Source organism: Streptomyces sp. RLA131, from assembly GCF_056270125.1.
In genome coordinates, this window is record NZ_JBWDOQ010000002.1 from 3,998,952 (window position 1) to 4,111,468 (window position 112,517).

Consider the following 112,517-nt stretch of genomic DNA (forward strand, 5'->3'; position numbering starts at 1 on the left):
AGCGTCCGTCCTCGTCCACCAGTCGCTGACCCGCCCCGGAGGCATCATGCGCTGCGTCATCGCCCGCTTCTCCTTCGACCTCATCAAGAGTGAAGTGCAGCAATCGATGAAGGGCATCAAGCCCGAACCCGTGACGGGCGCGTCCGTGATCATCGGGCGCCGCACCTTCCCGGTCAAGCAGGTCGGTGAGGTCATCACCGGACAGGACCGCCGTGACTTCTCCTCCAACGAGGTGATCAGGGCGCTGACCCGGCTCGGCTTCACCTGTGTCGCCGACCCGGCGACCGTCCCGGCCCCGGTGCTCACCCCGATGGAGAACGCGTCGGCCCTGCTCGGATCGCCGTGACGGTGACCGGCCCCGAGTGACACACCGGTGCGCCGCCGCGGGGAAGTCTTGCCGTGGCGGCGCACCGGGCGCACGCTGGAGGCATGGGTGCTCAGGACGGTCCCACGCTGATCACCTCCGTGCAGCGGGCCTTCCGCTTGATGGAGGCCGTGGGGGCGCACGACGGCGGCGCCCCGGCCAAGCAGCTGGCGCGTGAGGTGCGGCTGCCCCTGGCCACCACGTACCACCTGCTGCGGACCCTCGCCCACGACGGCTACGTACGGAAACTCGACGACGGCGGATTCGTCATCGGCGACAAGCTGCATCTGCTGCACACCGGAAGCCGCGGCCAGAACCTGCTCAACCGCATCCGGCCCGCCCTGGCCGGGCTGCGCGACGAGCTGTCGGCCGCCGCCTATCTGACCTTCTACGAAGACGGCGAGATCCGGGTCGCCGAGATCGTCGACGGCCCCCGGGCGCCCCGGGTCGACCTCTGGGTGGGGTTCGAGGACGCCGGGCACGCCACGGCCCTGGGCAAGTGCGTGCTGCGCGAGCTGGACGACGACGGCCGCGCCGACTACCTCTCCCGGCACTCCCTCGCCGACCTCACACCGCGCACCATCACCCATCTCCCGGAGCTTCTCCGCCAGCTCGACTCCGCGCCGACCACATCGGTCGTCATGGACATGGAGGAGTACGCCCTCGGCACGGTCTGCGTCGCGGTGCCCGTCTACAGCGGCGACACGCTCGGCTCGCTCGGCGTCTCCCTGCGGGCCGACCGGCTCTCCCGCCTCGACGAGGTCCGGGCACAGCTGGTCCCGGCGGCGAACCGCGTGACCAGGGGTCTTTCGCTCACTATCTGAAAATCCGCCCCTTGCGGCTCCCGCACCGCTGCCTGTTCCCTGGAAGTACAACCCCGGCCACCAGCCCCCGGCAGCAGGAAAGAGTTGCGGAAGCGGACATGACCCATGCCCGAGACCACCAGCACGACCTCTGGCCCACGTGGCAGCTCACAAAGCAGCTCACCAGCCACCTCGCGGAGCCGTCCACCCAAGGGCTCACGCGCCGGCCCGCCACCGGTGTACCCGTTCTGATCGTCTGCGCCGTCGCGCTGCTCGCCCTCACCGGCGGCACCGGGCCGAGCTGGCTGCCGCTGCTCGCCGTCGGGCCCGCCCTGGCCGCCACCGTCAGCAGGCCCTGGGGCGTCATCCGGATCGGCGTCCTGGCCGTGGCACTGGGCGTCGCCCTCGGCACCCTGGGCGGCGCACCGGCCCACGACCAGGCCATCGTGCTGTCCGCCGTGGTCGCCGTCACGCTGGCCGGCAGCCTCGCCAGCGAGCTGCGGGTACGCCGCGAACGCGTCCTCGCCGACGTGCGCTCGGTCGCCGAGGCCGCTCAGCACGCGCTTCTCAAGCCGGTGCCCGCCACGGTGGGCCGGTTCCAGGCCGCCGTCCGCTACAGCGCCGCCGCGGCCGAGGCCCGGATCGGCGGGGATCTGTACGCGCTGGTGCCGACCCCGTACGGCGTCAGGCTGATCGTCGGCGACGTGCGCGGCAAGGGACTGCCCGCCGTGAGCACCGCCGCCCTGGTGCTCGGGGTCTTCCGCGAGGCCGCCTACGACGAGCCGGACCTCCTCGACGTCGTCGCCAGGATCGAACGGAGCCTGGCCCGCAATCTCGGCCCCGACGACTTCGTCACCGCCGTGGTCGCCGGCTACCCCAGTCCCGACCGCATGGAGCTGGTCAACTGCGGGCACGCCCCGCCCCTGCTGGTCCGCGACTCGCGCGTCCTGACGGTCGACCCCACCCACCCGGCGCCCCCGCTCGGGCTGCGCGCCCTCAGCGGCGAGACCCCGAGCCTGCAGGTGCTGCCCTTCGTCGACGGCGACCAGCTGCTGCTCTACACCGACGGCGTCACCGAGGCCCGTAATCACGGCCGCGAGTTCTACCCCCTCGCCGAAGGCGTCGCCCGCCACCTGTGCGACGACCCCTCCCGCACCCTCGCCGCCCTGCACGACGAACTCCTCGCCCACGTCGGCGGCCGGCTCCACGACGACGCCGCCCTGCTCCTCCTCCGCAAGCCCGCCGCCGACCCGGCCGCCGCCGCGCCGACGCCGCTGACGCCGCTGACGCCGACGCGGGTACCGGTCAGCCGTTCCGGGCCGTCTCCGGGCCGGTGATCCTGCCGAGCAGGGGAAGCGTCGAGGCGATGATCCCGAGCGAGGCGGTGATCCCGGCGCCGACGAGCACGAAGTACACGGCTCCCGGCGACACCAGGTCGTAGTGCATCTGCGAGGTGAGGAACAGGTGCGCCGCGAGGAATCCGGTGCCGGTCGCGACCACGGCGACGGTCAGCAGGGGGACGGTGCTCTCCAGCCCGACGACCCGGCGCAGCATGCCCAGCGGGACACCGGTGAGCCTCAGCATCGCGAACGGGCGCTTGCGGTCGCCGAGCCCGGCCACCACGCTCACCGCGAGGCTGCAGCCGGCGATGGGCAGGCTGGTGAGGAGCACCACGTTCGCCAGCTGCCGCCAGCCGGCCAGCTCCCGCTGCTGCTCGGTGCCCCGGTCGTTGACGGCCCTCGCCGCGTACCGGGGGAAGGCCCGGGTCAGGACGGTCCGCGTCCGTTCCATCGCCGATGTCGAGCCGTCGGTGGTCGTGTAGATCTGCTGGACCGGCAGGCGCCCGAGCTCCTCGGCTGAGATCGCGGCGGCGGGCCACTCGGTCGAGGCCAGGGACCGCAGGCTGAAGAAGGCGCGGACCGGGACGGCGGCGACCCCGGCTCCGGCCGGGCAGTGCCCGATCACCGGGGTGCCCGCCAGGTCGGAGCACGCCACCAGGGCGGCGGGCATCCCGGGCGGATCGCCGGTGCCGCCGACAAGGTGCCCGAGCTGAGCGAGGACTGCCTGAACCTCAACATCCGGACGGGCGCGGCCTCTTCACGTGAGCGCCGCCCGGTCGTCGTCTGGATCTACGGCGGGCGCAACTCCGCCATGTGGGCCTCGCAGCCCGTCTACGACGGCGCCAACCTGGCGGACAAGGGCGTGGCCGTCCGTCACCGTCAACCACCGCGTCGGCGCCTTCGGCAACCTCGCCCACCCCGCTCCGAGCGCGGAGTCCGGGCACGGCGGCTCCGGCAACTGGGGCGTGCTGGACACCGTGGCGGCGCTGAAACGGGTCCGGCGGAACATCGCCGCGTTCGGCGGCGACCCGGACCGGGTGACCCTCGGCGGCTGGTCGCACGGCTCGGCGTTCGTCAACATATCCATGATCTCCCGGCTCACCCGGGGCACGTTCCCCCGGGCACGGACACCACCAACCCGATCGAGCCCGCGAACGGCGCCGGCGCGTACCACGGCGCCGAGAAGTACTACCTCTTCGGCAACCTCTACGGCACCGACCGTCCCTGGACCGACGAGGACCACGCGATCGCCGGCACAACCTCCTTGTACCTGGCCGACTTCGCGGCCACCGGCAACCCCAACGGCCACGGCCGTCACTCCCTGCCCGACTGGCCCGCCCTGCGCACGACGAAGCCGCTGTCGATGGCGCTCGGGGACAGCTTCGCGCCCGTCCCGGCGGCGGACAGCGACGCCAGGTACGCCTTTCTGAAGGACTACCTGCTGTCGGGGACGACCGCGTACTGACCGAGGCCCGGGCCGGTCGCCTCAGTGGTCGCTGTCCAGGTGGAGCTTGAGCAGGTCCACGCCGTAGTCGTTGCCGTTCGGGGTGCGGATGATCGTGTGGATGTGCTGCTGCGTCGGCGTCCCGTTCGGGCCGCCCATGCCGCCGCCGCTCGACTTGTTGCCGTAGGCCAGCGGGGACTGGGCGTCGTACTCGATGAGCACGACCGGGCTGTGGACGCGGTAGTAGAACGCGGAGTCGTCCTTGGTCTTGCCGAGCCAGTAGAAGTACGTCCGGTCCAGGTGGTCCTCCACCTCCTTCATCCGCACCTCGGCGTGGCCGTCGTCCATGTAGCCGACGTAGACGCGCACCAGGTCGAGCAGTTTGTCCCGCTGCGCGTCGGTGAGTTCGGAGCCGGCCAGGCCCTGGTAGGCGAGCTTGACGTTGTCCTTGCCCGCGCCGGCCTTCATGTCGTCGCCGCTCTTGTCCACCGTCGAGGAGATCGCCTTGGCGCGCTGCTTCGTGCTCAGCGAGCGCAGCAGCGTCAGACCGGCCCTGGTCTCCTTCTTGAAGAGGGTGATCTTCTCGCCCTTGTACGTGGCGGAGGTCGGCTCGGAGCCCATGAAGGTCGGCGTCATGACGACCTGGTCGCCCAGGACGAAGTAGTTGACGGCCACATGGTGGCCCTCGTACTGGAAGCCCCAGGGCTTCGTGGTCGACGGGGTGCCCATGACCGTGAAGAAGTAGGCGCCCTCGGTGAGGGTGTCCCGGTTGCCGCCGCTGTAGTCGCCCAGGAACGCGTTGAGCTTCATGATGTTGCGGGTCTGGGTGAGACCGTCGGCGGACAGGGCCGCGCCGAGCACCGCGTAGCCCAGCTTGCGCTGCGCGGCTGTCAGGTCGCCCATCCGGGCACCCTCGCGCTCGTATCCGTCGACGTTGCTCCAGGCCAGCCACTCGTCGGCCTGTACGTCGAACAGGGTGGCCCTTCGCTCCTTCTGGGAGAGCCCGTCCAGGAAGGCCTGCGCGGCCTTGACCACCGCGTCGGTGGAGACGTCGGTGGAGTGGATCGAGTACAGGCCGTCGGCGACCTTGCCCTGGGTGGTGACGCCCACGAAGTCGTCGTACTTGACCTCGCTGGCCCCGGGGCCCATGCCACCGGCGCCTCCGGGAGCACCGGAGGGACCGCCGGACGGCATGCCGCCCGGGGCCCCGGAGGCCCCGGGGGACGAGGCGGAGCCCGTCGGGTCGGAGGAGTCCGCGGAACAACCGGTCATGGTCGCCACCGCGGCGACACCACCGACGAGCAGCGACTTGTTCATGAACCAGCGGCGGCTGCGTTCGGCTTCAGGGGTCCGGGGCGTGTGTCCGTGCATGCGTCCCAAACTCCCCGAGCGACGTAAAGACCACCTGAAGAGCACCTGTCAGCGGGCAGTGAGAGTTCGCGCCGCGGCCGGACCACCGGCGGCCGCACCGCTCACGGCCGCACCACTCACGGCCGCACCGCGCTCACGCCCCGGCCTGGTGGAGTGCGTCCAGGCCGGCCAGTTCACCGTCGGCCAGACGCAGTGCGCCGGCGGCCACGTTGGCGGCCAGGTGGTCGGGGTCGCCGGTACCGGGGATGGCCAGCACATGCGGGCCGCGGTGCAGCGTCCACGCCAGCCGCACCTGCGCCGCGCTCGCCCCGTGTGCCCGCGCGACGGCGAGCACCTCGTCGCTGTCGGCACCGCTCGCGCCCGCCTCGCGCCCGGCACCGGCGATCGCGTAGAACGGCACGAACGCGACACCCTGCTCACCGCAGCTGCGCAGGAACTCGTCGTGCTCGGGCCGCATACCGATGCCGTACTGGTTCTGTACGCAGACCACCGGAGCGATGGCCCGGGCCTCGGCGAGGTGTTCGGGGGTGACATTGGAGATGCCCAGGTGACGGATGAGCCCGGCGTCGCGCAGCTGGGCCAGCGCGCCGAAGCGCTCGGCGATGGAATCGGTTCCGACGACCCGCAGGTTCACCACGTCGAGGTGGTCACGGCCGAGCTGACGCAGGTTCTCCTCGACCTGACCGCGCAGCCCGTCGGGGGTGGCGTGCGGCAGCCACCGGCCCGACGGGTCCCGGCCCGGCCCGACCTTGGTGGTGATGACGAGGTCGTCCGGGTAGGGGGCCAGCGCCCGGTTGATCAGCTCGTTGGCGGAACGCAGCGGCGAGAAGTAGAACGCGGCGGTGTCGATGTGGTTCACCCCGAGCTCAACGGCGCGGCGCAGCACACCGATCGCCCGGCCGCGGTCACTCGCCGTGGCGTCGGCCACGAGCGCCCTGCCGTTCTGCGCCAGGCGCATCGCGCCGAAACCGATCCGGTTGACCTCCAGGTCGCCGAGCGTCCAGGTACCTGACGCGGCCGCGGTGACTGTCTTCGAGTTCATGTCGGGGATGATCTCCCCGCCGTAGGCTGACGGCCATCGATTCAGACATATCTGAATCAATGAATCCGTGAATCAGGGGGTTGGGGGTGGCCGTCCTGGCGGAGCTGGCGTTCTCGGCGAGCGATCTGGCGCAGATGCGGTTCGCCGTCTCGCCGATGTGGGAGGTCGGGACGAGCTTCCGGCTGCTGGCCTCCGGCTCCGCCCACCCCGTGCACCGGAGCTGGGCCGAGCAGGTCCGGCCCCGGGTCGCGGCCGCCGGGCTCGACCGGGGCTGGCTCGCCGAGCTGATCCCGCCCTCGGGGTACGTTCCCGACTTCCTCAACCCGGCGCCCACCGGGCCGGCTCCGCCCCTGACGGAGGAGCTGGCCAGGATCCGGGCCTCTCCCGCCGCCCGGGTACGCCAGGACCTCGACCGCCTGAGGCACGAACAGGGCCGCCTCGGCCCCCGGGCCCGGACCCTGCACACCGAGCCGCGGGCCCGCCTGGCCCGGGTCACCGAGGAGGCCGAGACCTACTGGGAGCTGGCGCTCGCCCCCTACTGGGCGAGGATCCGGGCCGTGCTCGACGCCGACGTCTTCCACCGGGCCCGCCAGGTCGCCGAGCGCGGCACAGGACACCTCTTCAACGATCTGCACCCCTCGGTGAGCTGGGACGACAACGCGCTACGGCTGGCCCGCCGGCAGCGGACCCTCTCCCGCGCGGCAGCGGGCGCGGGGCTGCTGCTCATCCCCTCGGCCTTCACCGGACCGGGCCCGCTCACCCGGGTGACACCACCGGAGCCACCGCAACTGGCCTACCCGGCGCGGGGTATCGGCTCACTGTGGGAACCCCGGCCCGTCACCGGGACCGCCGCCACCGCCGCCGTACTCGGCCGCTCGCGGACCCTCCTGCTGACCGAACTGGATACCCCGGCCTCCACCAAGGAACTGGCCCGTCGCACAGGGCTCTCCCCCTCAGGGTCTCCCAATACCTGACCGCGCTGCGCGACGCGGGCCTGGTCAGCGCCCACCGAGCCGGCCGATCGGTGCTCTACGCCCGCACCTCGGCCGCCGAATCCCTCCTCCTCGCGGGCACGCGCCGGGAGCCCGCCGATCACCCCACGGCGGCAGGACACAGGGCGGGACACCGGGCGGGACACGGGGCGGGACACGGGACGGGCTGACAACCGGTCCGCCCGGCGATCGAGGACGCCGCGCGCTCTCCGGGTGGCCGCGATCACCGCCGCCGGCTGTGGACGGGGCCGTCGAAGCCCGGTTCCTGTTCCGCCACGTACAGCTTGCGCAAGGTCATCGTGTCGAACGCCCCCGCACCGTGATAGGTGAGCGTGACCGTCGGACTCTCGTCCCCGGGGTGCCTCGCCCAGTCCACTCTGGGGTCCCGTCCGGCAGGCGGCGGCGGGGAAACGTACGGGGCATGGGCCGGGTACGGAGGTACTCCTCCTCGGCGTGCGCCCCCCTGCGCCACAGCCGGCGCCGCGGCCTGTGCGGCGCCGCCGCTCGTCAGCACGACCGTGACACCGACGATGATCAGCAGGAGCCCGGGAACGGTCGCGGCCTCGATGTGCTGCCCGAGCAGCCACCAGGCGGCCAGCGCGGCCACCGGGGTCTCCAGCAGCAACAGGACACTGATCGTCGTCGCCGACACCCTGCCGAGGGCGAAGTTCAGCGCGCTGAGCCCCAGAAGCTGGGGCAGGACGAGCAGCCCGAGCAGCGACAGACGCGTGGAGTTGTCGAACCCCGTGAGCGGGATGTGGGCCAGCAGGCAGACCATGAGGAGTTCAAGACCGCAGACCAGCGAAGTGACCGTCGAATACAGCGGGGTGCTCACATCCGCGCGGGACCGTTCGCTCAGGGCGGTGTACCCGGCCTGCGCGATGGCCCCCACGACGGCGAGCAGGTCGCCCAGCAGCGCCGTACCGCCGGACCTTATGTCGAGACCGCCCGCCGCGGCCGCTCCCACCACGGAGAGCCCCAGACCCACCCACTTCCCGCGCGACGTCCGGACGCCCTGGCCCGCGGCGATGAGGGCCTGCCAGACGGGCTGGGTGGCGACGAGCGCCGTGGACATGGCCACCGAGGTCAGCCGGGTGCTCGTCATGAAGGCCGCGAAGTGCAGGGCGAGCGACGTGGCCGCGAGGAAGCCGAGGACCAGGGGCCGCCACTGCTCCCGGCGCAGGATGCCGCGCTCGCCGCGTGCGACGCGCACCACCTCCCGGCGGCGCAGTAACAGCAGGAACGGCCCGAGTACGGCGAAGCCCAGGCAGTTGCGCCAGAAGGCCATGGCGAGCGGTGAGGCGGAGGCGGCGGCCGTGAGGGGAGCGGTGGCCGAGATGGACAGTACGGTGACCGTCATCGCCGCGACGGACAGCGGATCGATTCTGGATTTCACGCGTTCGTACCGCCGTCCATGCCGGGCCGGCCCTGTCGTACGAGCGAGGTCGGACCGTTCGCGTCGGCTGTATGTCCAGCATTGATCATTGGGTACGCGGTTTCTGTGCTGTGGGAATCGAGGGGGGGAATCGAGAGGGGAAGCGACACCGCCGGCTGAAGCAGGTCAGGGGCGGAGACTCTCCGGACCGGAGTCGGGCCCGGTGTCACGGACGCGAGCGGCTCAGCCGCACCACGCTCCACCACGTGACGCCACGCAGGACCCACTCCATCGGCCCGTACCGGAACCGGGCCAGCCACCAGCGGCTGAGGACTGCCTGCGCGGCGAGGACAACTCCCGCGAGGATCATGGCGGTTACCCAGTGCGAGGAGTGCCGCAGCCCGAGCGGGCCGGCTACGGCGACCACCGCGAGCGTGGCGGTGAGGTAGTTGGTCAGCGCCATCCTGCCGAGGGGCTCCAGGACCGCCGACAGCGGGCGGCCCAGCCGGGTGCGCAGCACCAGCAGCACCGCGGTGGCGTACGCGAGGGCGCCGAGGAGACCGGCGACCGCCGCGATCCGCGTGGCGAGGGGCCCGGCGGGCGGGTAGGTGTGCTGCCACCAGGTGGCGGCGGCCGCCGCCGGTACGGCGAGGGCGAGCGTGACGGCGATCTGCCGGGTACGGCCGTTCAGCGTCCGCGCGATACCGAGGCGCGCGACGGCGAGACCCAGCAGGAACAGCCCCGGGATGCTCGCGATCCCGCCCGAGGCGAGGGTGACCGAGGCGACGAGCCCCAGCAGCCCGGCGGGCAGCACCACCCACGCCGGCAGCCACGAGGCGGGCAGCAGGACCAGCAGCCCGATGACCGCGTACGGCAGCAACGCCTCCCCGGGGTGCAGCTGCTGGTGGGCGAGGCCGAGCAGACCGAGGGCCACCAGCCGGCGGACCAGCAGCAGCCGGGGGCGCGACGACCGCCCCTCGGCACTCTCCAGGAAGATCGCGAAGCTCAGCCCGAACAGGAACGAGAAGACCGGGAAGAACCGCTGGTGGACGAAGAGTTCCAGGAACGCGGGTATCGGATAGGTGTGCCGCGCACTGTCGAAGCCGACCATCCGCGTCATCTGATCCGGGATGTTGACCAGGAGGATGCCGCAGAGTGCGAAGCCGCGCAGCGCGTCGACCGCGGCGATCCGGCGCCGCGGCCGCGGGCCGGGCTCCGAGGTGGTGGCTCCGGGGACCAGGCTCATCGTGTTCACGACACTTACGGTGCGGCCGGGGCCCCCTCCGCCGCTTCGGCCGGACGGCCGGGCCCCATCGGCCGAAAGGCCGATACCCGCCGCAGGCCCGAAGGCGCTCCGCCGCGTTCCGCGGGGCCCGGCGGACCGTTCACCCCGGGAAGCCGGACCTCCGGGAGGACCCGGTACGTATCTCCTGGTTCGCGCGGGCCGGGCGGGCGTCCTTCCGCAGGAAACCCCACCACCGCGCAGAGGCCGGCGAGCAGGCCCACGAGGACTCCGGCGAGCGGGGCGCCGAGGGCCGGCCGCAGTTCGAGCGCCGGCGTCCACTGCCTGGTGGCACACCACGACGGCGATGCCCGCCGCGCCGACGACACCGCCGAGCAGCCCGATGCTCGTCGACTCCAGCAGGAACTGGCCGGCCACCTGCCGTCAGCCCGTCCGGAGCCGTGGCGACCGCCAGGGCACGGGCGACCCCACCCACTCCGGGTTCACTCCCATGGCTGCCACGCCGCGACGACGGTGCCCGTGGTACCCGGACCGTAGGATCCAGGCTTCGACGCGTGTCCGGTCCGGGCACGGGTCCGTACGTCCTGTGGGGGGACACATCCATGACTGCTTCGCTGCGGGCGCTGCGTGCCCTCGTTCTGCTGGCCGGCTTCCATCTGATGGGTGTGGTGCTGCTGGCGGCGCTCATCGCTGCCGACTGGCTGCTCCTCACCAGGCTTTTCGTGGCACAGGCCGTATACCTCGTGCTGAGCCTGGTGCTCACCTCCGTGGCTCTGATGGTGCCGATTCTGCGCGGCATGTTCGCGTTCCTGCTGGCTGGGCGGCGGAGTTCGGCGCCGGGAGGACATCCGGTCACGCCCCAGGAGCAGCCGGAACTGTGGGCAGAGGTACTCGAAGCCGCACGTTCGGCCGGTACACACGCCCCGGACGAGGTGATCCTGACCGAGGAGGTCAACGCGTCGGTCAGCGAACGTGCCCGCCTTCTGGGTCTGTTGCCCGGTCGGCGCGGTATGTACCTGGGCGTACCGCTGCTCACCGGGCTCACGGTGCCACGCCTGCGAGCGGTACTCGCCCATGAGTTCGGCCACTACAGCAACCAGGACGCCCGGCTCGCCGGTGTCACCATGCGCGGCCGCGCGGCTGTCCTGCACACGGTGGATGCGTTCCGGAGCAGTGACAGCCGGGCGCACGCCTTCGTCGGCGGCCTCTACGTCCGCTACGCCCGCTTCTTTCTGAAGGTCTCGCAGTCCGTCGCCCGGCGCCAGGAATTCGCCGCGGACCGTGCGGCGGCCCGCCACGTCGGCCGGAACGCGACGGCGGCCGCGCTGCGGCAGATCCCTCTGCTCCACGCCGCCCACGACCACTATGTCGACACATACGCGCTGATGGGCGGGCCCGCCTCGGCTCTGCCGCCGGTCGGCGAGTTCCACGGCGGCTTCCGGCATCTGCTGGCCGCCCGGCAGCCCGAAGCGCTGGCCGAGCTCGCCGCAGCCCGGCGGCCCCCGCGACCGTCCCCGTACGACTCGCACCCGCCGACGCACGAACGCGTGGCGCTGATCGAGGCGCTGCCCGACGACGGGCCGCCCGACGACCCGGCGGCGCCATCGGCTCTGTCCCTGCTCCGTGACCAGGACGCCGTGCTGGTCACGCTGGAGACGTACACGCTGCCTGCCGTGGCCTCGACAATGCGGCGCCTCGACTGGCCCGACCTGGTCATACTGCGGGCCGTGATCGATGCCCGGGGCTGGGCGGAGCCGCTGCAGAAGGCGCTCCGCCGCGCGCTGCGCACGGCGCCCGCGCCGGCGTCCACGTCCGCGTCGGTGACCCCGGCGGGCGCCGCAGCCACCGACAACGGCACCGCCACGAAGACCGATCCCGGCGAGCCCGGCCTGGAAGCCGTCCTCGATGCCGTCGACGACGGCCTGCTGTGGATGGCGATCGCGGACCGCATGCCCAAGCACGCGCTGGCCGCCCGCCTCACCGGCCAGTCGGCCCGCACCTTCATCCGGCCCGCGGTGTGGGACGCGGTGGCAGGGCTCGTCCACCTCCACCTGATCGCCGAGGGCCTGGCCCGCCCGGATATCTCCTGGCCAGGACAGCCAGGGCTCACCCTGCCCGAGGAGTGGGAGGAGCAGATGGACGCCGCGATCGACGCGGCCGTCGCCGACACTCCGGACACCACGGCACTACGCGCCCTGCTCGGCCCGGAACAACCACGCTGCTCGCGGTGCCGGGGAACCAGCCGGTGACGCGTCGGCCCGCTTGTGACCGATCACGCAGTCGTGGAACGGCACGGATTGGTGTACGCCGTCGAGGACGGCCAGCTGATCGTGTGGGTCATGACGGTCGGCAACCATCGCGACGTCCACCGCAACCTGTAGTCCTGCCCGTGCCGGCGTGGCGAGCGCCCGGGCACCGGCGATCACCCCATGACGGCAGGTCGTGGGGCACCGTGGAAGACCTGCCCCGTATGCCACGACCGGTGGGCCGCCGCGATCGGAGGCGTCCCTGGCTGCGGACCGAGCAGCGGGCGGCCCGCGAGCGCGACCACATGCTCGCGGGCGGCTGCGCTCCGCCCGACGAAGCCCTGGGAAACCATGATCAGGTGACCGTCACCGACACCGAGGACGCCCTTGTCGAACAGCTTGTGGTGAAGCGCGCACAGACACAGCCCGTTGTCGACCTCGTCCGGGCCGTCGAACGCCCACCAACGCACATGCGCGGCCTCCAACCCGACCGGCACCGCGCCGATCCTCCCGTCATAACCGCAGAAGGCGCACCGGTACTCGTAGGCGGTCAGCACCGCCTCCCGCATCCGCCGGTCCCGCCGCCGCCTGCCGGCCACCGGCGGTCCGGTCTCCACCAGCTCCAACTCCAGACCCACGGCCTCGCACAACTCCCCGTGGAGCGACGGCGGAAAGTGCAGATCGAGCAGCACCCGCGCCATCCGGCCGAGCAGCGACGGCTCTCGCCGCAGCGCTGTCCTCAGCTCCGGCGCGAGCCGGCCCGCCGCACCCGCCGCCCGCAGTTCCAGCACTCCGCTCCCGGGACTACCGGCGCCGCGGTCGGTACGCACCTCCCACACCCCGTCGCTGACCAGATGATGGAACGGATACGCAGGTGTCGTCCTGTTGGCCGGACCGTACTCGGCCAGCAGCCGCTTCAGATCCGCCTCCACCGCGCTGTACCTCAACTCGCCCTCGGCATCCTCCTGGAACCGGCCGAGGGCATACAGAAGCAGCAGGGGCTTGTGCGGAGCACGTGTCCCGTTCCCGGTCCACTGCCTCAGCTTCGCGGCGCGCTCCAGCCAGTCCATGACCGGCGATCATAGGGGCGGCTGCGCGGGCATGACGCCTTGGATGCGGGAGAGCGTGAAGACACGTTCGTCGTTCCGCAGGTGACACCAGGCGTGCAGGTAGGGCGGGTCCAGGTCCAGTTCGCTGAGGCTTCGCACGGTGTGGCTGCCCGAGGCGGCGATGTACTCGACGGTGATCGCCTGTCCGGCGTTGACGGCGTGGGCAAGCTGGCGTACGTCGGTGAGGGTCAGCCCGCTCGCGTACCCGGCGATGAGCTCCTCGGTGTCGGTGTCGAAGGGGATCCCGCTGGCCGGCCCCGGCTCCGGGCTGGTCGGCGGGGCGGCTCGCAGCCTGACGGCCAGGCCCCGCAGGCCGCCCGCCGGCACCCGGACGTGCTCCGCAGCGGTGGACGGCCGCCGCCGTGCGCCAGACGTACGCCCCGCGGGACGAGGGGAAGGAACCGCGGCGGTGGCGCGGTGCCGCTCGGCCTTCTCGATGCGTACGGTTCCGTCGGCGGTCTCGGCGACAGGCGCGTAGCCCTCGGCCCGGAGCGCGGCGAGGGTCTTGTCGAGCGGGGCACGGCTTACCAGCACGGTGGGAGCCAACTGCCGCAGGCCGAGCTTGGTGAGCTTGCGGTGGACGGCGAGTTCGGCCAGCAGCGCGGGCTCCTCCCCGTGGATCACACAGGCGGCGGGGGCGAGGCGAACACGTCCGTGGCGGCGCGCGGTGTCGGAGATCAGGTACGACAGCGGCTGCGGCAGGGACCCGGCGGCGACAGCGGTGAGGTCGGCGGCAATGTCGTCGGCGGTGCGCCCGGCGTCCAGGGCACGGCGGACGCTGCCGGGGCTGAACCGCCACACCGATGCCGTACCACCGGCTTCCCGGTCGGCGACGGAGTCCAGGAGCGTGGCGAGCCGGACGGACGGGGTCCCGGTGGCAACGGCCGTGAGGTCGGCACCGATGAGGGCCGTCCCGGTGGCCGCGGGCAGCAACCGCTGCGCGCGGGCCGGCAGTCCTTCCACATCGCCGGCCAGCAGGGCTGCGCCGATGCCGGACAGGGCGCCGCGGGCGAGGACGCCGAGCAGTCCCGCCTCTCGGATCACGGTGGCGAACGGCGTTTCGTCCTGCGGCAGTTGATGGGCCAGGGGACGGTGCCAGGCGGCCGTCGGCCCCAGATCGGGGGCGTTGCGCACGCCCTGCCCGGCGGGGAGGTCCGCCGCCGCGGTGAGCAGCCCCTGCCGGGCCTGAACGCAGCCGTCGCAGGGGGGTGCCCCGGCGAGCGCGGGCAGCGATTTACCCTCCTCGTCGTGGGCCTGGGCAGGGGTGAGCGGGAGCGTCCACCACGCCCGGAGCAGCAACGGGATCCGCTCCCCGGGCTCCAGCTCCGCCCAGGCGTCGTACGCCCCGGTCAGCGGAACAAGATCGCCGTCCCGGGCCAGCAGCCCGGCCGCGTACGCCGTCTCCAGCACGACGCGCACCACGGTCCCGTCGCACTGCGCCGCCTTGCCGATGCGCATCAGCTCGCGCGCGCCGACCCCACCGGACTTCAGCCTGGCCGGCGGCTTGCCCGCGCACACCGACAACACGGAGGCGGCATGCGCGGCGAACGCCGTGAGCGCGGCCGCCGCCTCCCGCTCCACCTCCTCGGGAGTGACCGACTGCATCCGCGCGACGGGCGGTACGGGTTCGAACGGCGCGTGCCAGCCGGGGCCGCGCAGAGCCAGCGCCACCTGGGCGGGCATACGCGCCGGTCCGTACCGGTAACGGTCCTGGACCAGCAGCCCCCGCTCCAGCGCCCACCGGGCAGCCTGTCCGGGGCCTGGCTCCGGAGTCCCGAACGTGACGAACTGCTGCCGCCGGGACCCGGACTTCGCCAGGCGCTCAAGCAGCTTGCGGGTTTCCGCGGGCGCCTGCCCGACCACTGCGGCGATGCGCTGCGGATCGCTGTGGTGGTCCACCAAGCACGCGAGCCGCTGCTGCTTGGTGCCGGGCGGCTTGACGCCCAGTGCCGCCACCATCCCGCGCAACTCATCGGAGGTCACACCCGCCAGCAACTCCTCCAGCGGCGGATCCAGCCCCAACGGCGCGTCCCACGCCTGCCTCAGCGGTGCCGCCATGTGGAGCGTCCCGTCGCCGTCCGGCCAGACCAGCGCATGATCGGCCAGCACCTCCAGCACCGCGTCCAGCCTGCGCAGGCCCTCCGCGTCCACCGCCCCCAGCAGGTTCGAGAGCGCGTCCTGCGTCGCGGGTGCCCCCAACGCGGCCAGCGCCTCCGCCACCTGCACACACGGCCGCGCAAGCCGGGGCAGGACCAGCGCCACCGAACCAGGGCGTTGCAAGCGGTCCGCCAGTTCCCCCACCGACCGCGGCTCCGGAAGGGACACCGCGTCCGAACGCGCCGCGAGCACCCGCTCCAGGCGCGGGACGTCAAGAGCCCGCAGCCATGGCGCCAGCGTTGATCCACCTGACATGCCGATGAGGACACCTCACCTCGTACGAGCAACAACATCGCCGGCCCACCAGCGCCGCACGCAACTCAAGAATGCCGTATCCAGGCCCCACAGGCGCCACCCGGCGGCCACGGCACCTCCACCTGACCAAAAATGAACGAAATGCCTTTGATGCCGGAAGAAATGAGATTCGAACTCGCGAGGGGGTGCCCCCGAACCGCTTTCCAAAGGTTCGTCGGAGTGTCCGGCCAGATTCGCCACTGTTCTGACCCGCGGCTCAGTGCCTGGCCCCGGCCTCCCCGAACTTGCTTGAACGGGGTTGAATGCAACCCGGACCCGGACCGCAACCCTCCGGCGGTCAGCCGGCGGCTGTCCATCGCTTGATCACGGCAGGGGCGTTGTGAGGGGCCGGCCAGATCCGGAGGTGTACCTGCTCAACGGTCTCGGGGGCGTCGCACCCTTCCTGGCCTGGCTGGCGGACGTCGGCCAGGTTCGCCCGCGAAGCACGGACGCGCACGAAGCCTCTGGGGACCTCGAAGCGCGCAGCGTCCGGTAGGTAGTCGGTGCAGCCCAGAACCGCGATGCGGCCGGTCGGCACCTCGATGCCGGCCTCCACCACGTGGTCGAAGGCGTCGCTGTCGTCATCCGGCGGATGGTCGAGCAACTCGACCGTCACCGCGACGTGCATGTTGACCGCGGTGCCGATGCCGAGCATCTGCTCCGATACGGCGAGGGCATCCGACACCGCCTCCCGCGTCCACGCATCGCCCAGATCGTCTTCCGCGTTCTCGTCCATCACGTGCAACTGGAAGTAGTCTGCGAAGAGCCGCAGTTGGGTGGTCGTCACTGGCGTACGGGGCTCACTCTCGATCTTCTCGCCGGTCAATGTCTCGTGCGACTTCTCAGCTGCTCGCTGCGAGGCGGCGTGCGGCGTCGGGCCAGGGCGTGGGTTGCGGCCCGTCCTCGGCCATCATGACCTCCTCCTCCCACCAGCCGGTCCCGTCCAGCCAGGAGGTCACCCACTGGGCCACGGACGACGAGTCCAGGAACCACGCGTCGGCCCAGTCGTCAGGGCCGGCATTCGGCTCGAAGGGGAGAACGGGCGCGTCGGGGGCCAGGCAGTCGACAGCGGCGTACATGCCGCAGCCCCGGTCCAGGATCGGCAGCACGCCACGCGGCCAGTATTCCGAGCGAGCGTTCCGGAGCGGCCCGTACTCGGATACGGCGGTTCGCCCGTCGCCGACGAGCGGCAGAAGGGTGTACTCAGGGCCGAAGCCGCCGTTGGCAACCCGGAGGTACAGCAGTCGGAGCAGCGGCGGCAGGCTGAAACCGAGTACATGCTCGGCGTCGGCGATGTCCTGTTCGCTGACGGACGGGGCAAGGGCGCGGGCCCCTGCCTCCTGCTCAGCGCGGTCACGCACACGCAGCAGGAGCTCGGACAGGTCGTTCATGCCACTGCCTCTTCGATGGTGAGATGCCGGGCCATGACGTCTGCGGACTCCGGTGCGAGCCGGTAGATCCCCTGCAGGCTCAGCGCCCGCAGGAGCCGGCCGTCCTCGACGTGCTTGAGCTTCCGCTCTCCCCGGCGCGAGGCGAAGGTGAGTCGTTCCAGGTGCTCTCCGGGCAACGGCCGGTCGAACCTGAGCGGACTGCCGGGCGGCCCCAGCACGACCTCGGAGACGCAGCCGCCCTTCAACGGGCGCCAGTGGATCAGCTTGGGATAGTCCTCGTCGGCCAGTTCTGCGCCGGCCCTGTCGTAGTCGACGATCCGCTGGACCTCCATCGAGCAGACCGGGTACAGCGCGGCCTGCCAGGCCCGAACGGCGAAGATCCGGTCGCCAGGCGCGACGCCGGCACGTCGGAAACTCGGACGCGACTGATGGGGACCGCCGAACAGCGCCGTCGGGCGCTGCCCCGTGAAGCCTCCGCGTATCAGTTCACGGCACAGGTCATTGGTCCACAGCACGGTGTAGGAGTTGGCCACGGCCCGAACATAGCGGCGGGCACCGACAGTGCCTCCCGGCTACCGGTCCGGCAGGTGTTGCATGACTGTTCCGGGAACAGCCGGGTTCGCGACGGCGCGAGCGGATTCGACTGATTCCGGCTCTTCCAGGTCCGGATCACGACATGCTCACCGAGGCCGGTCGGCCTCAGGGCAGCAGCTTGCTCAGCGCCGGTGTTACGCCTGGCCGTACAGGGCTGCCAGATCGATCAGCTGGATGCCAGGGGTGGTGTGGGCGGCGATGCGGGCCTTGTCGTTGAAGCCCGCCCCACTGAAGCAGATGAGCTGAGTGTGGGTGGTGTCGTAGCGTCCGGCCTGGGTGATGAGGTCGCGGATGTGCTGGAGGCGTTCGATGTGCGCGATGCCCATGGTGTCGTTCCACTTGGCTTCTCCGATGGCGAGCAGCGGCGGCTTGCCGCCGTCCGCGATGCCGACGACCGCCACGTCGACCTCATGGCCGGTACGAGCCTTGGGGTCGTGGACGACGCCGTGGCCGACGCGGGCAGGGAGGCCGCCGAGCAGGTCGGGGTCGGTGTGGTGGAGGGTCCAGTCGCGGCAGACCTGCTCGAAGTGGGGGCCCAGCACGTTGCTGACGAAGCGGCGACGGCTGGCCTGCCAGACCCGGGCGGCGCTGCCGGGCCGCTCCAACTGGTCCCAGACCGGGCGCATGATGGCGTGGTAAAAGCCGATCAGTGGTTCGGCGATGCGGTAGGTGGGGCGGTTGTCGCGGAAGGCGTCGGCGTCGCGGTGCAGCAGCCCGGCGTCTTCGAGGACGTTGATGGGGTGCGCGATGTCGGTGGCCTTGCGTTCCAGGTAGCCGGCCATGCCTCCGCGGGTCGCGTTGCCGTCGGCGACGGCCGCCAGGACGGACAGGTACAGGGCGGTGTCACGCAGATCAGGCTCCTCGGCCAGCAGATAGCGGGCCTCGCGGAAGAGCGGCGTCTCGGGGTTGAGGACCGTACGTACAACCCAGGCGTCGAAGTCGTCGGGCCCGCCAGGGCTGTCTCCTCGCGCGAACTCGCGCCGGTAGGCGGGCGTACCACCGACGATCGCGTTGACCTGCATGGCCAGCCGGGGGTCGGTGATGTTCCAGAACTCGGCGGCGAGGCGGTGGTCGAGGGGGCGCACCACAAGTTCCAGTCCCGCCCGGCCCCTCAGCGGTGCGTTGCCGGACAACAGCTTGCCCATGAAGGACAGGGCCGAGCCACACAGCAGCAACCGGGCACGAGAGCCCGTGCGCTGCTCACGCAGCGGACGGAACGCCTCCTGAATGATGGAAGGCAGCTCCGGATTGGCCCTGACGAGGTACGGGAACTCGTCTATGACCACGGGCACAGGGCGCTCGGAGCCAAGGGCAAGGAGCCCGTCGACGACTTCGGCCCAATGCGCGAAGTGGTAGGGGGTGGCGGGCCTGACATGAGCGGTGAGCGCTGCGCTGATCCGCCGCAGAGACTCGGCGTCAGCGGCCTCGGTCGCGCCGAAATAGAAGCCTCCCTCGGCACGACACGCTGCGTCGAGCAGGAAGGTCTTGCCCTGGCGGCGTCGGCCGGAGACCACTCCGAGTGTGGCACCGGGCTGCGGGTCGGTGATGAAGCGGGTCAGCGCTGACCACTCGTAGTCGCGATCGAACATCTCGGCGGGCTTGTCCACGCGCCACCTTCCACAGATATAGAAGCACGTATCTATAAACTGTACTCCTATATACACGCAGATGCCGTCGACGCGCGCAGGCGCCCAGACGGTCTTCCGGTGTCTGACGGAATGGGTGAGCGCGTCCGACACAACCCGCCGCTCTCTCCTTCTTCAGTGCCGCGCGGCCGCCTGGAACGACCAATCGCAGAAGGCCCTTCGGATTCTCCTCAGCGCACTCGCACAGGACATGCGACACGGCGTCCTGCGCCTGTTCGTGACGATCGACCGGGACGCGGACAGGGAGTTGACTGGACGTCAGATTGCTCGTGAAGCGCTTGCCACCTGGCGCAACGGCGATCCACCGGCGTCAGCTGCGGGACCGGCGCACAGCGCGGCATCACCACACGGGAGGACTTCATGACGACGACCGAGAACAACCAACCGCTCTGTATCCGCGCCACCCACGCACCGTGGCGGGAGATCCTACGGCAGCGCTGGTCCGGCCGCCGCAACCGCGCCCTGGTTCTCCTCAGCCCGGACGGCGTACATCATGTCCTGGGGTTCACCGAGCGAAGCCCGGCCCTACCGGTCGCCGGCGCCACGGCGCCCAGTCTGCTCGGCCGCTACGAGAGTGCCTTCCATGTCCATCTCGGGGAACAGTCAGGGATGCGCCCCGCCGCCCTTCCGACTCGGCACGGGACCGAACCGGTCGACGTGCGGGTGCTGTGGTGGGTGCACGACCCTGCGCAGGTCGTCCTGACCCGTACCACTGACGGGTGGGACACGGTATGCGGTGATCTCGACCGGCACCTGCGCCAACTCGAAGAGCGACACGCCACCGAGGGGACCAGCTTCGGCCAACCGGACCGAGATATCGCGGGCGGACACCAAAGCCGTCGTACTGCTGGGCGTCATAGGAACGGTACTCGGCACCTTCATCACCGCCCCCCGGAGTACGGAGACGCTGCGCTGGAGCGGCGTCGTCACCTCGCTGCTGGCCATCGTCTGCTTTGTGTGCGCTATCGCCCCACGCCGGCGCTCGGGACGCCGCCACAGCACAGCAGGACCCGGGTACTTCGAACACATCACACCCGGCATGGGCATCGACAGCCTGAACCGCGCCTTCGAGCATGCCGCGCACGACCCCACCGGCCCTCTGCTGCTCTCGTTGCAAGGCACCAGCGAGATCATCCGCGCCAAATACCGCTGGGTCGAGACAGGAGCGGTGCTACTGATGGCAGCGCTCCCCCAGTTCGCAGTGTCCCTCCACGCCTGAGCCCATCCCGCAGCTCGACGACGGCGACCTTCGCCGGCGTACGCGACGGGCGACTGCATGACGCCCGCCACACCGCCGGGACCGTCCTTCTCCTCCTCGGCGTCCCCGACGTCGTGGTGGACGCGATCTTGGGTTGGGAGCCGGGCGGCGCGGCTCGAATGCGAGCGCGCTACATGCACGTGACCGGCCCCATGCTGAAGAAGGTGGCGGGCCAGATCGGCGACGCGCTCTGGGGCACGCCCGACTCCGCAGGCCCCAACTGAGACGGAAAGTGAGACGGAAGATCACGAAAGCCCCGACCGGGATCCGGTCGGGGCTTTCGTCTGCCCTGGCGGGCGGGTGCGGAGGATACGAGATTCGAACTCGTGAGGGGTTGCCCCCAACACGCTTTCCAAGCGTGCGCCCTAGGCCACTAGGCGAATCCTCCGGGGCAAACATTACAAGACGAGAGGGGGTGCTAGCGAACTCGATCCCGGGGGAGGTGATCGGGTACGCTGGGCACAGCCCCTCACGTGGCGCTATCTCACTGAACTCCCCCAGGGCCGGAAGGCAGCAAGGGTAGGTGGGCTCTGGCGGGTGCGTGGGGGGTCTTTGCGTGCCCGGGGGCGGTCAGTGGCGGCGGCGGGAGCGTTTGGCGGTGCCGAAGAGGGAGCGGGTGATCTCGCGGCCGAGCTGGGTGCCGAGGGAGCGGGCGAGGGATGTGAAGACGCCGCTGGTGACGACCTGCTCCATGACCCCGGGTTCGGGTTCCCCGGGCTTGTTCCCGGGTGGGTTCGGTGCCGGTGCCGGTGGCGGCACCGTGAGTTTCTCGTAGGCCGATTCGCGGTCGACGGACGGCGGCGTCGAGGTCGGCGGGGGCCGTGGGGGCCATGAGGGAGCGCGGGGCTCGGAGGCGGGTGGCGGCCACGGGGGTGGGCGCGCCGGTTTCGCCGAGAACGGTGACGACGGCTTCGCCGGAAGGCCTTCGAGGCGCCGTTGAAGAGCAGGTGGGCCTCGTCGAGGAAGAAGACCAGCTTGGGGCGGTCGGGGTCGCCGACCTCGGGGAGGTCCTCGAAGAGGTCGGCGAGGAGCCACATCAGGAAGGTGGAGAAGAGCTGGGGGCGGTCCTGGACCTCGGGGAGTTCCAGGACGGAGACGATGCCGCGGCCGTCGGCGGCGGTACGGAGCAGTTCACCCGTGTCGAACTCGGGCTCGCCGAAGAAGGCGCCGGCTCCCTGGGCCTCGAAGGCGGTGAGTGTGCGCAGGATCACACCAGCGGTGGCCGCGGAGATGCCGCCGAGGGTCCTGAGTTCCGACTTTCCCGCGTCGTCCGCCGTGAGGAAGGTGCCGACGGCGCGGAGATCCTTGAGGTCGACGAGTTCGAGGCCCTTGGTGTCGGCGTAGTGAAAGATCAGGCCGAGGGACTGCTCCTGGGTGGGATCGAGGCCCAGGACCTTGGACATCAGGGCGGGGCCGAAGCTGGTCACCGTGGCCCGCAGGGGGATGCCGGCGCCGAGGCCGCCGAGGGCGCAGAACTCGCACGGGCAGGCGGCCGGCGTCCACTGCTGGCCGACCTCGGCGGCGTGCCCGGTCACGCGGTCGCCTCCGGTACCCGGGGCGGAGATGCCGGAGAGGTCACCCTTGATGTCGGCGAGGAAGACGGGGACGCCGGCGGCGGAGAGCTGCTCGGCGACGAGCTGGAGGGTCTTGGTCTTGCCGGTGCCGGTGCCGGTGGCGCCGGCGACGAGGCCGTGGCGGTTCAGTACGCCGAGCGGGACGCGGACCGGGGCGCCGGGGAGGCAACTGCCGTCCCAGAGGAGGGCGCCGAGGTCGAGGGCCGGGCCGGTGAAGGCGTGGCCCTCGGCGATGACCCCGGCCGGGGTACCGGGTGCGGGCCCTGCCGGGGTACCGGGTGCGGGCCCGGGTGCGGGCTCCGGCGCGCCCTCGTGGCCGGGCCAGCGTGCGGAACCCGGCGCGGATCCGGGCCGGGCCCCGGGCCCCGGCGGGGTCTTGGGGCCTTCACCGGCGCCGGCCGGGGCGGCGGCGGCATCGCCGGTCGGCATGACGCTAGCTCCTGGTATCGGCGTATTTACCCACCATCGCACTCGTGCGCCAAGGCTGCGCCCGTGCACTCTTGACCGGTAGGCTTTCCGTGTGATCTTCAAGCGCATCGGAAACGGGCGGCCGTACCCCGACCACGGCCGGACAAGCACCCGTGAATGGGCGGACGTCGCACCGCGCCCGGTACGCCTCGACCAGCTCGTCACCACGAAGGGCCAGCTGGATCTGGAGACGCTGCTTGCCGAGGACTCCACCTTCTACGGTGACCTTTTCGCGCACGTCGTGAAGTGGCAGGGCGATCTCTACCTGGAGGACGGACTGCACCGGGCGGTACGGGCCGCGCTCCAGCAGCGGCAGGTGCTGCACGCGCGCGTGCTGGAGATGGACTGACGTCAGGTCAGCCGGCCGTTCGTCCTTTCGGGTTCACCTGCACACCATTGGGCCCCATTGGTTGATCGTTTAGTAGGCCTGCGCCCGATCCCGCATTACGCTGCGCCTATGAGCATGCTGACTCCCCCCGGCATGGGCGGGAAGTACCGCATCACCGGGAACCAGTACCCGCGGATGCGCCGCCCCAGAAGCCGGCGCCGCCTGCTGCTGACCGTTGTCGCGGCAGTGGTGGTGATCGGCCTGATCGGCTACGGCACACTGCAGCTCATCGATGTCTTCGGCGGGGGTGACCAGGGCAAGGGCAAGGGCGGGGCGGCCCAGGCCGCCGCCGTGAAGCAGCGGGACTGCCGGGCCGCCACGCCCTCCGCGGCGGCCGCCGGGGCCGCACCGGCCTCGACCGCCCTGCCCGAGCACGGCACGATCACGGTGAACGTCTACAACGCCACCGCCCGCGGCGGCCTGGCCAAGGACACCGCCGACCAGCTGGCGGCGCGCGGCTTCAAGGTCGGCACGTTCGGGAACGCGCCGCCCGAGTACGACCGCAAGGTCAAGCAGCCCGCGCTGCTGGTCGGCGGCAAGAAGGCGGCGGCCGCCCTGAAGGTGCTGAGCGTGCAGGTCAAGGGCACGGTGACCCAGGTCGACAGCAAGCGCTCGGGCACCACGGTCGACCTGATGATCGGCAAGGGCTTCAAGAAGCTCGCCGGCGAGAAGGCTGCCGCCAAGGCGCTGAAGGTGCTGGCGACAGCCGCCCCGTCGCCGGCACCCAGCAGCAGCAACAAGGGCTGCCGGGGCTGATCCGGGGATCCAGGGCTAACCCGCCGTGCCGTAGAGCCGGTCGCCCGCGTCGCCCAGGCCGGGGACGATGTAGCCGTGCTCGTTGAGGTGGCTGTCGACGGCCGCCGTGACGACGGTGACCGGCTTGCCGGCGAGCTCGCGCTCCATCGTGGCCACGCCCTCGGGGGAGGCCAGCAGTACGACCGCCGTGACGTCGTCCGCGCCGCGCTCGATCAGCAGGTTGATCGCCGCGACCAGGGTGCCGCCGGTGGCCAGCATCGGGTCGAGCACGTAGACCTGGCGACCGGACAGGTCGTCCGGCATCCGGGTGGCGTACGTTTTGGCTTCCAGCGTCTCCTCGTCGCGGACCATGCCGAGGAAGCCGACCTCGGCGGTCGGCAGGAGACGTACGAGCCCTTCGAGCATGCCGAGGCCGGCCCGCAGGATGGGCACGACCAGGGGCTTGGGGCTGGACAGCCGTACGCCGGTGGTCCGCGCCACCGGGGTCGCGATGTCGACCTGCTCCGTGCGCACGTCGCGCGTCGCCTCGTAGGCGAGGAGGGTGACCAGTTCGTCGGCCAGCCGACGGAAGGTCTGCGAGTCGGTGCGCTCGTCGCGCAGAGTGGTGAGTTTGTGCGCCACCAGCGGGTGGTCGACAACATGGGTCCGCATGCGCACGACTCTATCCGCGCCGCAGCCGTGACCGGCGTTCCGTTGCCCGACGCACCCATCTGCGAGAATCCGCGCTTCAAACCACACTGGGGAGGGAAGGCGTGCACATACGCCCGGACGACCCCCGGGCGGTGGATCAGTAGGGGTGGTGCCCCATGGCCGAGTCCGACGAGCCCGTCGCGCATCAGGAGCAACGGGACACCGAACGCCGACGGCGACGCGCCCTGTTCCTGCGCGAGCTGAACGAGGCGAAGGAACTGCGCGAGCGGGTCCAGCCACGCCGGGCCCGGGCGGCCCGAGCCCGCCAGCAGATGCGGATGCGGACCTTCCGCTGGTAGCGGACGCGGGAGTCGTTTCGCCCCTGTCCAGGCAAAAAAGCCGGACGGCCCGGCACGACGCAGCGCGGAAGACCCACGCGGAGCCGCGGTTTCTGCCACGATGCCGAGTGGGCGGGAAGAAAAAGCAGAAGCGTCTCCGCCCAGTCCGGACGGCCTGAGACCTGTGGGAGAGTCACGGTGTACTTCGCCGCACTGCTCGCGCGCAACGACGACGGTTGGCAAGCGAGCGAGACCGATCTCGACGATGTGGAAACCCTCGGCGACCTGACCGACCTGGCCCGTGCGGCCACGGCCGAGGAAGAGACAGTCCTGGTCTTCATCGAACAGGAGGACGCCTGGTTCGGCGTCGTCCGGGTTGACGGTGAGGAGGACCCGAGGATCTATGTGTCCGACGCCGCCGCGGCGGCCCGCAGCTCGTACGGGGAGATCCTCCTCACCGACGAACTGCTCGGCCGCGATCCAGGCTCCATCGACATCCTGGACGACCTCGTCGATCTCGACGGCACCGAGGAGGGTGACGACGAGACCGACAGCGAGGACGTCGTACCGGGACCCGTCGAGGACCCGGTACCGGTCGGCCCGCTGGGCGACGCCGACATACTGACCGAGTTCGGGATGAGCAACAAGGAACTGCTGGCCCTCAGCGGGGACGGCGCGCTGACCGGCGAGGCGCTCGGCGAGATCGCCGACGCGCTGGGCTGCGCCGAGGTCCTGGAGGCGGTCCGCTGAGTTCCGTACCACCGCCGCCCGGCCCGCCGCGTGATCCGGTGCGTGACCCGTGGGCCGGGCCGATGCGGCATGCCCTGCGGGAGGCCGGGCTCGCCCCGTCCACCGGTGACGTCCCGGTGGGCGCGGTGGTGCTCGGCCCCGACGGCCGTACGGTCATCGGCCACGGGCGCAACGAACGCGAGGCCACCGGTGACCCCACGGCCCATGCCGAGGTGCTCGCCATCCGCGAGGCCGCCAGGGCGGTCGGCGAGTGGCGGCTCACCGGCTGCACCCTGGTGGTGACCCTGGAGCCGTGCACCATGTGCGCCGGCGCGATCGTGCTGTCCCGGGTCGACCGCGTCGTCTACGGCGCCGTCGACCCCAAGGCCGGCGCGGTCGGCTCGCTCTGGGACGTCGTGCGCGACCGCCGCCTCAACCACCGCCCCGAGGTCGTCCAGGGGGTCCTGGCCGACGAGTGCGCCGCCCTGCTGACCGGCTTCTTCCGGGCGGGCTGAGCGGCCGCGCCCAGGGGCCCCGGCCTGGGCCCCGCTAAAGGATTACGGAGCACACCCCGGCGTCCGCTAAGCTCTCTCTCGGTAGCGTGTCCGAGCGGCCTAAGGAGCACGCCTCGAAAGCGTGTGAGGGGGCAACCTCTCCGTGGGTTCAAATCCCACCGCTACCGCTCTTGAGCAGTGGACCGAAGGGCCCGGCGCCGTCGCGCCGGGCCCTTCGGCTTTCCCCAGGTCCGACGCCCCCTGATTGGGCCGTCCGGTGGTTAGAATCCACGCATGGCGCAGGCGAAGAAAATCACCATGTACGTCGTCGTGGTGTTCGTGCTGTACACGATCATCAATTCGCCGGCACGCGCCGCGGACCTCGTGCAGGTAGGATTCCAGGGCATATCGGACGCCGCACAGGGCGTCGGCGAGTTCATGACCCAGCTGGTCAACTGACCGGCCGGGCGCCGGTGAGGAGCACAGCAGCGTGATACGCCATCTGGTCCTGTTCAAGCTCAACGAGGGTGTCCAGCGGGACGATCCGCAGGTGGTGGCGGGGGCCAGGGCATTCGAGGAGCTGGGCGCGCTGGTTCCGGAGTTGGCGTCCTGGGAGGTGGGCTGGAACATCTCGGACCGGCCGATCGCCTACGACTACGCGATCAACTCGTCCGTGGCGGACACGGACGCCCTCAAGGCCTATCTGGAGCACCCGGCGCACCAGGCGGGAGTGGCCCGGTGGCGGGAGTTCGCCACCTGGGTGATCGCCGACTACGTGTTCTAGCCCGGGTCCTCCCGAGCCCCTCGCCCGGCGGGCGGGGGGCTTTGTCGTGCCCTCTTGTGCCACGAGGTCACCAAGTCAAGGTCAACTCACCTTCAACACGGCGTTATACGGTGCTTGCGCACGGTGCACATGAATTGTGATGCTATGACCGCTTTTGCCGGATGAGTGGACCGATGAGGGTGGGTGGTATGTCCATGTCGGCCCGTACGGCGTCAAACAGGGGCACCAACAGCAACGCGGTGGAGGCCAGGGCCCTCACACAGGTGCTGTTCGAGGAGTTGACCGGCCTGCGGCCGGGGACCCCGGAGCACACGCGGGTCCGGGCGGCGCTGATCGAGGTGAACCTGCCTCTGGTCCGGTACGCGGCCGCCCGCTTCCGCAGCCGCAACGAGCCGATGGAGGACGTGGTCCAGGTCGGCACGATCGGGCTGATCAACGCGATCGACCGGTTCGACCCGGAACGCGGGGTGCAGTTCCCGACCTTCGCGATGCCGACGGTGGTCGGCGAGATCAAACGTTACTTCAGGGACAACGTACGGACCGTCCACGTGCCCCGCCGGCTGCACGAGCTGTGGGTACAGGTGAGCGGGGCTATCGAGGACCTGACGGTGCTGCACGGGCGGACGCCGACGACGGCGGAGATCGCCGACCGGCTGAAGCTGGCCGAGGAGGAGGTGCTGGCCTGCCTGGAGGCGGGCCGGGCCTACCACGCGACGTCACTGGAGGCCGCCCAGGAGGGCGGGGACGGGGCGCCCGGGCTGCTGGACCGGCTCGGCTACGAGGACCCGGCACTGTCCGGCGTGGAGCACCGCGACCTCGTACGGCATCTGCTGGTGCAACTGCCGGAGCGGGAGCGGCGGATTCTGATGCTGCGCTACTTCGGGAATCTGACGCAGTCGCAGATCAGTGCGGAACTGGGGGTTTCGCAGATGCATGTGTCGCGGTTGCTGTCCCGGAGCTTCGCCCGACTGAGGTCCGCAAATCAGATCGAAGCGTAGCTGACGGGGATTAACCTCCCTGCGAAGATAAGTCGACAAGGCGCTACATCGTGTTGCCGACGTGTGACATTCTGCGGATACCGCGTTTGTCGCGGGCCGACGGCCGGTATTCCAGTTGGAGGAACGAACGTCGCCCGCCTGCGACACCCGTCCGCGACCTCAAGGGGGTGGCATGTCCGTAGAAGTGGGCAGTCCTAAGGTGCTCCGTACCGACGCAGCGCCGGCCGACGCTCTCAGCGGCGAGGCCATCATCGACATCTCCACCACCGCCGCCGACACCGTCGTCGACACCGAGCCCGTGATCGACATCACCGTCGACACCGCGGTCGACACCCGAACGCTGTCCCGCTCCCTGTTCCTGAGGCTGGCGCAGCTGGCGCAGGACAGTCCCGAGCGCACCTACGTCCGGGACACCCTCATCGAGCTGAACCTCCCGCTCGTGCGGTACGCGGCGGCCCGCTTCCGCAGCCGCAACGAGCCGATGGAGGACATCGTCCAGGTCGGCACGATCGGCCTGATCAAGGCGATCGACCGCTTCGACTGCAACCGCGGCGTGGAGTTCCCGACCTTCGCGATGCCGACGATCGTCGGTGAGGTCAAGCGCTTCTTCCGGGACACGTCGTGGTCCGTGCGGGTGCCGAGAAGGCTCCAGGAGCTGCGGCTGGCGCTGACGAAGACCAGCGACGAGCTGGCGCAGAAGCTGGACCGGTCGCCGACGGTGGCCGAACTCGCGGTCGCGCTCGGGGTGTCGGAGGAGGACGTCGTCGACGGCCTCGCGGTCGGCAACGCCTACACGGCCTCCTCCCTGGACTCCCCGCCGCCGGAGGACGACGGCGGCGAGGGCTCGCTCGCGGACCGGCTCGGCTACGAGGACACGGCACTGGAGGGCGTCGAGTACCGCGAGTCGCTCAAACCCCTGCTCGCCCAACTGCCCCCGCGTGAGCGGCGGATCATCATGCTCCGCTTCTTCGCCAACATGACCCAGTCGCAGATCGGCGAGGAGGTCGGCATCTCCCAGATGCATGTCTCCCGGCTGCTCACCCGGACCCTTGCCCAGTTGCGGGACGGCCTGACGGCCGAACAGTAGGGCGCGGGAGCGTTCTTCCTTCACTGACGATCCGTCAGTAGGCTGGCGCGATGGTGCACATACCGCCTGGCCGCCGGGGCGCGGTTCTTGCCGCCGCCTCGGCGGCCGTGGTGTGTCTGGGCACCCTCGCCATCTTCGGCCCGGGCGGCGGCACCGATCCGGGCTATATCGCCGTCGGCCCCGCCGGGCCCTCGCCCGGGGTCACCGCGAACGTCCCGCCGGGCGGCAGCGTCGACCTGGTGCCGCTGGACGGCGGGAAGAGCGGGAACGGCGAGGACGGCGAGGACGGCAGTACGGCCACCTCCACCGGCCGTCCGCGCGCACCCGCCTCGGCCACGGCGCCGGACGGCTCCGGAGCGGACGGCGGCCCCTCGACCGGTCCGGCGGTCGCGACGGGCTCGGCGGGGTCGTCCACGGCCCCGGGGCCGCCCTCCGCGACCACCGGTCCCGGTCCGGGGTCACCGGCCGCGAGCGGGCCGGCCTCGGCCGCGCGGCTGACGGTGAGCGCGCCGAAGCGGGCAGCCTCCGGCGTCCGCTGGTGCGAGTACGTCACCGTGACCTTCACCAACACCGGCGGCAGGACGGCCACTTCGGGCACCGTCACCTTCGGCACGCACATCATCGGCGTACTGGGGATCGACTGGGCGACCGTGGAGACCGACCGGCCGGTGCCGGTGCCGGTGAAGGGCGGCGCGAAGAAGGAGAGGACCTGGGAGATCTGTGTGGACGCCTGGCGGGTGCCGCTGGGCATGCACATCGAGACCCAGGACGTCTCGCTGGACCCCTGAGCCGCGAGCGCCGGGCGAGCGCCCGGTCACGCGGTCATGGGTTACGCGGTCACGCCAACGCGTACAGCGCCACGGCGGCGACCACCACGGCCACGGCGATGATGCCGACGACCAGTGCGGCCTTGTTGCCGCCGCCGGACTTCGCGGCGACCTGCTGCGGGGGCTGCTCGTCGACGAAGGCGCGGAACATCTGGGTGCTGCCGGCCGGGTCGTAGTTGTTCTCGGGGCTGCTGGGAGTGCTCATGGCCCGGAACCCTAGCGAAGAAGCGGAATGCGGGTCACCCCCGGGTTGTTCACGTCACACATGACACGCATCGGCAACTCCGATCTCGACGTCTTCCCGCTCGCCCTCGGCGCCAACGTGTTCGGCTGGACGGCCGACGAGCAGACATCCTTCGACGTCCTGGACGCGTACGCGGCCGCGGGCGGCAACTTCATCGACACCGCGGACCTCTACTCCACGGGACAGTCCGAGACGATCATCGGCAGATGGCTGGCCGCCCGGGGCAACCGGGACCGGATCCTGGTCGCCACCAAGGTCGCCCGGCACCCGGACTTCACCGGACTGCGGGCCGCCACGATCAAGGGCGCCGCCGAAGCCTCCCTGGCCCGCCTGGGCACGGACCGTATCGACCTCTACTACACGCACTTCGACGACCCCGAGGTCCCGGTGGAGGAGATCGTCACCGCCCTGGACGAGCTGGTCCGCGAGGGCAAGGTGCGCCATGTCGCGGCCTCCAACATCAGCCCGGAGCGGCTGGCGGAGTCCCTGGAGTTCGCCGAACGCGAGGGTCTGGCCTCGTACGTGGCGCTCCAGCAGCACTACAACCTGGTCGAGCGGGAGGGCTACGAGGGCCCGCTGCGCGAGGTCGTCGAGAAGCACGGGCTGTCCTCGGTGCCGTACTTCGGGCTGGCCAAGGGCTTCCTGACCGGGAAGTACCGGCCGGGCGGCGCGGCCGTGGACAGCCCCCGGGCGGACAGTGCCGGGCAGTACCTGGGCACCGGGCGCGGTCAGCGGGTGCTGGCGGCCCTGGACGAGGTGGCGGGCGGACGGGGCGCCGAGCCGGCCACGGTGGCGCTGGCCTGGCTGGCGGCGCAGCGCACGGTGGCGGCGCCGATCGCCAGCGCCAGGAACACCGAGCAGCTGACCGCACTGCTGGCGGTGGCCGATCTGAAGCTGACCGGGGTGGAGCTGGCACGGCTGAGCGAGGCCTCGGCCTGAGCGAGAGCCTCGGCCTGAGCGGCGCCCGAGCGCTGCCGGCCTGAGCTGGGCCCGAGCGCTGCCTGCCTGAGCGGGGCAATTCGTATGACGAGGCCCGCCTTCTTGACCGAAGGCGGGCCTGCCCTTTTGTAACTTTTTACCCGATGGAGCCCAAAACAATTTGCCTGCAGCAACCAACCACCTTTAAGGTTGCTCCAGGCAACTACAAGGAATCGGAGGCGGCCATGGCCACGCAGGAGCAGTTCGCGGAGCTCGCGAGCCAGATGCGTGCCACCGTCGCGGTCGTCCGCGGGATGGCCCGCAGCCTGCCTTCCGACTGCCAGTCGGCCTCGGTCGGCGTGCTGTCCGTGCTCAGCAGGCACGGCCAGATGCGCCTGAGCTCACTGGCCGAGGTGCTGGAGATCGACATGTCCGTCACCAGCCGCCATGTCGCGCACCTCGCGGAGCGCGGCTGGATCGAGCGGGCACCCGACCCGCTGGACCGGCGGTCCCGGCTGCTCCGGCTCACCCCGCTCGGCGACGCGGTCCTGCGCACCGCCCAGGACCATGTCGCCGGCGTGTTGGCGGACCGTCTGAGCGACTGGCCGGACGAGGACGTGGAACGGCTGACCGCCCTGCTGGGCCGGCTCAGGACCGGATTCTGCGAGCCCCGGCCGTAACCCCCGACCCGACCCCGACCCCGACCTCGACCTCAGCCCCGACCCCGTACAACCGCGTAACGACGCAAGAAGAGGATGACGATGGCTACAACCGCCACACCGACCGGTGTGCGGGGGACCGACGCGCACGGCAGTCACGCGGCCCCCATGTCGCACCGGCAGATCATGGAGGCACTGTCCGGGCTGCTGCTCGGCATGTTCGTGGCGATTCTGTCGTCGACGATCGTCACCAACGCACTGCCCGAGATCGTCGCCGACCTGAACGGCAGCCAGAGCGCGTACACCTGGGTCGTCACGGCCTCGCTGCTGGCGATGACGGTGACGACCCCGCTGTGGGGCAAGCTCGCCGACCTCACCAGCAAGAAGATGCTGGTGCAGATAGCCCTGATCATCTACGTCGGCGGTTCGATGGCCGCCGGGCTGTCGCAGAACCCCGGCATGCTGATCGCCTGCCGCGTGGTGCAGGGCGTCGGCGTCGGCGGTCTGTCCGCGCTGGCCCAGATCGTCATGGCGGCGATGATCTCGCCCCGTGAGCGCGGCCGTTACAGCGGCTACCTGGGCGCGACCTTCGCCGTCGCGACCGTCGGCGGCCCGCTGCTCGGCGGTGTCATCACCGACACCAGCTGGCTCGGCTGGCGCTGGTGCTTCTACGTCGGCGTGCCCTTCGCCGTCATCGCGCTGATCGTGCTGCAGAAGACCCTCAAGCTCCCGGTCGTCAAGCGGGACGTCAAGGTCGACTGGCTGGGCGCGTCCTTCCTGGCCGCCTCGGTCTCGCTGCTGCTGCTCTGGGTGACCTTCGCGGGCGACAAGTACGACTGGATCTCCTGGCAGACCTGGGCCATGATCGGCGGCGCGGTCGCCCTCGGCGGGGTCTTCCTCCTGATCGAGGCCAAGGTCGCGACCGAACCGATCGTCCCGCTGCGGCTCTTCCGCAACAAGACGATCACCCTCACCTCGATCGCCAGCCTCTTCGTGGGCGTCGGGATGTTCACCAGCACGGTGTTCCTCAGCCAGTACTTCCAGCTGGCCCGGGACAAGTCGCCGACCATGTCCGGCGTGATGACCATCCCCATGATCGGCGGGCTGTTCGTCGCCTCGACCGTCTCCGGCCGGTTCATCACCAAGACCGGCCGCTGGAAGGGCTGGCTGCTCGCCGGCGGCCTGCTCCTCACCGCGGGCCTCGGCCTGATCGGCACCATCCGGTACGACACCGAGTACTGGCAGATGGCGATCTACATGGTGCTCGTCGGCCTCGGCCTGGGCATGATGATGCAGAACCTGGTGCTCGCCACCCAGAACCAGGTGCAGCCGCACGAGCTCGGCGCGGCCAGCTCGCTGGTCACCTTCTTCCGCAGCCTCGGCGGAGCGGTCGGCGTCTCGGCGCTCGGCGCGGTGCTCTCCAACCGCATCACGCACTACGTCTCCGACGGCCTGGCCGACCTCGGCGTCAAGAGCACCGGCACCGGCAACTCCATCCCCGACCTGGACACGCTGCCGGCCCCGGTCCGCACCGTCGTCGAGAGCGCGTACGGACACGGTGTCGCCGACGTCTTCCTGTGCGCCGCGCCGTTCGCGCTCATCGGGTTCATCCTGGTGCTGTTCGTCAAGGAGGTGGCCCTGAAGTCGCACAGCGGCATGCAGCAGGCCGCCCAGGTCACGGCCGAGCCGGGCGACGCCCTGGAGGAGACCGCGCAGGCAGCCCTCGCACCGGTCCTCGCCCCCGCCGCCGAGCCCTTCGACGCGCCCTCCGCTGAGCCCTCCGCTGAGCCCGACGTGGCCGGCGGCACCACGGTGCACGGCCAGGTACGCGACTCCGACGGCACCGGCGTCACCCGCGCCACGCTCACGCTGATCTCCCTCACCGGACACCAGCTCGGCCGGGCCACCACCCGGGACGACGGCGCCTACACGCTCCAGGCCCCGGGCGCCGGATCGTACGTCCTCATCGCGGCCGCCGACGGCCACCAGCCGCAGGCGTCCACCGTGCTGGTCGGCGACGGGCCGGTCCCGTACGACGTGGTGCTCACCGGCACCAGCGGGCTGGCCGGTCAGGTGACCGACGCCGACGGCGGGCTGCCGGTCGGCGGGGCGATGGTCGTCGTCACCGATCTGCTGGGCGAGGTCCTGGCCACCGGCAAGAGCGACACCGACGGCTCCTTCGGCTTCGGCGAACTGCCCGCCGGGGACTTCACGCTCGCCGTCAACGCGGACGGCTACCGGCCGACCGCGGCCGTCGTGACGGTCGCCGGGCACGGCATCACCCGTACCGAGATCACGCTGCGGACCGGCGCCCAGGTACTGGGCACCGTACGCGGCGGCGCCGACCACCGGCCGCTGGCCGACGCCCGGGTCACCCTGGTCGACGCGGCCGGCAACGTGATCGGCACCGCCACCACGGGGTCGGACGGCGTGTACGCCTTCACCGACCTCGACAGCGGGGAGTACTCGCTCATCGCGAGCGGATACCCGCCGGTGGCCACCGCGCTCACCGTCGACGGACGCGGCGCGGAGGGCTTCGACGTGGAGCTCGACCACCCCGAGGGCTGACGCCCTCCACGGACAGCCGGTCCGTGCGCACAGCGGAGGCGCACGGACCGGCGGGGCCCGGCCGGACGGCCGGAGCAGGGGACGGCCGAGGCCGTCGCCGGCCGGGCCCCGTTCCCCGACCTCCCACCTTCCCCCAGCGGCAGAAAGCGAACGACAGTCATGGCCATGCGCGCCCGCATCCGCACCAAGGACGGATGGGCAGTCCCCCACGCCGTACTGACCGTCACCGACATGACGGGCCGGCAGGTCCTTCGTGAGGCCGCGGACGGCGAGGGCGCGGTAAGGACCGGCATCCTGGCGGCCGGGGCTTACACGGTGATCGTCACGGCGATCGGGTACCGCCCGGCCGCGCAGTCCGCGATCGTCACCGCGTCCGGCACCGCGGACCTGGGCACGCTCGTGCTGGCCCGCACCGGGGGCGTGGAGCTGCCGCCGCCGGGACCGTGGACCGTCGACCCGGCGCACTCCACCGTCAGCGCCGTGGCCCAGCACCTGGGACTGTCCAGCGTGCACGGGCGGTTCACCCGGTTCGGGGGCCGGATCGAGATCGCCGAGGACCCGCTGCGGTCGTCCGTGGAGGCCGTCATCGAGGCCGCCTCCATCGACACCGGCAACGCGACCCGCGACGGTCATCTGTGCTCCCCCGACTTCCTGGACGTCGGCGTCCACCCCGAACTGACGTACCGCAGCACCTCCGTCACCCCGGCCGGCCAGGACCGCTGGACCGTCCACGGCGAACTGGCCATGCACGGCGTGACCCGGCCGGTCGACCTGGACCTGAGCTACCTCGGCACGGGACCGGACCCGTGGGGCGGGATCCGGGCCGCGTTCCGGGCCGTGACGGAACTGCGGCGCGAGGACTTCCGGATGAACTACAACCAGGTCGTGCAGGCCGGCATCGCGGCGATCGGCACCACCCTGAAGGTGGAACTGGACATCCAGGCGATGCAGGGGGAAGTCCCGGTGGCCGCGGGCTGAACACTGCGCGGCGCGGGCAACGTGACGGCCGGGCGGTAGGTCCAACGGGTGACACACCCCACGACCTGGCCTCCAGCGAAGGGTCCGACCACCATGCGTACCTACCGCGTTCCCGGCACCGCCACAGCCACAACCACCGCCAGAGCCACCGCCATCGCACTCGCCCTCGGCACCGCCCTCACCACGGCCCTCGCCCTCGCCGCGCCCGCCACGGCGGCGGCTGCGGCCGCGGCTGCCGCGGGCAGTGCCTCCGCCTACGTCGACGGCGACAACACCGTCCACTACAAGGCCGCCGCCGGGCAGACCAACCACCTCACCGTCGGCACCGAGCCGGGCGGCGAGGACTACGTCATCACCTTCCGCGACCGCGTCGGGATCACCGCCGGCCCGGGCTGCGACCGTCCCGTCCCGGCCGACCTCACCTACGTCCGGTGCACCACCTCCGGTCACGGCATGTCCTCCGACGAGGACATCTACACCGTCGACCTCGGCGACCGCGACGACACCGCGGGCGTCGCCGCGAACAACTCCGCCTACGCCTCGATCCGCGGCGGCTCCGGCGACGACGTCCTGCTGGGTACCGAGTACGACGTCCTGTACGGCCAGGACGGCAACGACCGCATCGACAGCGGCGGCGGGGTCTGGGGCCTCGGCTCGTACGGCGGCGCCGGCCGGGACACCCTGACCGGCTGCTCCATGGCCTGCCACGGCGGCTCCGGCGACGACACCCTCACCGGCACCGACGGCAGAACCGGCAACGCCCTGTACGGGGACTCCGGCGACGACACCCTGCGCGCCCGGTCCGGGGCGGACGTCCTCTACGGCGGCAAGGGCGCCGACCGGCTGTACGGCGACCACGGCGACGACCGGCTGTACGGCCAGAGCGGCGACGACCGGCTGTACGGCGGTCAGGGCCGGGACACGCTCTCCGGCGGCCCCGGGCGCGACATCCTGCGCCAGGACTGACCCCGGCCCGCGTCGTAGGGTGCCCTCATGGCTGCCTACATCGCGACCAACACCACCGTGGGACTCGACCAGCTCCTGGAGTTCGTCCGCCCCCGCCACCGGGCCGTCCTGCTGACCACCCGTGCCGACGGGCGTCCGCAGGCCTCCCCGCTCACCTGCGGGCTGGACGACTCCGGCCGGCTGGTCGTCTCCACGTATCCCGAGCGGGCCAAGACCCGTAACGCGCGCCGCGATCCACAGGTCAGCGTGCTCGTCCTGTCCGACGAGTGGAACGGGCCCTGGGTGCAGATCGACGGCACGGCGGAGGTCCTGGACGTCCCCGGGTCCGTCGAACCGCTCGTCGAGTACTTCCGCAACATCTCGGGGGAGCACCCCGACTGGGCCGAGTACCGCGCGGCCATGCTCAAGCAGGGCAAGTCGCTGATCCGCGTCACGCCGGAACGCTGGGGGCCCATCGCCACCGGCGGCTTCCCGGCGCGCCTGGCGCCGGAGGAGTGAGACGGCGGTGGCCCGCCGGAGCCGGAGCTCCCGCGGGCCACCGCCGTCACGGGGAACGTCAGCTGGGATCGGTGAGGTCGTAGACGGTGACGCCGTCCACGGTCTTCTCGGTGAAGGCGGACGCGACCCAGGAGCTGATCTGGGTGCCGGTGCCGCTACCGCCCATACCGCCACCACCACCGCCGCCGCCGCTGCCGGAGGCGATGAAGTAGTGGATCCTGCCGTCCGTCACGTACTTCTTGAACTCGGCGAGGGTGGGGCTGGGGTCGCTGCCGTTGAAGCCGCCGATGGCCATCACCGGTTCCTCGGTGGCGAGCTGGTAACTGGCCGCGTTCTGGGAGCCGATGGTGGCGGCGGCCCAGGTGTACTTCGAGGCGTTCTTCTCCAGCAGCGCCTTCATCCGGCTGCTGACGCTGGCGCCGTTGAGCAGACCGCCCATACCGCCCGCGCCGCCCCGGGTGCCGCCTTCGGCGCCGCCCGTACCGCCCGGCAGGTTGCCGGTCGTACCGCCGGGACCGCCCTGCTGGGACTGGCCGTTCTGGCCCTGCCCCTGCTGCTGGTTCGGGCCGCCCTGGGTGCCGCCCTGGGTGCCGCCCTGCGCACCGCCGGGGAAGCCTCCCGTGCCGCCCTGGCCGCCCTGGCCGTTCTGGCCCTGCTGCTGGTTCTGGCCGCCCTGCGCACCGCCGGGGAAGCCGCCCTGGCCGCCGGTGCCGCCGTTGCCGCCCTGCGGGCCACCGCCGCCGCGCATGCCGCCGAAACCGCCCATGCCGCCCTGGACCGTCGGCCCGGCGGTCACGATGGAGCCGGAGTGACCGGTGTCGACGGTCTGGAGGGTGTACGCCAACGGACCACCCAGCGCGGCCGCGATGCCCAGGCCGGCCGACGCGAGCGCGAGCTGCCTGCCGAGCCGGACCGCGAGCAGCAGGCCGGCCGCGGCCAGTACACCGCCCACCAGGACCGCGTAACGCACCCCCGGGTACCAGTCCGAGGAACGGTTGAGCAGGACGTACGACCAGATGGCCGTGGCCGCGACCGTGACGGCCAGCACCACCGACGCCAGGACGGCGGGCCGGCGCTCCCAGAGCATCGTCGCGCCCATACCGACCAGCGCCGCGATGTAGGGCGCGAGGGCGATGTTGTAGTACTGGTGGAAGATGCCGGACATGAAGCTGAAGATCAGGAACGTGATGAGCATCGACCCGCCCCAGGCCAGGAAGGCGGCCCGCTGAAGGTCCGTGCGCTTCGCCCGCCAGGTCAGCCACAGCCCGGCGGTGAGCAGGATGAAGGCGGCGGGCAGCAGCCAGGCGATCTGGCCGCCCATGTCGGAGCTGAAGAGCCGGCCGATGCCGGTCTCGCCCCACATGCCGGTGCCGCCACCGCCGCCACCGCCGCCGCCGACCGAACCGGTCTCGTCGCCGGTGATCCGGCCGAAGCCGTTGTAGCCGAAGGTCAGTGACAGGAAGCTGTTGTCCTGGGAGCCGCCGATGTACGGGCGCGACGAGGCGGGCCACAGCTCGACGATGGCGACCCACCAGCCGCCCGAGACGACGATGGCGAGCCCGGCCCACAGGATCTGGACGAACCGCCTGCGCAGCGCGGCCGGCGCGCAGACGGCGTAGACCACGGCCAGCGGCGGCAGGATCAGCCAGGCCTGGAGGGTCTTGGTGAGAAAGCCCAGGCCGAAGGCGACACCGGCCAGGACGAGCCACTTGGTGCTCGCGTTCTCCAGCGCGCGCAGCACGCAGTAGACGGCCACGACCATCAGCAGGGCGAGCAGCGCGTCGGGGTTGTTGAAGCGGAACATCAGCGCGGCGACCGGGGTCAGCGCGAGCGCGCCGCCCGCGATGAGGCCGGCGGCGGCGCTGAAGCGGCGGCGTACGGCGGCGTAGAGGACCCCGACCGTCGCGACGCCCATCAGGGCCTCGGGGGCCAGGATCGCCCAGGAGCTGAGGCCGAAGACCCGGACGGACAGGGCCATCGGCCACAGGGCGGCCGGCGGCTTGTCGACGGTGATGGCGTTGCCGGCGTCGAGGGAGCCGAAGAAGAGGGCCTTCCAGCTCTTGCTGCCGGCCTGGACCGCCGCGGAGTAGAAGGAGTTGGCGTAGCCGGAGCTGCTGAGGTCCCACAGGTACAGCAGGGCCGTCACCAGCAGCAGTCCGAGGAAGGCCGGGCGGACCCAGGCCGCGTCCCCGGGGCGGCCGCGCCAGACCCGGACCGCGAAGCCGCGCGGGTCCCGGCCCTCGCCGTCACCGCCCTCGCCCTCGCCCTCGCCGGGCGGGGGGACGGTGCCGTCGCCGCCGGGGCCCGCGAGCTCCGGCTGTGCGTCGTCCACGGGCTCGTCGCCGGACTGGGCGGCGCCGGCACCGGGCTCGGCACCGGGCTCGGCACCGGGCTCGATACCGGGCTCGGTACCGGGCTCGATACCGGGCTCGGTACCGGGCTCGGCCACCGGCTCGGCCACCGGCTCGGCCACCGCGAGGGTCCCTGAGCCGGGCGGGGGCGCGTCCGTCGGTACCGGGGTGCGCCGGACACCGGCCGGAAGGTGGGCCGGGGGCGGCGGAACGGCGCCGCCAACGCCGCCGGGCGGCGCCGGAGGAAGTTCCTCCGGCGACCGCCAGGTGGGGGCCCCGTCGCTACGGGACGTGGTCATCGAATACTCCTCGGGTCGTGCTCGTGGGGGTCGATGGGCCGGATCCGCACCGTCTCGTCCCCGTACCCGGTCTGACCGCCGACCCGCCAGGGGGTGTCGCCCCGGGGGGCGTCGGCGTACGGGTGGGACTGCTCGGGCGGAAGGGCGGCGCTGTAGCCGTCGTGGCCGGCCGTGCCGCCGGACTGGCCGGAGGCGTACGGGTCGCTGCCGTACGAGTCGCTGCCGTACAGGTCGCTGCCGTACAGGTCGCTGCCGTACGGGTCGCTCTCGTACGGGGTTTCCGCGCGGACCCGCAGCGGGGTCACCTGCTGGACGGCGCGGCCGGCATCGGCGTACTCGTCGCCACCGGCGTCGGCCTCGCTCTGCGACGGGAAGACCCACGCCCGGAAGAGCAGGAAGCGGAGCACGGTCGCGGCGAGGTTGGCGGCGATGAGGACGGCGAGTTCGGTGCTCTGCGAGGGCTCGGCGTTGGCCGCGCCGAGGGCGGCGAGCGAGCCGCTGGTCAGGGCGAGGCCGATGGCGAACACCACGAGGCCCTGGGCCTGGTGGCGGACGGCCTTGTCCCGGCCGCGTACACCGAAGGTCAGGCGGCGGTTGGCGGCGGTGTTGCCGACGGCGGAGACCAGCAGCGCCAGCGCGTTGGCGAGCTGCGAGCCCATGCCGAGCCGGAAGAGCGAGAAGAGCAGCAGATACGCGAGCGTGCTGAGCCCACCGACCACGCAGAAGCCGACCAGCTGCCGGGCCAGACCCACCGGCACGTCGGCGATCTCCCGGTCGCGCGGATCGTCGCCGAAGGGGCGGCGCAGACGGTCCAGCGGCAGCCCACCGGTGGCCAGGGCCCGTCCGACGCGCAGCACGCCCTTGAGGTCGTCGGTCGCCGTCCTGACGATGTCCACCGTCGAGTCGGGGTCGTCGACCCAGTCGACGGGGACCTCGTGGATGCGCAGGCCGCCGCGCTCCGCGAGCACCAGCATCTCGGTGTCGAAGAACCAGCCGGTGTCCTCCACGAGCGGCAGCAGGCGCTCGGCGACGTCCTTGCGGATCGCCTTGAAGCCGCACTGCGCGTCGGAGAAGCGGGCGGCGAGCGAGCCGCGCAGGATGAGGTTGTAGGTGCGGGAGATGAACTCCCGCTTCGCTCCGCGCACGACGCGCGAGGAGCGCGCCAGCCGGGAGCCGATCGCCAGGTCGGAGTGGCCGGAGATCAGCGGGGCCACCAGCGGCAGCAGCGCGTTGAGGTCCGTGGACAGGTCCACGTCCATGTACGCCAGGACGGGCGCGTCGGAGGCGGCCCACACGGTGCGCAGCGCCCGCCCGCGGCCCTTCTGCTCCAGCCGGAAGGAGACGACCTCGGGTATCTCGGCGGCCAGCGCGCGGGCCACCGCGGGGGTGCGGTCGACGCTGGCGTTGTCGGCGATGGTCACCCGGAAGGGATAGGGAAAGGTCCGCGTCAGATGGGCGTGCAGTCTGCGCACACAACCCTCGAGATCCTTCTCCTCGTTGTATACGGGGATCACGACGTCGAGCACCGGCTCGGTCTGCGAGACCGCCAGGTGCTCTCGGGCGGGCAGCGTTCCCAGATCGCGGGACGACGTGCCGCTCGGCGGGAGCTGTTGAGTGCGCATACCAACTACATTGCGGCGGTGCCCTGTCATGAGGTTGTGGCCAGACTGAGGGTCAGCTGTGAGTGCGTTACGGGCAGATGAACCCTGAAGATCGTCTCCCCCGGCACGCTGCTGATGCTCACCCGGCCGCCGTGCGCACTGACCACCGCCTGCACGATGGCCAGTCCGAGCCCGGTGCTCCCGGCCGCGCGCGAGCGCGAGGCGTCACCGCGGGCGAACCGCTCGAAGACGTGCGGCAGCAGGTCCGGGGGAATGCCGGGGCCGTTGTCCGCGATCTCGACGACCACCTCGAAGTCGTCGGGCACCACGCGGGCCACCACGGTGGTGCCGGGCGGCGTGTGGGTACGGGCGTTGGCGAGCAGATTGGTCAGCACCTGGTGCAGCCGCTGCGGGTCGCCGAGCACGCACACCGGGTCGTCGGGCAGGTCGAGCCGCCAGCGGTGGTCCCGGCCCACCGCCCGCGCGTCGCTGACCGCGTCCACGACCAGCGGCGACATGTCGGTGGAGGCCAGGGCCAGCGGCCGGCCGGCGTCGAGCCGGGCGAGCAGCAGCAGATCCTCGACCAGGGTCGTCATCCGGGCGGCCTCCGACTCGATCCGGCCCAGCGCGTGCCGGGTGTCCGGGCCGATCTGCTCCCGGCCGCGCCGGGTCAGCTCGGCGTACCCGCGGATCGAGGCGAGCGGCGTGCGCAGTTCATGGCTGGCGTCGGCCACGAACTGCCGTACCCGGGTCTCGCTCTGGTGACGGGCGCCCAGCGCGGCGGCGACATGGCCGAGCATCCGGTTGAGCGCGGCGCCGACCTGCCCGACCTCGGTGCGCGAGTCGGTGTCGGAGTCGGGCACCCGGTCGTAGAGCGCCACCTCGCCCTTGTCCAGGCACAGTTCGGAGACCCGGGTGGCGGTGGCGGCGACCCTGCGCAGCGGGCGCAGCGAGTAGCGGATCAGCAGCGAGCCGGCCAGCCCGGCGGCGACCAGACCCGCGGCGGCGACCAGGGCCTCGATGGTGATGTAGGTGCTGATGGTGTCGTCCACGTCGCCGGTGGACAGGCCGATGACCGTGAAGCCGCTGCTCTGGCCGCTGCTGTGCACCAGCTGCACCCGGTAGGTGCCGTAGCCGGGGATGACGACGCTGTGCGTCCTGGCGTCCAGGGGTACGGAGGCGAACACCGCGAGCTGCGCGGCGGTGAACCGCTTGACCTGCATCGCGGTACCGGGGGTGGTCTGCGCGGCGATACCGGCGGAGGTGACCTCACGGTTGTCGGTGAGATGCGCGCCGACGATGCCGGGCTGAAGACCCGGACTGCGCAGGAAGCCCAGTTCGTCGGAGCTTTCCTCCTTCAGGCCGCTGCCGTTCTGGCCGGGCGCCTGCCCCTTGCCCGGGAGGTCCGAGAGCGGGCCCGCGGCACGGTCGGAGACGGCCGAGACCTGGTCGTCGAGCTGGGCGTAGAGATACGACCGCAGCGAGATCGTCGTGACCGCGCCGATGACCGCGCAGACCACCGCGATCATCGCGATGGACGACACCACCAGACGCGTCCGCAGTGACCAGCGCCGCCGCGACCGGTGGCCCGGCCGGCGACCTGAGCGGGGCCCGGAACGGTGGCCCGGACGGGACCCGGAGGAGTGACCGGGCAGCGGCATGGCGCCGTGCAGCACTTCGGCTGTCACGACGACGTCACACCACTTCGCCCGGCTTGATCAGGTAGCCGGCACCGCGCCGCGTGTGGATCATCGGCGGGCGCCCGGCGTCTATCTTGCGCCGCAGATAGGAGATGTAGAGCTCGACGACGTTGGCCTGGCCGCCGAAGTCGTACGACCAGACGCGGTCCAGGATCTGCGCCTTGCTGAGCACCCGGCGCGGGTTGCGCATGAGGTAGCGCAGCAGCTCGAACTCGGTGGCCGTGAGGTGGATGCCGGTACCGCCGCGGCTGACCTCGTGGCTGTCCTCGTTGAGTACGAGATCACCGACGACCAGCAGCGACTCCGTACGGGCGGCGGCCGCGCCGGAGCGGCGCAGCAGACCGCGCAGCCGGGCCACGACCTCTTCGAGGCTGAACGGCTTGGTGACGTAGTCGTCGCCGCCGGCGGTCAGGCCGGCGATACGGTCCTCGACCGCGTCCTTGGCGGTCAGGAAGAGCACCGGCACGTCCGGCGACTCGCGGCGCAGCCGCGCCAGCACTTCCAGGCCGTCCATGTCGGGCAGCATGACGTCGAGCACGACGGCGTCCGGCCGGAGATCCCGGGCGGAACGGAGCGCGTCGGTGCCGTTGCCTTCGGTGTGGACTTCCCAGCCCTCGTAGCGCAGGGCCATGGAGAGCAGGTCTGCGAGCGCCGCCTCGTCGTCGACGACGAGCACCCGGACGGGGGAGCCGTCGGGGCGGGTGAGGTCAGCTGTTGCGGGAGATGAGGACGCGGTCATGGCGGTCATCCTGTGAGGCCCGTCTGAGAGGAGACTGTTCTCCATCTGTGAATTTCCTGAGAAAAGCCTGTCCCTCGCCGGTGCAGACTTTGAGCAGAGGCTAGGACCTCCACATGAGAGAGGAATGAAGGATTTCTGAAGGAGTGCCCCCGACCGGAACAGACCGCGCCGGGCGCCGGTTGGCACCACTGACGTCGGACGACGAGCACCCGGGGAGCACGATGCACGAGTCGGTGGGCCGGTACGGGATCTGGAGCAGCGCGCTGCGGTCGGAGGACCCCGAAGGGGCCGGTGAGCGCGCCGAAGCCGCCGCCGAGCTGGAGGAGTTGGGCTACGGGGCGCTCTGGCTGGGCGGCAGCAGCGGTGTCGAGCACGCCGCCCCGCTGCTGGCGGCGACCTCCTCGGTGACCGTCGCGACCGGCATCCTCAGCATCTGGTCGTACGAGGCCGGGGAGACCGCCGCCCGCGTCGCCGGGCTCGAATCGGCCCACCCGGGGCGCTTCCTGCTGGGCCTGGGGGTCAGTCACGCCGCTCTCGCCGGGGAGCGGTACCGGCGCCCGTACGCGGCGATGACCCGGTATCTGACGGAGCTGGACGCCCTGGGCGTGCCCGCCGGGCGGCGGGTGCTGGCGGCGCTGGGTCCGCGGATGCTGGAGCTGTCGCGGGACCGGGCGGCCGGCGCGCACCCCTATCTCGTCACGCCCGAGCACACCGCCGCGGCGCGGGCGGCCCTGGGCTCCGGCCCGCTGCTCGCGCCGGAGCTGGGCGTGATCCTGGAGTCCGACCCGGAGCGGGCCAGGACGGTCGCCCGGGACACCCTGGCCCTGTACCTGGGGCTGCCGAACTACACCAACGCCTGGCTGGGCCTGGGCTTCACGGGGGACGACCTCGCCGGCGGCGGCAGCGACCGACTGGTCGACGCGCTGTTCGCCTGGGGTGACGAGGACCGGGTCCGCCGCCGCGTCGACGACTTCCGCGCGGCCGGCGCCGACCATCTCGCCCTGCAGCTGCTGGAGCCCGGCCGGAACCGCGGCACCGAACTGCCCCGGGCCGGCTGGCGGCGGCTCGCGGAGGTCCTCGCGGGCTGAGGTCCTCGCGGGCCGAGGTCTTTGCGGGCCGAGGTCTTTGCGGGCTGATGATCGGACCGGAAGTCCGTACAGGTCTCGCTCCCTGACGAGACATCAGCAAACAACCGCAGCCAGAATGCGGCCGACTGCGGTCAAAGGCGATCGGGGGGCGGACGGCGCACCACACCGGGGCGTACGTTCGCGGCATGGACAGCGGCACCGCCCCCCGCGCGGTCTCGGTCGACCGGATGGCCTCCGGCGACCATGCCTGCCTGGGATTCGACGACGACGCCGCGCGGTGGGAGATCCGCGCGGCGTTCGCCGGTATCGGGCTGTCGCGGGGCGAGCGGGTGATGTTCTTCACCGACCCGCGGACCGGCGCGGAAGAAACGGTCCACCGGCTGACCCGGCTCGGCGTCCGGGCCGGCCGGGCACTGGCGGAGGGCAGCCTGGTCGTCGTCGACGAGACCCCCGGCTACGACCAGGGCGCCGGCTTCGGGCCCGAGGACCGCGCCGCGACCTGGGCCGAGGTCGCCGAGGCCGCCCACCGCGAGGGGTACCCCGGTATCCGCGCCGTGGGCGACATGTCCTGGGCGCTGCGGCCGGACCTCGACCACGACGGCCTGGTCGCGTACGAGGCCTCCCTCACCCCGGTCTTCGCCCGCATCGGCTTCACCGCCATCTGCGAGTACGACCGCCGCCGCTTCACCCCCGAACTCCTCGGACGCGTCTCGGCCGCCCACCCCGCGACCGTCCTGCAGTGCCTGGACGCCCTGCGCGTCGAGCACAGCGACGGCATCCTGTCGATGAGCGGTGACGCCGACCTCGCCACCCGCGCCGAGTTCGAGTTCGGCCTGCGCGAGGCGTTCGACGCCCCCACCGGACCGCCCCGCATCATCGACCTCAGCGAACTGGCCTTCATCGACGCCCACTGCGCGGCGACCCTGGTACGCCGGGTCACCGGCCTGGAGCCCTCGGCGCGGCTGGTGCTGCGCTGCCCGCCACTGCACGCGCGCATGCTGCGGCTGTGCGGGGCTACCGAGGTGCCGCAGCTCTACGTCGTCGAGCTGTGACGGCAGACGGCAGACGGGAGACAGCCGCGCCCCGACCCGACCCGACAACGAAGACCCCGACGACCCCGACGACCTCACCGGCCTCACCCGCCCTCGCGCAGACGGCGCTCCCGGCCGGCGGCCCGCACCATGGCCGGGGCGGCGCACCGGCAATGCGCGCGAGGGACACGGCGGCCGCCGGCTGCACAAACCGCAACCGGCTGGACGCCCCGGTGGCGATCGTCTCGGGGTAGGGGTCAGCCCACGGGAGGTGGAGACAGCCCCCGGCCTACAACTTGAGGGTGATCCCGCTTCGGCACCTCCGGCGGATCCCCCGGGGCCCGGCCCGCTCATAGCGTGGAGACATGACCACGCCAGTGTGCACAGCCGAGTTCGCCGGCTCCGAGCGCTACGAGTTCACCAGCTACGTACGGACCAAGGGCCCGGCGCTGCTGCGCACCGCGCGCTCGCTCACCCCGAACCCGAGCGACGCCGAGGACCTGCTGCAGACCGCGCTGACCAAGACCTACCTGGCGTGGGAGCGCATCGACGACCACCGCGCACTGGACAGCTATGTGCGCCGCACCCTGGTCAACACCCGCACCTCGCTGTGGCGCAGGCGCCGGGTCGACGAGTTCTCGACCGACGAACTCCCCGAGCCGGCCGCGGCCCGGTGCCCGGACGACGGCGCCGAGCAGCAGGCGCAGCGCGACGCGATGCTGCGCGCGATAGCCCGGCTGCCCGCCCGGCAGCGGGCGATGGTCGTCCTGCGGTACTACGAGGACATGAGCGAGGCGCAGACCGCGGAGGCCCTCGGGGTGTCCGTGGGCACGGTGAAGAGCGCGGTGTCGCGCGCACTGTCCAAGCTACGCGAAGACCCCGAATTGCTCGTCAGGTAGTGACATACCGCTCGGTATGCCAGCACAATCACGGGAAGGCTACCCTCGCGTAGGCGCTTCAATGAGGAGGCATCCCCGTGCTGAGCACGATGCAGGACGTACCGCTGACAGTGACCCGCATTCTGGTGCACGGCACCACCGTTCACGGGGCTTCCACGATCACCACCTGGACCGGACAGGGCGCGCCACAGCGCCGTACCTTCCGGGAGACCGGGCTGCGGGCGGCACAGCTGGCCAACGCGCTGCGCGACGGGCTCGGCGTCCAGCGCGACGAGCGGGTTGCCACCCTGATGTGGAACAACGCCGAGCATGTCGAGGCCTATCTCGCCATCCCCGCGATGGGCTCGGTCCTGCACACCCTGAACCTGCGGCTCCCCGCCGACCAGCTGGTCTGGGTCGCCAACCACGCCGCCGACCGCGTCGTGCTGGTCAACGGCTCGCTGCTGCCGCTGCTGGCGCCCCTGCTCCCGGCGATGGAGTCGGTGGAGCACGTGGTCGTGGTCGGGCCCGGTGACACCACGCTGCTGGAGGGCTGCCGTCCCGCCGTCCACGAGTACGAGTCGCTGATCGGCGGCCGCCCCACCACGTACGACTGGCCGGAGCTGGACGAGCGCGAGGCCGCCGCCATGTGTTACACCTCCGGCACCACGGGCGACCCGAAGGGCGTGCTGTTCTCGCACCGGTCGATCTATCTGCACTCGATGCAGGTCAACATGGCCGAGTCCTTCGCGCTCACCACCGCCGACACCACGCTGCCCATCGTCCCGATGTTCCACGTCAACGCCTGGGGCATCCCGCACGCCGCCTTCATGACCGGCATCAACCTGCTGATGCCCGACCGCTTCCTGCAGCCCGGCCCGCTCGCCGAGATGATCGAGACCGAGCGCCCCACCCATGCCGCGGCCGTCCCCACCATCTGGCAGGGCCTGCTGGCCGAACTCGCCGTCAAGGCGCGTGACATCTCCTCACTGGGCGCGGTCGTCATCGGCGGCTCCGCCTGCCCGCCCTCCCTGATGAAGGCCTTCGAGGACAAGCACGGCGTGAAGGTCTGCCACGCCTGGGGCATGACCGAGACCTCACCGCTGGGCACCATCGCGCACCCCCCGGCCGGCCTCACCCCGGAGGAGGAGTGGTCCTACCGGATAACGCAGGGCCGCTTCCCGGCGAGCGTCGAGGCACGGCTCACCGGCCCGGACGGCGAACAGATGCCCTGGGACGGCGAGTCGGCGGGCGAGCTGGAGGTGCGCGGACCCTGGATCTCCGGCGCGTACTACGGCGGCGCCGGCGGCGACCCGATCCGGCCCGAGGACAAGTTCAGCCCCGACGGATGGCTGCGGACCGGAGACGTGGGCACGATCACGCCCGACGGCTATCTGACCCTCACCGACCGGGCCAAGGACGTCATCAAGTCCGGCGGCGAGTGGATTTCGAGCGTGGAGCTGGAGAACCACCTCATGGCCCACGCCGATGTCGCCGAGGCCGCAGTGGTGGCCGTCCCCGACGAGCGCTGGGGCGAACGGCCGCTGGCCACCGTGGTGCTGAAGGAGGGCGCCACGGCCACGTACGAGTCGCTGCGCTCCTTCCTCGGCGAGCGGATCGCGCACTGGCAGCTGCCGGAGCGGTGGGCGATCATCCCGGCCGTGCCGAAGACCTCGGTCGGCAAGTTCGACAAGAAGGTCATCCGGCGGGACTACGCGGACGGCAAGCTGGACGTGACCAGGCTGGGCTGAGCCGCGCCCGAGCCCACGCCGCGGGTGGGGCGGCCCGGATCCGGGCCGCCCCACCCGCGGCGTCAGGAACCTATCTTGCTGAGCAGATCGACGATCCGGCCCTGCACGTCCAGGCTCGTCGAACGCTCCGCCAGGAACAGCACCGTCTCACCGGAGGCCAGTTTCGGCAGCTCGGCCGGATCGATGTCCACGGAGGTGTAGACGACCAGCGGGGTGCGGTTGAGCGTCCCGTTGCTGCGCAGCCAGTCCACGATGCCGTGCCGGCGCCTGCGCACCAGCATCAGGTCCATGACCACCAGGTTGGGGTGCACCTGCGAGGCGATCGTCATCGCGTCCGCCTCGGAACCGGCCTGCGCGACCTGCATCCCGCGCCGCTCCAGGGTGCCGGTGAAGGCGTTCGCGATGGGCTGGTGCGCCTCGACCAGCAGCACCCGCGGCGGATGCTGGTCGCTGTCGCGCGGCGCCAGCGCCTTGAGGAGTACGGCGGGATCGGCACCGTACGCGGCTTCGCGCGTAGCCTGCCCCAGCCCGGCGGTGACCAGCACCGGAACCTCCGCCTGGGCGGCGGCCTGGCGCAGCGACTGCAGGGCGGTACGGGTGATCGGCCCGGTCAGCGGATCCACGAAGAGCGCGGCGGGCGGATCGGCGACCTGCGCGTCGACCTCTTCGCGGGACCGTACGATCACCGGCCGGTACCCCCGGTCGGTGAGCGCCTGCCGGGTCGAGACATCCGGCTCGGGCCACACCAGCAGCCGGCGCGGCTCCTCCAGCCCGGGTACGCCCTCGTCGGTCACGTCGACCGCGCCGTTCGGGCCGTCCAGCGGCTCAGGGCCCTCGTCGCCCTCGGCGGGTGCCCCTATGGCATAGGCCCGTCCAGGGGTCTGGAGTTGGGGCTGCTGTTCCGGCACCGCCGGATGCGGACGCGCCTCGCTCTCGGCACTCGGGCCTCCCGGGGCGCTCTGGGCGGGGGTGCCGAGCTTGCGGCGGCGGCCACTGGGCGCGCCGCCCTGCGTCTGCTCGGCGATCTGCTGGGCGAAGGCGACACCCTGGCCGAGGGTGTGGACGCTTATGGCCCGCCCCTGGGTGTCGTGCTGCGGCTGGGGATGCGGCTGCGCCTGGGTGTGGGCCTGCGGTTGGGACGGCGGCTGCGGCTGGACCATCGGCTGGGGTTGGGGCTGCGGTTGCGGCTGGGGCTGCGGCTGCTGGGGGACCAGCGGCTGGGGGGCGCGCTGGGTCTGCTCCGGGATCTGCGGCTGCGGCTGCGGCTGCGGCTGAACCGGCTGCGGCGTGACGACCTGAAGCTGGGGCTGCGGCTGGCGTTGCGGCTGGACCGGCTGCGGCGCGGCTTCGAGTTCCAGGGCGGCCGGACGCTGCTCGGCCGGCGTCGGGAGCTTGCGCGGGTCCACGATCGCGGAGGGCCGCTGCGCGGACCCGGTCGCCTCGGGCCACTCCGGCTGTGTCGCTTCCGGGGCGCGCCGGCGGCCGCTGGGCGGGCCCGGGGCCTCCCGTACGTCGGCGGCTGCCGGAGGCAGGGCGGGCAGGGCGTTCGGCGCGCTGTCCCCCGCGGCGGGCCGCCGGGCGCGGCGGCCCGAGGGCTGCGGCTCGGGCTGGGCGGAGCCCCCCGGCTGCGCCGCCTGCGCGGGCAGCGCGGGCGGCATGGGACGTGCGGGCTGAGCGACCTGCGCGGGCAGGGCGGGCAGAGCGGCCTGGGGGAGCGGCTGTTCCGGTGCCGCCGCGGCCTCGGTGTCCGCGGGCTGGCGCAGCGCACGCCGCCGGCCGCTCGGGGCCTCCGGCTCCGCCACGGCCACCGCACCCCGGGCCTGCGCCGCGGGCAGGGCCGCCTGCGCGTCCTCCACCGACTGCCGCTGCGCGGGCGGCGCGGACTTCGTCCCCGTACCGCGCACCGGCTCGACCGGCACCGGCATGACCGTCGTCTCCGACTCCCGCGGCGGCATGCGCATCGACGTGGTGGCGTCCTTGCCGGGACCTACCGGCACCTCCAGCACGTACGCGCTGCCCTGTCCGGGCACCGCGTGGGTCTGCAGCACGCCGCCGTGCCGCTCCACGATGCCGCGCGCGATGGGCAGATGGACCGGGTCGCCGCCCGCGTGCGGGCCGCGCACCTCGATGCGTACGACATCGCCGCGCTGCGCGGCGGCCACCACGATCGTGGAGTCGGTGCCGCCGGGCAGCACCGGGATGTTCCCGGCCGCGTCGACCCCGGCGACATCCGCGATGAGGTGCGAGACGGCCTGCGCGAGCCGGTCGGCGTCCACCGTGGCCTCTATCGGCGGCGCGTGGACCGCGTACTGCGCACGGCCCGGACCGATCAGCTCGACCGCGCCCTCGACACCCGCCGCCACGACCTTGTCCACCGAGGTGGTCTCACGGGCCAGTTTGTCGTCGCCCCGGTCGAGCCGCTGGAAGGCCAGCACATTGTCGATCAAGGTCGTGATGCGGGCGTACCCGGCGGCGAGGTGGTGCAGTATCTGGTTGGCCTCGGGCCACAGATGCCCGGCCGGGTCGGCGGCCAGGCCGACCAGCTCACCGCGCAGCTCGTCGATCGGCCCGCGCAACGAGTCGCTCAGCACCGCCTGGAGCTGCGCGTTCCGCGCCGCCAGCGCGTCGAAGCGGGTCCGGTCGGTGAAGGTCATGACCGCCCCGACCAGCTGCTCCCCCTCCCGCACCGGGGCCGTCGTCAGGTCCACCGGCACGGCCCGGCCGTCCTTGCGCCACAGCACCTGGCCGCGCACCCGGTGCTTCAGCCCGCTGCGCAGCGTCTGGGCGAGCGAGGTCTCCTCGTACGGCAGCGCGGAACCGTCCGCGCGCGAGTGCTGGATCAGCGGATGCAGTTCCTGCCCGCCCAGGTCGGTGGCCCGGAAACCGAGGATCTGCGCGGCCGCCGGGTTGACCAGCACCACCTTGCCGTCGGTGTCGACCCCGACCACGCCCTCGCTCGCCGCCCGCAGGATCATCTCGGTCTGCCGCTGCTGCCGGGCCAGTTCGGCCTCGGTGTCGAGGGTGCCGGTGAGATCGCGGACGACCAGCATCAGCAGCTCGTCACCCGTATAGCTGTAGGTCTCCGCGAAGGGTGTGCGGGCGTCGTCGAGATTCGCGCTCGTGACCTCCACCGGAAAATCAGTGCCGTCGGTGCGGCGGGCGACCATCCGGGTCGGCTTCGTACGTCCGTCGTCGTCGTCCGGACGCCGCATGGAGCCCGGGATCCGCTTGGAGTCGAAGGCCGGGAGAAGGTCGAGCAGCCCCCGGCCCACGAGCGCCGTTCCGGGGGACTCGAAGGTCTCCAGGGCTATCGAATTGGCGTTGACGACCGTGCCGTTGGCGTTGACCAGGAGCAGCGCGTCCGGCAGGGCGTCCAGTATTGCCGCGAGGCGAGCAGCGCCTCGGGATGGCCTGCTGCTCACGAGACGCGTCCTCCCTGATTACCGCATGTGCCGCACACCGCCCGGGGTGCTGTCCGTAGGCGGTGGCGGCCTATCTTGCCGCTGAGCCCCTGGGCGTGTCACTAGAGCGAGTGTACGGGCAGTGGTTGGGCGAGCGGTCGCGGATACTCATGTCCCTTACGAGACGGAAGGGTTCGGGCCCACTTAGCGGAATTGTGGCGTCCGTCACTTCCGGGCTCGTCCCGTTTTGTCCCGACCGCTCCGGCCTCGCCCCGGCCCGTCCGGCTACGCCCCACTGATGCCGGTTCGCCCCGGCTCATCCCGGCTCGCTCTCCGCCCCTTCCACGTCCTTACGGCGGGGCAGCGGCAGCACCGGAGCCATCTCCTTCCACCTGGCCGCCTCGCAGCCGTTCGTCCGGTTGTAGCGCGCGTCCACCGGCGCGCCCAGCCACGACCCCGTCACCGTCGCCTTCTGCGGACCGCCGTAGAGCATCGTGCACAGCTGACCCTCCCCCGCCGGGCCCACCGGACCGCCCAGCTCGTCCAGCCGCCCGCACGCTCCCTCCGCGTCCGGATGCGTACCCCCCGTCGGATGGCACTCCAGCACATACGTGGCCACCTGCCCGGCCCCGTCGTCCACCGTCACCACCAGCCGGTCCCCCCGCGCGGCACCCGGCACCCCCTCGGCCGCCACGGCCCCCGCCGCCCCGCCGCCGGCCAGCGACAGCCCCGCGACGAACACACCACTCAGCATCATCCGGATCATTCGGGTCGTTCCCATGCCACGTTCCCTACCGCACCACCCCCCGGCGCCCCCTCGATCCACCCGATCGTGGGCGCGCCGCCCCCACCCGCACCCCGCACCCGGCGGAACGCCTTTGCCGAGCCCGCACCAGGCCGAGTAATCTGGTCAGCGATTGGTGACAGCCCACCCGGCTGTGCCATCATCTGCACACACCCGCTCTCGCGCGGGCGTGCTGGAGGCTTCGCCTAGTCCGGTCTATGGCGCCGCACTGCTAATGCGGTTTGGGTTTTAAAACCCATCGAGGGTTCAAATCCCTCAGCCTCCGCTCTCCAGCCCGGAAGCCCCGGCCGATCACCGGCCGGGGCTTCCGGCGTTCCCGGGCCCGCCAAGGAGCCCCGCACGCCTGCCCCGCTCCCCGCCCCACACGGCCGCTTCCGCAGCCGTTTCCGCAGGCCACGCCGGGCGCACTCAATGGATTTCACCTCACGCCGCAGGTCATGTAATGTTGTTCCCGCAACGCCGACCGGCCAGAAAACGCCGGGAAGCACAAGCACTCGTAGCTCAACGGATAGAGCATCTGACTACGGATCAGAAGGTTGCAGGTTCGAATCCTGCCGAGTGCACAGCAGCTCAGAGGCCCCCCGGATGTTGATCCGGGGGGCCTCTCGCATTCCGGAACGGCAGGAGAAGCGGAGAGGCCGCCGATCATGAACCGCCCGGGCGACGCCGCGCACCTCGTCTGCGGTCGAGCATGACCATCACCTGCTCCGAAGGCCGGCTCAGGAATCGCACCACATCGTTGTGCACCACGTACCACCCGGGGTTCACCCATCCGCGTTCCTTGTCCACAAGCCCTGGACCTCTCTCGCTGTAGACATACCGCGAGTAGCGGCGGAGGAGAGGGCCGCCTGCCACGAGAAGGACCGGAGCCAGCGCCAGGGCGCCGACCGTGGCACAGAGACGAGCCGTCCGGGAAGTCGCGACGCCAATCCGCATGACCGCAGCCTGCCATGGCGTCTCCCCGGCGAGGGTGACGGCCTCCGCGCGAACGCGGCTGATCCATCCGGTCAGGCTTGGACCGGAAGGTGGCGGGTTCGGATCCTGCCGGGTGGACGGCGGGCCGGAGCCCCTCGGGGGCGGGCGTCCTGAGGGGCTCCGGCGTTTCGTTCACAGGCCCAGGGGGTCCTGGTACCACCAGTAGTAGAGGGAGGCCGCGCCGGCGTCCTCGGCTACGACGATGACGAGGGCGTCGTCGTAGGACCAGGCGATGCGGTAGTAGCTGTCGCTGGTCCAGTGGCAGGCCATGCGGCCCTTCTCGGTGCCGGCCTGGTTCCAGACGCCCTTGTAGCTGCCGGCGCTCGAACACGGTCCGGCGCCGGTGGCGAGGCTGAAGGAGGCCTCCTCTTCGGCCATCCAGGAGTCCATGTCCGCGTGGGAGGCGAAGGACAGTACGAGGGGACTGCGCACCGTCGGACCGCCGTCGGAGGCGCGGCAGTTGATCGCGGCGGCGGCGAGCGAGATGTACGTCGAGTGGGACTCGCAGCCGTAGAGGGACTTGTCGTCGACCCGGTCGGCCAGCTCCTCCTGACCGTAGGTCAGGCCCCCGCCCGACGACGGGTCGTCCGGGGTCGTGGCGGGATCCGTGACCGGGGGATCCGTGGTCTCCGGAGCGGGAGTCGTCGGATCGGGGGGCTCGGTGGTGGTCGGGTAGGCGGAACTCTCGTGGCTCACCACCGTGGTCGGGCCCTGGCCACCGTGGTACAGCACGATGGGGATGACGGCGCCCGCGAGAGTGCCGACCGCCGCCACCGCCGCCCAGAAGGTCCCCCAGCCGGGGCGGCGCGGCGCCCCGCCCACCAAAGGCTGTGCGTCAGGCATGTGATCGCTCACCGAGGTCCCCCCTGTTGTATCCCCGATGTGTTGGTTATGGGATAACACATGCGACCTTGATCGATATAGCCGAATGGAACCTTTTGCTCACCAGGGGGCTTTCTTGCGCGCCGCCGGTCGCGGTTAATGTGTGCGGGTCAGACATGCGGCACACACGGAGGGGAAGCTCTCGATGGCGGACATTGAGTCGGCGAAGAAGGCGTTCGAGCGGTACGACCTGGACGGCGACGGGTTCATCACCGCGGCCGAGTACAAGAAGGTCATGGCGGAGCTGGGCGACCCCTACGTCAGCGAGCCGGTCGCGCAGGCCGTCATCGCGGCGAGGGACGGCAACCAGGACGGCGTGCTGTCCTTCGAGGAGTTCTGGTCGAGCATGAAGGCCTGAGAGATGGCTGCGGGCGCCAGGCGGTGCCCGGGGCGTCCGGGTGCGTCCGGGGGCGTCCGGGTGCGTCCGGGGGCCGCGGGCGCGGTCTCAGTCCGCGCCCAGCACCAGCCCCGAGGTGGGGACACCGGTCCCGGCGGTGACCAGGACATGGGCGGCGCCGGGGACCTGGTTGACGCCGGTGCCGCGCAGTTGGCGTACGGCTTCGGCGATGCCGTTCATGCCGTGCAGATAGGCCTCGCCGAGCTGGCCGCCGTGGGTGTTGAGCGGCAGACCGCCGTCCGCGACGAAGGCCCCGCCCTCGCCCCGGCGGCAGAAGCCGAACTCCTCCAGCTGCATCAGCACCAACGGCGTGAAGTGGTCGTACAGCACCGCCGTGTCGATCTCGGCGGGGGTCAGGCCCGAGGTACGCCACAACTGACGGGCCACGACGCCCATCTCGGGCAGCCCGGCCAGCTCCCGGTCCCGCCGGTAGTAGCTGGTCATCTGCTCCTGGGCCCGGCCCGCGCCCTGCGCGGCGGCGCGTACGACGGCCGCGGGGTGCCGCAGGTCCCTCGCGCGCTCGGCGGACGTGACGACGAGCGCCTGGCCGCCGTCCGTCTCCTGGCAGCAGTCGAGCAGCCGCAGCGGCTCCACGATCCACCGGGAGGCGGCGTGGTCGGCCAGGGTGATCGGCTTGCCGTAGAAGTACGCGGCCGGATTGGTGGCGGCGTGGCGGCGGTCGGTCACCGCGACATGGCCGAATACCGACGCGTCCAGCCCGTAGTCGTACAGATAGCGCTGCGCGGCCATCGCGACCCACGAGGCCGGTGTGAGCAGTCCCGGCGGCAGGTTGACGCCCAGCGCCGCGCCCTCCGCCGAGGGCTCGCGATGCTGCACCCCGGAGCCGAAACGCCGCCCGGAGCGCTCGTTGAACGCCCGGTAGCAGACCACGACCTCCGCCACCCCGGTCGCGACGGCCATCGCCGCCTGCAGCACCGTCGCGCAGGCCGCGCCGCCCCCGTAGTGGACGCGCGAGAAGAAGCCCAGCTCCCCGATGCCGGCGGCCTGGGCGACGGTGATCTCGGGGCTGGTGTCCATGGTGAACGTCACCATCCCGTCGACGTCCCCCGGCGCCAGCCCCGCGTCGTCCAGGGCCGCCCGTACCGCCTCGACGGCCAGTTTCAGCTCGCTGCGCCCGGAGTCCTTCGAGAACTCCGTCGCCCCGATCCCGGCGATCGCCGCCCGGCCGCCGAGACCGTCCCGGTTCCGTACGCTCACGCCCGTGCCACCTCCAGCTCGACGATGCCGCTCACATGCCGCCCGATGCCGTTGGCCCCGACGACCTCGACGGTGACCGCGGCCCCGTCCACCGCCGTGATCCGGCCGGTCAGCACCATCTCGTCGCCGGGGTAGTTGGGCGCGCCGAGGCGGATCCCCGTGCGCCGCAGCACGGCGGACGGGCCGAAGTGCGCAAGCACGTACCGGCTCACCAGGCCGTTCGTCGTCAGGATGTTCATGAAGACGTCCGGCGAGCCCTTGGCCCCGGCCGCCTGCGCGTCGTGGTGCACATCCTGGTAGTCGCGGGTCGCGACCGCCCCCGCGACGATCAGCGTGCGGGTGACCGGGATCCGCAGCTCGGGCAGTTCGTCGCCCACCTCCATCCCCGTCATCCGTCACACCTCCGCGGGCCGGAAGACGGGCACGGTCAGTTCCTCGTCCACCCGCAGGAACTCCAGCCCCACGGGCGTCCCGATCCGCACCTTCTCGTACGGCATCCCGACCACGTTCCCCAGCAGCCGGACCCCCTCCGCCAGCTCCACGAGCGCGACCGCGTACGGCGGGTCGAAGGCCGGGAAGGGCGGGTGGTGCATGACGACGTACGAGTGCACCACCCCTTCACCGGCGGCCTGTACGGTGTCCCAGCCCTGCGAACCGCACCTGTCGCAGCCGGGCAGCCAGGGCAGCCGCAGGGCGCGGCAGGCGGTGCAGCGCTGGATGAGGAGGCGGTGGTCGCGGACGCCCTCCCAGTAGGCCGCGTTGTCCCGGTTGACGACGGGCCGGGGGCGGCGTGCGGGGGCGGCCACCGACGGGGCCGGGGGCGCGGGGGGCGTTGAGGGCGCTGGGGGCGCCGAGGGGGCTGAGGGGGCGTACTTGAGGATGCGGAAGCGGTGCGTGCCGACCAGCTCGGCGCCCGGGGCGGTGCGGATCTCCGTCCGGGTGGTGACGAAGTGGCCCGCGCCGAGCTTCGTGGTCTTGCGCGGCGACACCGACTCGATCACCGTGTCGAAGACGATCCGCTCCCCGGGGCGCAGCGGCCGTACGTACTCCTGCTCGCTGTCGGTCGCCACCACCGAGGTGCAGCCCGCCTCGTCCAGCAGCGCCAGCAGTTCCTCGTACGCCGCCGTGCGCCCGCCGTCGCCGTGGCCCGACAGCCCGCCCATCGTCCAGACCTGGAGCATCGCCGCCGGCGCCGACCCGTCCTGCGGCACCGGATGGCCCAGGGCCTCGCACCAGTGCCGGATCATCGGCTGGTTCACCAGGTCCTTGCCCACGGCCGCGACGGCGGCGGGGCGGCCCTCGTACGCCGTGAGCCGGGCGAGGAGGTCGGGGTCTGTCCGGTTCCGGGGGGTTATGGGCACGGGGCGGCCTCACAGGGGGAGGATGGTCGCGCTTTTTCTGACTGTCCGTCAGATTCCTGCCCCTACGCCACTCCTGTCAAGAACGCCGAAAGTTTTCCACAGCCTGTGGACAACAAACGCGGCTGCGCGACGGCACCGAGGATGCCGTCGCGCAGCCGCCCTTGCGTCCGTCACGGACCGCTCAGCTCACCCGGCGGCCCGGACCCCCCACCTCACCCCTGCGGCGCGAAGTGGATGCCCCAGTTCGTCTGCCGGATCTCCGTGAACGCCGAACCCACCACGCTCGCCGTGTTGTTCTGGTTGGACGCGCCCGCCCCGGTGGCCGCCTGCTGCGTCGTCGTCACGCTGCCGAAGTTGTCACCACCGACATTGCCGCCGCTGTTGCTGACCACCGTCGCGTTGGACCCGCGCCCCGAGATCGCGCCGTTGTCAGCCACCGCCGTCCCGGCGAAGAGCGCCGCCGCCAGCGGCAGCGCCGCCATCGTGACCAGGACACGAGCGGTACGGATGCTTGCCATGAATGTTCCTCCTGGGGTGCTTGCTCGCGGGGTACACGGCCGGCCGACCACCGCCCCGCCGGCTCTGCGACGTCGTCGAGACCAGAGTTGCCCACCCGGTCACCGCCGAACCAGACCTACCAGACCATTTAGCTCGCAAGCGTGACGATCTGTCGACAAACCTTCAATGTCACCTGAACTCCCTCCCGGTGTCCGCGGCCCGTCGCCCCTCTGCCAGCCTCGGGCCATGGTCGAGACACCAACAAGGCGCGGAGTAATGGCCGTTGTCGGCTGCGCCGCCGACGGCCTGGAGCAGCTGCGTACGGGCCTGGTCGAACCCGCCGTCCGGCGCGGCTGGCAGGTCGCGGTCACCCTCACCCCCAACGCGGGGCGCTGGCTGCACGACCTGGGTGAGGCGGACGCGCTGCGACGCCTCACCGGACTGCCCGTACGCGACACCCCCAGGCTCCCCCCCGAGCCCCGCCCCCACCCGTACGCGGACTGCTTCGTGGTGGCCCCCGCCAGCGCCAACACCATCGCCAAGCTCGCCACCGGACACGGCGACAACCAGGCCCTCACCCAGCTCTGCGAGGCCCTCGGCACCCCCGGAGTCCCCGTCGTCCTGCACCCCCGCGTCAACACCGCCCACACCCGTCACCCCGCCTGGCCGCAGCACCTGGCAGCCCTTGGCCACGCCGGCGTCCACCTCGTCCACGACCCCGTACGGTGGCCGCTGCCCGAACCCCGCCGCGCGTCGGCCGACACGCCGCTGCCCTGGGCCCCCGTCCTCGCCATCGCGGAACACTCGGTCGACGTCAGCCGAGCAGACCGCCCTCCAGGTCCTGGGCTATGAGCCTGCGCATGATCGTCACGCCCTCCGGCAACGCCATCGGCTGGAAGTGATACGCACACTCCCAGCCCCGGCTCGCTCCGTTCACCCGCCGCACCACGAACAGCGCCTCGTAGCGCCGCTCCGCCAGGGTGTGCCCCGCGTACGGCGTCTCCAGCCGGCGCAGCAGCCGGGCGTCGCGCGCCGCCGCGAACAACCGGTCCCGGGTGATCCCCGGACACTCGAACTCCGCCCGCAACCGCTCCGCCAGGGCCCCGAACGACACCGCCCCGGCCGGCACACAGCCATGCCACAACGGCTCCTCCCCGCCCGGCCCGACCGCCCCGGCCGCTCCACCCGTCCCGCCCGCCCCGCCCGCCCCGATACGACCGGGCGCCGCCGCGCCCTCCAGCGCCTCCCGCACACACGCGGTCAGCGCCTGCGTCATCTCCCCGAGCCCCTCGCGCACCGCCGCCCGCAACTCCGCACCCATCTCCCGCGCCGCCGCCACGGCCGCCTCGGACGTCACCCGGGACACCTCGCGCATCAGCACCCGCATGTCCTGCGGCAGCCCGGACGACGCCCGCTGGTCCAGCGAGTACGCCCCCGTACGGCGGATTGTCGGCAGCACCTCGTGCGTGACCCAGCGCTTGAAGGTCTTGGCCGCCGGCTTCCGCGACCGGAGAATCAGCGAGTAGAGACCTGGTTCGTTGATCAGGGAAATCGTCCGCCCGGCCGCCAGTCCCCCACTGTAGACAGTATCTATAGTGGGACTGACCTGGGAAAATGGCACTGTCCGGCGCTCGTCGTCATCGAGCACCTTGCGCAAGGTGTCACTGACGTTCTTGATCTCCAGGGCAAGGCACACATCCGGCGCCACCCACCACGTCTCGCCGTCGATCATCAGCACACGGACTTCCGAGCCCCGGAAATCGAATTGCAGGACGTCCACGTCGGTTTTGTCGGTCATAGGCTGATCAACGACCAGCGCAAACCCCGGACACGACCTGCCCGTTCGGCACCACGGCGCAGAATGCGGCCCGCGTACGCCGCACGGTGAAGCCCTGGTGGCGGCGGCCTGAACTCCGCGCCGCAGCCGGCGGAACTGTGCGGGAGGGCGCGACATCCGTGCAACTCACCGCATGAGCGGAAGGTCGAACGGGTGATCTCACCCCGCCGACCCGAACACCATGCGAAGGGTTCAACCACCATGCGTACGTACCGGATTGTCAGCGCCGCCCTCACACTCGCCGTCGCGGCAGGCGGGGCCGTGTCCGCGGCATCCACTGCCCAGGCAGCCGCGTCCCCGGCCACCGCCACCGTGGGCACCGCAGGCGTGGTCGACTACGCGGCGGCCGCCGGCCAGGCCAACAAGGTGACCGTCTCGCGCGTCGGCTACGACGAGTCCACCGACACGTTGATCTGGGGCATCGACGACGTTGTCGAGATCACCGCCGGCACCGGCTGCACGCACCCCACGTCAACCGACCTGACGTATGTGACCTGCACGGCGCCCGATCTCAACATCGGCAGCGACATCCCCACGTCGGTGGTCGCGGACCTCGGCGACGGCAACGACACCAGCAAGCTCGGCAACACCAACGTGACCATAGAAATCCGCGGCGGGGACGGCAACGACACCCTCACCGGCAACGCCAACTCCCGGCTGGTGGGCGGCAAGGGCAACGACAAGCTCAGCAACACCTTGTACGCGGCGGGCGACTCCGGCAACGACACCATCACCAACGCGATCGGGGTGAACGCCGGCCCCGGCGACGACGTCGTCACGGGCAGCGCCGAGTACAGCTACATCGACGGCGGCCCGGGCAACGACAAGCTCACCGGCGGCTCCCGCTACGACGAGATCCGCGGTGGCAAGGGCAACGACACCCTCGAAGGCGGCTCGGGCGACGACAACATGTACGGCAACAGCGGCAAGGACACGATCCGCGGCGGCAAGGGCAACGACAAGCTGTACGGCGGCGCCGACACCGACAAGCTCTACGGCAACAGTGGCAACGACCTCCTGCACGGCGGCGCCGGCACGGACACCCTGTCCGGCGGCCCCGGCACCGACAGCCTCCACGCGGTCTGAGCACCACGGCCGACCCGAGAACACGCAAGGGGTGCCCGATGGTCTCGGGCACCCCTTGTGCGCTGGTCGTTCTCCGACCTGAGCGGTGGGTGTGGGACTTGAACCCACGGTCCGTGAAGGAGCACGATGCACAGCTACGACGTGCGCGTTTGGAGTGTCCGGAAGCGTCCCAGCAAGGCCGCCCCGTTCCAGCTCCGCTGGCAAGTCGATGGGACGGAGCATCAGGAGAAGTTCGCCACCGAAACGCTTGCCGACGCCCGCCGCGCGGAACTGTTGACCGCGACCCAAGGCCTGGCCTGGGTGGAGAGCCACGTGCCGGCCGTGGTCGACCTGGACAACTCCAAGCGCGTGCGCACGGTGCTGGAACACCTGGCCAAGCGGCAGGACGGGAAGCCGGTCGCCGCCAACACCTTCCGCCGGCGTCGAGCGGTGCTGAGCAACTGCCTGCGGCTGGCCGTCGAGCACGAGCTACTGCCCGGCAATCCTCTGCCGCGCGTCCACTGGGAGACGCCCAAGGCGGTAGAGGAGCTGGACACCCGAAGCGTCGCCACGCCGGGGCAGGCACGGGCTCTGTTGGACGCCGCGCGAGCGCAGGGGACGCGCGGCGCCCACCTGGTCGGGTTCTTCGCGCGCATCTACGCCGGCGCCCGGCCACAGGTGGGCTCCGCGTGGACAGACGACCGTACGACCTTCGGCACGCCTGTGTGTCCTTCTGGCTCCGCTCCGGCGGAAGGGGGAACGACCCGGGGCTTGCCTTCCGGAACCTCACGAGGCGCGGTTGCCGGCCCCCATGCTCCGACAGCCCCTGCTCGATCAGCGCATTCATCCTCATCTCCTGCGCCCACATCGACGCATTCGGGACGACACCGGAAGGGTGGTTGTCCACCGCCGTACGGGGCGATCCAGTCCGATAGTCTCCCCGCGCCAAGATCACCGAGCCCCCAAGTCGGGTTCGGACCGACTGCGCGACGGGGTTACGTGACTTCGCGGCTCACGTCGTCTCACGGACTGGAGAACACCATGCCCCGATGGGCCGTCGTGGAAGCTCATGGTCAAGCGGAAGCCTCCATTTACGCCGTCCACAGTGAGCTCGAAGGGACCGAGGCCGAAGCCGTGGCCGCGCTGCTTCGCATCGTCGACACCTATGAAGAGGCCGTCACCGCAGCCGGGCGCCGGCGGCAGAGAAGAAAGGTCTTCCGTGTCTCCGATCGCAGCTACCTCGTACGCGTCGAAAACCTGCTGTCGATCCATGAAGCGCACTTCACCCTCGCCGAACTCATAGCCGACACCCACGACGACGGCCTTCCCAACACCATGGGCGGGTCACCGAAGGGGCCGTGATTCCTGGCCGCAGGTTGACCGCACGCACTGGTAAGAGGTGGGATACCGGCGAATCGGGGTGAGACAAGGTCATGCAGAAGGGGTGCCCCTCCGGAGAGGGACACCCCTTCTGACCTGCAACGCTCTGACCTGCGCGGTGGGTGTGGGATTTGAACCCACGGTGACATCGCTGCCACGACGGTTTTCAAGACCGTTCCCTTAGGCCGCTCGGGCAACCCACCCCGCGACAGCCTAACGGATGGCCAGGTGTCAGCTGGTGCTGTCGCCCTTGCGCTCGCCGAGGGTCAGGGAGAGGGTGTGGGACTGGCCGGAGCGGGTGTAGGTGATGGTGACCTTCTCGCCGGGCTTGTGCTGCCAGATCTCGCCGATGAGGGTGGGGCTGGAGTCGATGACGCTGTCGTCGAACTTGGTGATGATGTCACCGGCCTTGAGGCCGGCCTTGTCGGCGGGGCCGCCGGAGGTGATGGCGTCGGAGCCGGTGGAGATCTTGGCGCCCTCGCCGGTGTAGGAGGAGTCGACGGAGACACCGATCACCGGGTAGATCGGCTGGCCGCCGTCGATGAGGTCCTTGGCGACGCGGCCGGCCTGGTTGATCGGGATGGCGAAGCCGAGGCCGATGCTGCCGGACTGGGACGTGGAGTCCGAGGTGCCGGTGGACTGGATGGCGGAGTTGATGCCGATGACCGCGCCCTGGGCGTTGAGGAGCGGACCGCCGGAGTTGCCGGGGTTGATCGAGGCGTCGGTCTGTATGGCCGACATGTACGAGGCGCTGGAGCCGGTGCCGTCGCTGGAGGCGACGGGGCGGTGCATGGCGGAGACGATGCCGGTGGTGACGGTGCCGGAGAGGCCGAAGGGGGCGCCGATGGCGATGGTGGCGTCACCGACAGCGGTGGCGTCGGAGTCGCCGAGGGCGAGCGGGGCGAGCTGCGAGGCGCTGACGCCCTTGAGCTTGATGACGGCGACGTCGTAGCCCGAGGCACGGCCGACGACCTCGGCGCTGTACTTCTTGCCGTTGGAGAAGGTCGCGGTGAGCTTGCCGCCGTCGGCGGCGGGGGCGACGACGTGGTTGTTGGTGAGGATGTGGCCCTGCTTGTCGTAGACGAAGCCGGTGCCGGTGCCGCTTTCCTGGCTGCCGGTGGCCTCGATGGTCACGACGCTGGGGAGGGCCTTCTTGGCGATGGCCGCCACGGAGGTGGAGGCGCGGCTGAGGTCCTTGGAGCTGCCGGAGGAGGCGACGGTGGTGGAGTTCGAGGAACCTCCGTCGCGGTCGGCGGCCCAGTACCCGACGCCGCCGCCGACACCGCCGGCGAGCAGGGCTGCGATGAGCACCGCGGCGACCAGGCCGCCGTTGCCGCGCTTCTTGGGGGCGGGCGCGCCCGGCACCGGGACGGGGGCGCCCCAGTCGGGGCCGGCGGGGCCCGAGGGGCCGGCCGGGCCACCGGCGGCGTAGGCGGCCGGGACGGGCGGGAGCTGGGCGGTCTGCGGGTCGGCCGGCAGATGGGCGGGCGGAGCCGCGTGATCCGGGTGGGCCGCGTGCCCGGCGTGCGAGGCGTGGGCCGCGTGCGCGGCGTGGGCCGGGTGCGGGTGCTGCGCGTACGGTGCCGGCTCCGCCGTGGTGACACCGGCCGGGGGCGCGCTCGGCGACTGCGCCGGGACCGCCGGGGGGACCACCGGAGGAGCAGCCGGAGGCGCTGCGGGGGGCGCCGGCGGCACGGTGGGCAGCTGGGCCGTCTGCGGCTCGGTTTCCGGGGCCGGATGCGCCGGCGGCACGGCTGGCGCGGCAGGCGCGGAAGCGGGTGCAGCCGGAGCCTTGCCGACCTCGTTCTCGGTGCTCACAGCTGTTCTCCTCGAAAGTCAGGACACGGGTGATGTAGTGGCTCAGCAAGTTGTCATAACTACCGACAGGCTGGACACAGCTTTTCCCACCGGGCGTCAGACCGCCGTAAACACCCGCCGAACCTGCGATGGCACGATAGCCCGTGTGACTCATGTGCATGGCAATCCCATCCAGGTCGTCGCCCATCGGGGAGCGTCGGAGGATGTCCCGGAACATACGCTCGCGGCCTACCGGAAGGCCATCGAGGACGGCGCCGACGCCCTGGAGTGCGACGTCCGGCTCACCTCCGACGGCACGCTGGTCTGCGTGCACGACCGCCGGGTGAACCGGACCTCCAACGGCCGGGGAGCCGTCTCCGCGATGGAGCTGGCGGACCTGGCGGCGCTGGATTTCGGCTCGTGGAAGGGGCAGCACGCGGATTCCGAGGCCCCTGACCGGTACGACGCGGATCCGGAGGAGGTGAGCGGGGTGCTGACCCTGGAGCGGCTGCTGGAGCTGGTCGCGGACACCGGGCGGCGGGTGGAGCTGGCCGTCGAGACCAAGCACCCGACCCGGTGGGCGGGCCAGGTGGAGGAGCGGCTGCTGGAGCTGCTGGTCCGTTTCGGGCTGACGCAGCCGCCGCCGGGCGAGGCCTCGCCGGTGCGGGTGATGAGTTTCTCGTCACGTTCGCTGCGCAGGGTGCGGCTGGCGGCTCCGGCGCTGCCGACCGTCTTTCTGATGCAGTACGTCCTGCCCCGGCACCGGGACGGCCGGTTGCCGGCCGGCGTGGGCATCGCCGGGCCCAGCATGCGCATCCTGCGGGCCAACCCCGGCTATGTGGCGCGGCTTCACCGGGCCGGGCACCAGGTGCACGTCTGGACGGTGAACGAACCGGAGGACGTGGAGCTGTGCGTACGGCTCGGGGTGGACGCGATCATCACCAACCGGCCCAAGCAGGTGCTGGCGCAGCTCGGCCGCTGAGCCACGGCCGGGGCACTGAGCCACGGCCGGGGCGCCGGGCCGTCGCCGGGCGATGTCCGTTCAACGTTTGTTCAACACGGCGTGCACCGGCGCGTTCGCACAGCGTTCGATACTTGTGAGTGCCCCAAGAGATCGCAGTTGGCCGGTTTCCGGCGCAGACGGGGAGGGCATCCATCCCGTGGCGTGGGGTGAAGGAGGTCTCGGGGGTGGCGTTGGTGGTGGCCCAGGAGGTGCCGACGTCCTCGACCATGGCCCTGCCCCATGGTCCGACGGGCGTCGCGGAGGCGCGGCGAAGGCTGCGCAAGGAGCTGTGTTCACAGGGGGCTCCGGACACGGTGATCGATGACGCCGTGCTGATCCTGTCCGAGCTGCTCAGCAACTCGTGCCGCCACGCGCGGGCGCTGGGCACGGATCTCGACGGCGGAGGCGAACCGGCCGGCTACGGCATTCGCGCCGCCTGGCGGATCGACGGCGCGGGTCTGCTCACCGTGGAGGTCACCGACGGCGGCGGGCCGACCAGGCCGCTTCCCGCCAGTCCCTCCCTCACCGCGCGCGGCGGCCGGGGCCTGGGCATCGTACGGAGCCTGTCGCTGCGCTGGGGCGTGCGCGACGACGCGCCCGGCGAGGTGACGGTGTGGGCACTACTGGCGGTACGCGGCCGGCACGCGCGGCGGGACGATCTCGCACCGCGCGTGGAGGTGCCGATCGACTTCGCCGACCCCTTCGAAGACCTTCCGTAAAGCCGTCGGGGGCGAGTGCGAGCGCTAGGCTCAGGCCGGAACACAGCCGTTACCGGGAGAGATCGAGCCATGGCGAAGAAGCGCCCGACGAAGACGACGAAGGCGAAGGCCCCCCAGATCACCGAGGGGGAGATCCCGGTCGTCGGAGCCCGCGAGCCGTGCCCCTGCGGGTCCGGGCGGCGGTACAAGGCATGCCACGGCCGGGAGGCCGCGCACGCGGTGACCGAGCTCGTGCGCAGGCCGTTCGAGGGGCTGCCGGGGGAGTGCGACTGGGTGGCGCTGCGCGAGCTGGTGCCGGCGGCGACCGTGGAGCTGACGCTGAAGGGCGGGCTGCCGGAGGACGTTCCGTCGGTGACGCTGGCGACGGTGCTCCCGATGGCCTGGCCGGGGCTGCGCCGGGAGACCGGGACCGTGCTGCTCGGCCTGCAGAACGACACCGCTTCCGGTGACATCAGCCGGGATCTGGCCGACACGCTGGAGCGCGCGCTGACCGCCGTCCCGGGCACCCCTGTGGAGGGCCGGCGGCCGACGGCCGACGGGCCGCGGCTACAGGATCTGCTGGACCCGCAGGCGCCGTTCGTGCCCGTCGTGCACACCGGCTTCGAGTTCTGGCTGGGCACCGCGGAGGACGCCGCGGGCGCGTCCGGCGAGGTCGCCGCGTCCCTGGAGCGGGCGAACGCCGCCGCGATCCCGACCGTGCGGCTGACCGGGGTGGACGCGGCGTACTGGTGCGAGACGCCGGAGAAGAACCACCTGCGCTGGGTCATGCCGCATCCGGAGGAGCAGTTGCTGGACGCGCTGGCGCGGCTGCACGCCGCCGGGGTGTCGTCGCTGGGTGAAGGGACCCGCCTGGTGGGCTCGTTCAGGGCGCACGGGCTGCTGGTGCCGGTGTGGGACCTGCCGGCCGGGGTGTCGGCCGACGAGGTGGAGAAGCCGGCCGCCGCGTTCGCCGAGCGACTGGCGGAAGTGCTGGCCTCGGACGCGCCGCTGACGGCCGAGGAGCGGCGGGCCCGCAGCGGCCTCACCAACCGCCAGATCACCCTGAACTGAGGGTGATCCTGGTCACATCCCTCGCTACGGACCAGTAACGAACAGCGTTTCGGGGCCGTGGCGAAGGTCCGGCCCGGACGGATGAGTCCGTGCGAATTTGCGTACGAGAGAAAACTTGTTACCGTTTAAACAGTCCGGTCGCTGGTGCATCCCCCGTCGCCAGCGGCCGGACGTTCTACTTCGAGGGACCGCAGGCCCGTTGAGAGCATGCCCGTTGAGGGCTTGCCCCTTCAGGAACCGGCGCGCAGCAGCAGCAGCCGGTCCGCGTCCTTCCTGGCGATCTCGGCCACCGCCGCGTACGTCCGGTCCTGCGGCACATTCCGCACCGTCCGCTCACGCGGCGTCTCGCAACTCCCCGCCGCCGCGTCCGTCGTGATGGGGCAGTCCACCTGCACGGTGCGCCCGTCGGGCCGCATCAGCGTGAGTACGCCGCCGAGTTCTTCCCCGGTGGCGTTGCGGTAGTACGTACGCGCCCAGGTGTCGCCGTCCTCGCTGATGGTGCAGGTCTGCGCGCGCAGGCCCTCGGGGGAGGCGAGCCGGGGGCCGCAGGAGGCGGTCTGGCGGGTGTCGTTGCCCAGCGTCGCCGCGCTCGGCTGCCGCGGGCTCCCGGCGTCGAGCAGCGTGAGCGCGTCCAGCAGGCCGAGGTCGTTGCCGCTCGGCGGCCCGGCGGTGGCGGCGGCCAGAGGGATCAGCGCGAAGAGCGCGACCACGCTCGCGAGGGCGATCAGGCGCAGCTTCGACGCTTCCATCCGGCTCATGGGTCGAACATAGCGTCCGGAACAGGCCTGATCAGGGGGCCGCGCGGCGTTCGCCGGGCCACGGCCCCCCGCTCCAACCCGAACGAGTGACGCCCTGGGCTCAGTACGTGAGCCGGGTGCCGTCGGGCTCGGTGGTGCCCGCCTGGACCAGGGTGTTGATGACCACCCCGATGCCCGGCAGCCACGGCGCCCGCGGCCCGGGGGCCGAGCCGGCCACCGGTCGCCGCACCCAGCGGGCCTGCCCCGGGCCGACCGGGGACGGCGGCAGCACGACGTAACCGCCCTCGCCGTGGTAGCGCAGCGAGGTCGGCACCCATTCGTGCCGGTCGAGGAGTTCGCCGAGTTCCGCCAGTTCGTACGGGGCCACGAGCAGCGCCACCCGGGTGGGGCTCGCCACGACCGGGCCGAGGCGGACCCCGAGCTTGTCGAAGACCTCCAGCGCCCGCAGGCCGGCGGCGACGGGCAGGCTCACCGCGGAGACCCGGTCGCCGGTGGCAAGCACCAGTGGCATATCGGGGCGCGCGGTCCACCACCAGCGCACCATGCGTGGATCGTGGGTCGCGGCGAGCAGGGCCGGATCATGGGGATGCGCACCGGGAACCGGACAATCCGGGCGCAGGCAGGCGCAGTCGGGCTCTGCCGGGTTGCGCAGGCCGCCGCGTGGGTCGGGGCCCGCACCGGGCACGACGGGCCACCGCCACTGCTCGGCACAGACGAGTGCCGCGCTCAGCAGCTCCGGGCCGCTCTTGCGTCGCCTTCCGAGGATCTCGCGCATCTGCGCTCGTCCTTTCCGCTAGCGCTAAGGGGCTCAGGGAACCGGGGAGCCATGGGATCTGCCCATTACACAACGTAGCTTTGGAGCACACCGCTTACGGTGCAGCGCATCACGTCTCAAGCCGAGCGTGGAACATGGCGGGGGGTGGCGTGCGCATGGCGCTCGCCTTGCACTTGGCACTCTTGGCACTTGCTTGCGATTACTGGTGGTGCGCCGGCTGTGCTGAGACCCGCCGTGGGGGGAGGAATTCGGCCTGCGTCGATTAGGACGCCGAAGCCGGGCGCCGGGTTCCTGGACGCCCGCTCCCACCTCGTACGTACCCACTGTCGTGGATATGACGCGCTGTCGAACCCCAACAGTCGACCCTGAATCGTGGCACCCAGTGTCTCTTTTCGGCCAAGGTGCGAAGGCGCTGCGGGAAGGGCGGGGGGTTCCGACACCCGGCCGTCCACCTGGGCAATCCTGGACATGCCCCGAATCAAGCGGTAGAAGTGAATCCATTGATAGCGGCGCAGCATGACCAGGGGGTTTGCGATGCTATTGACAGAAATGCGCTGCTCTGCGGAGCCCTGCGCCCACCGCGACAGAGATCGTGAAAGCCGGCGACCATGACAGCCGCGCGCCTGCCAAAAGTGGCCGGAATCAACCCTCCCATTCCGACATCGGCGCACACTCCCGCTCCCACGGTCCCCACGGTCGAACAGCGACCACACCGTGGCGACTTCCGGCCGGTCGGCCAACTGGCCGCCGTACAGGACCGGTTGGCCTGCTGGATCTCCGATCTCACCACACTCCACGAGCTCACCGAACGGCTGGCGGCCACCAGCACACTTCAGGACGCCCTGAGCGAACTGCTGCGGGCCGGCGGCGCCCTGCTCGGTGCCCGGCGCGGTCTGGTGGCACTGGAACCGGCCGACCGGCTCGGTCCCGACACCACCGTCGGACTCGGGCTCGGCCGATCCGACCTCGGCACGATCGAGACCGTGCCGGCGCCCTCCGGGGAACCGGTCGCCGAGATGATCCACCCCGACCTGCTGCACGAGGCCGGACTCCACCCACGGCACCGCGAGGTCGCCGCCCACCTGGGCTTCGGCGCCAGTTACGCGCTGCGGCTGCGCGCCGAGGTGGCCGGCGAGCTCGGCTCGGCCGTCTGGTTCTACGACGAACCCGCCCAGCCCGTCGAACGCCAGCGCCACCTCGCCGGGCTGTACTGCCGGTACGCCACCGAGCACCTCGCCCGGCTGGTCGAGCTGACCCGCTGCCGCAGCACCGTGGCCACCCTGCGCGACGAGCTGCTGCCGGCCCGGCTCCCCCGGGTGCCCGGCGTCCGGCTCGCCGTCCGGCACCACACCGGGCCGCGCGGCGGCGGCGACTGGTACGACGCCCTCCCGCTGCCGGAGGGCGCCCTCGGGCTCGCGGTCGGCGGGGTCACCGGCTCCGGGCCGAGCGCGGTCGCCGCGATGGGCCGGCTGCGGGCGTCCCTTCGGGCCTACGCCGTCATGGAGGGCGAGGACCCCGTCGCCGTACTGTCCGACCTGGAGCTGCTGCTCCGGCTCACCGAGCCGGCCCGGGCCGCCACCGCGATCTTCGGGTACGCCGAACCCGAACTGCGCAAGGTCCTGCTGGCCGGCGCCGGGCACTGCCCGCCGCTGATCGTCGGCGAACGGCGCGTGGAGTTCCTGGAGACCTCGCTGTCCGCGCCGCTGGGCATGCTCTCCTGCTGGGAGGCACCCAGTGCCGAGTACGAGGCCCACCCCGGCGAGACCCTGCTCCTCTACACGGACGGGCTGCTGCACCGCACCGGCGAACCGATGGACCGTGCCCTGAGCCGGCTGCACACGGCGGCCGGCTCGGCGCCCCGGGCCGCCCTGGAGGACCCCGCCGTACTGCTCGACCATGTGCTGCGCACCGTCCTGCCGGACGGGCTGGACGAGCGGGACAGCCCGGAGGACGTGGTGCTCCTCGCCGCCCGCTTCGATTGAACAGACTTACGATGGGTCCTGGTCTATGCGAGGAGGCATCACGTGGCCGAGGACCGCGCGTCGGAGACTCCGGAAACCCCGGAGGGCGACGAGCCCATCAAGCAGCGCAAGAACGGCCTGTACCCGGCCGTCTCGGACGAACTCGCCGAGGTCATGAAGTCGGGCTGGGCCGACACCGAGCTGCACGACCTGCAGCCCGTCGAGCAGGCCCCGTACGCCGCCAAGCGGCGGGCCGCGCTGTCGGCCCGCTTCCCCGGTGAGCGGCTGGTGATCCCGGCCGGCAATCTCAAGGTCCGGGCCAACGACACCGAGTACGCGTTCCGCGCGGCGACCGAGTACGTATACCTGACCGGCGACCAGACCCAGGACGCCGTGCTGGTCCTGGAGCCGAACGGCAACGGCGGCCACGACGCGACCGCCTGTCTGCTCCCCCGCTCCTCCCGTGAGAACGGCGAGTTCTGGCTCGACGGCCAGGGCGAGCTGTGGACCGGCCGCCGCCACAGCCTGGCCGAGGCCGAGCAACTGCTCGGCCTGCCCTGCAAGGACGTGCGCAAGGTGGCGGACGAGCTGCGCGAGGCCACCGGCCCGGTGCGGGTCGTCCGCGGCAACGACGCCGGCATCGAGGCGGCGCTGCACGACAAGATCACCGCCGAGCGCGACGCCGAGCTGAAGGAGTTCCTCTCCGAACTGCGGCTGATCAAGGACGAGTGGGAGATCGGCGAGCTGCAGAAGGCCGTCGACTCGACCGTGCGCGGCTTCGAGGACGTCGTCCGCGTCCTCGACAGGGCCGAGGCCACCTCCGAGCGCTACATCGAGGGCACCTTCTTCCTGCGCGCCCGCGTCGAGGGCAACGACATCGGCTACGGCTCGATCTGCGCCGCCGGTCCGCACGCCTGCACCCTGCACTGGGTGCGCAACGACGGCCCGGTCCGCTCCGGCGAGCTGCTGCTGCTCGACGCCGGTGTGGAGACCCACAGCCTCTACACCGCCGACGTCACCCGCACCCTGCCGGTCAACGGCCGGTTCTCCGACATCCAGCGCAAGATCTACGACGCCGTCCACGCCGCGCAGCAGGCCGGTATCGACGCGGTCCGGCCCGGCGCGGCCTACCGCGACTTCCACGACGCCGCGCAGCGCGTGCTCGCCGAGAGGCTGGTCGAGTGGGGCCTGCTCGAAGGCCCCGTCGAACGCGTCCTGGAGCTCGCCCTGCAGCGCCGCTGGACGCTGCACGGCACCGGTCACATGCTCGGCCTGGACGTGCACGACTGCGCCACCGCCCGCACCGAGACCTACGTCAACGGCACCCTTGAGCCCGGCATGGTGCTCACCGTCGAGCCCGGGCTGTACTTCCAGGCCGACGACCTCACCGTGCCCGAGGAGTACCGCGGCATCGGCGTGCGCATCGAGGACGACATCCTCGTCACCGCCGACGGCAACCGGAACCTCTCCGCCGGCCTGCCGCGCGGCTCCGACGAGGTCGAGAGCTGGATGGCCGCCGTCACCGGTTCCACCGGCGCCTGAACGGCGCGGCCGCTCACGGCTGTTGCGACACGGTCCTGTTCCGCCGTCCGGCACCGGACGGCGGAACAGGACCGCTCATGACACCTTGAGCAGGCTGTCGTCCCGCCACTTCAGGATCTTGTCGAAGCTGACGACCGCTCCGTGCCCGGGGCGGTTGTGGAAGTGCACGTGATCGACCAGCGCCTCGATGAGGAACATGCCCCTGCCGTGTTCGGCGGTCTGGGCCTGGTCCTTCTTGGAGAGCGGTCGCACGCGGCGGTGCGTGGCATGGGCGACCGCGTACGTGAAGCCGGGACCGGAGTCCGCGACCTCGATGCGGCAGCGGTCGCCGTCGATCCGGGCGGTGACGCTGTACTCGCCGTCGGCGGCGTGCTCGACGGCGTTGGCACACGCCTCGGTGAGCGCGACCGACAGGTCGTAGGAAATCTCCGGATCGACTCCCGCCGTCTCCATGGTTCCCATGAGGAGACGACGGGCGAGCGGAACGCTCGCAGCCTCGCGCCGCAAATGGAGGGACCACCAGATGCTCATGCTCCAGCCTCCTGGCTGCGGCTCGACATACCCCTACGTATTGCCGCGAAGAGCCGGATGCAATCGCGCTGTTGACGTGATACCGCTCATTCGGCGGATGCCGGACCCCGGCGCACGGGTGTAAAAGCGGCATCCAGTTGTGCGCGGCGCACGATATCGCAAGCCGGGCCCTGCCGTACACGGGGTGTGCGAGCGGTGAGAAGATGACGCTCGTCATGGCCCTCACCGCTTCCACCGTGCGTCGCGCCGGCGCCGATATGCGACTGCTGCGGGCCGCGGTGTTCACCGCGGTCTGTGTCTCGCTGTCCGCGGCCGCGCACGCGATCGTGGCCGGGCACGCGGTGGGCTTCCGGCCCCTGCTGGCCGGCTTCCTCGCGGTGTTCGCGGTGGCGGCGCCGCTGGCCGGGCGGGAGCGTTCGCTGCCCGGGATCGCGGCGGGGCTGGCGGTCGGCCAGTTGGCGCTGCACGCGCTGTTCAACGCCGGTGAGATCTGCGCCGAGCCCGTCACCTCGCGCGGTGCGGGGCTGATGGCGCTGGCCGGACGCCTGCTGTGCAACGACCACGGGGTGCGGCTGACACCGGAGGCCGCCGAGCAGGTCGTCCGGAACGCCGGGATGGATCCGTCGCGGCTGTCCCAACTGTCGGACGCGGCCGCCACGGCGACCGGCTCGGGCATGAGCGGTATGGCCGGAGCGTCGGGCGCCTCGGGCGAATCTGTCACCTCTGTCACCTCCGGCACCTCTGGCACGGGACTGCACCGTGCCGCCGAGATGATGGCCTCGTACTCGCTCTCCATGGTCCTCGGCCACCTGCTGGCCGCGCTGCTGACCGGCTGGCTGCTGCGAGGCGGTGAGGCCGCGCTGTGGCGGCTGGCCCGGCTGTCGACGCGCACGCTGAGGCACGCGTTCGCCCTCGTACGCGTCCTGACGGCCGGCACAGCGGGCGAACCGGTTTCCCGGCCCGCGCAGGGCCGGTTCGCGCAGGACCGGCGGCGGCCGCGCACGGTACTGCTGCGGCACAGCATGGCGCGGCGGGGCCCGCCGGTGCTCGCCCTCGCGGCCTGACGCGGCATCTCCGCACCGCACGGGTGGTGGAGGGAGAGCCGTGGCAGTGCCGTACGCGCGCGCCACTCCCCCTCACTCACGCACCACTGACCGACTGTGGAGTACCTGCAGCCATGAAGAACCCTGTGACGTCCTCCTGCCGCCGCGCCCTCGTCGTCGGCGGCGCCACCGGAACCACCCTGCTGCTCGCCGCCGTACCGGCCTTCGCGCATGTCTCGGTGCAGCCGGGCACCGCGGCCAAGGGCGACTACAGCACGGTGTCGTTCAAGGTCCCCAACGAGGACGACAGCGCCTCGACGATCAAGGTCGAGGTCAACCTGCCGGCCGACCACCCGATCGCGTCCGTGTCCACCCAGCCCGTGCCGGGCTGGACGGTGAAGGTCACCCGGACCAAGCTCAAGACGCCGCTCAAGACGGACGACGGGACGGTCAACGAGGCCGTCACGAAGATCACCTGGAGTGGCGGGGAGATCAAGCCCGGGCAGTTCCAGCAGTTCCCCGTCTCGCTCGGCCCGCTGCCCGAGGACACCGGTGAGCTGTTCTTCAAGACCCTCCAGACGTACGACAACAAGGAGGTCGTCCGCTGGATCGAGGAGCAGCAGGACGGCGAGGCGGAGCCCGAGCACCCGGCGCCCGCCCTGGAACTGACGGCGGCCTCGGAGGGCGGCCACGGCCACGGCGCCGCCTCGGCGTCGGCGTCCGCCTCGCCGGCCGCCGCGCACACCGAGACGGCCGCGTCCTCCGGCAGCACTGACTCCACCGCCCGCCTCCTGGGCGTCCTCGGCATCGTGATCGGCATCCTCGGCGTCGGTTTCGGTGTGCTCGCCGGACGCCGCCGCGACACCGCCACCACCCGGCCCACGGGCTGACCAGCCCGGCCGTGGCCGGGGCAGCCGCCCCGGCCACGGCCCCGTAACCGAATTCCTGGGGAAAGACTCATGCGCACCACCATCCGGCGACGCCCGGCAGCGGGCCTCGCCACCGTCGCCGCCCTGGCCGCCCTGGCCGTCGCCGGCCTCGCGGGTTGCGGCACCTCCTCCGACGACGCGTCGGACGGGGCGGCCGCGGTCGTCACCGGCTCGCAGAAGCCCGGCACCGTACTCGACACGCCCTTCGACAAGCCCGACCTGATCCTGACCGACACCGACGGCAAGAAGTACGACCTGGTCAAGGAGACCAAGGGCAAGCCGACGCTGATCTACTTCGGCTACACGCACTGCCCCGACGTCTGCCCGACGACGATGAGCGACATCGCGATCGCCAAGTCCCGTCTCGGCAAGGCCCAGCAGGCCGAGCTGCGGGTGGTCTTCATCACCACCGACCCGGCCCGCGACACCCCCCGGCGGCTGCGGTCCTGGCTGGACGCGCAGGACAAGACCTTCATCGGTCTGACCGGCGACTTCGCCACCATCCAGGCCGGCGCGCGGTCGGTCGGCGTCGCCATGGAGAAGCCGGAGAAGGAGAAGGACGGCTCCATCACCTCCACCCACGGCGCCCAGGTCCTGGCCTACTCGCCCAAGGACGACAAGGCGCACGTCCTCTACCTGTCCGGCACCACCTCCGACCAGTACCTGGCCGATCTGCCGAAGATCATCAAGGGGAGGACCCCGTGAGGCGCCGGACGCTGCTGACCGGCGCCGCTGCCTCCCTCGCGCTGGCCGCGGTCGCGGGCTGCTCGGCCCCGGCCGACAGCGGCGCGCAGGCGGCCGAGCTGAAGGTCAGCGGCGCGTACATCCCGCAGCCCGCGCTGGCCGACATGGCCGCCGGGTACTTCACCGTGACCAACACCGGGGGCGCCGACGCGACCCTCACCTCCGTCACCAGCACCTTCGCCGGTGACATCACGATGCACACCACCAAGGACGGCCGGATGAGCCCGGCCACCTCCTTCCCGGTGCCCGCCGGCGGCAGTCTCGCGCTCGCCCTGGGCGGCAACCACCTGATGCTGATGGACCTCGCGCACAAGCCACTGGCCGGCGAGAAGGTCCCGCTGACACTGCACTTCCGGGGCGCCGACGCGATCAGCGTCCAGGTGCCGGTCAAACCGGCCGGCTTCCGGCCGGACAACTGAGGGGACGCCCACGATGACGCCGACGCTCTCGTTTCCGCTCGCCGCCGCCCGGCGTGCCCTGCTCGTCCTGGGCGCGCTGCTCGTCGTGGTCCTCGGGGCGGCGGCGCCCGCGTCCGCGCACGCCGCGCTGCTGAGCACGACCCCCGGCGAGGGCTCGGTCGTCAAAACCGCCCCCGCGCAGGTCGTGCTGACCTTCTCCGAGGGTGTGCTGCTCTCCGACGACTCGATCCGGGTCCTGGCCCCGGACGGCCGCCGCGCCGACACCGGCAAGCCGCAGGCGACCTCCGCCGGTGACAAGACGGCGGCCGTCGCGCTGCGCAGCGGGCTCAAGGACGGCACGTACACCGTCGCCTGGAAGGCGGTTTCGGCGGACAGCCACCCCGTCGCCGGCGCCTTCACCTTCTCCATCGGCGCGCCCTCCAGGACCACCGTCTCCCTCGCCCCGCAGGAGCCCGGCGGAGGCGTGGTCGGCAACCTCTACGGCTTCGCCCGCTACCTCTCCTACGCGGGCTACGCCCTGCTCGTCGGCTCCGCCGTCTTCCTCGGGGTGTGCTGGCCGCGCGGCGCCGCGCTGCGTCCGATGCAGCGGCTGGTCGCGAGCGGCTGGGTCACGATGGTGGTGGCCACCCTCGCGCTGCTGGTGCTGCGCGCGCCGTACGCCAACAGCAGCGGCCTCGGCGAGGCCTTCGACCTCGACGCGATGCGGGACGTGCTCGACACCCGCCCCGGTGCGGCGCTGCTCTCCCGGCTGCTGCTGCTCGCCGCCGGCGCGGTGTTCATCGCGGTGCTGTTCGGTTCGTACGCCAAGCGCGAGGATCCGGTCGAGCGCCAGGACCTGGCGTGGGGGCTCGCGATCGGCGGCGTGGTGGTCGCGGGCGGGCTGGCGGCGACCTGGGCGATGTCGGAGCACGCCTCGGTGGGCATCCAGACCGGGATCTCGATGCCGCTGGACGTACTGCACCTGCTGGCGATGGCCGTGTGGCTCGGCGGACTGGCGGCGCTGCTCACGGCGTTGTGGCGGACCGAGAACATCGAGCGCGAGGCGGTGCGGCGCTTCTCGCGGATCGGCTTCGCGGCGGTCGTGACGCTGGTCGTCACGGGCGTCTACCAGTCCTGGCGGCAGCTCGGCACCTGGGACGCGCTCGTCTCGTCCTCGTACGGGCAGCTGCTGTGCGTCAAGGTCGGCCTGGTGGCGGTGCTCGTCGGGCTGGCCTGGCTCTCACGGCGCTGGACCGCGCGGCTCGGCGAGCCGAAGGCCGGGACGGCCGTGACCGCCAGGGCCACGGCCGCCGTCACGGCCGGCGCCACCGCCAAGTCCGCCGCCACGGTGAAGTCCGCCGCCACCGCGAAGAGCACCGTCACCGCCAAGAGCGCCGCCACGGCCAAGGTGACGGCCAGCGGGTCCGCCGAGCGGGAGAGGCAACTGGCCCGCCAGGACGCGGCACTGGCCAGGACCCAGGTGAAGAAGGCGCGGGACGCGGACCCCGAGCGCACCGGCCTGCGCAGGTCGGTGCTGGCCGAGGTGGTGGTGGCCGTCGCCGTACTGGGTGTCACGACCGCGCTGACCAGCACCCAGCCCGGCCGGGCGGCCGCCGACAGCGGTACGGTCACGGCGATCACCGTGCCGCCGGCCGCGAGGCCGCTGCCGCTGGACGTGACCATCCCCTTCGACACCGGGGGCACCAAGGGCAAGGGGAAGGCCGAGATCACCATCGACCCGGCCACCTCCGGGACCAACCAGCTGGACCTGCTGATCACCGGCACGGACGGCAAGGCCCGCAACGTGCCCGAGGTGAAGGTCAGCTTCACCCTGACCTCCCGCAAGATCGGCCCGCTGGTGGTCACCCTGGAGAAGGTCGCCACCGGCCACTGGGCGTCGAAGACCGCGCAGCTCCCCATACCCGGCACCTGGCGCATGGCCGTGACCGTGCGGACCTCCGACATCGACCAGATCACCGAGACGAAGACAGTGAAGATCAGCTGATGACGAACGACTCACACACGAGGATCAGCCGCCGGAGCCTGGTCGGGGTGGCCGGCGGCGCCGGAGCCGCCGGGCTGCTGGCCGGGGGCGCGGGCGGCGCCTTCGCCTCCGGGGAACTGGGCGGGACGCCGACCCCGCTGTCCTCGGTCGGCGCCGCCGCCATCGCCTTCCACGGCGAGCACCAGGCCGGCATCACCACCCCGCTGCAGGCCCGCGGTCATCTCGTCTCCTTCGACCTCGCCCCGGGCGCGGGCCGCAAGGGCGCCGCCGCACTGCTGCGCCGCTGGTCGGCGGCGGCCGGGGCCATGACGGCCGGCCGGGCCCCCGCCGACGACACCCGGATCGCCCTGGACGCCGGACCCTGCTCCCTGACCGTCACCTTCGGTTTCGGCCGCACCTTCTTCGCCAAGGCCGGACTCACCGGGCAGCTCCCGGAGGCCCTGGCGCCGCTGCCGGACTTCTCGGGCGACGAACTGGTGGCCGCGCACAGCAACGGCGACCTGTGGATCCAGATCGGCTCCGACGACGGCCTGGTCGCCTTCCACGCCCTGCGCACGCTGCAGAAGGAGGCCGGGGACGCCGCCCGGCTGCGCTGGCAGATGAACGGCTTCAACCGCACCCCGGGCGCGACGGCCGAACCGCGCACCGCCCGCAACCTCATGGGGCAGATCGACGGCACGAACAACCCGAAGCCGTCCGAGCCGACCTTCGACAAGCGGATCTTCGTCCCCTCCTCGGGCTCCCCCGACTGGATGGCCGGCGGCTCGTACGCCGTCGTACGCCGGATCCGGATGCTGCTCGACCGGTGGGACGACCTCTCCCTGGCCCAGCAGGAGCGGGTCATCGGCCGCCGCAAGTCCGACGGCGCCCCGCTGTCGGCCGGCAAGGACGGCACCGAGACCACCCCCGTCGACCTGGAGAAGTTCACCGACGGCGCCCTGGCCATCGCCGGCGACGCCCATGTCCGGGTCGCCAAGCCCGAGTCCAACGGCGGCGCCGCGATACTGCGCCGGCCCTGGTCGTACCACGACGGCTTCCGCGACGACGGCGCTCCGGACGCCGGTCTGCTCTTCGTCTGCTGGCAGGCCGATCCGCTGACCGGCTTCGTGCCCGTCCAGCGCAAGCTGGACCGCGGCGACGGGCTGTCCCGCTTCCTGCGCCACGAGTCCAGCGCCCTGTTCGCCGTACCTGGCGGCGCCGCCAGGGGCGAGTACGTGGGGCAGCGTCTCCTGGAGGCCTGAGAACGGCGGGGGCGCCCCGGCCGCAAGGACTAGGCTGAGGCCATGTCGCCGGCGAGCCGCTACACGTATCTGGGACCAGAGGGCACTTTCACGGAGGCCGCGCTGCGGACCCTCCCGGAGGCCGCGACGCGGGAGCTGGTGCCGATGGTGTCGGTACCGGCGGCGCTGGACGCGGTACGGGGCGGCGAGGCCGCCGCGGCGCTGGTGCCGATCGAGAACAGCGTCGAGGGCGGTGTGACGGCGACCCTCGACGAACTGGCGACCGGGGCGCCGCTGGCCATCTACCGCGAGGTGGTGCTGCCGATCGCCTTCGCGCTGCTGGTACGCCCGGGGACCAAGCTCTCCGACGTCAAGACGGTCACCGGCCATCCGGTGGCCCAGCCGCAGGTGCGCAACTGGCTGAAGGCCCATCTGCCGCACGCCACCTGGGAGTCGGCCGCCTCGAACGCGGACGGCGCGCGGCTGGTCCAGGAGGGCCGCTTCGACGGGGCGTTCGCGGGCGAGTTCGCGGCGCCGACGTACGGGCTGGAGCCGCTGGTCAGCGAGATCCACGACGCGGAGAACGCGCAGACCCGCTTCGTCCTGGTGGGCCGGCCGGCGCGGCCGGCGGCACCGACGGGGGCGGACAAGACATCGGCCGTCTTCTGGCTGGGGGACGACCACCCGGGCGCGCTGCTGGAACTGCTCCAGGAGTTCGCCGTACGCGGGGTGAACCTGATCCGGATCGAGTCGCGGCCGACCGGCGAGGGGATCGGGCAGTACTGCTTCTCGATCGACGCCGAGGGGCACGTCACGGACCGCCGGGTCGGCGAGGCCCTGATGGGGCTGAAGCGGATCTGCCCGAAGGTGCGGTTCCTCGGTTCGTATCCGCGCGCCGACGAGGTGCGGCCGCAGTTGCGCAAGGGGACGACGGACGCGGAGTTCACCGCGGCCGCGGACTGGCTGGGCCGGGCGCTCGACGGACGGGCCTGAACCGGACACCGGGATTGTCCACCGGGTTATCCACCGCGTTATCCACAGGCACGGGGAGACCGCCTGGGGATAAGTCGACAGACCGAGCCCATCCGGTCGACAAATCGGTACAGGGACACCAACTCCGTCCACAGCGGCGCCGATCACCCCTGATCACCCGTTCGCCACCCCTTTCCCTTCGAACAACTCGGCAGAGGGAAGAGAAATCACTCGAAGGAGAGTGTGAAGAGGGTTTCGACGGGGAATCCATGGCCGAGCACTCGACCCCCGGAATGATCAACTCCGTCTTCCACAGTTTCCACTCACACCCTGTGGACAACTCGGCCGTCCACCGATCAGCCTGTGGATAACTCAACCTCTCCCACCTGCTCAACTCCCGTTGTCCACAAGGGCGGCATCCACCGGGGAGGGAAGGCCGGAATTCGGTTGACGGCTGCTTTACCGCCCTTATCGCTTTTCCCTCCCCTTTTCTTCGAACCGGACAAATCCCCCATAAAGCACTTAACTTGTCGCGTGGAAGGCCCCCGCACCGGTAGCCTGTTCCCGTGATTGACCTTCGCCTGCTTCGTGAGGACCCCGACCGTGTGCGCGCCTCCCAGCGCGCCCGTGGAGAGGACGTCGCACTCGTCGACTCCCTCCTCTCCGCCGACGAACGGCGCAGGTCGTCCAGTCACCGCTTCGACGAGCTGCGCGCCGAGCAGAAGTCCCTCGGCAAGCTCGTCCCCAAGGCCCAGGGTGACGAGAGGGCCGAGCTGCTCAAGCGGACCCGCGAGCTGTCCGCCGCCGTCAAGGCCGCCGACACCGAGCAGCACGAGGCGGCCGACGAGGCCCAGCGCCTGCTGCTCCAGCTCGGCAACGTGGTGCATCCCGACGTCCCCGTCGGCGGCGAGGAGGACTTCACCGTCCTGGAGACCGTCGGCACCCCGCGCGACTTCGCCGCCGAGGGCTTCGAGCCCAAGGACCACCTGGAGCTCGGCGAGCTGCTCGGCGCGATCGACGTCGAGCGCGGCGCCAAGGTGTCCGGCTCGCGCTTCTACTACCTGACGGGCGTCGGCGCGCTGCTGGAACTGGCCCTGGTCAACGCGTCCATCGCCCAGGCCTCCGCCGCCGGCTTCATCCCGATGCTGACCCCCGCGCTGGTCCGCCCGCGCGCCATGGAGGGCACCGGCTTCCTGGGCCAGGCCGCGGAGAACGTCTACCACCTGGAGAAGGACGACTACTACCTGGTCGGCACCTCCGAAGTCCCGCTCGCCGCCTACCACATGGACGAGATCCTCGACGCCGGCAAGCTGCCGCTGCGCTACGCCGGGTTCTCGCCCTGCTTCCGCCGCGAGGCGGGTACGTACGGCAAGGACACCCGGGGCATCTTCCGGGTGCACCAGTTCGACAAGGTCGAGATGTTCTCGTACATCGCGCCCGAGGACGCCGAGGCCGAGCACCAGCGGCTGCTGGACTGGGAGAAGCAGTGGCTGACCTCGCTCGGCCTGCCCTTCCAGGTGATCGACGTCGCCACCGGTGACCTCGGCGCCTCGGCCTCGCGCAAGTTCGACTGCGAGGCCTGGATCCCCACCCAGGGCAAGTACCGCGAGCTGACCTCTGCCTCCAACTGCAACGAGTTCCAGGCCCGCCGGCTCTCCGTCCGGCTCCGTGACGACAAGGGCACCCGCCCGCTCGCCACGCTCAACGGCACGCTGTGCGCGGTGCCGCGCACCATCGTGGCGCTGCTGGAGAACCACCAGCGGCCCGACGGTTCCGTCCTCGTTCCCGAGGTGCTCAGGCCCTACCTCGGCGGGCGCGAGGTCCTGGAGCCGGTCGCCAAGTGAGCGCTCCTCCCTACCGGCTGATCGCGACGGACCTCGACGGCACCCTGCTCGACAGCCGGCACCAGGTCTCCCCCCGCACCCGTGAAGCGCTCGCCGCGGCCACCGCGGCGGGCGCCGCGCACATCGTCGTCACCGGCCGTCCGGCCTCCCGGACGGTGCACATCCTGGACGACCTCGGTTACCAGGGGCTCGCGGTCTGCGGCCAGGGCTCGGAGGTCTACCACGCGGGCGAGCACCGGCTGCTCACCTCCGTCACCCTCGACCGGCAGGCGGCGCAGCTCGCGCTGGCCAAGATCGAGGCCGGTACGGGCACGCTGGCGCTGGGCTTCGTCCGCGACGGGCTGGACGGCGGCTATCTGGCGGGTCCCGGATTCGAGCTGGCCTGGGACCGGCCGATCGACGGGCGGATGACCAGCCGCGACGAGCTGTGGGCCGAGCCGCTGGCCAAGATCTTCGTCCAGCACCCGGACCCGGCGGTCGGCGAGGACGAGCTCGCCGCCATGGCCCGGGCCGCCGCCGGTGACCTGGTCGGCGTCGTGGTGTCGGGCATCGGCATCGTCGAGCTGCTTCCGCTGGGCCTGACCAAGGCCACCGGTCTGTCGCTGGCCGCCCGGCGGCTGGGGCTGCGGGCCGCCGACACCATCGCCTTCGGCGACATGCCCAACGACCTCCCGATGCTGGGGTGGGCGGCGTACGGCGTCGCCATGGCCAACGCCCACGCGGAACTGAAGGCCGTCGCCGACCGGGTCACCGGGTCGAACGACGAGGACGGAGTCGCCATGGTGCTCGAAGGGCTATTCCCGGCGACGTGAGCGCGTAGCAGGCGAAGCCGATCAGCAGGGCCGAGAAGTGCCCGAGGTCGGTGAAGGTACGGCCGCCGCCGAGCAGGGGATACCCGAAGAAGCACAGCGCGGCGGTGGCGTACAGCCCGCGCAGTGGCCGGGGTCGCGGCGGCACGTAGTAGGTGAGGACACCGATGACGCCGGCGAGGCCGTAGCTGACGCCGACGTCGACGGTGAAGGCCAGCGACCGGGGCAGCCGGTGGTAGCTGATGCCCCACAGGACGGCCCGCTGACTGATGAGCGTGGCGCCGACGTGCGCGGTGGCGACGGCGGCGAGCCAGCGGCCGGTGCCGAGCCGGCGCTCGGCGGGGGCGTGGACCAGCTGGAAGAAGAGGAAGTAGAGCGCGAAGGCGGACGGCGACTCGATCCACAGGGCGCTGACGATCAGGACCCGGACCGGGTGGGCCCGCAGCTCCACGAGGTTGGTGCTGTTGTGGTGGAGCAGGAAGTCACGGAAGCCGGGCGAGACCACCGCCAGGACGCCGCTGTTGATCCCGAGGATCAGCAGCCAGACGTGGGTGCCGGGCGCGGAGCGCACCCGGGGCACAACGGCGCGCGCCGCGTCACCGAAACTGCGTGTGACGCGGCTGCGCTGCTCGGCACTACCGTTGCCGTCGCCGTCGAGGCCGCGGTTGCCGTCGAGGCTGCGGTTGCCGTTGCCGTTGTCGGGGACCATCCCCGCCAGTTTCCGGCACGCCGGGGTGCTCCGCTCAGGCGGCCTTGATCGCGGAGATGTCGAAGCTGAGCTTGACCTTCTCGCCGATCAGGACGCCGCCGGTCTCCAGGGCGGCGTTGTAGCTCAGGCCCCAGTCGCTGCGGTCGATGCTGGTGGAGCCCTCGAAGCCGACGCGCTCGTTGCCGTAGAGGTCCTTGGCGGAGCCGTTGTAGGCGAAGTCGATCGAGACGGGCTTGGTGACGCCCTTGATCGTCAGATCACCGGTGAGGCGGTACGTCTCGGCGTCCGTCTGCTCGGCGGCGGTGCTGCGGAAGGTGATCTCCGGGTGCGATTCGGTGTCGAAGAAGTCGCCGGTGCGCAGGTGGCCGTCGCGCTGCTCCTGGTTGGTGTCGATGCTGACGACCTTGATGGTCACCTCGGCGGTCGACGCGGCCGGGTTGGCGCCGTCCAGGTGGAGCTTGCCGTCGTACTCGGCGAACTGGCCGCGCACGGTGGTGACCATGGCGTGGCGGACGGAGAAACCTATCTCGCTGTGGGTGGGGTCGATCGTGTAGTCGCCGCTGAGGTGCGACAGGTCCGGGCCGGCGGGGGCCGTAAGGGTGGCGGTACCGGCTTCGGACTTCGAGCGGTTGAACAGACCCATGACGTGCTCCTGAGGTGAGGGCTAGTTGGTACGGCTTTCAACTTCTTCGACCGTAGCGCTATTCCCTTGAAGGTTCAAGCAGCACATTCGCAAAATCCGCCCTCACGTGGTGGCCCGCGCCGGCGCCGAGGAGGCGGGGCCCGGGGACGCGGGGGCGGAGGAAGCAGGCGCGGAGGCGGCCCGCGCCGAAGCGGTGCGGGCCGCGTGCCGAGGGGTGTAACGGGTCCGGCGGACCGGCAGCCTCAAGGCCGCCAGCCGCGAGCTCAGCCAGCGGGTCAGGACGGCGAGCAGCAGGCCGAGGGCGACGAGGAACAGCCCGGTGGCGAAGAGCAGCGGAGGTTCGGACATACACGTAAATGTGACAATCCGAACTTCGCTGACCCGTCAGCCGTGCCCCGCCGTCTGCCGAAGACCACCCGTCCGGGCCAACCAGCGGTACCCGACCGGCCGGGCTACTCCTCGCCCGCCAGGGTCAGCCCCCGCAGCTTCTGCCCGGCGAACCAGGTACCGGCCACGGTGACCCCCACCAGCAGCACCAGCGCCAGCGGCAGGCCCACGTCCGAACTGACCGTGCCGCTGTCACCGGCGATCCGCTGCGCCAGCGCCAGCGCCCACTGCTGCACGCTCAGCGTCCGCGCCCCCGGCACCAGGTTGCCGATCAGCGACTCCCAGACCAGCGCGTAGACCAGTCCGAAGACCACCGCCTGCCGGGTGACCACCCCGAGCAGCAGGAACACCGCGCTGTACGCGACCGAGGCCGCGGCCGCCGCGGCACCGAAGGCGAAGGCCAGATTCTGGCTGTTGCCGTTGAGGATGAAGCCCGCGATGATCGTCGGCACCGCCGAGAAGACCACCGAGACGCCGACCGCGACCACGAGCTTGGTGAGGATGATGGTCGGCCGCTTCAGCGGCTTGGCCAGCAGATAGACGATCGACCCGTCGTCGATCTCCGGCCCGATCGCGCCGGTGCCGGCGATCACCCCGATCAGCGGCACCATCGTGGCCAGCGCGAAACCGCCGAGGATCTCGGAGGCGGTCGAGTCGTCCGCTCCGGTCAGGGCCCGCACGGCGGCCGAGATCACGATGAGCAGCAACGGGAGCGCGAAGAGAATCAGCGCGCGACGGCGGCCGAGCAGTGCCTTGTAGGTGAGCCGGGCCACGGTCGGATGGTAGAGGGAGGACATCGCATCGGCTCCTTACGCCGTGACCAGGTAGGAGAAGACGCTCTCCAGGGATTCGTCGCTCGGCGAGACCGTGTAGAGCCTGATGCCCTGTTCACGGGCGACGCGCGGCAGCAGCTCGGTGAAGCCGGTGAAGTCGATCGCCTGCACGCGCAACGCCTTCTCGTGCCAGTCCAGTTCGATACCGGCGGTCGAGTCGTCCGCGATCAGCGCCGAGGCCAGCGCCCGGTCGTCACTGGACCGTACGAGATAGCGGTGCGGGCGGTCCGTCATCAGCCGCCGGATCTTGCGGAAGTCCCCGGACGCCGCATGCCGCCCGGCCACCACGACCTCGATATGGCCGGCGAGCTGCTCCACCTCCTCCAGGATGTGCGAGGAGAACAGCACCGTGCGGCCGTCGGCGCCCATCTGCCGCAGCAGGTCCATCAGTTGCAGCCGCTGCCGCGGGTCCATCCCGTTGAACGGCTCGTCCAGCAGCAGCACATCGGGATCGTGGACCAGGGCGGAGGCCATCTTCACGCGCTGCCGCATGCCCTTGCTGTACGTCGCCACCTTGCGGTCCTGCGCGTACTCCATCTCCACGGTGGCGAGCGCCCGCCGCGCGGCGGCGCCCGGATCGGGCAGGCCGTGCAACTCGGCGTTGGCGACCACGAACTCACGGGCGGTGAGGAAGTCGTACATCGCCTCCCGCTCCGGCACGATCCCGATCTGCCGGTACACCCGCTCGTTCCGCCAGATCACCGTGCCGTCGAGGGTGACGCTGCCGGTGGAGGGGGCCAGGAAGCCACCCATCATGTTGATCAGCGTCGACTTGCCGGCACCGTTGGGGCCGAGCAGACCCGTCACCCCGGGGCCGATGGTCATCGTGACGTCGTTGACGGCCACGACGTTCCCGAACCAGCGGGACACATGGTCGATGGACAAGGTGGTCACTACAGTCCGACCTTCCGGTAGCGGCGCATCAGCAGGCCGAACGAACCCGCGATCAGGGCGAGCAGGACGAGCAGGAAGACCACCCCGGCCAACGCCGAGTCGGGCCCGGCCCCGTCGACGTACGAGGACGAGGCACCCAGCCACCACGTCTGCACCCCGTCGACCAGGGTCACCGGGGAGAACAGGCCCAGCCAGCCGATCGCCCCCGGCTGCTCCTGCACCGAGGCCACCGCCTGGACGCTGGTGACCGCGCCGTAGGAGAGGGTGAAGACCGCGATGATCGCCGCGACACCGAAGCCCCGGCGCGGGGTCAGGGCCGCGATCAGCAGACCGAGGCCCGCGTAGAGCAGCGACAGCAGCAGCTCGGCGACGAGCGCCTTCCCGAAGCCGGCGGTCTGGTCGCCGAAGTCGAACTTCGCCAGCAGCGCCCCGACGTAGAGGATGGTGACGGGCACGGCGGTGAGCGCGAACAGCGCCGTCGCGAGCGCCGCGTACTTCGCGGCGACGTAGTCGACCCGCTCGATGGGGCGCGAGAAGTACAGCGGAGTGACCTTGAAACGCAGGTCGAGCGAGACCGACTGCGGGGCCTGGGCGGCCAGGAAGAGGCTGATCACCGCCTGCATGATGATCGCGTACCGGGTGTACTGCACCGGCAGACTGGTCATGCCGGTGCCGATCGCCACCGCCACGATGATCGCCGCGGGCACGCACATCACCGCGAACAGGATCATCGGCAATACCTTGGACTTCGCCGACCGGCCCAGGCCGTACGCCCCGCGCAGGCTCTGCGAGTACAGCGACCGGCGCGCGTACGCCCGGCCCAGGCGCGGGCCGTCGTAGTGGCGGTAGCCGATGTCATGGATGACATCGGGCGCGGCCTCAGGCTGCGCTGTGCTCATGGCCAGTCCCCTCTCCCCGGAAGATCTCGGCGATGCGGTGCCGCCGCTGCTCCATGCGCACCAGGCCGACGCCCAGCTCCGCGACCGCGTCGCGCACGGCGTCGTACGACTCGTCGCCCACGATGTCGACCAGCAGCAGCCGGCCGTCGGCGTGTGCCGTCAGACCGGCGGCGGTGAGTTTTTCGAGCAACTGCTGCTCGTGGTCGGTCACCTCCACCGCGAGCGCGGCGGTGGCCTGGGTGAAGTCGCTCGTGGAGTCCGCGCGCAGCAGCGTCCCGCCGTCGACGACGACGATGTGGTCGCTGGTCCGCTCCAGCTCGCCGAGGAGGTGCGAGGTGACGAGCACCGAGATCCCGAAGTCCGTGTGGACCCGCCGGATCAGCCCCAGCATCTCGTCCCGGCCCACCGGGTCCAGGCCGTTCGTCGGCTCGTCCAGCAGCACCAGCCGCGGATCGTGGACCAGGGCCTGCGCGAGCTTCACCCGCTGCTTCATACCGGTCGAGTAGCCCCCGATGGGCCGGTACCGCTCCTCGTACAGACCGACATGGCGCAGGGTGTCGGCGGTGCGCTCGCGGGCGGCCGTCGCCGGCATGCCCGACATGCGCGCCATGTGGACGACGAACTCCGTCGCCGACACGTCGGGCGGCAGGCAGTCGTGTTCCGGCATGTACCCGACACCGGCACGGATCGCCGCGCCCTCCGTCGCCACATCCAGCCCCAGTACCCGTGCCGTGCCCTCGCTGGCGGGCAGCAGTCCCAGCAGAATCTTGATCAGCGTCGATTTACCGGCTCCGTTGGCCCCGACAAGCCCGGTCACCCCGGGTTTGATGTCAACGGTCAGCCGGTCCAGCGCGGTCACCCTCGGGTACCGCTTCGTCAGGCCTTCAGTGGCGATCACAGTCACGGCTCCGACGTTAGTGGCCTGCGCCACACCCGTCGTCAGCCCAGGGGGCGGTTGTCTCTAGTACTCCGGGCGGACTGTCCCGTAAGGGACGTACACCCTGCGGTGGGGCGGGCCGCCGGCAGCCTGACGACGAACCGGGCACCCGGGGCCGGGGCCCGGCCGGTGACGTGGACCGCCTCGTGTACTGCGACGCCGCCGCCGTGCCCGCGTACGACGTCCCGCACGATGGCCAGGCCGAGCCCGGCTCCGCCGTCGCCGGCCCCGTCGCGGGCGCGGGCGTCGTCGAGGCCAGGTTCCCGAGCACCCGCGCCAGCTGCGAACGGCTCCACCGGACAGCCGGCGCCGCCTCCTCGACCCGTACGACGACGGGCAGCCGGTCCGTGCGCCGGACCATGACCTCCTCCCGCACCAGGACGTCCAGCGCGACCTCGCGCTCCGGCGCGACCGGCCCCTCGCCCGCGTCGAGCCGGGCGAGCAGCAGCAGATCGGTGGCGAGACGCTGAAGACGTACGACGTCCTCGACGGCTCCGTCCAGGTCCAGCAGCTCGGGATGCGCGGCGGCGACCTCCAGCTGCGTGCGCAACGAGGCGATCGGGTTGCGCAGTTCGCGAGGCGTCGGCGACAAAGCGGCGCTGGTGCTCCACGAAGGCCTCCAGGACCGCCAGCGTCAGGTTCGTGGATCGGGCGAGGCGGGCCACCTCGTCGCGCGACGGCGGCTCGGGCACCCGGCGCCGCAGATCGGTGCTGGCCGTGATCGCGGCCATCTCGGCACGGATGGCCTCCACCGGCCGCAGCGCCCGCCGGGTGACCAGCCAGGTCACCCCCGCCACCACGACCAGCAGCAACGGCAGCCCGATCAGCATCGACCCGGTCACCGTGCTCACCGCGTCCCGCTCGGCGGCGAGCGGCGAGCCTGCCTGGACGGTGACGGTCTCGCCGCCGGGGGTCGTCGCGCGGACCGAGGCGAACCGGTACTCCGCGGTGTGGCCGTCGACGGTGGCGGTGCCGTTGCCGCCGTGGCCGTGCCTGTCGCTGCCGTCATCGTCATCGTCATCGTCGCTGCCGTCGTCACCGGTCGCGGCGGCGGTGGCGGTGGGAGACGGCTCCGCGACGGGCAGGGCGACGCCTCTGACCGCCCCCAGGTCCTCCCCCGCGGCGAGCCGGCGCCCGTCCGCGGCCACCACCCGTACCGGGAAGTCCTCGGCGTCCGGCAGCTCCAGCCGGTCGTACGCCGTGCCGACGGCGATCGCCGTGCCGATCTCCCGGGCCTTGAGCTCGGCCTTGAGCTCGGCCTTGAGCTCGGCCTTGAGCTCGGCCCGGAGCCCGGCCCGTCCCGTCAGGTCGGAGCGCAGCGTGAGGACCACCGCCACTCCGGCGGCGACCAGCGCCCACGGCGACAACGGCGGTGGCGAACAGCGCCGTACGCGCGCGTACGGATCTCACAGCCGGTATCCCGCGCCGCGCAGCGTCACGATGGTGCCCGGACCGGGCTTGCGCCGCAGCGAGCTGACGTAGACCTCGACGATGTTCGGGTCGCCGTCGTACGCGAAGTCCCAGACGTGCTCCAGGATCTCGGCCTTCGACATCACCTCCCCGGCGCGCAGCGCCAGTTGCTCCAGTACCGCGAACTCCCTTGCCGTCAGCTCCACTTCCTCGCCGTCCTGGGTGACCCGGCGGCTCGCCGGATCCAGCACCAGGCTCCCGGCCCGGATCTCGCCGCGCGCACCGCGCGTACGCCGGCGCAGCAGGGCGCGGATCCTGGCCACCAGCACCACGTACGCGAAGGGCTTCGTCAGATAGTCGTCGGCGCCCGTGTCGAGGCCCTCGGCCTCGTCGTACTCACCGTCCTTCGCGGTCAGCATCAGGATGGGCGTCTCGTCGCCGGCCGCGCGCAAGGCCGCGCAGACGCGGTAGCCGTTCATCTTGGGCAGCATGACGTCCAGCACGATCAGGTCGTACGACCCGTCGGTCGCGCGTCGCAGTCCCGAGAGCCCGTCATGGACGACATCGACGGCGAATCCCTCCGCCGTCAGGCCCCGTGCGAGGGACGTGGCGAGTCTCTTCTCGTCCTCAACGATCAGCAGCCGCATGGCCAACAACAGTTATGTCTCGGGAGGAATCATCATGAAACGCAAGGCACTGATCGCCGGTATCACCGCCGCTGTGCTGGCCACCGGAGGCACCGCCACCGCGTTCGCGCTCACCAGCGACGACGACGGCGTCACCGCCACCCGCGCGACGGGCACCACCACGGTCTCCGACAACGCGGACCGGACCGGACACGACGCCGCTGCGGCCTCGGACACCGACATCACCGCGGCCATCCGTGCCGCTCTGTCCACGGTCCCGGGCACAGCCACCTCCGCCGACCTCGACGACGACCACGGCACTGGCTCGGCCTGGGACATCGAGATCCAGGGCAAGGACGGCAAGGAGACGATGTGACCGTCAGCACCACAACGGGCGAGGTCACGGCGAACCGGATCGACACCGGAAACAACGGGGACGGCAGGGACGGCAGGGACGGCAGGCACGACGACTGACCGGAGCGCCATCAGGCGAGCGCGGCGCTCGCCGCAGGACCCGTGTCGGCGATACCGGCGATACCGGCACTGTCGGCCCCGTCGGCGAGGTCGGCGAGGTCGTCCGGCAGACTGCGGGCGGACGGGGAGGAACCGTGCGCCTCGGCGCGGATCCGCTGCTTCATCGTCGGCGGCCGGGACCGGTCGCGCCGAGGCTCGAACGACCGGGGAGCGGGGATGGCGACCCGGGCGGCGCCGCGGATGACGTCCGGGGCCGCGGCAGCCTTCGGCTCCGGCCTCTGCTCGGGCCGGACGCCGAAGCCCAGTGCGGCGACGCACCTGAGAAGTGCGGTGACGAAGACGTTCCAGAACGTCGTGACAGTGGCGGTGGCAGCCATGGCCTCTCACTTCCTCATACCTCGTGGATCACGTTCCTCCGATGATGCGGAAAGCGAGCACGGAATTCCGGAAGCCGCACCCCGGGTTCGCCGATATACACATGAACGCCACCCGATCGGCCCAAAACGACCCTCTGTCCCCGTGCGGCCCGCCCGCCCGGGGCAGGCGCATAGGGTCGGAGCATGCGTCTGAGCACTGTCATCCTGCCCATCCACCGCTGGACCGAGGGCCAGAAGGTCTGGCGGCGAGCCGAGGACCTCGGCTTCCACACGGCGTACACCTACGACCATCTGTCCTGGCGGTCCTTCCGGGACGAGCCGTGGTTCGGCGCGGTGCCGACGCTGACAGCCGCAGCGACGGCTACGGAGAGTATCCGTTTGGGCACCCTGGTGACCTCGCCGAACTTCCGGCATCCGGTGACGCTGGCCAAGGACCTGATCACGCTGGACGACATCAGCGACGGCCGGATCACCCTCGGCATCGGGGCCGGCGGGAGCGGCTTCGACGCCACGGCACTGGGGCAGGAGCCGTGGTCGGCGCGGGAGCGGGCGGACCGGTTCGGGGAGTTCGTGCCGCTGCTGGACCGGCTGCTGACGGAGCCCGTGGTGACCGCCGAGGGCCGGTTCTACTCGGCGGGTGAGGTACGGAACATCCCTGGGTGCGTCCAGCGGCCCCGGATCCCGTTCGCGGTGGCGGCGACGGGGCCGCGCGGTCTGAAGGTGGCGGCGCTGCACGGGCAGGCCTGGGTGACCTACGGTGATCCGCGCGGGCCGGGGGACGTACCGGTGGCGGAGTGCCCCGCGGTGATCGCACGGCAGCTGGAAGGGCTGGCGGCCGCCTGCGCCGAGACCGGCCGCGACCCGGCCGGGCTGGAGCGCGTCCTGTTGCAGGGGTCGACGGCGGAGCGGCCCCTGGACTCGCTGGACGCCTTCGTGGACTACGCGGGGCGCTACGCGGAGATCGGGATCACGGAGATCGTGGTCCACTGGCCGGTGCCGGATTCGGTGTTCGGCACGGATCAGGACGTTTTCGAGCGGATCGCCACCGAGGGGCCGGCCCAGCTCGCGGCGCTCAGCTGACCTCTCTGCGCTCCCTCTCCCGTGTGTTTCGTGTGTCCCGTGTTTCCCGTGCGTCGTGGCGTTCCCGGCCACGTGCCTGGCGCCGCCAGAGCGGGATCACGGCGGGCGGCTCGGCGGGCAGGTCGGCGGGGTGGTCGGTCGAGGTGCTCGCGGCGAAGCGGATGCCGTCGAGGACGGTACCCAAAGCGTCGCCCAGCAGCACCGGTTCACGGTCGGCGTGCTCTGCTTTCTCCATGTCCTGATGGTGGCACCCGGCACTGACAATCGGCCGCGCTCCGTGCTGCACTGGTCGCACCCAGCACCCCGGAACCGTATACAGGAGGATGTAACGCGTGACCTCAGCCACCGAGCTACCCCGGACCACCGCCGCACCCGCCCCGGCGTCGACGCCGCGGCTGATCGCCACCGACCTCGACGGGACGCTGCTGCGCGACGACAAGACGGTGTCGGCCCGGACGATCGCGGCCCTCGCCGCCGCCGAGGCCGCCGGGATCGAGGTCTTCTTCGTCACGGGACGCCCGGCCCGGTGGATGAGCGTCGTCGCCGAGCACACCGCGGGCCACGGCGTCGCGATAGTCGCCAACGGCGCGGCCGTCTACGACCTGCGCCGCGACCGGCTGCTCGCCGCCTATCCGCTGGACGCGCGGGACGCCCTGCGCGTGCTGGAGGCCCTGCGGGCCGCCGTGCCGGGAACGGCGTTCGCGATCGAGCGCACCGGGGGCTTCGCCTACGACCCGTCGTACGTCCCGTACTCCCCGGGCGAGGAGGCCGTCGTGGCACCGGTGGAGGAACTGCTGCTCGACACATCCGCGGCGCATCAGCCGCTGCTGAAGCTGCTGGCCAAGCACCCGGACATCGATCCGGACCTCTTCCTGGGCACCGCGCGCGCGGTGGCGGGCAGCTACGCGGAGATCACCCGGAGCAGCCCCTCGGCGCTGCTGGAGATCAGCGGACGTGGGGTGAGCAAGGCCACCACGCTGGCACGATGTTGCGCGGAGCGCGGCATCGCGGCCGAGGAGGTCGTGTCGTTCGGGGACATGCCCAACGACCTGGAGATGCTGTCGTGGTCCGGCACCTCGTACGCGGTCGCCAACGCGCACCCCGACGTACTGGCGGCGACCACGCACCGCACCGGGGCGAACGAGGAGGACGGGGTGGCCGCCGTCATCGAACAGATCCTGGCCACGGGGCGATAGCGCGGTGCCCGCGTTGGTTCACCGGGTCCGTCCGGTGAACGGCCGGCCGCGCAACCCGGCGAACGCCTGCCGCCACCGCACTCGCTAGAGCGGGACCTCCCACACGACCGCCGTGCCCAGGCCGTCCGGGCGGGGCCCGTAGGTGGCGGTGCCGCCCAGGGACTCGGCGCGGCGGGCCAGGTTGCTGAGGCCGCTGCGGCGGCCGCCCGCGGGGATGCCGACGCCGTCGTCGGAGACCAGGAGCCGGACGGCGGCGGTGCCGTCGTCGAGGACCGCGGTGGCGTCGATGACCACGTCGATACGGGAGGCCTCGGCGTGCCGGAGGGCGTTGGACAGCGTCTCGCGCAGCGCGGCCACGAGGTTCTTCGCGCCCAGCTCGCCGACCCGCGCCTCGACGGCCCCCACGAACCGTACGGAGGGCTGGAAGCCCAGCGGCACGGCGACCGTGCTGACCTCGCGCAGTACGCGGGTGCGCAGGCCGGAGGGGGCCTCGGTGGGGCTCTGCTGGAGGGCGAAGATCGCGGTGCGCACCTCCTGGATGGTGGCGTCCAACTCGTCCACGGCGCGGCCGATGCCGTCTCGTACCTCGGCACCGGCGGTCGGGTCCTCGGCACGGCGCCGGGCGCCCTGCAGCATCAGACCGGTGGCGAAGAGCCGCTGGATGACGAGGTCGTGCAGGTCACGGGCGATACGGTCGCGTTCCTCGTAGACCGCGAGCCGCTCACGGCCGCGCTGCGCGTCGGCCAGGAGCAGCGCGAGGGTGGCCTGCGCGGCGAACCAGGTGGCGAAGAAGCGCTCCTCCTCGGTGTAGCAGGGCCCGCCGCGCAGGCGGGGCAGGACGAGGGTGCCCATGACGCGGCTGCCGCTGCGCAGCGGCAGCATCATGGTGGGGCCGAAGCGGGGTGCGATGGCCGTGGTCATCCTGGGGTCGGTCGCCGAGTCGTCGACGAACACCGGCACTCCCGCCAGCAGCTGCGCCACGACCGGGCTGTCCGGCTCTACGAGGGTACCTACCAGGCCCTGCGGCCGGTCGGCGGAGGCCGCGACGACCTCCAGGCCGCCCTCGCCGGTGGGCAGCAGCACCAGTCCGGCGTCGGCTCCGGCGAGCCGGCGGGCCTCGGCCGCGACGGTGTCCAGGGCGGAGTCCGCGTCGTCGGTGAGCAGGGCGTGGCCGACCGAGCCCACGGCATCCAGCAGCCTGGCGAGGCGTTCTGCCATGGCGCCGAGCGTACGGCCCGGGGCAGCGGTCAGACGGCCAGCAGATCGGCGGCGCGCTCCACGTCCAGCGTCCGGCGGAACGGGCCGTCGGCCGCGGCCAGCTCCTGGTACGTACCGCGCTGGACGACCCGGCCGTGCGCGAGCACCACGATCTCGTCGACCGCCGCCAGGCCGTGGAGGCGGTGGGTGATGAGCAGCGTCGTCCGGCCGGCGGTGGCGGCCAGCAGGTCGGCCGTGAGGGCGTCGGCGGTGGGCAGGTCGAGATGCTCGGCGGGCTCGTCCAGGACGAGGACGGGGAAGTCGGCGAGCAGGGCGCGGGCCAGGGCGAGGCGCTGCCGCTGTCCGCCGGACAGCCGGGCGCCGTGCTCGCCGACGGCCACATCGAGGTCGAGGCCCAGGCGGGCCGCGGCCAGCGCGTGGCGCAGATCGGCGTCGGGGGCTCCGGGCCGGGCCAGCCGGAGGTTCTCCCGGACCGTACTGTCGAACATGTGTGCGTCCTGGGCGCAGAGCCCGACCAGCCGGCGTACGGCGTCGCCGTCGAGGGCGGCCGCGTCCTGGCCGGCCAGGGTGTAGGTGCCGCTCTCGCGGTCGAGGAAGCGGAGCAGCACCTGCGCCAGCGTCGTCTTGCCCGAACCGGAGGGGCCCACGACGGCGACCCGGCGGCCGGGGGCGAGGTCCAGGTCGACGCCGTCGAGCGCCGGCCGGGCCTGCCCGGGGTACCGGGCCGTCAGACCGCGTACGGCGAGGGGGAAGGGCGACTGCGGCGCCGGCGCCGGACGGTCCGGTTCGCCGACCGGCAGCGGCGCGTCGAGGATCTCGTACACCCGGCCCGCCGCCCGGCGGCTGCGCTGCCGGTGCTGGGCGGCCGACGGCATACCCGCGACCGCCTCGAACGCGGCGAGCGGAGTGAGGACGACCACCGCCAGCGCCACGCCCTGCAACCGGCCCGCCGCGACCGCCTGTACCCCGGCGAAGGCGCAGACCACCACCGTCATACCGGTGACCAGCGCGGACAGCCCGGCGCCCAGGGCCGTCCCGGCGGCCGAGCGGGCGGCGGCGGCGGTGAGGGCGCAGTCGGCCCTGGTGGCCGCCTCGATCCGGGCGGGCATCGCTCCCGCGACCGTCACCTCGGCGCTGCCGGTGAGCAGGCCCAGGGTGCGCGTCGCCAGCTCGCCCCGGGCGGGGGCGATACGGCGCTCCGCGCGACGCGCCACGGCCACCGCGAGCGCGGGCACCCCGGCTCCGGCGGCCAGCAGCCCGACCGCGAGGGCCGCCCCCGCCCCGGGGAGCAGCCAGGCGGTGAAGCCGACGGTGACAACGGCGGCGGTGGCGGCGGTGGCGGCGGGCAGCAGCCACCGCAGGAAGTAGTCCTGGAGGCTGTCCACGTCCGCGACCAGCCGGGACAGCAGATCCCCCCGGCTCGTCCCGCGCAGCCCGGCCGGCGCGAGGCGTTCCAGGCGGCGGTAGACGGCCACCCGGAGCCCGGCCAGGGCCCGGAAGACCGCGTCGTGGGCGGTGAGCCGCTCGGCATACCTGAACGCGGCGCGTCCGATGCCGAACGCCCGGGTCGCGGTGACGGCGACCATGAGATACAGGACCGGCGGCTGCTGCGAGGCACGGGAGATCAGCCAGCCGGAGGTCGCCATCAGCCCGGTGGCACAGAGCAGCGCCAGCGCTCCCAGGGCGAGGGCCAGCGCGAATCGGGGGCCCTCGGGGGCCGCTGTGCGGCGGACCCGCCGCAGGGCGGTACGGTCCGTCGCCGGATGCCCGGCCGCGAGGGCGGCGGCGGCCGCACCGGGGTCGGCGGTGGTGTCGAGGACGTCGGCGGCCGGGGGAGCGACGGGCGGCCGGGCCGCGTCCACGGGCCGGGGTTCCTGGGCGGACGGGGAGACGCCCAGCCGGACGGTGCGGTCGGCGACGGCCAGCAGCGCGGGCCGGTGCACCACCATCAGCACCGTACGGCCCACCGCGAGCCGGGCGACGGCGGCCACCACGGCCGCCTCCGTGTCACCGTCGAGGTTCGCCGTGGGCTCGTCCAGCAGCAGCAGTGGCCGGTCGGCGAGGAAGGCCCGGGCCAGGGCGATGCGTTGCCGCTGGCCGGCCGAGAGCCCGGCGCCGGACTCGCCCAGCCCGGTGGCGGGGTCGAGGTCGGGGGCGCCGGCCTCGGTCAGCGCGGCGCGCACCTCGGCGTCCGTGGCGCCGGGGCGGGCCAGGCGGACGTTGTCGGCGACGGTGCCGGGGAAGAGGTGGGGGTGCTGGGGGACCCAGGCGATGTGCCGGTGCCAGCCCGCGAGGTCGTACGCGGCCAGGTCGTGGCCGTCCACGAGGACCCGGCCGGAGGTCGGCCGGGTGAAGCCGAGCAGCGTGTTGAGCAGTGTGGTCTTGCCGACGCCGCTGGGCCCGGTCAGGGCGACCGTCTCCCCGGGGGAGAGGGTCAGCGAGGTCTCGGGCAGCCGGCCCGCCACCGCCAGACCGTCGAGGGTGACGTTGACCGTGCGCGGGTCGGGCGCCGGCAGGGTGCCGCGCACGGGCGGCGCGGTCTCCAGGACGGCGAAGACCTCCTCGGCGGCGGCCAGCCCTTCCGCCGCCGCGTGGTAGTGCGTGCCGACCTGCCGCAGCGGCAGATACGCCTCGGGGGCGAGGACCAGGATCACCAGCCCCGTGTACAGGTCGAGTCGACCGTTGACGAGCCGCATGCCGATGCCGACGGCGACCAGCGCGACGGACAGTGTGGACAGCAGCTCCAGCGCGAAGGAGGAGATGAAGGCGATGCGCAGCGTGCGCAGTGTCGCCCGCCGGTAGTCACCGGTGATGGCCCGGATGGATTCGGCCTGGGCCTTGGCACGGCCGAAGACCTTGAGCGTGGGAAGGCCGGCCACGACGTCGAGGAAGTGCCCGGACAGCCGGCTCAGCAGCTTCCACTGGCGGTCCATGCGGCTCTGGGTGGCCCAGCCGATGAGCACCATGAAGGCGGGGATGAGCGGCAGGGTGACCGCGATCGTCGCGGCGGAGATCCAGTCCTCGGTGACGATCCGGGCCAGCACCGCGACCGGGACGACGACGGCGAGACCGAGCTGCGGCAGGTACCGCGAGAAGTAGTCGTCGAGGGCGTCGACGCCGCGCGTGGCGAGGGTGGTGAGCTCACCGGAGCGCTGCGTGGTGAGCCAGGAGGGCCCCAGCTCGGTGGCCCGCGCCAGCAGCCGCCCGCGCAGCTGGGACTTGACGGTCGCGGAGGCCCGGTGGGCGCACAGTTCGGTGAGCCAGGCGACGGCCGCCCGGCCGGCCGCGACGGCGGCGAGCAGCAGCAGCGGGGTGCGCAGCCCGGCGGCGTCGAGGCCGTCCTGGAAGCCCCCGACGACGATCTCGGCGATGAGCATGGCCTGGGCGATGACCAGCCCCGCCCCGGCGAGTCCGAGGAGCACCGAGCCCGCGACGAACGCGCGGGAGGCGCGGGCGTGGCGCAGCAGCCGGGGGTCGACCGGTTTCACGTGAAACACACCTCTCAGTGCGTGGCGGCGTCGGCGATGTGCTGGGTGCCGATGCGCTTGCGGAAGACCCAGTAGGTCCAGCTCTGGTAGAGCAGGACGATCGGGGTCGCGATGCCCGCGCACCAGGTCATGATCCGCAGCGTGTACGGCGTCGAGGACGCGTTGGTGACCGTCAGGCTCCAGGCGTCGTTCAGCGAGGACGGCATGACGTCCGGGAACAGGGTCAGAAAGAGCACCGCGACCACGGCCACGATCGTGATCCCGGAGAAGCTGAACGACCAGCCCTCGCGCCCCCGCAGGTTGGCCCCGAGCGCCGCCAGCAGCGCCACGACGGCGACGATCGCGGCCACCAGGCTCCCGGTGCCGCCACCGTCGGCCTGGGTCCAGGCCAGGAAGGCCAGCGCGCACACGGCGGCCGCCGCCCCGGCGCCGGTGGCGAAGCGGCGGGCCCGCTCACGGATGTCGCCGAGCGTCTTGAGCGAGGCGAAGACCGCGCCGTGGAAGGTGAACAGGGTCAGGGTCACCAGGCCGCCGAGGACCGAGTAGACGTTGATCAGGTCCCAGAAACCGCCGACGTAGTTCCCCGCCTTGTCGATCTTGACGCCGTGCACGATGTTGGCGAAGGCCACGCCCCACAGGACGGCCGGGAGGAGCGAGGTCCAGAAGATCGCGGTCTCCCACCTCCGCTGCCACTGTTCCTCCGGCCGCTTGGCGCGGTACTCGAAGGCGACCCCGCGCACGATGAGGCAGACCAGGATGAGCAGCAGCGGCAGATAGAAACCGGAGAAGAGGGTGGCGTACCACTCGGGGAAGGCGGCGAAGGTCGCACCGCCGGCGGTGAGCAGCCAGACCTCGTTGCCGTCCCACACCGGGCCGATGGTGTTGATCAGCACCCGCCGCTCGGCGCGGTCGCGGGCCAGGGCCTTGGTGAGGATGCCGATCCCGAAGTCGAAGCCTTCGAGGAAGAAGTAGCCGGTCCACAGAACGGCGATGAGGACGAACCAGACGTCATGGAGGTGGAGGTGCATCGTCGGTCAGCTCCCTTCGTGCTCGGTACGGGTTCAGTACGAGAAGGCCATCGGGCGGTCGGCGTCGGAGTCGTCGCCACCGATCCTGGTGGGCGGGTTGAGGTCCGCCTCGGTCAGCTCGGGCGGCCCGGCCTTGGCGTACTTGAGCAGGAGCTTGACCTCGACGACGGCGAGGATCCCGTACAGCGCGGTGAAGACGATGAGCGAGGTGAGGACCTCACCGGTCGAGACGGTCGGCGACACCGCGTCCTCGGTCTTGAGCAGGCCGTAGACGGCCCAGGGCTGGCGGCCGGTCTCGGTGAAGATCCAGCCCCAGGAGTTGGCGATCAGCGGGAAGCCCATGGTGAGCAGGCCGATCCGCCAGTACCAGGCCGAGAGCACCGGGCCGAGTTGCTTGTTCCTGGTGAGCATCAGATGCGGTGGCTCGTCGTCGCCGGTGCGGTGCTCCGGCGCGAGCCAGACCTTGCGGCGGGTGAGCCAGAGGCCGGCCAGGCCGACCGCGAAGGACGTCATGCCGAAGCCGATCATCCACCGGAAACCCCAGTAGGCGGTGGGGATGTTGGGCCGGTAGTCGCCGGGTCCGTACGCGGCCTGCTCGGCCTTGTTGACGTCGTTGATGCCGGGGACGTACGAGGTGAAGTCGTCCTTCGCGAGGAAGGAGAGCAGTCCGGGGACCTCGATGGCGACGGTGTTGTGGCCCTTGTCCACGTCCCCGTAGGCGAAGATCGAGAAGGGTGCTGGGGACTCGCCGTCCCACAGGGCCTCGGCGGCGGCCATCTTCATCGGCTGCTGCTTGAACATCACCTTGCCCAGCAGGTCCCCGCTGACCGCGGTGAGCATTCCGGCGACGACGGCGGTGACCAGGGCCAGCCGCAGCGAGGTCCGCATCACCTCGACGTGCTTGCGGCGGGCGAGGTGGTAGGCCGCGATGCCGATCATGAAGGCGGCGCCGGTCAGGAAGGCGGCGGTGAGTGTGTGGAAGACCACGACCAGGGTGGTGTTCTGGCTCAGCACGGCCCAGAAGTCGGTGAGTTCGGCGCGGCCGGTGGCCTTGTTGTAGGTGTAGCCCACCGGGTGCTGCATCCAGGAGTTGGCGGCCAGGATGAAGTACGCGGACAGGATGGTGCCGATGGACACCACCCAGATGCAGGCGAGGTGGATGCGCTGGGGCAGCTTGTCCCAGCCGAAGATCCACAGTCCGATGAAGGTGGACTCGAAGAAGAAGGCGATCAGCGCCTCGAAGGCGAGCGGGGCGCCGAAGACGTCTCCGACGAAGCGCGAGTAGTCCGACCAGTTCATACCGAACTGGAACTCCTGGACGATCCCGGTGACGACACCCATGGCGATGTTGATCAGGAACAGCTTGCCCCAGAACTTGGTCGCCCTGAGGTACTTCTCGTTGCCGCTGCGCACCCAGGCCGTCTGCAGACCGGCGGTCAGCGCGGCGAGCGAGATCGTCAGTGGAATGAAGAGGAAATGGTAGACGGTGGTGATGCCGAATTGCCATCGCGCGACGATGACCGAGTCCAGCGCGAGCTGCACGTCACGCCTCCTTACCGAGCGGTGCTTCAGGTGCGCTTGTGAAAGTGAACGCATTCACAAGGACAGTATGCCGCACATAGTTTCGGCCCTCCGCACCGGGGGTGAGGAGGGCCGAACGGGTGAGCAACCAGGGCTGACCGGCCTCTTTACCAGGCAGGTCGGTTGACGTGGGTGGTCGGCACGGCGGTTCGGCCGGCACGGCGGTTCGGCCGACGCGGTGGATCGGCCGACGCGGTCGACGCGGTTGGCACGGTTGGCACGGTTGGCACGGTTGGCGCGGTCGGCGCGGTCGGCGCGGTCGGCGCGGTCGGCGCGGTCGGCGGATCCGCCGCAGGCGCTACAGCTACAGCTCCTTGCGGAAGGCCTCCGCCGTGCGCAGCAGCACGTCGTTCGCCTCCGGCTCGCCGATGGTGATCCGCAGGCCCTCGCCCGCGAAGGGCCGCACCGTCACGCCGGCCCGCTCGCACGCGGCGGCGAAGTCGGCGGTCCGCTCCCCCAGCCTCAGCCAGACGAAGTTGGCCTGCGCCTCGGGCAGTGTCCAGCCCTGCGCGGCGAGCCCCTCGTGGACCCGGGTCCGCTCGGCGGCCAGCGCGTCGACCCGCTCCAGCAGCGCCGCCTCGGCGCGCAGCGAGGCGACGGCCGCGTCCTGCGCGAGCTGGCTCACGCCGAAGGGCACGGCGGTCTTGCGCAGCGCCGCCGCCACCGGCTCATGGGCGATGGCGAAGCCGACGCGCAGCCCGGCCAGTCCGTACGCCTTGGAGAAGGTGCGCAGCACGGCCACGTTGGGGCGGTCGCGGTAGAGCGAGACGCCGTCGGGGAACCCCTCCGCCCCGCCCTCGTTGCCGCCGGCGCGGACGAACTCGACGTAGGCCTCGTCCAGGACGACCAGGACGTCCGAGGGCACCCGGTCGAGGAAGCGCTCCAGCGCGGCACGGCGGACGATGGTGCCGGTGGGGTTGTTGGGGTTGCAGACGAAGATCAGACGGGTGCGGTCGGTGATCGCGGCGGCCATCGCGTCCAGGTCGTGCGTCTCCGCGGCGTCCAGCGGGACCCGGACCGACGCGGCGCCGCTGATCTGCGTGATGATCGGGTACGCCTCGAAGGACCGCCAGGCGTAGATCACCTCGTCGCCGGGCCCGGCGGTCGCCTGGATGAGCTGCTGGGCGACCCCGACCGAGCCGGTGCCCGTCGCGATGTGCTCGACCGGCACCGCGAAGCGGGCGGCCAGCTCGGCGTGCAGGGCGGTACAGGCCATGTCCGGGTAGCGGTTGAAGGACCGGGCGGCGGCGACCGCTGCTTCCAGCACGCCCGGCAGCGGGGGGTACGGGTTCTCGTTGGAGGACAGCTTGTAGGCGGTCACCCCGTCCGCCACGGCCGGCGGGCGCCCCGGCTTGTAGGTGGGGATACCGTCCAGTTCCGGGCGCAGGCGAGGGTTCATGCCCACACCATACGAGGGCGCGCGCGAAGTCGGGGAGGGCCGGGCACGCGACCGTGCGCCGGTGGCGCGACCCCTGGCGCGCATCCCTCGTACAGGTGAGTTGATACGTCTTCGAAATATCATGCTTGCGGCGGGAGATCACCCTGCGGGCACCCGTAAGCACCCTCACATCCTGTGGGTGGCTGTGAATATAAGGCCCTGGACCTGCCTCAGCCATGCAGAAACGTATCTGTCAAGCCGCCTCCGTGACGCCCCGCTAAAGGACCACCCGAGCCCTACTATCGGCTCGCCATGACAGCAGCAGGGAACCACCAGGCGAGCCGGCCGATCGGACGCCGGCTGGAGCGGGCGGGCATCAGGGATGTGGCCGCCGCGGCCGGTGTCTCGATCACGACTGTCTCCGACGCGCTCAACGGCAAGGGCCGACTGCCCGATGCCACCCGCCGCCATGTGCGCGAGGTCGCCGACCGGCTGGGCTACCGCCCGTCCGCGGCGGCCCGCACACTGCGCACCGGGAGGTCGGGCCTGATCGGCCTGACCGTGACCACCTACGGGGAAGAACCCTTCACCTTCACCGAGTTCGCGTACTTCGCCGAGATGGCACGGGCCGCGACCTCGGCCGCGCTCGCCCGCGGCTACGCCCTGGTGATCCTGCCGGCGTCGTCGCGGCACGACGTGTGGAGCAACGTCGCGCTGGACGGCACGGTCGTCATCGACCCCTCCGACCACGACCCCGTCGTCACCGACCTGGTGCGCCAGGGCGTGCCGGTGGTCAGCGACGGCCGCCCGGCGGGGAACCTCCCGGTGCACGCCTGGGTGGACAACGACCACGAGGCCGCCGTCCTGGACATCCTGGACCACCTGGCCGCCGCCGGCGCCCGCCGGATCGGGCTGCTCACCGGCACCAGCACGGACACGTACACCCGGCTGTCCACCACCGCGTACCTCGACTGGTGCGGGCGCGTCGGCCAGGAGCCGGTCTACGAGGCCTACCCCGCCCACGACCCGTGCGCGGGCGCCGTCGCCGCCGACCGCCTCCTCGCCCGCCCCGACCGCCCGGACGCCGTCTACGGGCTCTTCGACCCCAACGGCACCGATCTGCTGGCAGCCGCCCGCCGATACGGGCTGCGGGTGCCGGACGACCTGCTGCTGGTCTGCTGCAGCGAGAGCAGCGTCTACGCGACGACCGAGCCGCCGATCACCACCCTGTCGCTCAAGCCCGGCCGGATCGGCACCGCCGTCGTGCAACTGCTCATCGACGCCATCGAGGGCTCCGCTCCGAGCGGTCCGGTGCAGCAGGTCATGCCCACCGACCTCATCGTCCGCACCTCCTCGCAGCGCCGTCCGCCCCGCACCAAGGTCAGCCCGCCCCGCAGTCCGGAGGAATAACGCCCGGCGCGTGACGATTTGTCGGCACCCGCCGAAATCCTGGTAGCCAGGTGTGTCACGCTGCGACATCGTCATTCCTATGATGGGCGGATGGCGGCGCGAAGGTGGAGGGGTCGATGACTCAGGGGGTCGGTCACGGACCCGTACAAGGGACGGCCGGCGGCTGGAGCCCGGAGGGCAGCACGCCCACCGGCTACGAGCCGACGCGGATCGACATGCGGCTGGTCCCCGCACCCACGGCGGGGGAGTACCCCGCGGCGGGTGACGCCCCCGTGCCGGGGGCGTACGGAACGCACGAGGAGTACCCACCGGAGTACACCCCGACCCAGCGCGACCTACCGGTGATCAGCGCGCCCCGGGACACCACTCCCGGACCGCTGTACGTGGTCGGCGACGTCCACGGCTACCTGGGCGAGCTGCGCGACGCGCTGCACGCGACCGGGCTGATCGACACCGAGGGTCACTGGGCGGCCGGCACCGCCCGGCTGTGGTTCCTGGGCGACTTCACCGACCGCGGCCCGGACGGGATCGGCGTCATCGAGCTGGTCATGCAGCTCTCGGCCGAGGCGGCGGCGGCCGGCGGCTACTGCAAGGCACTCATGGGCAACCACGAACTGCTGCTGCTGGGCGCCCACCGCTTCGGCGACACGCCGGTCCACTCGGTGGGCGGCACCGCCTCCTTCCTCGCCGCCTGGCGGCTCAACGGCGGCCAGACCACCGACATGGAACGGCTCCAGGACCACCACGTCGCCTGGATGTCGCGGCTCGACGCGGCCACCCTGGCCGACGGCCATCTGCTGCTGCACTCCGACACGACCGCGTACCTGGAGTACGGCTCCACCATCGACGCGATGAACGACGCCGTCACCGGTGTGCTCCAGCGCGGCGACGCCGACGAATGCTGGGAACTGTTCCGCAAGTTCACCAAGCGCTTCGCCTTCCGCGGCGAGGGCGGCCCGCAGGCCGCCCGCGAACTGCTCGACACCTACGGCGGACAGCGGGTCGTGCACGGCCACAGCCCCATCCCGTACCTGCTCGGGGAGGCCGGCGGGGAGAACGCGGGCGACGGCGAGGAACGGCCGCAACCGGTGATCGAGGGACCGCATGTGTACGCGGACGAACTTGCGGTCGCGATGGACGGCGGAGTGACCATGGAAGGCAAACTGCTCGTCGCGCAATTGCCACTTCTGGCCTAAGCAGCCATTTTCCGCAAACTCTCTGTCACGCTGTCACCTCCTCGCTCTACCATCGGGAATATCCGTAGGCACGCTCTCTTCCGCTTCCGACCGGGCTCCGGAGAGAGGCGCTGGAGACGGAGCATCGGGGGATGCACATGAACAGCGCTCAGTATCTGCTCAACGAGGACCGCGCGGAGTTCGAGCGCGCCCTCGACGAGGCGCTGCACTCCGCCGAGACCCAGGCCGCCCTGGGCGAGGGCGGCAACCCGCTCAACACCGAGCAGCTGCGCACCATGGCGCTCGGTGCCGCCGAGCCCATCGCGGCCTGCGCCGCGCCCGAGTACCAGGAGTACCGCAGGATCCGCGACCAGGTGCGTGAGGCCACCGAGGAACGGCAGCGGGCGCGGCTCGGCACGGTCGGTGCGGCCGCCTCCCCCGGCACCGGCATCGGATACATGGCCGCCGCCGGCCCGGTCACCGACCCCGGGGGCTCCGGGGCCGGGTTCCTGGCCATCGCCGCCGTTCTGACGCCGATGCTGGCCGGCGCGGCCGCCGTCATCTTCCTGCTCGCCGGTTACGCCCTGCGCATCGGCCACCCGGTGCCCGCCATCGCCCAGCCCCTGATCAACATCGGCTGGCTCTTCGCCGCCGTCGCGGCCTGCGGGGTCGTCATCGGCATGGTCGGGCTGCTGCTCACCGCGCTGCGCAACGGCTCCACCGCGCTCCACGACAGCCCCGACGAGCTCCCGCCCGAGGTCGCCTACGCCCGCGCCGTCTGGCGTGACGCCCTGCTCGACCGCGGGCTGCTCCCCTTCCTCGCCGAGGCCCTCACCAAGGCCGCCGCCGCCCCCCGTGCCACCGCCCCGGCCCCCTCCTCGTACGACAGCGGCAGCGGCGGCGGCTCCCGGATGCCCCGGCTCGGGTACTCCCGGCCGGACTTCACCAGTCCCGGCCCCGAGGAGTCCCCGGGGCCGGGACGGCGTTTCAGCAGCCCCGACTTCACCAGCCCCGACTTCGGCGGCCCGGACAACAAGCCGGACTAGGCACCTGTCCGACGCGGTGACCGGGCCGGGCCGGGCCGGTCAGTCGGCGATCGGCAGGTACACCCGGTTGCCGGAGGCGGCGAACTCCTCGGACTTCAGGCGCATGCCCTTCTCCGGGTCGAGGCCGTCGGAGGACGCCGGATCGCCGCCGTGCTCGCGCCGGATGTCCTGGCTGATCCTCATGCTGCAGAACCTGGGCCCGCACATCGAGCAGAAGTGCGCCGTCTTCGCCGGCTCGGCGGGCAGCGTCTCGTCGTGGAAGGCACGGGCCGTGTCCGGGTCGAGGGCCAGGTTGAACTGGTCCTCCCAGCGGAACTCGAAGCGGGCGTCGGACAGCGCGTCGTCCCATTCCTGCGCGCCCGGGTGGCCCTTGGCCAGATCCGCGGCATGAGCCGCGATCCGGTACGTGATGACGCCGGTCTTCACGTCGTCACGGTCCGGCAGCCCCAGGTGCTCCTTGGGGGTGACGTAGCAGAGCATCGCCGTGCCCCACCAGGCGATCATCGCGGCGCCGATGCCCGAGGTGATGTGGTCGTAGGCGGGCGCGATGTCGGTGGTCAGCGGGCCGAGGGTGTAGAACGGCGCCTCCTCGCAGATCTCCTGCTGGAGGTCGATGTTCTCCTTGATCTTGTGCATCGGGACATGGCCCGGGCCCTCGATCATGGTCTGTACGCCGTGCCGCTTGGCGACGGTGTTCAGCTCGCCCAGCGTGCGCAGCTCCGCGAACTGGGCCTCGTCGTTGGAGTCGGCGATCGAGCCGGGGCGCAGGCCGTCGCCGAGCGAGTACGTGACGTCGTAGGCGGCGAGGATCTCGCAGAGTTCCTCGAAGTTCTCGTAGAGGAAGCTCTCCTTGTGGTGGGCCAGACACCACGCGGCCATGATGGAGCCGCCCCGCGAGACGATGCCGGTCTTGCGACGGGCGGTCAGGGGCACGTAGCGCAGCAGCACGCCGGCGTGGACGGTCATGTAGTCGACGCCCTGCTCGGCCTGTTCGATGACGGTGTCCTTGTACATCTCCCAGGTCAGCTCCTCCGCCCTGCCGTCGACCTTCTCCAGCGCCTGGTAGAGCGGGACGGTGCCGATGGGGACGGGGGAGTTGCGCAGCACCCACTCGCGCGTGGTGTGGATGTTGCGGCCGGTGGAGAGGTCCATGACGGTGTCGGCGCCCCAACGGGTGGCCCAGGTCATCTTGTCCACCTCCTCCTCGATGGAGGAGGTGACGGCCGAGTTGCCGATGTTGGCGTTGACCTTCACCAGGAACCGCTTGCCGATGATCATCGGCTCGATCTCGGGATGGTTGACGTTGGCCGGGAGGACGGCCCGCCCGGCGGCGATCTCCTCGCGTACGACCTCGGGCAGGACGTTCTCGCGGATCGCGACGTACTCCATCTCCGGGGTGATCTCGCCCCGCCGGGCGTACGCGAGCTGGGTGACGGCACCTCCCCCGCCGCGCCCGCGCCGGGGAAGGCGCGGGCGGCCGGGGAAGACCGCGTCGAGGTTGCGCAGGCCACCCCGCGGCGAGGTGTGCCGGAGGCCGTCGTCCTCGGGCCGGACCGGCCGGCCGGGGTACTCCTCGGTGTCGCCGCGCGCGATGATCCAGCTCTCCCGGAGCGGCGGCAGGCCCCGGCGGACGTCGGTGGTGATGTTCGGGTCGGTGTACGGGCCGGACGTGTCGTACAGCGTCACGTCCTGGCCGTTGGTCAGGTGCACTCGGCGGACGGGGACGCTGATGTCCGGGCGGGACCCGGTCACGTAGCCCTTGTGCCAGCCGATGGTCCTGGTGCCGTTTTCGGGCACGCGTGCATCCTGCATGGTCATGAGACCCACTCCCTACGCCGGCATTACCCGGTAACAGGTTCAGCGGTCGGCGCAGCTCTTCGTCAGCGCCCTCTCAGCCCGGTGCTCCGAGCTCCCGCGGTTTGCAAAGGTGTCACAACGCTAGCGGGTCTTCGCTCACGCACACCAGTGCGTCTTGCGATGATCGGCCCGTGAACACCGAGTCCGATCACCCACCCGCCCCTGCCGCACCCGCACCCGCACCCGGCCATGCGCATGCCCACGCCCACGCTCATTCCCATGCGCACGGCCCCGTCCCACCGGTCTCCAAGCACCTGCGCAAGGTCATCGCCGCGATCCTGGTGCCCTTCGCCGCCGCGGTCGTGGCCGGGATGATCATGCTGTGGCCGGGAGGGGTGCCCGCGCACGAGCGGACCGGCGTCGGCTTCGACCAGCAGACCCGGTCCGGACAGGTCGTCAAGCTCGTCGACGTCAGATGTTCCGACGTCAACGCGGGCAGCGGCGGTTCGGCCTCCGGAGCGTCGGCGGCCCCCTCGGCCTCGCAGTCCGCCTCCCCGGAGATCTGCCGGAAGGCGACGGTCGAGGTCACCTCCGGCAAGGACAAGGGCCGTACCTTCACCGAGATCGTCCAGCCCACCCAGTCCCGGCAGTACAGCCTGGACCAGAAGGTGCTGCTCGCCTACGCGCCCGGCGCGCCCAAGGACCTGCAGTACTCGGTGACCGATGTGGACCGGGCCTTCCCGCTGTGGCTACTGGCCGGCGTCTTCGCGCTCGCGGTCGTGGCCATCGGGCGGATGCGCGGTCTGCTGGCACTGATCGCGCTGGTCATCAGCTTCGGCATCCTGTCGGTGTTCATCCTCCCGGCGATCCTGGGCGGCGGGAATCCGCTGCTGGTGGCGGTGGTCGGGAGCAGCGCGATCATGCTCATCGCGCTCTACATGTGCCACGGCCTCAACGCGCGCACCTCGGTGGCGGTCCTCGGCACACTCTTCTCGCTGCTGCTGATCGGGCTGCTCGGCTCGGTCTTCATCGGGTGGAGCCATCTGACCGGCAACACCTCCGACGAGACCGGCACCATCCACGCGCTCTACCCCGGCATCGAGATCCGGGGTCTGCTGCTGGCCGGCGTCATCATCGGATCGCTCGGTGTGCTCGACGACGTGACGGTCACCCAGACCTCGGCGGTGTGGGAGCTCAAGGAGGCCGACCCCGGGGCGAGCCCGCGCAAGCTGTACGGCGCGGCGATGCGGATCGGCCGCGACCACATCGCGTCGGTGGTCAACACCCTGGTCCTGGCCTACGCGGGCGCCGCCCTGCCGCTGCTGCTGCTGTTCTCGATCGCGCAGCGCAGCGTACTGAACGTGGCGGGCAGCGAGTTGGTGGCCGAGGAGATCGTACGGACCCTGGTGGGCAGCATCGGGCTGGTCGCGTCGGTGCCGCTGACGACGGCGCTGGCCGCCCTCGTCGTGTCGGCGGACCGCGACAATGGGGGGAGCAGCGGGGGCCGTCGGCGCCGCGCGAGGTGAGGGGGCGAGGTCCGATGGCCGAGATGGTCGGGCTGCACGGGAGGGTGACGGGGACGATCGGCCCCGGTCTGGTCGGGGAGGTGATCGTGCGGGTGCGGGGCGGCGCGGAGGCGTTCCTGGCGTATCCGGTGACGCCGGGGGAGCGGATCGAGACCGGCACCCCCATCGTGGTCGTGGAGTACCACGCGCCCCGTACGGTGTACGTCGCGCCCGCCTACGTCTGACCCTGCGCAACTCCCCTCCCACCTGGGGGAATTCATAGGCGCATCAAGATTGTGACAAGGAATCGCAAGCGTCTTCACCCGCGCGCCGCGCAGGCGCACACTCCCCTGTGCGGCCCCAGTCCGGGGCCATCGTAAGGGGGCGTATGCCGATGCTCATCGGCGTCGTGGCGGGAATGGTTCTCGCCGCAATCATCATCCTGATCGGTCTGTTCAAGCTCATGTGGCGGGTCGCCGAGCCCAACGAGGCACTGGTCATCTCCGGTTCCAAGCACCGTACGGAGGGGCTGGAGGAGGGGCTGGGCTTCCGGATCGTCACCGGGCGCGGAACGCTGGTCGTTCCGGGCGTTCAGGCGGTGCGCAAGCTGTCGCTGGACCTGAACCAGGCCGAGCTGTCCGTGGACTGCGTGACCAAGCAGGGCATCCCGCTGAAGGTGCGGGGTGTGGTGATCTTCAAGGTGGGCGACGACTTCGTGTCGATCGCGAACGCGGCCCGCCGCTTCCTCGACCAGCAGAAGTTCATGGGGGACCGGGTGCACAACGTGTTCTCCGGTCATCTGCGGTCGATCGTGGGTGGTCTGACGGTCGAGGAGATGATCCGCGACCGGGACAAGCTCACCGCCCAGACCCGGGCCGCGTCCGGCTCGGAGATGGAGAAGCTCGGTCTGATCATCGACTCGCTCCAGATCCACGAGATCGAGGACCCGACCGGCTACATCCGCAACCTGGCGGCCCCGCACGCCGCCGCCGTCCACCGGGACGCGCGTATCGCGCAGGCCGAGGCCGACCGGCTGGCCACCGAGGCCGAGCAGAAGGCCGCCGCCCGGATGTCCGAGGCGACCCGCGACAGCGAGATCCAGCAGGCCGGATACCAGGCCGAGCGGGACAAGGCCGCCGCCAAGGCGCAGCAGGCCGGTCCGCTGGCGGAGGCCGCGGCCCGGCAGGAGGTGGTGATCCAGGAGACCCGGGTCGCCGAGCTGGAGGCGCAGCGGCGCGAGCAGCAGCTCCAGGTGGACGTTCGCAAGCCGGCCGACGCGGCCGCGTACGAGAAGCGGACCTGGGCCGAGGCCGAGCGTGACGCGCGGATCTCGGCAGCCGAGGCGAAGGCGAAGGAGACCGAGCTGGCCGCGATCGCCGAGGCGAACCAGGTGAAGATCGCCGCCGCGGCGCGGGCCGAGATGACCCGGGTCAGCGGTCAGGCGTCCGCTGCCGCCACCCGTGCGACGGGTGAGGCCGAGGCCGCGGCGACCCAGGCGCGCGGGCTCGCGGAGGCCGAGGCGGCGAAGGCTAAGGGTCTGGCCGAGGCGGAGGCGATCAAGGCGCGGGCCGCCGCGCTCGCGGAGAACCAGGAGGCGGTCGTCGCCCAGCAGCTCGCCGAGAACTGGCCGGAGATCGTCCGCGCCGGGGCCGAGGCGTTCGGCAACGTCGACCACATGGTGCTGCTCAACGGCGCCGACGGGATGTCCGAGATGTTCGCCAAGGCGCTCACCATGGGCGGCACCGGGCTGGGTCTGGCCCGCCAGGTGCTGGCGGCCATGGGTGACAAGGACGGGGGTGCCCCGCCCTCACCTAACGGCCGGCGCCCCGAACACGTCCCGCTGAAGGACTGACGGGCACGAGGCGCCGGACATGTCGTGTTTCACGTGAAACAGCGGATGTGCCCGGCGCCTCACCAGCTGTCGCGGGAGTCCGAGGAGGACGAGGTGAACTTCTTCACCACGTAGACCAGGCCGCCGACCAGCGCGACGAAGACCAGCACCTTGAAGAGCAGACCGAAGAGCAGGCCGAGCAGGCTGCCGACGAGGCCGCCGAAGACCGCGATCGCGATCACCGGGATCGCGACCCACTTGACCCACCAGGGCAAGCCGCCGAGAAATTCGTTCACCGTTTCCTCCGGGATGTCGAAACTGCCCCCAGGCTAGGCCCACGGGGCATCGGGGTGGAGGCCCCGCAGACCCTATCCGTCCCTGACCGTCCCCCTAGGGACCAGGGGCTCGGAGCCGGGGCTTCAGGGCAGAGGGCTCAGGGCAGAGGCTCAGGGCCCGGCCTCAGGGCAGAGGCTCAGGGCCCGGCCTCAGGGCAGAGGCTCAGGGCCCGGCCTCAGGGCAGAGGCTCAGGGCCCGGCCTCAGGGCAGAGGCTCAGGGCCCGGCCTCAGGGCAGAGGCCCGCGCGCTCAGCCCTCCGGGGGCGAGAAGACCACCAGGACCTTCAGGTCCTCGGTGATGTGATGGAAGCGGTGCGGAGTCCCGGCCGGGACGTAGACCACGCTGCCGTTGGCCACATACGTCGTCTCCTCCCCCACCGTGATCGCCGCCCGGCCGCTGACCACCAGGTAGATCTCGTCCTGCGCGTGCGGTTTCTGCGGGTCGAGTTCGCCCGCCTTCAGCGCGTACAGCCCCGCCGACATGTTCCGTTCGCGCAGAAAGCTCAGGTACGCCCCGTTGTTCGCGGCGCGCTCCGCCTCCAGGTCGTCCAGCCGGAATACCTTCACTCTGGTCAGCCCCTTGCCTCTGCGATCAGTTCTGCGACGATCTCAGCCATGAAGAACTTCGTCGTCAAGACGCTCGCGAACGCCGCCGCCCTGGGGGTGGCCATCTGGCTGGTCGACAACATCACCCTCACCGGTGACAGCACCGGCCACAAGGCGCTCACCCTCGTTCTGGTCGCCCTCGTCTTCGGCGTCGTCAACTGGCTGGTGAAGCCGATCGTCAAGCTGCTGTCCTTCCCGCTGTTCATCCTCACCCTGGGGCTGATCACGCTGGTCGTGAACGCCCTGATGCTGATGCTCACCTCCTGGCTGTCCGGCAAGCTGGACCTGGACTTCCATGTGGAGGGTTTCTGGGCTGCCCTCATCGGCGGTCTGATCATCAGCCTCGTCTCGTGGGCGCTGCACATGGTCCTGCCCGACGAGGACTGACGGCATCGGGTTGGATGGAGTCCTGTCCTGTCCGAGCCCCTGGAGGCGGCCATGACCGAGTACGACAGCACGCCAGGCGACAGCACCCGCAGCGTGCACGCGGGGCGGCCGCCCACCGAGCCGTACGAGCCCTCGCTGCCCGGCCCGGTGTTCGCGGCGCACTACCACCTGCCGGGAGAGGCCACCGGGCCGTACACCTACGCCCGCGACGAGAACCCGACCTGGACCTTGCTGGAGCAGGCCCTGTCGTCGCTGGAGTCGCCGGAGGCGCCCGCCGAGACGCTGCTGTTCTCCTCCGGAATGGCGGCGGTCTCCTCCGTCCTGCTGTCGCAGGTCGGCTCGGGCGACATCGTCGTCCTGCCCTCGGACTGCTATCAGGCGACCCGCTCCCTGCAGGGGCGTCTGGAGTCCTACGGGGTCTCGGTGCGCCTCGCCCCGACCGCGGCGGACGCCCAGCTGGACGTCCTGGACGGTGCCAGGCTGCTGTGGATCGAGTCGCCGTCCAACCCGGGGCTGGACGTGTGCGACATCCGCCGCCTCGCCGGCGCCGCGCACGCGGCGGGCGCGCTGGTGGCGGTGGACAACACCCTGGCGACGCCGCTCGGGCAGCGGCCGCTCGACCTGGGGGCCGACTTCTCCGTCGCGAGCGGTACGAAGGCGCTCTCGGGCCACGGCGATCTGCTGCTCGGCTACGTCACCACTCGCAGCCCCCAACTGGCGGCCGCCGTCAGGCTGTGGCGCAAGACGGTGGGCGCGATCCCGGGGCCGATGGAGGCCTGGCTGGCGCACCGGTCGCTGTCCACGCTGGCGCTGCGGGTGGACCGCCAGGCAGCCAACGCCCTGGCCCTGGCCGTGGCGTTGCGGAAGCGGCCCGAGGTGACGGGGCTGCGGCACCCGGGGCTGCCGGAGGACCCCTCGCACGCGGTGGCGGCCTCCCAGATGAACCGCTTCGGGAGCGTGGTGTCGTTCACCCTGCCGGACCGGGAGCACGCCGAGCGTTTTCTCGGGGCGCTGCTGCTGGCCACCGAGGCCACCAGCTTCGGCAGTGTGACCAGCACCGCCGAACGCCGGGCCCGCTGGGGCGGGGACGCGGTGCCGGAGGGGTTCATCCGTTTCTCGGTGGGTGTGGAGGACGCGGCCGACATCGTGCAGGACGTGACGCAGGCCCTGGATGTGGCGGTCAAGTAGAAATATCTACGCACGCCCTACGCAGAATGGGTGGCCCGAGCCTCCCCCCTCGTGGCTCGGACCACCCTGGACATATGGCGGACGCGCGGAGATCCGCTCGAACAAGGCTAGTTGACTCAGCGTCAGTGTCCAATCACGGAATCAATGCA

101 protein-coding genes, 5 tRNA genes, 1 other RNA gene and 9 pseudogenes (1 of these 116 only partly in view) are annotated in these 112,517 nt (G+C 71.6%); 65 read left to right on the top strand and 51 right to left on the bottom strand.

Going from position 1 to position 112,517, the window contains the following annotated elements; all coding sequences use genetic code 11:
- The 4 genes and pseudogenes from RWE79_RS19075 to RWE79_RS19090 all read left to right on the top strand — a co-directional run.
- A pseudogene (locus tag RWE79_RS19075) lies at positions 1–29 on the top strand (DEAD/DEAH box helicase); it begins 1,502 nt to the left of the window's first position.
- 77 nt (positions 30–106) lie between these two features.
- Positions 107–346 carry an SCO5918 family protein gene (locus RWE79_RS19080; RefSeq protein ID WP_475945922.1) on the top strand — a complete coding sequence of 80 codons (240 nt, stop codon included), beginning with the start codon at positions 107–109 and terminating at the stop codon, positions 344–346.
- An 83-nt stretch (positions 347–429) separates the two neighbouring features.
- Positions 430–1,188: an IclR family transcriptional regulator gene (locus RWE79_RS19085; protein WP_475941288.1), complete on the top strand. Its 759-nt coding sequence runs from the start codon at positions 430–432 to the stop codon at positions 1,186–1,188.
- 98 nt (positions 1,189–1,286) lie between these two features.
- Positions 1,287–2,504, top strand: a complete 1,218-nt coding sequence (locus RWE79_RS19090) for a PP2C family protein-serine/threonine phosphatase (RefSeq protein ID WP_475941289.1) — start codon at positions 1,287–1,289, stop codon at positions 2,502–2,504.
- Here RWE79_RS19090 and RWE79_RS19095 read toward each other — a convergent pair.
- A complete protein-coding gene (locus RWE79_RS19095; protein WP_475941290.1) occupies positions 2,473–3,177 on the bottom strand; it encodes an ABC transporter permease in 705 nt (234 codons plus the stop codon). The two genes, RWE79_RS19090 and RWE79_RS19095, sit on opposite strands and share 32 nt — an antisense overlap.
- On the opposite strand from RWE79_RS19095, the pseudogene RWE79_RS19100 reads away from it, so the two are divergent.
- From RWE79_RS19100 to RWE79_RS19110, 3 pseudogenes are all read left to right on the top strand, one after another.
- Positions 3,121–3,360 (top strand): annotated as a pseudogene (locus RWE79_RS19100) (carboxylesterase family protein); the annotation flags it as partial. The gene RWE79_RS19095 and the pseudogene RWE79_RS19100 sit on opposite strands and share 57 nt — an antisense overlap.
- A pseudogene (locus RWE79_RS19105) lies at positions 3,269–3,571 on the top strand (carboxylesterase family protein); the annotation flags it as partial. The pseudogenes RWE79_RS19100 and RWE79_RS19105, both read left to right, overlap by 92 nt.
- A 101-nt stretch (positions 3,572–3,672) precedes the next feature.
- Positions 3,673–3,972 (top strand): annotated as a pseudogene (locus tag RWE79_RS19110) (carboxylesterase family protein); the annotation flags it as partial.
- 21 nt (positions 3,973–3,993) lie between these two features.
- Here the strand turns inward: RWE79_RS19110 and RWE79_RS19115 are convergent.
- The gene (locus tag RWE79_RS19115) at positions 3,994–5,322 is read right to left on the bottom strand and encodes a DUF3500 domain-containing protein (RefSeq protein WP_475941291.1); all 1,329 of its coding nucleotides are present in this window, start codon (positions 5,320–5,322) and stop codon (positions 3,994–3,996) included.
- Positions 5,323–5,455: 133 nt separating this feature from the next.
- Complete coding sequence (locus tag RWE79_RS19120; RefSeq protein ID WP_475941292.1) at positions 5,456–6,364, bottom strand: oxidoreductase; 909 nt, start codon at positions 6,362–6,364, stop codon at positions 5,456–5,458.
- Between the two features lie 134 nt (positions 6,365–6,498).
- On the opposite strand from RWE79_RS19120, the pseudogene RWE79_RS19125 reads away from it, so the two are divergent.
- Positions 6,499–7,526: pseudogene (locus RWE79_RS19125) on the top strand (ArsR/SmtB family transcription factor).
- Positions 7,527–7,579: 53 nt separating this feature from the next.
- On the opposite strand, the gene RWE79_RS19130 reads toward RWE79_RS19125, so the two are convergent.
- Both RWE79_RS19130 and RWE79_RS19135 read right to left on the bottom strand, forming a co-directional pair.
- The gene (locus RWE79_RS19130) at positions 7,580–8,752 is read right to left on the bottom strand and encodes a DMT family transporter (protein WP_475941293.1); all 1,173 of its coding nucleotides are present in this window, start codon (positions 8,750–8,752) and stop codon (positions 7,580–7,582) included.
- A 205-nt stretch (positions 8,753–8,957) separates the two neighbouring features.
- Complete coding sequence (locus RWE79_RS19135) at positions 8,958–9,977, bottom strand: DUF418 domain-containing protein (RefSeq protein WP_475945924.1); 1,020 nt, start codon at positions 9,975–9,977, stop codon at positions 8,958–8,960.
- Between the two features lie 599 nt (positions 9,978–10,576).
- On the opposite strand from RWE79_RS19135, the gene RWE79_RS19140 reads away from it, so the two are divergent.
- Positions 10,577–12,223 carry a M48 family metallopeptidase gene (locus tag RWE79_RS19140; RefSeq protein ID WP_475941294.1) on the top strand — a complete coding sequence of 549 codons (1,647 nt, stop codon included), beginning with the start codon at positions 10,577–10,579 and terminating at the stop codon, positions 12,221–12,223.
- A 33-nt stretch (positions 12,224–12,256) separates the two neighbouring features.
- Positions 12,257–12,355, top strand: a complete 99-nt coding sequence (locus RWE79_RS19145) for a type II toxin-antitoxin system RelE family toxin (RefSeq protein ID WP_475941295.1) — start codon at positions 12,257–12,259, stop codon at positions 12,353–12,355.
- 41 nt (positions 12,356–12,396) lie between these two features.
- Here the strand turns inward: RWE79_RS19145 and RWE79_RS19150 are convergent, their stop codons facing one another.
- The 6 genes from RWE79_RS19150 to RWE79_RS19175 form a co-directional block, all read right to left on the bottom strand.
- A complete protein-coding gene (locus RWE79_RS19150) occupies positions 12,397–13,290 on the bottom strand; it encodes a phosphorothioated DNA-binding restriction endonuclease (protein ID WP_475941296.1) in 894 nt (297 codons plus the stop codon).
- A 9-nt stretch (positions 13,291–13,299) separates the two neighbouring features.
- Positions 13,300–15,741 (bottom strand): helicase C-terminal domain-containing protein, encoded by a 2,442-nt coding sequence (locus tag RWE79_RS19155; protein ID WP_475941297.1) that lies wholly within the window; start codon positions 15,739–15,741, stop codon positions 13,300–13,302.
- A 337-nt stretch (positions 15,742–16,078) separates the two neighbouring features.
- The gene (locus tag RWE79_RS19160; protein WP_475941298.1) at positions 16,079–16,567 is read right to left on the bottom strand and encodes a hypothetical protein; all 489 of its coding nucleotides are present in this window, start codon (positions 16,565–16,567) and stop codon (positions 16,079–16,081) included.
- Positions 16,568–16,622: 55 nt separating this feature from the next.
- The gene (locus tag RWE79_RS19165; protein WP_475941299.1) at positions 16,623–17,171 is read right to left on the bottom strand and encodes an SMI1/KNR4 family protein; all 549 of its coding nucleotides are present in this window, start codon (positions 17,169–17,171) and stop codon (positions 16,623–16,625) included.
- On the bottom strand, positions 17,168–17,704 hold the full coding sequence (locus RWE79_RS19170; RefSeq protein WP_475941300.1) for a hypothetical protein: 537 nt from the start codon (positions 17,702–17,704) through the stop codon (positions 17,168–17,170). The genes RWE79_RS19165 and RWE79_RS19170 overlap by 4 nt, the downstream gene beginning before the upstream one ends.
- A gap of 195 nt (positions 17,705–17,899) precedes the next feature.
- Complete coding sequence (locus RWE79_RS19175) at positions 17,900–19,372, bottom strand: AAA family ATPase (protein WP_475941301.1); 1,473 nt, start codon at positions 19,370–19,372, stop codon at positions 17,900–17,902.
- A gap of 775 nt (positions 19,373–20,147) precedes the next feature.
- Between RWE79_RS19175 and RWE79_RS19180 the strand changes: the two genes are divergently transcribed.
- Entirely contained in the window at positions 20,148–20,630 is a 483-nt protein-coding gene (locus RWE79_RS19180) for a Pycsar system effector family protein (RefSeq protein WP_475941302.1), read from the top strand.
- A 32-nt stretch (positions 20,631–20,662) separates the two neighbouring features.
- Positions 20,663–20,893, top strand: a pseudogene (locus tag RWE79_RS19185) (site-specific integrase); the annotation flags it as partial.
- Between the two features lie 79 nt (positions 20,894–20,972).
- Here the strand turns inward: RWE79_RS19185 and RWE79_RS19190 are convergent.
- A tRNA-Ser gene (locus RWE79_RS19190) sits at positions 20,973–21,057 on the bottom strand.
- A gap of 72 nt (positions 21,058–21,129) precedes the next feature.
- On the opposite strand from RWE79_RS19190, the gene ffs reads away from it, so the two are divergent.
- An RNA gene (ffs, locus tag RWE79_RS19195) (signal recognition particle sRNA small type) lies at positions 21,130–21,226 on the top strand.
- A gap of 13 nt (positions 21,227–21,239) precedes the next feature.
- Here the strand turns inward: ffs and RWE79_RS19200 are convergent.
- Positions 21,240–22,672, bottom strand: a pseudogene (locus RWE79_RS19200) (helicase HerA-like domain-containing protein).
- Positions 22,673–22,763: 91 nt separating this feature from the next.
- Here RWE79_RS19200 and RWE79_RS19205 point away from each other — a divergent pair.
- Both RWE79_RS19205 and RWE79_RS19210 read left to right on the top strand, forming a co-directional pair.
- Positions 22,764–23,060, top strand: a complete 297-nt coding sequence (locus tag RWE79_RS19205) for a type II toxin-antitoxin system VapB family antitoxin (protein ID WP_127361428.1) — start codon at positions 22,764–22,766, stop codon at positions 23,058–23,060.
- 108 nt (positions 23,061–23,168) lie between these two features.
- Complete coding sequence (locus tag RWE79_RS19210; protein WP_475941303.1) at positions 23,169–23,855, top strand: LytR C-terminal domain-containing protein; 687 nt, start codon at positions 23,169–23,171, stop codon at positions 23,853–23,855.
- A gap of 15 nt (positions 23,856–23,870) precedes the next feature.
- Here the strand turns inward: RWE79_RS19210 and upp are convergent, their stop codons facing one another.
- Complete coding sequence (gene upp, locus RWE79_RS19215) at positions 23,871–24,506, bottom strand: uracil phosphoribosyltransferase (protein WP_475941304.1); 636 nt, start codon at positions 24,504–24,506, stop codon at positions 23,871–23,873.
- A 155-nt stretch (positions 24,507–24,661) separates the two neighbouring features.
- Between upp and RWE79_RS19220 the strand changes: the two genes are divergently transcribed.
- From RWE79_RS19220 to RWE79_RS19260, 9 genes are all read left to right on the top strand, one after another.
- Positions 24,662–24,844, top strand: a complete 183-nt coding sequence (locus tag RWE79_RS19220) for a hypothetical protein (protein ID WP_475941305.1) — start codon at positions 24,662–24,664, stop codon at positions 24,842–24,844.
- Positions 24,845–25,021: 177 nt separating this feature from the next.
- Positions 25,022–25,573, top strand: a complete 552-nt coding sequence (locus tag RWE79_RS19225; RefSeq protein WP_475941306.1) for a tRNA adenosine deaminase-associated protein — start codon at positions 25,022–25,024, stop codon at positions 25,571–25,573.
- The gene (tadA, locus tag RWE79_RS19230; protein WP_475945926.1) at positions 25,543–26,067 is read left to right on the top strand and encodes a tRNA adenosine(34) deaminase TadA; all 525 of its coding nucleotides are present in this window, start codon (positions 25,543–25,545) and stop codon (positions 26,065–26,067) included. Before RWE79_RS19225 ends, tadA begins: the two co-directional genes overlap by 31 nt.
- Before the next feature lie 80 nt (positions 26,068–26,147).
- Positions 26,148–26,234 (top strand) — tRNA-Ser (locus RWE79_RS19235).
- A gap of 106 nt (positions 26,235–26,340) precedes the next feature.
- Complete coding sequence (locus RWE79_RS19240; protein ID WP_164836454.1) at positions 26,341–26,505, top strand: hypothetical protein; 165 nt, start codon at positions 26,341–26,343, stop codon at positions 26,503–26,505.
- 31 nt (positions 26,506–26,536) lie between these two features.
- Positions 26,537–26,830, top strand: coding sequence for a Dabb family protein (locus tag RWE79_RS19245; protein ID WP_475941307.1), 294 nt, complete (start codon positions 26,537–26,539; stop codon positions 26,828–26,830).
- Between the two features lie 188 nt (positions 26,831–27,018).
- Positions 27,019–27,828 carry an RNA polymerase sigma factor SigF gene (locus tag RWE79_RS19250; protein ID WP_475941308.1) on the top strand — a complete coding sequence of 270 codons (810 nt, stop codon included), beginning with the start codon at positions 27,019–27,021 and terminating at the stop codon, positions 27,826–27,828.
- Between the two features lie 172 nt (positions 27,829–28,000).
- Positions 28,001–28,915 (top strand): RNA polymerase sigma factor SigF, encoded by a 915-nt coding sequence (locus RWE79_RS19255; RefSeq protein WP_475941309.1) that lies wholly within the window; start codon positions 28,001–28,003, stop codon positions 28,913–28,915.
- A 50-nt stretch (positions 28,916–28,965) separates the two neighbouring features.
- The gene (locus tag RWE79_RS19260) at positions 28,966–29,703 is read left to right on the top strand and encodes a hypothetical protein (RefSeq protein WP_475941310.1); all 738 of its coding nucleotides are present in this window, start codon (positions 28,966–28,968) and stop codon (positions 29,701–29,703) included.
- Positions 29,704–29,752: 49 nt separating this feature from the next.
- Here the strand turns inward: RWE79_RS19260 and RWE79_RS19265 are convergent, their stop codons facing one another.
- Entirely contained in the window at positions 29,753–29,947 is a 195-nt protein-coding gene (locus RWE79_RS19265; protein ID WP_475941311.1) for a hypothetical protein, read from the bottom strand.
- Between the two features lie 60 nt (positions 29,948–30,007).
- On the opposite strand from RWE79_RS19265, the gene RWE79_RS19270 reads away from it, so the two are divergent.
- The 6 genes from RWE79_RS19270 to RWE79_RS19295 all read left to right on the top strand — a co-directional run bounded on the left by RWE79_RS19270 (position 30,008) and on the right by RWE79_RS19295 (position 36,573).
- Entirely contained in the window at positions 30,008–30,925 is a 918-nt protein-coding gene (locus RWE79_RS19270; protein ID WP_475941312.1) for an aldo/keto reductase, read from the top strand.
- Positions 30,926–31,149: 224 nt separating this feature from the next.
- Positions 31,150–31,584: a MarR family winged helix-turn-helix transcriptional regulator gene (locus tag RWE79_RS19275; RefSeq protein WP_475941313.1), complete on the top strand. Its 435-nt coding sequence runs from the start codon at positions 31,150–31,152 to the stop codon at positions 31,582–31,584.
- Positions 31,585–31,731: 147 nt separating this feature from the next.
- Positions 31,732–34,131, top strand: coding sequence for an MFS transporter (locus RWE79_RS19280; protein WP_475945928.1), 2,400 nt, complete (start codon positions 31,732–31,734; stop codon positions 34,129–34,131).
- Positions 34,132–34,290: 159 nt separating this feature from the next.
- Positions 34,291–35,109, top strand: a complete 819-nt coding sequence (locus RWE79_RS19285) for a YceI family protein (RefSeq protein WP_475941314.1) — start codon at positions 34,291–34,293, stop codon at positions 35,107–35,109.
- Between the two features lie 93 nt (positions 35,110–35,202).
- Positions 35,203–36,075 (top strand): calcium-binding protein, encoded by an 873-nt coding sequence (locus tag RWE79_RS19290; RefSeq protein WP_475941315.1) that lies wholly within the window; start codon positions 35,203–35,205, stop codon positions 36,073–36,075.
- Positions 36,076–36,102: 27 nt separating this feature from the next.
- The gene (locus RWE79_RS19295) at positions 36,103–36,573 is read left to right on the top strand and encodes a PPOX class F420-dependent oxidoreductase (RefSeq protein ID WP_475941316.1); all 471 of its coding nucleotides are present in this window, start codon (positions 36,103–36,105) and stop codon (positions 36,571–36,573) included.
- Between the two features lie 58 nt (positions 36,574–36,631).
- Here the strand turns inward: RWE79_RS19295 and RWE79_RS19300 are convergent, their stop codons facing one another.
- From RWE79_RS19300 to RWE79_RS19315, 4 genes are read right to left on the bottom strand one after another with little or no spacing between them, the layout of a single operon-like run.
- Positions 36,632–39,223 carry a mannosyltransferase YkcB-related protein gene (locus RWE79_RS19300; protein WP_475941317.1) on the bottom strand — a complete coding sequence of 864 codons (2,592 nt, stop codon included), beginning with the start codon at positions 39,221–39,223 and terminating at the stop codon, positions 36,632–36,634.
- Entirely contained in the window at positions 39,220–40,845 is a 1,626-nt protein-coding gene (locus RWE79_RS19305) for a bifunctional glycosyltransferase family 2/GtrA family protein (RefSeq protein ID WP_475941318.1), read from the bottom strand. Before RWE79_RS19305 ends, RWE79_RS19300 begins: the two co-directional genes overlap by 4 nt.
- A 26-nt stretch (positions 40,846–40,871) precedes the next feature.
- Entirely contained in the window at positions 40,872–42,485 is a 1,614-nt protein-coding gene (locus RWE79_RS19310; protein WP_475945930.1) for a sensor histidine kinase, read from the bottom strand.
- Positions 42,486–42,519: 34 nt separating this feature from the next.
- Positions 42,520–43,272: a response regulator transcription factor gene (locus RWE79_RS19315; RefSeq protein WP_475941319.1), complete on the bottom strand. Its 753-nt coding sequence runs from the start codon at positions 43,270–43,272 to the stop codon at positions 42,520–42,522.
- Positions 43,273–43,484: 212 nt separating this feature from the next.
- On the opposite strand from RWE79_RS19315, the gene RWE79_RS19320 reads away from it, so the two are divergent.
- The 4 genes from RWE79_RS19320 (at position 43,485) to RWE79_RS19335 (ending at position 48,011) form a co-directional block, all read left to right on the top strand.
- Positions 43,485–44,351: a TIGR03620 family F420-dependent LLM class oxidoreductase gene (locus RWE79_RS19320; RefSeq protein WP_475941320.1), complete on the top strand. Its 867-nt coding sequence runs from the start codon at positions 43,485–43,487 to the stop codon at positions 44,349–44,351.
- 185 nt (positions 44,352–44,536) lie between these two features.
- Positions 44,537–45,403: an MEDS domain-containing protein gene (locus RWE79_RS19325; protein ID WP_475941321.1), complete on the top strand. Its 867-nt coding sequence runs from the start codon at positions 44,537–44,539 to the stop codon at positions 45,401–45,403.
- A gap of 344 nt (positions 45,404–45,747) precedes the next feature.
- A complete protein-coding gene (locus RWE79_RS19330) occupies positions 45,748–46,281 on the top strand; it encodes a SigE family RNA polymerase sigma factor (RefSeq protein ID WP_475941322.1) in 534 nt (177 codons plus the stop codon).
- Positions 46,282–46,358: 77 nt separating this feature from the next.
- Positions 46,359–48,011, top strand: coding sequence for a long-chain fatty acid--CoA ligase (locus RWE79_RS19335; RefSeq protein ID WP_475941323.1), 1,653 nt, complete (start codon positions 46,359–46,361; stop codon positions 48,009–48,011).
- Between the two features lie 62 nt (positions 48,012–48,073).
- Here the strand turns inward: RWE79_RS19335 and RWE79_RS19340 are convergent, their stop codons facing one another.
- A complete protein-coding gene (locus RWE79_RS19340) occupies positions 48,074–51,433 on the bottom strand; it encodes a response regulator (protein ID WP_475941324.1) in 3,360 nt (1,119 codons plus the stop codon).
- Between the two features lie 295 nt (positions 51,434–51,728).
- On the bottom strand, positions 51,729–52,193 hold the full coding sequence (locus RWE79_RS19345) for an SSI family serine proteinase inhibitor (RefSeq protein ID WP_475941325.1): 465 nt from the start codon (positions 52,191–52,193) through the stop codon (positions 51,729–51,731).
- A 198-nt stretch (positions 52,194–52,391) separates the two neighbouring features.
- Here RWE79_RS19345 and RWE79_RS19350 point away from each other — a divergent pair.
- Positions 52,392–52,482 (top strand) — tRNA-Ser (locus RWE79_RS19350).
- 225 nt (positions 52,483–52,707) lie between these two features.
- Positions 52,708–52,780: transfer RNA gene (locus tag RWE79_RS19355), tRNA-Arg, on the top strand.
- Positions 52,781–53,324: 544 nt separating this feature from the next.
- Here the strand turns inward: RWE79_RS19355 and RWE79_RS19360 are convergent.
- The gene (locus RWE79_RS19360) at positions 53,325–54,035 is read right to left on the bottom strand and encodes a hypothetical protein (RefSeq protein ID WP_475941326.1); all 711 of its coding nucleotides are present in this window, start codon (positions 54,033–54,035) and stop codon (positions 53,325–53,327) included.
- Between the two features lie 184 nt (positions 54,036–54,219).
- Between RWE79_RS19360 and RWE79_RS19365 the strand changes: the two genes are divergently transcribed.
- Complete coding sequence (locus tag RWE79_RS19365) at positions 54,220–54,432, top strand: EF-hand domain-containing protein (protein WP_475941327.1); 213 nt, start codon at positions 54,220–54,222, stop codon at positions 54,430–54,432.
- An 87-nt stretch (positions 54,433–54,519) separates the two neighbouring features.
- Here the strand turns inward: RWE79_RS19365 and RWE79_RS19370 are convergent, their stop codons facing one another.
- From RWE79_RS19370 to RWE79_RS19385, 4 genes are all read right to left on the bottom strand, one after another.
- A complete protein-coding gene (locus RWE79_RS19370; RefSeq protein WP_475941328.1) occupies positions 54,520–55,689 on the bottom strand; it encodes a lipid-transfer protein in 1,170 nt (389 codons plus the stop codon).
- On the bottom strand, positions 55,686–56,072 hold the full coding sequence (locus RWE79_RS19375) for a hotdog family protein (RefSeq protein ID WP_475945932.1): 387 nt from the start codon (positions 56,070–56,072) through the stop codon (positions 55,686–55,688). Before RWE79_RS19375 ends, RWE79_RS19370 begins: the two co-directional genes overlap by 4 nt.
- 12 nt (positions 56,073–56,084) lie before the next feature.
- A complete protein-coding gene (locus RWE79_RS19380) occupies positions 56,085–57,044 on the bottom strand; it encodes a bifunctional MaoC family dehydratase N-terminal/OB-fold nucleic acid binding domain-containing protein (protein ID WP_475945934.1) in 960 nt (319 codons plus the stop codon).
- Positions 57,045–57,262: 218 nt separating this feature from the next.
- Positions 57,263–57,568 carry a hypothetical protein gene (locus tag RWE79_RS19385; RefSeq protein ID WP_475941329.1) on the bottom strand — a complete coding sequence of 102 codons (306 nt, stop codon included), beginning with the start codon at positions 57,566–57,568 and terminating at the stop codon, positions 57,263–57,265.
- A 256-nt stretch (positions 57,569–57,824) separates the two neighbouring features.
- On the opposite strand from RWE79_RS19385, the gene RWE79_RS19390 reads away from it, so the two are divergent.
- Positions 57,825–58,400, top strand: coding sequence for a flavoprotein (locus RWE79_RS19390; RefSeq protein ID WP_475941330.1), 576 nt, complete (start codon positions 57,825–57,827; stop codon positions 58,398–58,400).
- On the opposite strand, the gene RWE79_RS19395 is transcribed toward RWE79_RS19390, so the two are convergent.
- Positions 58,363–59,346: a BRO-N domain-containing protein gene (locus RWE79_RS19395; protein ID WP_475941331.1), complete on the bottom strand. Its 984-nt coding sequence runs from the start codon at positions 59,344–59,346 to the stop codon at positions 58,363–58,365. The two genes, RWE79_RS19390 and RWE79_RS19395, sit on opposite strands and share 38 nt — an antisense overlap.
- A gap of 240 nt (positions 59,347–59,586) precedes the next feature.
- On the opposite strand from RWE79_RS19395, the gene RWE79_RS19400 reads away from it, so the two are divergent.
- Both RWE79_RS19400 and RWE79_RS19405 read left to right on the top strand, forming a co-directional pair.
- Positions 59,587–60,471 (top strand): calcium-binding protein, encoded by an 885-nt coding sequence (locus tag RWE79_RS19400; RefSeq protein ID WP_475941332.1) that lies wholly within the window; start codon positions 59,587–59,589, stop codon positions 60,469–60,471.
- Positions 60,472–60,597: 126 nt separating this feature from the next.
- The gene (locus tag RWE79_RS19405) at positions 60,598–61,812 is read left to right on the top strand and encodes a hypothetical protein (protein WP_475941333.1); all 1,215 of its coding nucleotides are present in this window, start codon (positions 60,598–60,600) and stop codon (positions 61,810–61,812) included.
- Between the two features lie 134 nt (positions 61,813–61,946).
- Here RWE79_RS19405 and RWE79_RS19410 read toward each other — a convergent pair.
- A tRNA-Ser gene (locus RWE79_RS19410) sits at positions 61,947–62,033 on the bottom strand.
- A gap of 28 nt (positions 62,034–62,061) precedes the next feature.
- Positions 62,062–63,648: a S1C family serine protease gene (locus RWE79_RS19415; RefSeq protein WP_475941334.1), complete on the bottom strand. Its 1,587-nt coding sequence runs from the start codon at positions 63,646–63,648 to the stop codon at positions 62,062–62,064.
- A gap of 136 nt (positions 63,649–63,784) precedes the next feature.
- Between RWE79_RS19415 and RWE79_RS19420 the strand changes: the two genes are divergently transcribed.
- The 3 genes from RWE79_RS19420 to RWE79_RS19430 all read left to right on the top strand — a co-directional run bounded on the left by RWE79_RS19420 (position 63,785) and on the right by RWE79_RS19430 (position 66,399).
- Positions 63,785–64,609, top strand: a complete 825-nt coding sequence (locus RWE79_RS19420; RefSeq protein WP_475945936.1) for a glycerophosphodiester phosphodiesterase — start codon at positions 63,785–63,787, stop codon at positions 64,607–64,609.
- 206 nt (positions 64,610–64,815) lie between these two features.
- Positions 64,816–65,349, top strand: coding sequence for an ATP-binding protein (locus RWE79_RS19425; protein ID WP_475941335.1), 534 nt, complete (start codon positions 64,816–64,818; stop codon positions 65,347–65,349).
- A gap of 69 nt (positions 65,350–65,418) precedes the next feature.
- A complete protein-coding gene (locus RWE79_RS19430; protein WP_475941336.1) occupies positions 65,419–66,399 on the top strand; it encodes a DUF5926 family protein in 981 nt (326 codons plus the stop codon).
- Between the two features lie 230 nt (positions 66,400–66,629).
- Here RWE79_RS19430 and RWE79_RS19435 read toward each other — a convergent pair whose 3' ends face one another.
- Positions 66,630–67,157: a hypothetical protein gene (locus tag RWE79_RS19435; RefSeq protein WP_475941337.1), complete on the bottom strand. Its 528-nt coding sequence runs from the start codon at positions 67,155–67,157 to the stop codon at positions 66,630–66,632.
- A 100-nt stretch (positions 67,158–67,257) separates the two neighbouring features.
- A complete protein-coding gene (locus RWE79_RS19440) occupies positions 67,258–67,932 on the bottom strand; it encodes a bifunctional DNA primase/polymerase (protein ID WP_475941338.1) in 675 nt (224 codons plus the stop codon).
- A 608-nt stretch (positions 67,933–68,540) separates the two neighbouring features.
- On the opposite strand from RWE79_RS19440, the gene RWE79_RS19445 reads away from it, so the two are divergent.
- Complete coding sequence (locus tag RWE79_RS19445; protein WP_475941339.1) at positions 68,541–69,914, top strand: PP2C family protein-serine/threonine phosphatase; 1,374 nt, start codon at positions 68,541–68,543, stop codon at positions 69,912–69,914.
- A 42-nt stretch (positions 69,915–69,956) separates the two neighbouring features.
- Positions 69,957–71,435, top strand: a complete 1,479-nt coding sequence (locus tag RWE79_RS19450) for an aminopeptidase P family protein (RefSeq protein ID WP_475941340.1) — start codon at positions 69,957–69,959, stop codon at positions 71,433–71,435.
- A gap of 75 nt (positions 71,436–71,510) precedes the next feature.
- Here the strand turns inward: RWE79_RS19450 and RWE79_RS19455 are convergent, their stop codons facing one another.
- On the bottom strand, positions 71,511–71,966 hold the full coding sequence (locus RWE79_RS19455) for an ATP-binding protein (protein WP_475941341.1): 456 nt from the start codon (positions 71,964–71,966) through the stop codon (positions 71,511–71,513).
- A gap of 203 nt (positions 71,967–72,169) precedes the next feature.
- Between RWE79_RS19455 and RWE79_RS19460 the strand changes: the two genes are divergently transcribed.
- From RWE79_RS19460 to RWE79_RS19500, 9 genes are all read left to right on the top strand, one after another.
- Positions 72,170–73,030 carry a hypothetical protein gene (locus RWE79_RS19460; protein WP_475941342.1) on the top strand — a complete coding sequence of 287 codons (861 nt, stop codon included), beginning with the start codon at positions 72,170–72,172 and terminating at the stop codon, positions 73,028–73,030.
- A 113-nt stretch (positions 73,031–73,143) separates the two neighbouring features.
- Positions 73,144–73,899, top strand: a complete 756-nt coding sequence (locus RWE79_RS19465) for a YcnI family copper-binding membrane protein (protein ID WP_475941343.1) — start codon at positions 73,144–73,146, stop codon at positions 73,897–73,899.
- Positions 73,900–73,968: 69 nt separating this feature from the next.
- A complete protein-coding gene (locus tag RWE79_RS19470; RefSeq protein WP_475941344.1) occupies positions 73,969–74,643 on the top strand; it encodes an SCO family protein in 675 nt (224 codons plus the stop codon).
- Positions 74,640–75,101 carry a copper chaperone PCu(A)C gene (locus RWE79_RS19475; protein WP_475941345.1) on the top strand — a complete coding sequence of 154 codons (462 nt, stop codon included), beginning with the start codon at positions 74,640–74,642 and terminating at the stop codon, positions 75,099–75,101. The genes RWE79_RS19470 and RWE79_RS19475 overlap by 4 nt, the downstream gene beginning before the upstream one ends.
- Positions 75,102–75,114: 13 nt before the next feature.
- Entirely contained in the window at positions 75,115–77,085 is a 1,971-nt protein-coding gene (locus tag RWE79_RS19480; protein ID WP_475941346.1) for a copper resistance CopC/CopD family protein, read from the top strand.
- On the top strand, positions 77,085–78,326 hold the full coding sequence (efeB, locus tag RWE79_RS19485) for an iron uptake transporter deferrochelatase/peroxidase subunit (protein WP_475941347.1): 1,242 nt from the start codon (positions 77,085–77,087) through the stop codon (positions 78,324–78,326). The genes RWE79_RS19480 and efeB overlap by 1 nt, the downstream gene beginning before the upstream one ends.
- A gap of 42 nt (positions 78,327–78,368) precedes the next feature.
- Entirely contained in the window at positions 78,369–79,298 is a 930-nt protein-coding gene (gene pheA / locus RWE79_RS19490) for a prephenate dehydratase (protein WP_475941348.1), read from the top strand.
- Positions 79,299–79,843: 545 nt separating this feature from the next.
- Positions 79,844–81,121, top strand: a complete 1,278-nt coding sequence (gene serS / locus RWE79_RS19495) for a serine--tRNA ligase (RefSeq protein WP_475941349.1) — start codon at positions 79,844–79,846, stop codon at positions 81,119–81,121.
- Positions 81,118–81,933: an HAD family hydrolase gene (locus RWE79_RS19500; RefSeq protein WP_475941350.1), complete on the top strand. Its 816-nt coding sequence runs from the start codon at positions 81,118–81,120 to the stop codon at positions 81,931–81,933. The genes serS and RWE79_RS19500 overlap by 4 nt, the downstream gene beginning before the upstream one ends.
- Here the strand turns inward: RWE79_RS19500 and RWE79_RS19505 are convergent.
- From RWE79_RS19505 to RWE79_RS19545, 9 genes and pseudogenes are all read right to left on the bottom strand, one after another.
- The gene (locus RWE79_RS19505; protein ID WP_475941351.1) at positions 81,869–82,639 is read right to left on the bottom strand and encodes a rhomboid-like protein; all 771 of its coding nucleotides are present in this window, start codon (positions 82,637–82,639) and stop codon (positions 81,869–81,871) included. The genes RWE79_RS19500 and RWE79_RS19505 overlap by 65 nt on opposite strands.
- 34 nt (positions 82,640–82,673) lie before the next feature.
- Positions 82,674–83,282 carry a YceI family protein gene (locus RWE79_RS19510; protein ID WP_475941352.1) on the bottom strand — a complete coding sequence of 203 codons (609 nt, stop codon included), beginning with the start codon at positions 83,280–83,282 and terminating at the stop codon, positions 82,674–82,676.
- Between the two features lie 102 nt (positions 83,283–83,384).
- A complete protein-coding gene (locus RWE79_RS19515; protein WP_475941353.1) occupies positions 83,385–83,630 on the bottom strand; it encodes a hypothetical protein in 246 nt (81 codons plus the stop codon).
- Positions 83,631–83,734: 104 nt separating this feature from the next.
- Positions 83,735–84,466: an ABC transporter permease subunit gene (locus RWE79_RS19520; RefSeq protein ID WP_475941354.1), complete on the bottom strand. Its 732-nt coding sequence runs from the start codon at positions 84,464–84,466 to the stop codon at positions 83,735–83,737.
- A 12-nt stretch (positions 84,467–84,478) separates the two neighbouring features.
- A complete protein-coding gene (locus RWE79_RS19525) occupies positions 84,479–85,396 on the bottom strand; it encodes an ABC transporter ATP-binding protein (RefSeq protein WP_475941355.1) in 918 nt (305 codons plus the stop codon).
- A complete protein-coding gene (locus tag RWE79_RS19530; protein ID WP_475941356.1) occupies positions 85,396–86,295 on the bottom strand; it encodes an ABC transporter permease in 900 nt (299 codons plus the stop codon). Before RWE79_RS19530 ends, RWE79_RS19525 begins: the two co-directional genes overlap by 1 nt.
- Positions 86,276–87,226: an ABC transporter ATP-binding protein gene (locus RWE79_RS19535; protein ID WP_475941357.1), complete on the bottom strand. Its 951-nt coding sequence runs from the start codon at positions 87,224–87,226 to the stop codon at positions 86,276–86,278. Before RWE79_RS19535 ends, RWE79_RS19530 begins: the two co-directional genes overlap by 20 nt.
- A gap of 8 nt (positions 87,227–87,234) precedes the next feature.
- A pseudogene (locus RWE79_RS19540) lies at positions 87,235–88,642 on the bottom strand (histidine kinase dimerization/phospho-acceptor domain-containing protein).
- Positions 88,639–89,289 carry a response regulator transcription factor gene (locus tag RWE79_RS19545; RefSeq protein WP_475941358.1) on the bottom strand — a complete coding sequence of 217 codons (651 nt, stop codon included), beginning with the start codon at positions 89,287–89,289 and terminating at the stop codon, positions 88,639–88,641. Before RWE79_RS19545 ends, RWE79_RS19540 begins: the two are co-directional and overlap by 4 nt.
- Before the next feature lie 34 nt (positions 89,290–89,323).
- On the opposite strand from RWE79_RS19545, the gene RWE79_RS19550 reads away from it, so the two are divergent.
- Positions 89,324–89,644 (top strand): PepSY domain-containing protein, encoded by a 321-nt coding sequence (locus RWE79_RS19550; protein WP_475941359.1) that lies wholly within the window; start codon positions 89,324–89,326, stop codon positions 89,642–89,644.
- Between the two features lie 109 nt (positions 89,645–89,753).
- Here the strand turns inward: RWE79_RS19550 and RWE79_RS19555 are convergent, their stop codons facing one another.
- Positions 89,754–90,119 (bottom strand): DUF6344 domain-containing protein, encoded by a 366-nt coding sequence (locus RWE79_RS19555; RefSeq protein WP_475941360.1) that lies wholly within the window; start codon positions 90,117–90,119, stop codon positions 89,754–89,756.
- Between the two features lie 183 nt (positions 90,120–90,302).
- Here RWE79_RS19555 and RWE79_RS19560 point away from each other — a divergent pair, with 183 nt between their 5' ends.
- Positions 90,303–91,199: an LLM class flavin-dependent oxidoreductase gene (locus RWE79_RS19560; RefSeq protein ID WP_475941361.1), complete on the top strand. Its 897-nt coding sequence runs from the start codon at positions 90,303–90,305 to the stop codon at positions 91,197–91,199.
- Here RWE79_RS19560 and RWE79_RS19565 read toward each other — a convergent pair.
- Positions 91,192–91,434 (bottom strand): hypothetical protein, encoded by a 243-nt coding sequence (locus RWE79_RS19565; RefSeq protein ID WP_475941362.1) that lies wholly within the window; start codon positions 91,432–91,434, stop codon positions 91,192–91,194. The two genes, RWE79_RS19560 and RWE79_RS19565, sit on opposite strands and share 8 nt — an antisense overlap.
- Positions 91,435–91,531: 97 nt before the next feature.
- On the opposite strand from RWE79_RS19565, the gene RWE79_RS19570 reads away from it, so the two are divergent.
- A complete protein-coding gene (locus tag RWE79_RS19570) occupies positions 91,532–92,395 on the top strand; it encodes an HAD family hydrolase (protein ID WP_475941363.1) in 864 nt (287 codons plus the stop codon).
- Positions 92,396–92,479: 84 nt separating this feature from the next.
- Here the strand turns inward: RWE79_RS19570 and RWE79_RS19575 are convergent.
- The 5 genes and pseudogenes from RWE79_RS19575 to hisC form a co-directional block, all read right to left on the bottom strand.
- Positions 92,480–93,571 (bottom strand): annotated as a pseudogene (locus RWE79_RS19575) (GAF domain-containing sensor histidine kinase); the annotation flags it as partial.
- 71 nt (positions 93,572–93,642) lie between these two features.
- A complete protein-coding gene (cydD, locus tag RWE79_RS19580) occupies positions 93,643–97,101 on the bottom strand; it encodes a thiol reductant ABC exporter subunit CydD (protein WP_475941364.1) in 3,459 nt (1,152 codons plus the stop codon).
- 14 nt (positions 97,102–97,115) lie between these two features.
- Positions 97,116–98,129 (bottom strand): cytochrome d ubiquinol oxidase subunit II, encoded by a 1,014-nt coding sequence (gene cydB / locus RWE79_RS19585; RefSeq protein WP_475941365.1) that lies wholly within the window; start codon positions 98,127–98,129, stop codon positions 97,116–97,118.
- A 33-nt stretch (positions 98,130–98,162) separates the two neighbouring features.
- Positions 98,163–99,725, bottom strand: coding sequence for a cytochrome ubiquinol oxidase subunit I (locus tag RWE79_RS19590; protein WP_475941366.1), 1,563 nt, complete (start codon positions 99,723–99,725; stop codon positions 98,163–98,165).
- A gap of 289 nt (positions 99,726–100,014) precedes the next feature.
- Positions 100,015–101,109 carry a histidinol-phosphate transaminase gene (gene hisC, locus RWE79_RS19595; protein WP_475941367.1) on the bottom strand — a complete coding sequence of 365 codons (1,095 nt, stop codon included), beginning with the start codon at positions 101,107–101,109 and terminating at the stop codon, positions 100,015–100,017.
- Between the two features lie 291 nt (positions 101,110–101,400).
- On the opposite strand from hisC, the gene RWE79_RS19600 reads away from it, so the two are divergent.
- From RWE79_RS19600 to RWE79_RS19610, 3 genes are all read left to right on the top strand, one after another.
- Complete coding sequence (locus RWE79_RS19600; RefSeq protein ID WP_475941368.1) at positions 101,401–102,498, top strand: LacI family DNA-binding transcriptional regulator; 1,098 nt, start codon at positions 101,401–101,403, stop codon at positions 102,496–102,498.
- A 116-nt stretch (positions 102,499–102,614) separates the two neighbouring features.
- Positions 102,615–103,694, top strand: a complete 1,080-nt coding sequence (locus RWE79_RS19605) for a metallophosphoesterase (RefSeq protein ID WP_475941369.1) — start codon at positions 102,615–102,617, stop codon at positions 103,692–103,694.
- Positions 103,695–103,831: 137 nt separating this feature from the next.
- Positions 103,832–104,719, top strand: a complete 888-nt coding sequence (locus RWE79_RS19610) for a hypothetical protein (protein ID WP_475941370.1) — start codon at positions 103,832–103,834, stop codon at positions 104,717–104,719.
- A gap of 39 nt (positions 104,720–104,758) precedes the next feature.
- On the opposite strand, the gene thiC is transcribed toward RWE79_RS19610, so the two are convergent.
- Complete coding sequence (gene thiC, locus RWE79_RS19615) at positions 104,759–106,537, bottom strand: phosphomethylpyrimidine synthase ThiC (protein ID WP_475941371.1); 1,779 nt, start codon at positions 106,535–106,537, stop codon at positions 104,759–104,761.
- A 170-nt stretch (positions 106,538–106,707) separates the two neighbouring features.
- Here thiC and RWE79_RS19620 point away from each other — a divergent pair, with 170 nt between their 5' ends.
- The 3 genes from RWE79_RS19620 (at position 106,708) to RWE79_RS19630 (ending at position 109,873) form a co-directional block, all read left to right on the top strand.
- Positions 106,708–108,042 (top strand): YibE/F family protein, encoded by a 1,335-nt coding sequence (locus RWE79_RS19620; protein ID WP_475941372.1) that lies wholly within the window; start codon positions 106,708–106,710, stop codon positions 108,040–108,042.
- Positions 108,043–108,065: 23 nt separating this feature from the next.
- Positions 108,066–108,266, top strand: coding sequence for a hypothetical protein (locus RWE79_RS19625; protein ID WP_475945938.1), 201 nt, complete (start codon positions 108,066–108,068; stop codon positions 108,264–108,266).
- A gap of 143 nt (positions 108,267–108,409) precedes the next feature.
- A complete protein-coding gene (locus tag RWE79_RS19630; protein WP_475941373.1) occupies positions 108,410–109,873 on the top strand; it encodes a flotillin family protein in 1,464 nt (487 codons plus the stop codon).
- 59 nt (positions 109,874–109,932) lie between these two features.
- On the opposite strand, the gene RWE79_RS19635 is transcribed toward RWE79_RS19630, so the two are convergent.
- A complete protein-coding gene (locus RWE79_RS19635) occupies positions 109,933–110,148 on the bottom strand; it encodes a DUF5326 family protein (protein WP_475941374.1) in 216 nt (71 codons plus the stop codon).
- 288 nt (positions 110,149–110,436) lie between these two features.
- A complete protein-coding gene (locus tag RWE79_RS19640; RefSeq protein WP_475941375.1) occupies positions 110,437–110,754 on the bottom strand; it encodes a cupin domain-containing protein in 318 nt (105 codons plus the stop codon).
- 48 nt (positions 110,755–110,802) lie between these two features.
- Between RWE79_RS19640 and RWE79_RS19645 the strand changes: the two genes are divergently transcribed.
- Positions 110,803–111,180, top strand: a complete 378-nt coding sequence (locus tag RWE79_RS19645) for a phage holin family protein (RefSeq protein WP_475941376.1) — start codon at positions 110,803–110,805, stop codon at positions 111,178–111,180.
- 51 nt (positions 111,181–111,231) lie between these two features.
- Positions 111,232–112,368: a cystathionine gamma-lyase gene (locus RWE79_RS19650; protein WP_475941377.1), complete on the top strand. Its 1,137-nt coding sequence runs from the start codon at positions 111,232–111,234 to the stop codon at positions 112,366–112,368.
- Positions 112,369–112,517 lie beyond the last annotated feature (149 nt).

Excerpts from the sequence above, each read along its gene's own strand:
- RWE79_RS19565 (WP_475941362.1), bottom strand. The coding sequence starts at position 91,434 with ATGGAGAAAGCAGAGCACGCCGACCGTGAACCGGTGCTGCTGGGCGAC.
- RWE79_RS19600 (WP_475941368.1), top strand. The coding sequence starts at position 101,401 with ATGACAGCAGCAGGGAACCACCAGGCGAGCCGGCCGATCGGACGCCGG.
- RWE79_RS19435 (WP_475941337.1), bottom strand. The coding sequence starts at position 67,157 with ATGAGCCGGATGGAAGCGTCGAAGCTGCGCCTGATCGCCCTCGCGAGC.
- RWE79_RS19590 (WP_475941366.1), bottom strand. The coding sequence starts at position 99,725 with ATGCGTTCACTTTCACAAGCGCACCTGAAGCACCGCTCGGTAAGGAGG.
- RWE79_RS19465 (WP_475941343.1), top strand. The coding sequence starts at position 73,144 with ATGAAGAACCCTGTGACGTCCTCCTGCCGCCGCGCCCTCGTCGTCGGC.
- RWE79_RS19305 (WP_475941318.1), bottom strand. The coding sequence starts at position 40,845 with ATGCGCACTCAACAGCTCCCGCCGAGCGGCACGTCGTCCCGCGATCTG.
- RWE79_RS19260 (WP_475941310.1), top strand. The coding sequence starts at position 28,966 with ATGGTGCACATACCGCCTGGCCGCCGGGGCGCGGTTCTTGCCGCCGCC.
- RWE79_RS19240 (WP_164836454.1), top strand. The coding sequence starts at position 26,341 with ATGGCGCAGGCGAAGAAAATCACCATGTACGTCGTCGTGGTGTTCGTG.
- RWE79_RS19365 (WP_475941327.1), top strand. The coding sequence starts at position 54,220 with ATGGCGGACATTGAGTCGGCGAAGAAGGCGTTCGAGCGGTACGACCTG.
- RWE79_RS19345 (WP_475941325.1), bottom strand. The coding sequence starts at position 52,193 with ATGGGAACGACCCGAATGATCCGGATGATGCTGAGTGGTGTGTTCGTC.
- RWE79_RS19480 (WP_475941346.1), top strand. The coding sequence starts at position 75,115 with ATGACGCCGACGCTCTCGTTTCCGCTCGCCGCCGCCCGGCGTGCCCTG.
- RWE79_RS19395 (WP_475941331.1), bottom strand. The coding sequence starts at position 59,346 with ATGACCGACAAAACCGACGTGGACGTCCTGCAATTCGATTTCCGGGGC.
- RWE79_RS19460 (WP_475941342.1), top strand. The coding sequence starts at position 72,170 with ATGACGCTCGTCATGGCCCTCACCGCTTCCACCGTGCGTCGCGCCGGC.
- RWE79_RS19265 (WP_475941311.1), bottom strand. The coding sequence starts at position 29,947 with ATGAGCACTCCCAGCAGCCCCGAGAACAACTACGACCCGGCCGGCAGC.
- RWE79_RS19210 (WP_475941303.1), top strand. The coding sequence starts at position 23,169 with ATGAGCATGCTGACTCCCCCCGGCATGGGCGGGAAGTACCGCATCACC.
- RWE79_RS19625 (WP_475945938.1), top strand. The coding sequence starts at position 108,066 with ATGGTCGGGCTGCACGGGAGGGTGACGGGGACGATCGGCCCCGGTCTG.
- RWE79_RS19095 (WP_475941290.1), bottom strand. The coding sequence starts at position 3,177 with ATGCCCGCCGCCCTGGTGGCGTGCTCCGACCTGGCGGGCACCCCGGTG.
- RWE79_RS19560 (WP_475941361.1), top strand. The coding sequence starts at position 90,303 with ATGCGTCTGAGCACTGTCATCCTGCCCATCCACCGCTGGACCGAGGGC.
- cydB (WP_475941365.1), bottom strand. The coding sequence starts at position 98,129 with ATGCACCTCCACCTCCATGACGTCTGGTTCGTCCTCATCGCCGTTCTG.
- RWE79_RS19290 (WP_475941315.1), top strand. The coding sequence starts at position 35,203 with ATGCGTACCTACCGCGTTCCCGGCACCGCCACAGCCACAACCACCGCC.
- RWE79_RS19545 (WP_475941358.1), bottom strand. The coding sequence starts at position 89,289 with ATGCGGCTGCTGATCGTTGAGGACGAGAAGAGACTCGCCACGTCCCTC.
- RWE79_RS19400 (WP_475941332.1), top strand. The coding sequence starts at position 59,587 with ATGCGTACGTACCGGATTGTCAGCGCCGCCCTCACACTCGCCGTCGCG.
- RWE79_RS19530 (WP_475941356.1), bottom strand. The coding sequence starts at position 86,295 with ATGAGCACAGCGCAGCCTGAGGCCGCGCCCGATGTCATCCATGACATC.
- RWE79_RS19505 (WP_475941351.1), bottom strand. The coding sequence starts at position 82,639 with ATGGTCCCCGACAACGGCAACGGCAACCGCAGCCTCGACGGCAACCGC.
- RWE79_RS19430 (WP_475941336.1), top strand. The coding sequence starts at position 65,419 with ATGGCGAAGAAGCGCCCGACGAAGACGACGAAGGCGAAGGCCCCCCAG.
- RWE79_RS19085 (WP_475941288.1), top strand. The coding sequence starts at position 430 with ATGGGTGCTCAGGACGGTCCCACGCTGATCACCTCCGTGCAGCGGGCC.
- RWE79_RS19280 (WP_475945928.1), top strand. The coding sequence starts at position 31,732 with ATGTCGCACCGGCAGATCATGGAGGCACTGTCCGGGCTGCTGCTCGGC.
- RWE79_RS19610 (WP_475941370.1), top strand. The coding sequence starts at position 103,832 with ATGAACAGCGCTCAGTATCTGCTCAACGAGGACCGCGCGGAGTTCGAG.
- RWE79_RS19375 (WP_475945932.1), bottom strand. The coding sequence starts at position 56,072 with ATGGAGGTGGGCGACGAACTGCCCGAGCTGCGGATCCCGGTCACCCGC.
- RWE79_RS19155 (WP_475941297.1), bottom strand. The coding sequence starts at position 15,741 with ATGTCAGGTGGATCAACGCTGGCGCCATGGCTGCGGGCTCTTGACGTC.
- RWE79_RS19385 (WP_475941329.1), bottom strand. The coding sequence starts at position 57,568 with ATGGCAAGCATCCGTACCGCTCGTGTCCTGGTCACGATGGCGGCGCTG.
- RWE79_RS19315 (WP_475941319.1), bottom strand. The coding sequence starts at position 43,272 with ATGACCGCCATGACCGCGTCCTCATCTCCCGCAACAGCTGACCTCACC.
- RWE79_RS19520 (WP_475941354.1), bottom strand. The coding sequence starts at position 84,466 with ATGTCCTCCCTCTACCATCCGACCGTGGCCCGGCTCACCTACAAGGCA.
- RWE79_RS19405 (WP_475941333.1), top strand. The coding sequence starts at position 60,598 with ATGCACAGCTACGACGTGCGCGTTTGGAGTGTCCGGAAGCGTCCCAGC.
- RWE79_RS19605 (WP_475941369.1), top strand. The coding sequence starts at position 102,615 with ATGACTCAGGGGGTCGGTCACGGACCCGTACAAGGGACGGCCGGCGGC.
- RWE79_RS19510 (WP_475941352.1), bottom strand. The coding sequence starts at position 83,282 with ATGGGTCTGTTCAACCGCTCGAAGTCCGAAGCCGGTACCGCCACCCTT.
- RWE79_RS19120 (WP_475941292.1), bottom strand. The coding sequence starts at position 6,364 with ATGAACTCGAAGACAGTCACCGCGGCCGCGTCAGGTACCTGGACGCTC.
- RWE79_RS19165 (WP_475941299.1), bottom strand. The coding sequence starts at position 17,171 with ATGAACGACCTGTCCGAGCTCCTGCTGCGTGTGCGTGACCGCGCTGAG.
- RWE79_RS19455 (WP_475941341.1), bottom strand. The coding sequence starts at position 71,966 with ATGAGCATCTGGTGGTCCCTCCATTTGCGGCGCGAGGCTGCGAGCGTT.
- RWE79_RS19270 (WP_475941312.1), top strand. The coding sequence starts at position 30,008 with ATGACACGCATCGGCAACTCCGATCTCGACGTCTTCCCGCTCGCCCTC.
- RWE79_RS19550 (WP_475941359.1), top strand. The coding sequence starts at position 89,324 with ATGAAACGCAAGGCACTGATCGCCGGTATCACCGCCGCTGTGCTGGCC.
- RWE79_RS19330 (WP_475941322.1), top strand. The coding sequence starts at position 45,748 with ATGACCACGCCAGTGTGCACAGCCGAGTTCGCCGGCTCCGAGCGCTAC.
- pheA (WP_475941348.1), top strand. The coding sequence starts at position 78,369 with ATGTCGCCGGCGAGCCGCTACACGTATCTGGGACCAGAGGGCACTTTC.
- RWE79_RS19515 (WP_475941353.1), bottom strand. The coding sequence starts at position 83,630 with ATGTCCGAACCTCCGCTGCTCTTCGCCACCGGGCTGTTCCTCGTCGCC.
- upp (WP_475941304.1), bottom strand. The coding sequence starts at position 24,506 with ATGCGGACCCATGTTGTCGACCACCCGCTGGTGGCGCACAAACTCACC.
- RWE79_RS19295 (WP_475941316.1), top strand. The coding sequence starts at position 36,103 with ATGGCTGCCTACATCGCGACCAACACCACCGTGGGACTCGACCAGCTC.
- RWE79_RS19150 (WP_475941296.1), bottom strand. The coding sequence starts at position 13,290 with ATGGACTGGCTGGAGCGCGCCGCGAAGCTGAGGCAGTGGACCGGGAAC.
- RWE79_RS19645 (WP_475941376.1), top strand. The coding sequence starts at position 110,803 with ATGAAGAACTTCGTCGTCAAGACGCTCGCGAACGCCGCCGCCCTGGGG.
- RWE79_RS19470 (WP_475941344.1), top strand. The coding sequence starts at position 73,969 with ATGCGCACCACCATCCGGCGACGCCCGGCAGCGGGCCTCGCCACCGTC.
- RWE79_RS19360 (WP_475941326.1), bottom strand. The coding sequence starts at position 54,035 with ATGCCTGACGCACAGCCTTTGGTGGGCGGGGCGCCGCGCCGCCCCGGC.
- RWE79_RS19650 (WP_475941377.1), top strand. The coding sequence starts at position 111,232 with ATGACCGAGTACGACAGCACGCCAGGCGACAGCACCCGCAGCGTGCAC.
- RWE79_RS19135 (WP_475945924.1), bottom strand. The coding sequence starts at position 9,977 with ATGAGCCTGGTCCCCGGAGCCACCACCTCGGAGCCCGGCCCGCGGCCG.
- RWE79_RS19090 (WP_475941289.1), top strand. The coding sequence starts at position 1,287 with ATGACCCATGCCCGAGACCACCAGCACGACCTCTGGCCCACGTGGCAG.
- RWE79_RS19630 (WP_475941373.1), top strand. The coding sequence starts at position 108,410 with ATGCCGATGCTCATCGGCGTCGTGGCGGGAATGGTTCTCGCCGCAATC.
- hisC (WP_475941367.1), bottom strand. The coding sequence starts at position 101,109 with ATGAACCCTCGCCTGCGCCCGGAACTGGACGGTATCCCCACCTACAAG.
- RWE79_RS19300 (WP_475941317.1), bottom strand. The coding sequence starts at position 39,223 with ATGACCACGTCCCGTAGCGACGGGGCCCCCACCTGGCGGTCGCCGGAG.
- RWE79_RS19445 (WP_475941339.1), top strand. The coding sequence starts at position 68,541 with ATGACAGCCGCGCGCCTGCCAAAAGTGGCCGGAATCAACCCTCCCATT.
- RWE79_RS19325 (WP_475941321.1), top strand. The coding sequence starts at position 44,537 with ATGGACAGCGGCACCGCCCCCCGCGCGGTCTCGGTCGACCGGATGGCC.
- RWE79_RS19275 (WP_475941313.1), top strand. The coding sequence starts at position 31,150 with ATGGCCACGCAGGAGCAGTTCGCGGAGCTCGCGAGCCAGATGCGTGCC.
- RWE79_RS19140 (WP_475941294.1), top strand. The coding sequence starts at position 10,577 with ATGACTGCTTCGCTGCGGGCGCTGCGTGCCCTCGTTCTGCTGGCCGGC.
- RWE79_RS19320 (WP_475941320.1), top strand. The coding sequence starts at position 43,485 with ATGCACGAGTCGGTGGGCCGGTACGGGATCTGGAGCAGCGCGCTGCGG.
- RWE79_RS19080 (WP_475945922.1), top strand. The coding sequence starts at position 107 with ATGAAGGGCATCAAGCCCGAACCCGTGACGGGCGCGTCCGTGATCATC.
- RWE79_RS19255 (WP_475941309.1), top strand. The coding sequence starts at position 28,001 with ATGTCCGTAGAAGTGGGCAGTCCTAAGGTGCTCCGTACCGACGCAGCG.
- RWE79_RS19250 (WP_475941308.1), top strand. The coding sequence starts at position 27,019 with ATGTCCATGTCGGCCCGTACGGCGTCAAACAGGGGCACCAACAGCAAC.
- RWE79_RS19390 (WP_475941330.1), top strand. The coding sequence starts at position 57,825 with ATGGCCGTTGTCGGCTGCGCCGCCGACGGCCTGGAGCAGCTGCGTACG.
- thiC (WP_475941371.1), bottom strand. The coding sequence starts at position 106,537 with ATGACCATGCAGGATGCACGCGTGCCCGAAAACGGCACCAGGACCATC.
- RWE79_RS19440 (WP_475941338.1), bottom strand. The coding sequence starts at position 67,932 with ATGCGCGAGATCCTCGGAAGGCGACGCAAGAGCGGCCCGGAGCTGCTG.
- RWE79_RS19310 (WP_475945930.1), bottom strand. The coding sequence starts at position 42,485 with ATGCCGCTGCCCGGTCACTCCTCCGGGTCCCGTCCGGGCCACCGTTCC.
- RWE79_RS19115 (WP_475941291.1), bottom strand. The coding sequence starts at position 5,322 with ATGCACGGACACACGCCCCGGACCCCTGAAGCCGAACGCAGCCGCCGC.
- RWE79_RS19285 (WP_475941314.1), top strand. The coding sequence starts at position 34,291 with ATGGCCATGCGCGCCCGCATCCGCACCAAGGACGGATGGGCAGTCCCC.
- RWE79_RS19220 (WP_475941305.1), top strand. The coding sequence starts at position 24,662 with ATGGCCGAGTCCGACGAGCCCGTCGCGCATCAGGAGCAACGGGACACC.
- efeB (WP_475941347.1), top strand. The coding sequence starts at position 77,085 with ATGACGAACGACTCACACACGAGGATCAGCCGCCGGAGCCTGGTCGGG.
- RWE79_RS19555 (WP_475941360.1), bottom strand. The coding sequence starts at position 90,119 with ATGGCTGCCACCGCCACTGTCACGACGTTCTGGAACGTCTTCGTCACC.